The organism is Streptomyces sp. NPDC026673 (assembly GCF_040638135.1).
Lineage (GTDB): Bacteria > Actinomycetota > Actinomycetes > Streptomycetales > Streptomycetaceae > Actinacidiphila.
Genome location: NZ_JBEZXR010000002.1, coordinates 227,900 through 320,630, shown reverse-complemented (window position 1 = coordinate 320,630; position 92,731 = coordinate 227,900). Strand labels below are relative to the sequence as shown.

At 72.1% G+C, this 92,731-nt stretch carries 83 protein-coding genes, 2 tRNA genes, 1 other RNA gene and 2 pseudogenes; 39 read left to right on the top strand and 49 right to left on the bottom strand.

The genetic code is table 11. The features are described 5' to 3' along the window. On the top strand, positions 1–245 hold a 245-nt coding region (locus AB0F62_RS03050; protein ID WP_361791487.1), incomplete at its 5' end, for a hypothetical protein. Positions 246–515: 270 nt separating this feature from the next. Here the strand turns inward: AB0F62_RS03050 and AB0F62_RS03045 are convergent. After that, positions 516–1,079 (bottom strand): MarR family transcriptional regulator, encoded by a 564-nt coding sequence (locus AB0F62_RS03045; protein ID WP_361791485.1) that lies wholly within the window; start codon positions 1,077–1,079, stop codon positions 516–518. Between the two features lie 116 nt (positions 1,080–1,195). Here AB0F62_RS03045 and AB0F62_RS03040 point away from each other — a divergent pair, with 116 nt between their 5' ends. Further along, a complete protein-coding gene (locus AB0F62_RS03040; RefSeq protein WP_361791483.1) occupies positions 1,196–2,443 on the top strand; it encodes an MFS transporter in 1,248 nt (415 codons plus the stop codon). A gap of 25 nt (positions 2,444–2,468) precedes the next feature. Here the strand turns inward: AB0F62_RS03040 and AB0F62_RS03035 are convergent, their stop codons facing one another. Beyond that, positions 2,469–4,118 carry a SpoIIE family protein phosphatase gene (locus AB0F62_RS03035; protein WP_361791481.1) on the bottom strand — a complete coding sequence of 550 codons (1,650 nt, stop codon included), beginning with the start codon at positions 4,116–4,118 and terminating at the stop codon, positions 2,469–2,471. A gap of 117 nt (positions 4,119–4,235) precedes the next feature. Further along, complete coding sequence (locus AB0F62_RS03030) at positions 4,236–5,615, bottom strand: NAD(P)/FAD-dependent oxidoreductase (protein WP_361791479.1); 1,380 nt, start codon at positions 5,613–5,615, stop codon at positions 4,236–4,238. 294 nt (positions 5,616–5,909) lie between these two features. On the opposite strand from AB0F62_RS03030, the gene AB0F62_RS03025 reads away from it, so the two are divergent. Further along, on the top strand, positions 5,910–6,608 hold the full coding sequence (locus tag AB0F62_RS03025; protein WP_361791477.1) for a helix-turn-helix domain-containing protein: 699 nt from the start codon (positions 5,910–5,912) through the stop codon (positions 6,606–6,608). A 110-nt stretch (positions 6,609–6,718) separates the two neighbouring features. Continuing rightward, positions 6,719–8,569 carry a sigma-70 family RNA polymerase sigma factor gene (locus AB0F62_RS03020; protein WP_361791475.1) on the top strand — a complete coding sequence of 617 codons (1,851 nt, stop codon included), beginning with the start codon at positions 6,719–6,721 and terminating at the stop codon, positions 8,567–8,569. Here AB0F62_RS03020 and AB0F62_RS03015 read toward each other — a convergent pair whose 3' ends face one another. From AB0F62_RS03015 to AB0F62_RS02995, 5 genes are all read right to left on the bottom strand, one after another. Further along, the gene (locus AB0F62_RS03015) at positions 8,570–9,271 is read right to left on the bottom strand and encodes a DsbA family oxidoreductase (RefSeq protein ID WP_361791473.1); all 702 of its coding nucleotides are present in this window, start codon (positions 9,269–9,271) and stop codon (positions 8,570–8,572) included. Positions 9,272–9,377: 106 nt separating this feature from the next. Then, positions 9,378–12,611: a BTAD domain-containing putative transcriptional regulator gene (locus AB0F62_RS03010; RefSeq protein ID WP_361791471.1), complete on the bottom strand. Its 3,234-nt coding sequence runs from the start codon at positions 12,609–12,611 to the stop codon at positions 9,378–9,380. Between the two features lie 815 nt (positions 12,612–13,426). Continuing rightward, positions 13,427–16,504, bottom strand: coding sequence for a dTMP kinase (gene tmk, locus AB0F62_RS03005; protein WP_361791469.1), 3,078 nt, complete (start codon positions 16,502–16,504; stop codon positions 13,427–13,429). A gap of 79 nt (positions 16,505–16,583) precedes the next feature. Continuing rightward, entirely contained in the window at positions 16,584–19,484 is a 2,901-nt protein-coding gene (gene topA / locus AB0F62_RS03000) for a type I DNA topoisomerase (protein ID WP_361791467.1), read from the bottom strand. Positions 19,485–19,645: 161 nt separating this feature from the next. Next, on the bottom strand, positions 19,646–19,840 hold the full coding sequence (locus tag AB0F62_RS02995; RefSeq protein ID WP_361791465.1) for a hypothetical protein: 195 nt from the start codon (positions 19,838–19,840) through the stop codon (positions 19,646–19,648). 316 nt (positions 19,841–20,156) lie between these two features. On the opposite strand from AB0F62_RS02995, the gene AB0F62_RS02990 reads away from it, so the two are divergent. The 3 genes from AB0F62_RS02990 to AB0F62_RS02980 all read left to right on the top strand — a co-directional run bounded on the left by AB0F62_RS02990 (position 20,157) and on the right by AB0F62_RS02980 (position 21,448). Continuing rightward, positions 20,157–20,618, top strand: a complete 462-nt coding sequence (locus AB0F62_RS02990) for an NINE protein (RefSeq protein WP_361791463.1) — start codon at positions 20,157–20,159, stop codon at positions 20,616–20,618. Next, positions 20,615–21,016, top strand: coding sequence for a DUF2752 domain-containing protein (locus AB0F62_RS02985; protein ID WP_361791461.1), 402 nt, complete (start codon positions 20,615–20,617; stop codon positions 21,014–21,016). The genes AB0F62_RS02990 and AB0F62_RS02985 overlap by 4 nt, the downstream gene beginning before the upstream one ends. Positions 21,017–21,169: 153 nt before the next feature. Beyond that, positions 21,170–21,448, top strand: a complete 279-nt coding sequence (locus tag AB0F62_RS02980; RefSeq protein ID WP_361791460.1) for a TM2 domain-containing protein — start codon at positions 21,170–21,172, stop codon at positions 21,446–21,448. 65 nt (positions 21,449–21,513) lie between these two features. Here the strand turns inward: AB0F62_RS02980 and AB0F62_RS02975 are convergent, their stop codons facing one another. The 5 genes from AB0F62_RS02975 to bldG all read right to left on the bottom strand — a co-directional run bounded on the left by AB0F62_RS02975 (position 21,514) and on the right by bldG (position 27,495). Continuing rightward, the gene (locus AB0F62_RS02975) at positions 21,514–23,034 is read right to left on the bottom strand and encodes a methyltransferase (RefSeq protein WP_361791458.1); all 1,521 of its coding nucleotides are present in this window, start codon (positions 23,032–23,034) and stop codon (positions 21,514–21,516) included. Positions 23,035–23,091: 57 nt separating this feature from the next. Next, on the bottom strand, positions 23,092–23,658 hold the full coding sequence (locus AB0F62_RS02970; protein ID WP_361791456.1) for a small secreted protein: 567 nt from the start codon (positions 23,656–23,658) through the stop codon (positions 23,092–23,094). A 173-nt stretch (positions 23,659–23,831) separates the two neighbouring features. Then, complete coding sequence (locus AB0F62_RS02965; RefSeq protein ID WP_361791454.1) at positions 23,832–26,255, bottom strand: sodium-translocating pyrophosphatase; 2,424 nt, start codon at positions 26,253–26,255, stop codon at positions 23,832–23,834. Positions 26,256–26,565: 310 nt separating this feature from the next. Further along, positions 26,566–27,069, bottom strand: a complete 504-nt coding sequence (locus tag AB0F62_RS02960; RefSeq protein ID WP_361791452.1) for an ATP-binding protein — start codon at positions 27,067–27,069, stop codon at positions 26,566–26,568. Between the two features lie 84 nt (positions 27,070–27,153). Continuing rightward, entirely contained in the window at positions 27,154–27,495 is a 342-nt protein-coding gene (gene bldG, locus AB0F62_RS02955; RefSeq protein ID WP_018562186.1) for an anti-sigma factor antagonist BldG, read from the bottom strand. A 135-nt stretch (positions 27,496–27,630) separates the two neighbouring features. On the opposite strand from bldG, the gene AB0F62_RS02950 reads away from it, so the two are divergent. After that, the gene (locus AB0F62_RS02950) at positions 27,631–30,036 is read left to right on the top strand and encodes a DEAD/DEAH box helicase (RefSeq protein ID WP_361791450.1); all 2,406 of its coding nucleotides are present in this window, start codon (positions 27,631–27,633) and stop codon (positions 30,034–30,036) included. Between the two features lie 35 nt (positions 30,037–30,071). Here AB0F62_RS02950 and AB0F62_RS02945 read toward each other — a convergent pair. The 7 genes and pseudogenes from AB0F62_RS02945 to ssd all read right to left on the bottom strand — a co-directional run. After that, positions 30,072–30,353: pseudogene (locus AB0F62_RS02945) on the bottom strand (Rv3654c family TadE-like protein); the annotation flags it as partial. Further along, positions 30,350–30,697, bottom strand: coding sequence for a TadE family type IV pilus minor pilin (locus AB0F62_RS02940; RefSeq protein ID WP_361791448.1), 348 nt, complete (start codon positions 30,695–30,697; stop codon positions 30,350–30,352). The gene AB0F62_RS02940 and the pseudogene AB0F62_RS02945, both read right to left, overlap by 4 nt. Then, complete coding sequence (locus AB0F62_RS02935) at positions 30,684–30,872, bottom strand: DUF4244 domain-containing protein (RefSeq protein WP_361791446.1); 189 nt, start codon at positions 30,870–30,872, stop codon at positions 30,684–30,686. The genes AB0F62_RS02940 and AB0F62_RS02935 overlap by 14 nt, the downstream gene beginning before the upstream one ends. A gap of 9 nt (positions 30,873–30,881) precedes the next feature. Next, positions 30,882–31,658 carry a type II secretion system F family protein gene (locus AB0F62_RS02930; RefSeq protein ID WP_361791444.1) on the bottom strand — a complete coding sequence of 259 codons (777 nt, stop codon included), beginning with the start codon at positions 31,656–31,658 and terminating at the stop codon, positions 30,882–30,884. Further along, positions 31,655–32,563 (bottom strand): type II secretion system F family protein, encoded by a 909-nt coding sequence (locus AB0F62_RS02925; RefSeq protein WP_361791442.1) that lies wholly within the window; start codon positions 32,561–32,563, stop codon positions 31,655–31,657. Before AB0F62_RS02925 ends, AB0F62_RS02930 begins: the two co-directional genes overlap by 4 nt. Continuing rightward, positions 32,560–33,699 (bottom strand): TadA family conjugal transfer-associated ATPase, encoded by a 1,140-nt coding sequence (locus tag AB0F62_RS02920; RefSeq protein ID WP_361791515.1) that lies wholly within the window; start codon positions 33,697–33,699, stop codon positions 32,560–32,562. The genes AB0F62_RS02925 and AB0F62_RS02920 overlap by 4 nt, the downstream gene beginning before the upstream one ends. Before the next feature lie 11 nt (positions 33,700–33,710). After that, on the bottom strand, positions 33,711–34,757 hold the full coding sequence (gene ssd / locus AB0F62_RS02915; protein ID WP_361791513.1) for a septum site-determining protein Ssd: 1,047 nt from the start codon (positions 34,755–34,757) through the stop codon (positions 33,711–33,713). Positions 34,758–35,346: 589 nt separating this feature from the next. On the opposite strand from ssd, the gene AB0F62_RS02910 reads away from it, so the two are divergent. Beyond that, the gene (locus AB0F62_RS02910) at positions 35,347–36,177 is read left to right on the top strand and encodes an HAD-IB family hydrolase (RefSeq protein ID WP_361791440.1); all 831 of its coding nucleotides are present in this window, start codon (positions 35,347–35,349) and stop codon (positions 36,175–36,177) included. A gap of 359 nt (positions 36,178–36,536) precedes the next feature. Here AB0F62_RS02910 and AB0F62_RS02905 read toward each other — a convergent pair whose 3' ends face one another. Continuing rightward, complete coding sequence (locus AB0F62_RS02905; RefSeq protein WP_361791438.1) at positions 36,537–37,367, bottom strand: oxidoreductase; 831 nt, start codon at positions 37,365–37,367, stop codon at positions 36,537–36,539. A gap of 200 nt (positions 37,368–37,567) precedes the next feature. On the opposite strand from AB0F62_RS02905, the gene AB0F62_RS02900 reads away from it, so the two are divergent. The 7 genes from AB0F62_RS02900 to AB0F62_RS02870 all read left to right on the top strand — a co-directional run bounded on the left by AB0F62_RS02900 (position 37,568) and on the right by AB0F62_RS02870 (position 46,702). Continuing rightward, entirely contained in the window at positions 37,568–38,548 is a 981-nt protein-coding gene (locus AB0F62_RS02900) for an ATP-binding protein (RefSeq protein WP_361791436.1), read from the top strand. Positions 38,549–38,744: 196 nt separating this feature from the next. Continuing rightward, positions 38,745–41,039: a SulP family inorganic anion transporter gene (locus AB0F62_RS02895; protein ID WP_361791434.1), complete on the top strand. Its 2,295-nt coding sequence runs from the start codon at positions 38,745–38,747 to the stop codon at positions 41,037–41,039. Between the two features lie 198 nt (positions 41,040–41,237). After that, positions 41,238–43,241, top strand: a complete 2,004-nt coding sequence (acs, locus tag AB0F62_RS02890) for an acetate--CoA ligase (protein ID WP_361791432.1) — start codon at positions 41,238–41,240, stop codon at positions 43,239–43,241. Between the two features lie 303 nt (positions 43,242–43,544). After that, positions 43,545–44,954: a Na+/H+ antiporter NhaA gene (gene nhaA / locus AB0F62_RS02885; protein WP_361791430.1), complete on the top strand. Its 1,410-nt coding sequence runs from the start codon at positions 43,545–43,547 to the stop codon at positions 44,952–44,954. Between the two features lie 52 nt (positions 44,955–45,006). After that, entirely contained in the window at positions 45,007–45,489 is a 483-nt protein-coding gene (locus AB0F62_RS02880; protein WP_361791428.1) for a phage holin family protein, read from the top strand. A 12-nt stretch (positions 45,490–45,501) separates the two neighbouring features. Then, positions 45,502–46,425 (top strand): alpha/beta hydrolase, encoded by a 924-nt coding sequence (locus AB0F62_RS02875; protein ID WP_361791426.1) that lies wholly within the window; start codon positions 45,502–45,504, stop codon positions 46,423–46,425. Between the two features lie 94 nt (positions 46,426–46,519). Continuing rightward, entirely contained in the window at positions 46,520–46,702 is a 183-nt protein-coding gene (locus tag AB0F62_RS02870; RefSeq protein ID WP_361791424.1) for a hypothetical protein, read from the top strand. A 41-nt stretch (positions 46,703–46,743) separates the two neighbouring features. On the opposite strand, the gene AB0F62_RS02865 is transcribed toward AB0F62_RS02870, so the two are convergent. From AB0F62_RS02865 to nth, 3 genes are read right to left on the bottom strand one after another with little or no spacing between them, the layout of a single operon-like run. Continuing rightward, the gene (locus AB0F62_RS02865) at positions 46,744–47,946 is read right to left on the bottom strand and encodes a MarP family serine protease (protein WP_361791422.1); all 1,203 of its coding nucleotides are present in this window, start codon (positions 47,944–47,946) and stop codon (positions 46,744–46,746) included. 22 nt (positions 47,947–47,968) lie between these two features. After that, positions 47,969–48,655: a CoA pyrophosphatase gene (locus AB0F62_RS02860; RefSeq protein ID WP_361791420.1), complete on the bottom strand. Its 687-nt coding sequence runs from the start codon at positions 48,653–48,655 to the stop codon at positions 47,969–47,971. Continuing rightward, complete coding sequence (nth, locus tag AB0F62_RS02855) at positions 48,652–49,473, bottom strand: endonuclease III (protein WP_361791418.1); 822 nt, start codon at positions 49,471–49,473, stop codon at positions 48,652–48,654. The genes AB0F62_RS02860 and nth overlap by 4 nt, the downstream gene beginning before the upstream one ends. 254 nt (positions 49,474–49,727) lie before the next feature. Here nth and AB0F62_RS02850 point away from each other — a divergent pair, with 254 nt between their 5' ends. Beyond that, positions 49,728–50,402: a Crp/Fnr family transcriptional regulator gene (locus AB0F62_RS02850; RefSeq protein ID WP_361791416.1), complete on the top strand. Its 675-nt coding sequence runs from the start codon at positions 49,728–49,730 to the stop codon at positions 50,400–50,402. 84 nt (positions 50,403–50,486) lie between these two features. Then, positions 50,487–51,686: a PQQ-binding-like beta-propeller repeat protein gene (locus AB0F62_RS02845; protein ID WP_361791414.1), complete on the top strand. Its 1,200-nt coding sequence runs from the start codon at positions 50,487–50,489 to the stop codon at positions 51,684–51,686. 55 nt (positions 51,687–51,741) lie between these two features. Here the strand turns inward: AB0F62_RS02845 and AB0F62_RS02840 are convergent, their stop codons facing one another. The 4 genes from AB0F62_RS02840 to AB0F62_RS02825 form a co-directional block, all read right to left on the bottom strand. Then, a complete protein-coding gene (locus tag AB0F62_RS02840; protein WP_361791412.1) occupies positions 51,742–52,566 on the bottom strand; it encodes an MBL fold metallo-hydrolase in 825 nt (274 codons plus the stop codon). Beyond that, entirely contained in the window at positions 52,563–53,435 is an 873-nt protein-coding gene (locus AB0F62_RS02835) for an NUDIX hydrolase (RefSeq protein ID WP_361791410.1), read from the bottom strand. Before AB0F62_RS02835 ends, AB0F62_RS02840 begins: the two co-directional genes overlap by 4 nt. 110 nt (positions 53,436–53,545) lie before the next feature. Further along, positions 53,546–54,010 (bottom strand): RidA family protein, encoded by a 465-nt coding sequence (locus AB0F62_RS02830; protein WP_361791408.1) that lies wholly within the window; start codon positions 54,008–54,010, stop codon positions 53,546–53,548. Then, on the bottom strand, positions 54,007–54,168 hold the full coding sequence (locus AB0F62_RS02825) for a DUF4177 domain-containing protein (protein WP_361791406.1): 162 nt from the start codon (positions 54,166–54,168) through the stop codon (positions 54,007–54,009). Before AB0F62_RS02825 ends, AB0F62_RS02830 begins: the two co-directional genes overlap by 4 nt. Before the next feature lie 71 nt (positions 54,169–54,239). Here AB0F62_RS02825 and AB0F62_RS02820 point away from each other — a divergent pair, with 71 nt between their 5' ends. Together AB0F62_RS02820 and AB0F62_RS02815 are read left to right on the top strand one after the other, a co-directional pair. Further along, positions 54,240–55,220: an ArsA-related P-loop ATPase gene (locus AB0F62_RS02820; RefSeq protein ID WP_361791404.1), complete on the top strand. Its 981-nt coding sequence runs from the start codon at positions 54,240–54,242 to the stop codon at positions 55,218–55,220. Beyond that, positions 55,217–56,653, top strand: coding sequence for an ArsA family ATPase (locus AB0F62_RS02815; protein ID WP_361791402.1), 1,437 nt, complete (start codon positions 55,217–55,219; stop codon positions 56,651–56,653). Before AB0F62_RS02820 ends, AB0F62_RS02815 begins: the two co-directional genes overlap by 4 nt. On the opposite strand, the gene AB0F62_RS02810 is transcribed toward AB0F62_RS02815, so the two are convergent. Continuing rightward, positions 56,635–56,985, bottom strand: a complete 351-nt coding sequence (locus tag AB0F62_RS02810) for a WhiB family transcriptional regulator (protein WP_361791400.1) — start codon at positions 56,983–56,985, stop codon at positions 56,635–56,637. The genes AB0F62_RS02815 and AB0F62_RS02810 overlap by 19 nt on opposite strands. A 397-nt stretch (positions 56,986–57,382) precedes the next feature. On the opposite strand from AB0F62_RS02810, the gene AB0F62_RS02805 reads away from it, so the two are divergent. After that, positions 57,383–59,686 (top strand): transglycosylase domain-containing protein, encoded by a 2,304-nt coding sequence (locus AB0F62_RS02805; RefSeq protein WP_361791398.1) that lies wholly within the window; start codon positions 57,383–57,385, stop codon positions 59,684–59,686. 214 nt (positions 59,687–59,900) lie between these two features. Here AB0F62_RS02805 and AB0F62_RS02800 read toward each other — a convergent pair whose 3' ends face one another. Beyond that, entirely contained in the window at positions 59,901–60,362 is a 462-nt protein-coding gene (locus AB0F62_RS02800) for a GatB/YqeY domain-containing protein (protein WP_361791396.1), read from the bottom strand. Between the two features lie 76 nt (positions 60,363–60,438). Here AB0F62_RS02800 and AB0F62_RS02795 point away from each other — a divergent pair, with 76 nt between their 5' ends. After that, positions 60,439–61,371: a metallophosphoesterase gene (locus tag AB0F62_RS02795; RefSeq protein WP_361791394.1), complete on the top strand. Its 933-nt coding sequence runs from the start codon at positions 60,439–60,441 to the stop codon at positions 61,369–61,371. 88 nt (positions 61,372–61,459) lie between these two features. After that, positions 61,460–61,533, top strand: a tRNA-Pro gene (locus AB0F62_RS02790). 76 nt (positions 61,534–61,609) lie between these two features. Here the strand turns inward: AB0F62_RS02790 and AB0F62_RS02785 are convergent. Genes AB0F62_RS02785 through AB0F62_RS02770 form a run of 4 tightly spaced genes read right to left on the bottom strand, consistent with a single transcriptional unit; the run spans position 61,610 to position 64,738 of the window. Beyond that, positions 61,610–62,776 carry a site-specific integrase gene (locus AB0F62_RS02785; protein WP_361791392.1) on the bottom strand — a complete coding sequence of 389 codons (1,167 nt, stop codon included), beginning with the start codon at positions 62,774–62,776 and terminating at the stop codon, positions 61,610–61,612. Continuing rightward, on the bottom strand, positions 62,773–62,979 hold the full coding sequence (locus AB0F62_RS02780) for a helix-turn-helix domain-containing protein (RefSeq protein WP_361791511.1): 207 nt from the start codon (positions 62,977–62,979) through the stop codon (positions 62,773–62,775). Before AB0F62_RS02780 ends, AB0F62_RS02785 begins: the two co-directional genes overlap by 4 nt. Positions 62,980–62,981: 2 nt before the next feature. Next, entirely contained in the window at positions 62,982–64,373 is a 1,392-nt protein-coding gene (repSA, locus tag AB0F62_RS02775) for a replication initiator protein RepSA (protein WP_361791390.1), read from the bottom strand. 26 nt (positions 64,374–64,399) lie between these two features. Continuing rightward, entirely contained in the window at positions 64,400–64,738 is a 339-nt protein-coding gene (locus AB0F62_RS02770; protein ID WP_361791388.1) for a hypothetical protein, read from the bottom strand. 194 nt (positions 64,739–64,932) lie between these two features. Here AB0F62_RS02770 and AB0F62_RS02765 point away from each other — a divergent pair, with 194 nt between their 5' ends. From AB0F62_RS02765 to AB0F62_RS02745, 5 genes are all read left to right on the top strand, one after another. Further along, positions 64,933–65,253, top strand: coding sequence for an antibiotic biosynthesis monooxygenase (locus AB0F62_RS02765; protein WP_361791386.1), 321 nt, complete (start codon positions 64,933–64,935; stop codon positions 65,251–65,253). Next, positions 65,250–66,485: a helix-turn-helix transcriptional regulator gene (locus AB0F62_RS02760; protein ID WP_361791384.1), complete on the top strand. Its 1,236-nt coding sequence runs from the start codon at positions 65,250–65,252 to the stop codon at positions 66,483–66,485. The genes AB0F62_RS02765 and AB0F62_RS02760 overlap by 4 nt, the downstream gene beginning before the upstream one ends. 50 nt (positions 66,486–66,535) lie before the next feature. Beyond that, positions 66,536–67,138 (top strand): SMI1/KNR4 family protein, encoded by a 603-nt coding sequence (locus AB0F62_RS02755; protein WP_361791382.1) that lies wholly within the window; start codon positions 66,536–66,538, stop codon positions 67,136–67,138. Between the two features lie 403 nt (positions 67,139–67,541). Then, a complete protein-coding gene (locus tag AB0F62_RS02750; RefSeq protein WP_361791380.1) occupies positions 67,542–68,030 on the top strand; it encodes a hypothetical protein in 489 nt (162 codons plus the stop codon). A 211-nt stretch (positions 68,031–68,241) separates the two neighbouring features. Beyond that, positions 68,242–68,685: a hypothetical protein gene (locus AB0F62_RS02745; RefSeq protein WP_361791378.1), complete on the top strand. Its 444-nt coding sequence runs from the start codon at positions 68,242–68,244 to the stop codon at positions 68,683–68,685. Positions 68,686–68,908: 223 nt separating this feature from the next. On the opposite strand, the pseudogene AB0F62_RS02740 reads toward AB0F62_RS02745, so the two are convergent. Next, positions 68,909–69,119 (bottom strand): annotated as a pseudogene (locus AB0F62_RS02740) (site-specific integrase); the annotation flags it as partial. A gap of 370 nt (positions 69,120–69,489) precedes the next feature. Between AB0F62_RS02740 and AB0F62_RS02735 the strand changes: the two are divergent. The 6 genes from AB0F62_RS02735 (at position 69,490) to AB0F62_RS02710 (ending at position 73,254) form a co-directional block, all read left to right on the top strand. Further along, complete coding sequence (locus AB0F62_RS02735) at positions 69,490–70,251, top strand: hypothetical protein (protein WP_361791376.1); 762 nt, start codon at positions 69,490–69,492, stop codon at positions 70,249–70,251. A gap of 380 nt (positions 70,252–70,631) precedes the next feature. Continuing rightward, positions 70,632–71,093, top strand: a complete 462-nt coding sequence (locus AB0F62_RS02730; RefSeq protein ID WP_361791374.1) for a hypothetical protein — start codon at positions 70,632–70,634, stop codon at positions 71,091–71,093. Between the two features lie 12 nt (positions 71,094–71,105). Then, complete coding sequence (locus AB0F62_RS02725) at positions 71,106–71,393, top strand: hypothetical protein (protein ID WP_361791372.1); 288 nt, start codon at positions 71,106–71,108, stop codon at positions 71,391–71,393. Positions 71,394–71,598: 205 nt separating this feature from the next. After that, positions 71,599–72,039 carry a hypothetical protein gene (locus AB0F62_RS02720; protein WP_361791370.1) on the top strand — a complete coding sequence of 147 codons (441 nt, stop codon included), beginning with the start codon at positions 71,599–71,601 and terminating at the stop codon, positions 72,037–72,039. Positions 72,040–72,175: 136 nt separating this feature from the next. Beyond that, entirely contained in the window at positions 72,176–73,036 is an 861-nt protein-coding gene (locus AB0F62_RS02715) for a hypothetical protein (protein WP_361791368.1), read from the top strand. Positions 73,037–73,065: 29 nt separating this feature from the next. Further along, positions 73,066–73,254: a hypothetical protein gene (locus tag AB0F62_RS02710; RefSeq protein ID WP_361791366.1), complete on the top strand. Its 189-nt coding sequence runs from the start codon at positions 73,066–73,068 to the stop codon at positions 73,252–73,254. 45 nt (positions 73,255–73,299) lie between these two features. Here the strand turns inward: AB0F62_RS02710 and AB0F62_RS02705 are convergent, their stop codons facing one another. Further along, the gene (locus AB0F62_RS02705) at positions 73,300–75,072 is read right to left on the bottom strand and encodes an alpha/beta hydrolase (protein WP_361791364.1); all 1,773 of its coding nucleotides are present in this window, start codon (positions 75,070–75,072) and stop codon (positions 73,300–73,302) included. Between the two features lie 244 nt (positions 75,073–75,316). After that, a complete protein-coding gene (locus AB0F62_RS02700; protein ID WP_361791362.1) occupies positions 75,317–75,781 on the bottom strand; it encodes an N-acetyltransferase in 465 nt (154 codons plus the stop codon). 79 nt (positions 75,782–75,860) lie between these two features. On the opposite strand from AB0F62_RS02700, the gene AB0F62_RS02695 reads away from it, so the two are divergent. Next, a complete protein-coding gene (locus AB0F62_RS02695; protein WP_361791360.1) occupies positions 75,861–76,166 on the top strand; it encodes a DUF6191 domain-containing protein in 306 nt (101 codons plus the stop codon). Between the two features lie 46 nt (positions 76,167–76,212). Beyond that, positions 76,213–78,003 carry a prolyl oligopeptidase family serine peptidase gene (locus AB0F62_RS02690; RefSeq protein WP_361791358.1) on the top strand — a complete coding sequence of 597 codons (1,791 nt, stop codon included), beginning with the start codon at positions 76,213–76,215 and terminating at the stop codon, positions 78,001–78,003. Here AB0F62_RS02690 and AB0F62_RS02685 read toward each other — a convergent pair. The 9 genes from AB0F62_RS02685 to ffs form a co-directional block, all read right to left on the bottom strand. Continuing rightward, positions 77,959–78,816, bottom strand: coding sequence for an SURF1 family protein (locus tag AB0F62_RS02685; RefSeq protein WP_361791356.1), 858 nt, complete (start codon positions 78,814–78,816; stop codon positions 77,959–77,961). The genes AB0F62_RS02690 and AB0F62_RS02685 overlap by 45 nt on opposite strands. A gap of 59 nt (positions 78,817–78,875) precedes the next feature. Next, positions 78,876–79,874 (bottom strand): hypothetical protein, encoded by a 999-nt coding sequence (locus AB0F62_RS02680; protein ID WP_361791354.1) that lies wholly within the window; start codon positions 79,872–79,874, stop codon positions 78,876–78,878. A 23-nt stretch (positions 79,875–79,897) separates the two neighbouring features. Next, complete coding sequence (locus tag AB0F62_RS02675; protein ID WP_361791509.1) at positions 79,898–80,470, bottom strand: SigE family RNA polymerase sigma factor; 573 nt, start codon at positions 80,468–80,470, stop codon at positions 79,898–79,900. A 384-nt stretch (positions 80,471–80,854) separates the two neighbouring features. Continuing rightward, a complete protein-coding gene (locus tag AB0F62_RS02670; RefSeq protein ID WP_361791352.1) occupies positions 80,855–82,129 on the bottom strand; it encodes an aspartate kinase in 1,275 nt (424 codons plus the stop codon). A 251-nt stretch (positions 82,130–82,380) separates the two neighbouring features. Beyond that, positions 82,381–83,028, bottom strand: coding sequence for a DUF5063 domain-containing protein (locus tag AB0F62_RS02665; RefSeq protein WP_361791350.1), 648 nt, complete (start codon positions 83,026–83,028; stop codon positions 82,381–82,383). Continuing rightward, positions 83,021–83,620: a recombination mediator RecR gene (gene recR, locus AB0F62_RS02660; RefSeq protein WP_361791348.1), complete on the bottom strand. Its 600-nt coding sequence runs from the start codon at positions 83,618–83,620 to the stop codon at positions 83,021–83,023. Before recR ends, AB0F62_RS02665 begins: the two co-directional genes overlap by 8 nt. Positions 83,621–83,645: 25 nt before the next feature. Beyond that, positions 83,646–83,981: a YbaB/EbfC family nucleoid-associated protein gene (locus tag AB0F62_RS02655; RefSeq protein ID WP_361791346.1), complete on the bottom strand. Its 336-nt coding sequence runs from the start codon at positions 83,979–83,981 to the stop codon at positions 83,646–83,648. 156 nt (positions 83,982–84,137) lie between these two features. Then, positions 84,138–86,381 (bottom strand): DNA polymerase III subunit gamma and tau, encoded by a 2,244-nt coding sequence (locus AB0F62_RS02650; RefSeq protein ID WP_361791344.1) that lies wholly within the window; start codon positions 86,379–86,381, stop codon positions 84,138–84,140. 111 nt (positions 86,382–86,492) lie between these two features. After that, an RNA gene (gene ffs, locus AB0F62_RS02645) (signal recognition particle sRNA small type) lies at positions 86,493–86,589 on the bottom strand. A gap of 72 nt (positions 86,590–86,661) precedes the next feature. Between ffs and AB0F62_RS02640 the strand changes: the two genes are divergently transcribed. Together AB0F62_RS02640 and AB0F62_RS02635 are read left to right on the top strand one after the other, a co-directional pair. Continuing rightward, a tRNA-Ser gene (locus AB0F62_RS02640) sits at positions 86,662–86,749 on the top strand. 269 nt (positions 86,750–87,018) lie between these two features. Next, complete coding sequence (locus AB0F62_RS02635) at positions 87,019–87,237, top strand: PLD nuclease N-terminal domain-containing protein (protein ID WP_361791342.1); 219 nt, start codon at positions 87,019–87,021, stop codon at positions 87,235–87,237. A gap of 218 nt (positions 87,238–87,455) precedes the next feature. Here AB0F62_RS02635 and AB0F62_RS02630 read toward each other — a convergent pair whose 3' ends face one another. Together AB0F62_RS02630 and AB0F62_RS02625 are read right to left on the bottom strand one after the other, a co-directional pair. Beyond that, the gene (locus tag AB0F62_RS02630; protein WP_361791340.1) at positions 87,456–88,226 is read right to left on the bottom strand and encodes a calcium-binding protein; all 771 of its coding nucleotides are present in this window, start codon (positions 88,224–88,226) and stop codon (positions 87,456–87,458) included. Positions 88,227–88,491: 265 nt separating this feature from the next. Next, positions 88,492–89,976 (bottom strand): SpoIIE family protein phosphatase, encoded by a 1,485-nt coding sequence (locus AB0F62_RS02625; protein WP_361791338.1) that lies wholly within the window; start codon positions 89,974–89,976, stop codon positions 88,492–88,494. A 479-nt stretch (positions 89,977–90,455) separates the two neighbouring features. On the opposite strand from AB0F62_RS02625, the gene AB0F62_RS02620 reads away from it, so the two are divergent. Further along, positions 90,456–91,907 (top strand): integrin-like protein, encoded by a 1,452-nt coding sequence (locus tag AB0F62_RS02620; protein WP_361791336.1) that lies wholly within the window; start codon positions 90,456–90,458, stop codon positions 91,905–91,907. A gap of 170 nt (positions 91,908–92,077) precedes the next feature. Here AB0F62_RS02620 and AB0F62_RS02615 read toward each other — a convergent pair whose 3' ends face one another. Next, entirely contained in the window at positions 92,078–92,707 is a 630-nt protein-coding gene (locus AB0F62_RS02615) for a hypothetical protein (protein ID WP_361791334.1), read from the bottom strand. Positions 92,708–92,731: the final 24 nt, after the last annotated feature.

The window sequence follows — 92,731 nt, the reverse complement described above, 5'->3', positions numbered from 1 at the left end:
ACCTCGACCATCCGAACCGGATGGACGGGGTATCAACATATCTGGCGTTGACTTTTGGCACGCTGTTGAGTTCTCAAGGAACGGAAGCTTCCTTCGAGACCGTTTCACCGGCCCCTCCGGGCTTTCCCTTCGTTGTCTCCAGCTTAGCAGATCCGATTTCCTTCTCTGCCACCCTCTGGAGGGGGTTCGCCGTCCGGCTTTCGCTTTTCGGCTTTTCCGACTCTATCAGACCGTTTCCGTCCTGATCCCCAGTCAGCGGGGTTTGTCTTCCCGGCTGTTGGGCCGTTCCGACTGGTGAAACATTAGCGGATCAGTGGCGCCCGATGCCAATCGAGCAATTCCGTCGATCCTCATTCCGGGAAAACGCACACGCGAACGAGACGACACGAAGCCGTTCGTCGAGGTGGGTCTTGCGGGATGGCTGCCCGGGGACCGACCGAAGTCGGCGTTCACCGGCGGGCAACTCGGAGAACATTACGGATCCCCCGTACGTCTGTCAAACCGGGGCAGCCGGGTCAGTCCAGGTCCTTCAGACGGCCGCCGGCGTCGGGCTGGTCGGCCTCGACGCGACGGAGGAGACGGCTCAGGAGGTCGCCGAGGACGTTGCGTTCGCCGGCGGCGAGGTCCTGGAGGAGGTCGGCCTCGAAGGCGGAGGCCATGCGCATGGTCTCCAGCCACTTGCCGCGCCCCAGGTCGGTGAGCTCGACGATGACGCGGACCCGGTTGTTCTCGTCGCGCTCCCGGGTGACCAGCCCCTCGGAGACCATGCGGTCGATGCGGTGGGTCATCGCGGCGGGGGTGAGCCCCAGGCGCTTGGCCAGGTCTCCGGGGCCGAGACGGTAAGGACGGCCCACGACCACAAGGGCCTTGAGGACCTCCCACTCGGCACTGGTGATGCCGACCGCCGACAGTTGGCGGCTGTAGCCCACGTTCATACGGCGGTTGAGCCTGCCCAGGGCCGTGACGATCTTCTCGACCTGGGGGTCCACCTCGGGGTATTCGCGCTGGTAGATCGCGATCTGCTCGTCGAGGTCCAGCTCATGCGGAGTGCCGGCATGACCGTCGGCTGCGCTCGTCATGGCATGAGTGTCCCACGAAACTCATTGGCCCTAAAGACTTCTGGCATGTACTGTTTAGCTTCGAAGTTTAGAGTTCAAGTCTTCACGTTCAAGGACTACTGACCTAAGGGGTGAGTGTGACCACCGCGATGGGCGCCGCGCTGCGCCGGATCCAGCTGGGCAACGCGCTGAGCGCGTTCGGCAACGGCTTCACCGTCCCGTTCCTGTTCGTCTATGTGGCGCAGGTGCGGGATCTGGGAGCGGGCACGGCGGGCGTCGTGCTGTCCGCGTTCGCAGTCGCCGCGCTCGCCGTGCTGCCGTTCACCGGTCGGACGATCGACCGGAGCGGCCCGCTGCCCGTGCTGCTGGCCGGTGCCGTCGCCGCCGCGGTGGGCGCCATGGGCTTCGGGCTCGCGTCGAGCGCCGCCCTCGTGATCGCCGCGTCCGCGGTGATGGGTGCCGGGATCGCGGTGATGCAGCCCGCGCTGGCCACGCTCATCGTGTGGTGCTCCACGCCGAGGACCCGCTCCCGGGCCTTCGCGACCCAGTTCTTCCTGAGCAACCTCGGGCTGGGTGTGGGCGGCCTGCTGGGCGGACTGCTGGTCGACACCTCGCGGCCCGGCTCCTTCACCGTGCTGTTCTCCATCGAGGCCGCGATGTTCGTCGTCCTCGGTGTCGTGGTGGCCTCCGTGCGGCTGCCGAAGCCGGCGCGTATGGAGGCGGCCCCGGCGGAGCGGGCGGCCGGCGGATGGCGGGTGCTCTTCGCGGACCGGGCGATGGTGCAGTTCTGCGTACTGGGCGGGGTGCTCTTCTTCGCCTGCTACGGGCAGTTCGAATCGGGGCTGTCGGCGTTCGCGGTCGAGGTGACCAAGGTGTCGCCGGCGACGCTGGGGATCGCACTCGCGGCCAACACCGCGGCGATCGTGGTCGCGCAGTTCCTCGTCCTGCGGCCGGTGGAGCGGCGGCGGCGCAGCCGGGTCATCGCGGCGGTCGGCGTGCTGTGGGCGCTGGCGTGGGTGGTCGCCGGGCTGTCCGGGCTGATGGGCTCCGCGCACGGGATCGCCACGGCGATGCTGATCAGCACCTACGCGCTGTTCGGGCTCGGGGAGGCGATGCTGTCGCCGACCGTCGCGCCGCTGGTGGCGGACATGGCGCCGGAGCGCATGGTCGGGCAGTACAACTCGGCGTTCGCGCTGGTGAAGCAGCTGGCGCTGGCGGTGGGGCCGGCCGTCGGCGGGCTGATGGCCGGCGGCGGGTTGTACACCGAGTACATCGTGATGCTGGTGGGCTGCTCGCTGGCGGTCAGCGTGCTGTCCCTGCGCCTGGGCCGGCGGCTCACGGTCCGGCAGGACGAACCGCTGCGTGAGCCGGTGCTGGCGGCGTAGCCGCCGGCCCGTTCCGCGGCCGGCGTCAGCCGGGCAGGGCGAACTCGCACCACACCGCCTTGCCTCCGCCTGGGGTCCGCCGGGAACCCCAGGCGGAGGCGATGGTGGCGATGATGGAGATGCCGCGGCCGGCCTCGTCGGCCGGTTCGGCGCGGCGGCGGCGCGGCAGGTGGTCGTCGCCGTCGGTGACCTCGATGATCAGGCGCCGGTCGGTGCGCCGCAGCCGCAGCCGCATGGGCGGGACGCCGTGCTGGAGCGAGTTGGCGACCAGTTCGCTGGCGGCGAGGACGCCGAGGTCGACGAGTTCGACGGGGAAGCGCCAGGAGGTCAGCACCCCCTGGGCGAAGGCGCGGGCGCGCGGGGCGGCCTCGATGCCGCCGAGCAGTTCCAGGGAGGCGTTGCGGAAGAGCTCGGAGTCGTTGCCCTCGCGCTGCGGGTACTGCATGACGAGGACGGCGACGTCGTCGGCGTGCTCGGAGGTGACGCCGAGGGCGCGCAGCAGGCGGTCGCAGATGACCTGGGGGCTGCCGGTGGCGCCGGCGAGGGCGTTCATCAGGGCGGAGACGCCCTCGTCGATGTCCTCGCCGCGGCGCTCGATGAGGCCGTCGGTGTACAGCACGGCGGTGGCGCCGGGCCCGAGGGGGACAGAGCCGGAGGTGTGGACCCAGCCGCCGGTGCCCAGCGGCGGGCCGGTGGGCTCGTCGGCCCGGCGGACGGTGCCGTCGGCGTCGCGTACGACGATCGGCAGATGGCCGGCGGAGGCGTACGACAGCCGTCCCTCGCTGGGGTCGTGGACGGCGTAGACGCAGGTGGCGATCTGGGTGGCGTCGATCTCGGCGGCGAGGCCGTCGAGGAGCTGGATGACCTCGTGCGGGGGCAGGTCGAGGCGGGCGTAGGCGCGGACCGCGGTGCGGAGCTGGCCCATGACGGCGGCGGCGCGCACCCCGCGGCCCATGACGTCGCCGATGACCAGGGCGGTGCGGCCGGCGCCGAGGGTGATGACGTCGTACCAGTCGCCGCCGACGGCGGCGTCGGTGCCGCCGGGCTGGTAGGTGGCGGCCACGCGCAGGTCGTCGGGCTGCTCGAGTTCCTGGGGGAGCAGGCTGCGCTGGAGGGTGACGGCGGTCGCGTGCAGGCGGCGCTCGCTCTCGCGCAGGCGCTCGGCCGCCTGGACCTGGTCGGTGACGTCGGTGGCGAAGACCAGGACGCCGCCGGTGTCGCCGCCGTCCCTCACCGGGACGGGGCTGCAGGTGAGGGTGAAGTAGCCCTGGCGGGTCGCGGTGGCGACCTTGCGGGCCTTGACGGTGCGGGGCTTGCCGCTGCGGAAGACCTGGTCCATCAGGGGGAGCAGGCCGAGCTCGGCGAGCTCGGGGAGGGTCTCCCGGGCGGGCTCGCCGGGGGTGCGGGGGCCGAAGACCTCGGTCCAGGCCTCGTTGACGTAGCCGAGGTGGTGCGTCGGCCCGTGCGTGACCGCGATGAGGGCGGGCAGCCTGCCCAGCACCTCGCGTACGGGGAGCGCGTCGAGGGTGTGCGCCGGCGCGTCGGGGTGCTCGGCGGTCTCACCGCGCGCGGCGGGGACCGCTCCGCCGGACGGGGGTTCGGCACCGGCGGCCGCCGCCTGGGCATTGCGTCGCTGTGTTCCGGGGAGCCGGGCGCTCCAACGCGTGAGGTTCAAACGTCCGATTCCTCGTAATTGTCACTCTTTGCAGGTGCTGGCGCACGCTTGGTCACGGGGTCCAGTGTGGCCGACCCGCCGCTCCGGGGGAATCGGCCACCGCATCCGCACTGGCGGTCAGGGCGCGTCGGGCTTGCGTCCGGTCTCCGCGGCGAGCTCGAACTCGGCGCGGGGGTTCTCCAGCGAGCCGAGCGAGACGATCTCCCGTTTGAAGAGCCCGGACAGGACCCATTCGGCCAGGATGCGCGCCTTCCGGTTGAAGGTGGGCATTCGGCTGAGGTGGTACGCGCGGTGCATCAACCAGGCGGGGTAGCCCTTGAGTTTGCGCCCGTAGACCTGTGCCACGCCCTTGTGGAGGCCGAGGGAGGCGACCGAGCCCGCGTACGCGTGACGGTAGTCGGTCAGGGGCTCGCCGCGCAGGCTCGCGACGATGTTGTCGGCCAGGACGCGGGCCTGGCGCAGGGCGTGCTGCGCGTTGGGGGCGCAGAGCGCGTCGGGGTCGTCGGAGGTGATGTCCGGGACGGCGGCGGCGTCGCCCGCGGCCCACGCGTTCTCCGTTCCGGCGATCCGCAGGGCGGCGGTGCACGCGATCCGGCCGCGGCCGTTGAGCGGCAGGTCGGTGCGGGAGAGCACGGGGTGCGGCTTGACGCCGGCCGTCCACACGACCGTGCGGGTGGGGAGGCGGGAGCCGTCGTCGAGGGCGGCGACGCGGTTCTCGCAGGATTCCAGCCGGGTGTTCAGGCGGATGTCGACGTTGCGGCCGCGCAGCTCCCGGATGGCGTACCGGCCCATGTCCTCGCCGACCTCGGGGAGGATCCGGTCGGTGGCCTCGACGAGGATCCACTTCAGGTCGCCGGCCTCGACGTTGTGGTAGTAGCGCACCGCGTAGCGGGCCATGTCCTCCAGCTCCCCGAGCGCCTCCACCCCGGCGTAGCCGCCGCCGACGAAGACGAAGGTCAGCGCGGCCTCGCGGACCTCGACGTCCCGGGTGGAGGAGGCGATGTCGAGCTGCTCCAGGACGTGGTTGCGCAGCCCGATGGCCTCCTCGACGGTCTTGAAGCCGATGGCGTGCTCGGCGAGGCCGGGGATCGGCAGGGTGCGGGAGACGGAGCCGGGCGCGAGCACCAGATGGTCGTACGGCAGTTCGAGCGCGCCGGAGCCCTCGTCCTCGGTGGCGAGGGTGGTCAGGGTGGCGACCCGCTTGGCGTGGTCGATGCGCCGCGCCTCGCCGACGACCAGCGTGCAGCGGTCCAGCACCCGGCGCAGCGGCACGATGACATGGCGCGGCGAGATGGAGCCGGCCGCCGCCTCGGGCAGGAAGGGCTGATAGGTCATGTAGGGCTGCGGTTCCACGACGACGATTTCCGCTTCCTCGTGCCGCAGCTTCCGCTGCAGTCGCAAAGCGGTGTACATGCCCACGTAACCGCCGCCGACGACCAGGATGCGCGGGATCCCGGATTCTTCGGCCGCGCCGGACGACCCCTTGAGTGCTGCCATCGTTCCATGAGGCAATGGGCCATCGGGGTTTGTCCACAGGGCGTACGGCAATGAATGGCCGAATCCTGATGTCCGGCAGGTCACGGGCGGGTTGCTGACCGGTGGGAAGCGCCCGGACGGAGAATCGGCGGCCGCGGTACGCCGATCGTGCACGGGTTGCCCCTTCATTCTTGACCGGGGCTCAACTATGTTCGTTACTCGCCGGGGTGCCTGTGCGGTGTGGTACGCCGTGTCCCGGCGCTCAAGGGGTGGGGAGTCTCCGGGGGGAGACGCGATTAACCGGGGGATACACATATGCATATCCAGGACTCGCAATGGGCGATGACCGCGACGGTGAGCGGCCATCCCGATCCGGCTGCCCGCAATGGCGGCGGGGGGCGCACTTCTCCGCTGCGCGTCGACGCGCAGCGCAATCTCGAGCATGTGCTGCGGGCCGCTCGCGAGGTCTTCGGCGAGCTGGGGTACGGCGCGCCGATGGAGGACGTGGCGCGACGGGCCCGGGTCGGCGTCGGCACCGTCTACCGGCGGTTCCCAAGCAAGGACGTACTGGTGCGGCGCATAGCCGAGGAGGAGACGGCACGGCTGACGGAGCAGGCGCGCGCGGCCCTGGGCCAGGAGGAGGAGGCCTGGTCGGCGCTGTCCCGCTTCCTGCGGACGTCGGTGGCCTCCGGCGCCGGGCGGCTGCTGCCGCCGCAGGTGCTGCAGGTGCAGCCGGCCGGTGCGGCGGAGGGGGCGCGGGTGCCGCAGCAGCGCGGCGCGGCCGACGCCGCCGCGTCGGGTGCCGGGATCGCCACGCTGCTGGACGTCGTCGGGCAGCTGGTGGACCGGGCGCGCGCGGCCGGTGAGCTGCGCGCGGACGTGTCGGTGGCCGATGTGCTGCTGGTCATCGCCACGTCGGCGCCCGCGCTGCCGGATCCCGCGCAGCAGGCGGCCGCCTCGGCCCGGTTGCTGGACATCCTGCTGGAGGGACTGCGGTCCCGTCCGGCGGTATGAGGCTGACCCGTTCAGGTGATGACCCGCGTCCGGGGGGTGAAACTCCCCGGACGGGTGGTTCTGATGCTTGACAGGTCGTCGGACGGTACGGGTGTGCCACTCTTACGCCCGTGGATGAAGGAAACGGGGAGTCGGGTCCCCCCGCGGACGCGGGGGCGGGCTCCGATGGGGGCCCTCAGTCCGGCCGCGTACCGGGGCAGCGGGAACCGCTCGCGGAGCGCCTCCCCGAGGCCGAGGACACCTCCGGCGCCTCCGGGGCGCAGCTGTCGGACGCCGAGCTCGTCTCCCGTGTGCGCGGCGGCGACGACAGCGCCTACGAGGAGCTGTACCGCAGGCACGTGGCCGCCGTACGGCGCTACGCGCGGGGCTGCTGCCGGGACCGGCACACCGCGGAGGACCTGACCGGCGAGGTCTTCGCCCGCACGCTGCAAGCCATCCGGGGCGGCAGTGGTCCGGACGCCGCGGTGCGCGCCTATCTGCTGACCACGGTGCGGAGGGTCGCCGCGTCCTGGGGCAGTACCGCCAAGAGGGAACAACTCGTCGACGACTTCGCGGTGTTCGCGGTCACGGCGGCCGGTTCCGCGGCGGGCGAGGGCACCCAGGAACCGGCCGCGGACGTGCGCGCCATGCACGAGGCCGAGCGGTCGCTGGCCATCCAGGCCTTTCGTACGCTCCCCGAGCGCTGGCAGGCGGTGCTGTGGCACACCGCGGTCGAGGAGGAGTCGCCGAGCAAGATCGCGCCGCTGCTCGGCCTGACGGCCAACGCGACGGCCGTGCTCGCGCACCGCGCCCGCGAAGGGCTGCGCCAGGCCTATCTGCAGGCCCATGTCTCGTCCTCGCTGACCGCGGAGGGCGCCTGTGCCCGCTACGCGGACCGGCTCGGCGCACACGCCCGCGGCGGCCTGCGGATGCGGGCCGACCGGGAACTGCGCAAGCACTTGGAGGAGTGCGCCAAGTGCCGCCTGGCGGCGGCCGAACTGGCCGACGTCAACGCGGCGCTCAAGGGGCTGCTGCCGGTCGCGGTCGTCGGCTGGTTCGGCGCGGCGTACGCGGCCAAGGCCGCCGGGATCGCCGCGGCCGGTGCCGGCGCGGGCGCGGCGGCGGCCGCCGCGACGGGCGGCGGGTCGGCGGGCGGCGCCGCGGCGGGTGCCGGTGGTGCGGCGGCGGCCGAAGGGGCCGCCGCACCGGTGAAGATCGCCGTCGTCGCGGGTCTGGCCCTCGCGGCGGCCGGTGCCGTGGTGGCGATCGCGCTGTCCGGCGACGACGGCCCGCCCAAGCAGCAGGCGCGTGCCAAGCCCTCGGCCGCACCGGCCGTGCCGTCGCCCGCTCCGACACCCTCGCCGTCGCGGCGCTCCCCCGCGCCGAGCCCGACGCCGTCCGTCCCGGCACCCGTGCGGGCCGCCACTCCGGCACCGACGCCCCCGGCGCGCCCCGCCGAGGAGCCGCCGTCCCCGCCCGAGAAGCCGCCGTCGCCGGCGCCCAGCCGGACCCCCGAGCCCTCGTCCACTCCGACGCCGACCCCCACGCCCGAGCCGGCGGTCTACCGGCTCAGCGCGCTGCGGCACGGCGTTCTCGGCCGGTCCGACCAGCCCACGATCCGGATCGGCGACTGGGTCTGGCAGCGCTGGGGCCTCGGTATCGACGGCACGCGCCACCCGTACGGCGTCACGGTCGGCGCGCCGTCCACCGTCACCATCGACCTCAACCGCTCCTGCACCGCCTTCGACGCCGTCGTCGGCATCGACGACATCGCGCTGGGCTTCGGCGCGGCGCGCTTCTCCGTCCACGGGGACGACGGTCTGCTGTGGCGCTCCGAGGTGCTGCGCGGCGGCGACCCGGGGGTGCCGGTGCACGTGCCGCTCACCGGCACCGGCACGATCCGGCTGAAGGTCGAGCCGACGCGCAGGTTCCACCTGGTGAACGTCGCGGACTGGGCGGTCTCGCGGATCACCTGCGGCTGATCACCTGCCGGCGGGGACCTCGCACGCGCCGTCGGCGCAGGCGTCCCCCGCGGGGGCGGCCGGCACGGCACCGGTCTCCTGGGCGACCTGCTCCAGCACGCGCAGGAAGGTCGAGATCTCCTGGCCGCCCTGGACGGCCCACTTGCCCTCGAAGACGAAGGTGGGAACGGCGTTCACACCGAGGGCGCGGGCGTCGTCGATCTCGGCGAGCACCTCCTCGCGGCCCTCGTCCGAGGCGAGGAAGGCGGCGGCCCGGTCACGGTCGAGTCCCGCCTCGGCGGCGAGACCGGCCAGGACGGCGCGGTCGCCGACGTCCGCGCCCTCGGCGAAGTGCGCCACGAGCAGCCGGTCCTTGAGCGCCGCCTGCTCCTTGACGCCGTACGCGGTCAGGGCGTGCCACAGCAGGCGGTGGGCGAGCAGGGTGTTGTTCTCGATGGCGCGGTCGAAGTCGAAGTCCAGGCCCACGGCGCGGCCGAGCTCCTCCACCCGGGCGTCCATCGCCGCGGACTGCGGGCCGTAACGACGGTCGAGGTACGCGCGGTGCGGCTCGGGGGTCTCGGACTTGTCAGGGGCGAGCTGGAACGGGCGGTAGACCACCTCGACCTGGTCCGCCTGCGGGAAGGCGGCCAGCGCCCGCTCGAAGCGGCGCTTGCCGACGTAGCACCACGGGCAGGCGATGTCGCTGTAGATCTCGACCTTCATGCTCTCTCCGTCACCGAGTCATCAGTTGAACCCTCAAGAACGCAACGAAGAGCCCCCCGCGACCATTCCCCCCGCCCGGACCTCCCTCGGCCGTACTCCCGAGCGGTCACGCCGACGCGGTGGCCAGCAGGGCGTAGGCGCCCTCGCCGCCCAGCTCGCGCGCCTCCGCCCGCGCCCGCTCGTACGGGCCGTCGCCCAGGGCCGCGCGCGCCGCCGCCTCCGCCGTGCGCACCCCCTCCGCCTCCGGCACCGGGCGCGGCAGCTCCGCCCGAAGGCCGTCCGCGGCACCGTGCAGCCGGGCGGCCCGTACGGGATCCCCCAGGGAGACCAGCACCTCGGCCGCGTATTCGAGCACGGCGGCCAGACGCGGTTCGGCGCAGAAACCGTCCAGCCCCGCGCGCAGCGCCTCCCCGAACCCGGTCAGTGCGCCGGCCGCGTCGCCCTCGGCGGCACTGACCCGGGCCGCCAGGCTCGCCACGAGCAACTCGAAGTCCGGCGGAGGCGTGCCCAACCGACTCTCGCCGCGCGCCAGTTCACACAACTCCCGGGCCTCGCCCACCTCACCGCGGCGCAGCACGATCACCGCCAGCAGGGCACGGATATAGGAGCGCGCGTCCCACACCCCGTTCTGCTCGGCCTCCTCGGCCGCCTGCCGCAGCAGCTTCTCGGCCCGTTCGTCGTCGCCCGCCCGGTGGGCCAGTTCGCCCATCCGGGAACGGACGAAGATGCCCTCCACATGGGCGCCCAGCTCTCCGCCGAGGCGCAGCGCCTCCTCCAGATCCGCCTGGGCGGCCGGGTAGTCGCCGTACGCCAGGGCCATCTCGGCACCGGCCTCGCACACCTGGGCGCGCATCCAGCGGTCGCCGAGCCGCTCGCTGAGCTCCAGCAGCTCCGGCCAGTCCGCGTCGGCCCGGGAGAGCCCGCCGGGGAGGTCGATCGTGATGTGCGTACGGAACATCAGCGCGGCCGCGAGCTCCCAGTCGCCGCCGTACGCGCGGCACGCGGCCACCATCGTGTCGGCATGCCCACGGATCGCGTCGAGGCGGCCCACGATGTAGTCGGCGAAGGGCCACAGGACGCCGGGGAAGCGGGCCGAGTGCGGGCTGGGCGCGCTGTAGACCTCGATGATGCGGGAGGCCAGCGCCTGCACCCCCCGGCTGTCCAACTCCTCACGGGAGATGGTGTCGCTGACGACGAAGAGGTGGAGCAGTCGCAGGTTCATGCGCGGCCAGAAGCCCGGAGCACCAGGGTCCTCGGGGGGTCCGCCGAGCTCCATGAGGCGGTCGAGCCACTCCCGCGCCTCCTCGCGGAAGTTGCGCAGCCACCAGAACCAGCCCATCGCCAGGGCCAGCGCGATCGCGTCGTCCTCGGCGCCGGCGTCGATGGTGCGGTGCAGCACGGCCCGGATGTTGTCCAGGTCGGCCTCGACACGGGCCGCCCACACCAGCTGGCCGGGACCGCGCAGGGCGGTGTCGGCGGCGCGCGCGAAGTCCATGAAGTGCGCCGTGTGCCGGCGCGCCGTCTCCGCCCGGTCGGCGGGATCCGCGGCGGCCCGCTCGGCGGCGTACTCCTGGATCGTCTCCAGCAGCCGGAAGCGCACCTCCTCCTCGCCGTGGTCCACGACGACGAGGGACTTGTCGACGAGCTGGCCGATCAGCTCCAGCGCCTCCTCACCGCACACGGCCTCCGCCGCCTGCAGCGTGCAACCGCCCGCGAACACGCTCAGCCGGCACAGCGCCGTGCGCTCGGCCTCGTCCAGCAGGTCCCAGCTCCAGTCGACGACCGCGCGCAGCGTCTGCTGGCGGGGCAGCGCGGTGCGGCTGCCGCCGGTCAGCAGCCGGAAGCGGTCGTCGAGGCGGTCCGCGATCTGCCGCGGCGAGAGCACCCGCAGCCGTGCGGCGGCCAGCTCGATCGCCAGCGGCAGCCCGTCCAGGCGGCGGCAGATCTCGTCCACCGCCTCGGCGTGGTCGCGGTCCGCGTCGAATCCGGGACGCACGGCCGCCGCCCGCTCCACGAACAGCCGGTGCGCGGTCGGCAGCGGCAGCGGCTCGACCGGGCGCACCGTCTCACCGGTCACGCCCAGCGGCTCCCGGCTCGTGGCGAGCACCGTCACCCCGGGGCAGGCGGCGAGCAACCGGTCGGCGAGCGCGGCCGCGGCGTCGATGACGTGCTCGCAATTGTCGAGGACGAGCAGCATGCGGCGGTGCGCGCAGTGCTCGAGGAGCCGGCCCGCCGGGTCGGCCTCCTGGCCCGCGCTGCGCACCTCGCGGGCCGCGGCCAGCACCGCCGTGTCCCGGCGGCCGATGGCGCTGAGCACGGCGTCCGGCACGGCGGCGGGGCGGTCGAGCGGGGCGAACTCCGCGAGCCACACCCCGTCGGGGTAGGCGGAGGACGCGGTCACCGCCGCCGCGGCCTCCTGCGACAACCGCGTCTTGCCGGAGCCGCCGGGCCCGGTCAGGGTCACCAGGCGGTGCCTGCCGTCCGTCAGGCTGGTGCGCAGCGCCCCGAGTTCGGCCTCGCGGCCGACGAAGCTGGTGAGGCGGGCCCGCAGGTTGCCGGCGCGGAGCGCCGGCACCGGGGGCTCCGGCTCCGCGGTGAGCAGCGCGCCGTGCAGCGCCCGCAGTTCGGGGCCGGGGTCGGTGCCGAGGCGGTCCGCCAGGGCCAGGCGGGTGTCCTCGTACGCGGCCAGGGCGTCCGCGGGGCGGCCCGCCGCGCGCAGCGCCCGTATCAACTGCGCCCGGAACGGCTCGTGCAACGGATGCTCCGCGACCAGCCCGCGCAACTGCGGCAGCAGCTCGGCGGCACGGCCGAGCGCCAGGCACGCCTCGATCCGGCGGTACGTCGCGGTCAGCCGCAGATCCTCGGCCCGGGCCGCCGCGGAACCCCGGTCGGGCAGATCCGCCAGCGCGGGGCCTCGCCAGAGCGCGAGCGCGGACTCCAGGGTCTCCGCGGCGCGGGCCGGGTCACCGGCGTCGAGGGCGGCACTGCCCTCGCGTACGAGGCGCTCGAAGAGGTGGAGGTCGACGTCGTCGGGGGTGGCGGTGAGCAGGCGGTACCCGGCGGGGCCGGACACGACGGTGTCCTCGGCCGCGGCCCGCCCGTCGGCGAGGGCCCGGCGCAGCCGCGACACGAGTGCCTGCAGCGCACCGGGGGCGTCCTGGGGCGGCTCGTCGCCCTCCCCGCCCCAGACCTCGGCGATCAGCGCGTCCGGGGGCACCGCGTGCGGGGCGCGCAGCGCGAGTGCGGCGAGCAGTGCCCGCAGGCGTTTGCCGCTGCCCAGGGGCACGGGCGCGCCGCGGGCGCTGCGCGCCTCCGTGGCGCCGAGGATCAGGTACCGCACGGGGCCATTCTTGCGGTGCGGGCCGCGCGAGGCGAAGCCGTTTCCTTGGGCGGGGTCTCGTGTGCGGCGCCGCTTGTGGTTGCGGTTGCGGTTTCTCCCCCACCCTCCCGCCCTCCCCCAGCCTTCGGCCGGGGGTGCCCCCATCCGGCGCGGTCAGGCACCGCGCCGCTGCGTGTGTGGGTGGGCCGGGGTCGGGGCCTCCGGGGTGAGCATTCTGGACCGCATATTTATGTGCATGGCGGGCACCTGCGCTTGCTGTCCCGGATGCCGCACAACAAATACACGTAAGTGTCCAGAACGCCCACCCCTACGACCCCGCCCCCTCCCTCTCGTAGCGCGCCTGATCCCCGGAGGGGGTAAGGGGGCGGTCCGGGGTCACCGCAAGCGCCCAACCGACCCCCCACCGGGCCGACTGGCCCCATGCGGGCACCCCCTCCAGCAGTAGCTGGGGAAGGGCGGGGTGAGGAAGCGGTTCGGGGTCGCCGCAGATGCCTTGCTGACCCTCCTCCGGCCGTCGTGCGCCCACACGACCGGAGGGGGTGTGGCGGGGTGCTCCCGTGGGGGTCCCCCCGGCCGAAGGTTGGGGGAGACGAGCGGCAGACCCGGCGCGGAATGACGTTGGCGTAAACCGCGAGCGTTGGTGGGGGTCCCCCCGGCCGGAGGCTGGGGGAGTGCGCCGGCGCGGCACCGACCCCAGGCACACGGTGCGCGGCCCGCACCGACCGCGCCGGGCAATCGGGCGGGAGGGTGGGGGAGAAACCCAACATCAACCACGACGCACCCGCACACGACAACCGGTACCGCCCTCGGAAGGATCAGCGGGGGCCGTCCCCCTCATCCTCCTCCCGCGGCCCGAGCAGCTCGTCCGCGAGGGAGGGGAGGTCGTCGAGCGGGGTCTCCTCCGCCCAGGAGGGCCGGGGGCGCTGACGGGGCTGCCCCTCCGCCGGAACGGAGGGCATCTCGCGCGTGCGCTCGTTGTCCGGGTCCCGCGGCGCCCGTGCCGGCTCCTCCGGCCGGAAGATGCCGGGCGGCACCCGGTCGGCCGACGGAACGGGCGGCAGCACCGCCGTCTCGTCCACCGCCCCGGGGGTGACCGGTGGCAGCACCGCCGTCTCGTCGTCCACGGGCACAGGGCGGAGCACCGCCGTCTCCTCCGCGTCGGATGCGGCGGGCGCCGCGGGCGCCGCAGCCCGCGGCGGCTCGGCCGGCTTCGTGAAGTCCGGGAAGGCCGGCTTGACCGGCGGCAGCACCGCCGTCTCGTCGTCCACGGGCACAGGGCGGAGCACGGCCGTCTCCGGGTCCGCGGCGGACCCGCCCTGCGGGCGGGGCGTCTCGACGGTCCTCGTGGTGTCCTCGGCCTCGAGGCGGGCCTGCTCGGCCCGCATCAGGGCCTCCTCGGCCTTGCGCTGGCGCTCCAGGCGGCGCTCCTCGGCCTCGGCGCGGCGCCGGGCCTCCTCCTCCGCCTGGCGGCGCAGCCGCTCCTGCTCCTCGCGCCGGACGCGCTCCTCCGCCTCGCGGCGGGCGCGCTCCTCCTCCGCCTGCTGCCGGGCCTCCTCGGCGCGGCGCCGGGCCTCCTCGGCCGCCGCTTCCTCGGCCTCGCGGCGGGCGGCCTCCTCGGCGAGGCGGCGGCGCTCCTCCTCTTCCGCGCGGAGCTTGTCGAGCTGGGCCTGGCGCTCGCGTTCGAGCCGCTCCTCCTCGGCCTTGCGGGCGGCCTCCTCCTCGGCCAGCCTGCGGGCCTCCTCCTCGGCTTGGCGGCGGGCCTCCTCGCGGGCCTCGATCTCCTTCTCCGACAGGGGGAGGAGTTCGTCGAGCCGGTGCCGGATCACCGTGGTGACGGCCTCGGGCTCCTGGCCCGCGTCGACCACGAGGTAGCGCGCGGGGTCGGCCGCCGCGAGCGTGAGGAAGCCGGAGCGTACGCGCTCGTGGAACTCGGCGGGCTCGGACTCGAGCCGGTCGGGTGCCTCGGTGAAGCGCTCGCGGGCCGCCTCGGGCGTGACGTCGAGCAGGACGGTCAGGTGCGGGACGAGTCCGTCCGTCGCCCAGCGCGAGATGCGGGCGATCTCGGTGGGCGCGAGGTCGCGCCCGGCGCCCTGGTAGGCGACGGAGGAGTCGATGTAGCGGTCGGAGACGACGACCGCGCCACGCTCCAGGGCGGGGCGGACGACGGTGTCGACGTGCTCGGCGCGGTCGGCGGCGTAAAGCAGGGCCTCGGCGCGGTGGGACAGCCCCGCGCTGGAGACGTCGAGCAGGATCGAGCGGAGCCGCTTGCCGACCGCCGTGGCGCCCGGCTCGCGGGTGACGACGACCTCGTGGCCCTTGCCGCGGATCCACTCGGCGAGTGCCTCGACCTGGGTGGACTTGCCTGCCCCGTCCCCGCCCTCGACGGCGATGAAGAAGCCGGTGGGGGCGGGCGCCTGCTCGGGGTCGCCGCCGCGCAGCGCCTCGCGCAGGTCGCGGCGCAGCGGCACGCCCTGGCGGTCGTCGGTCTTGCCGAGGACGAGGGCCGCGACGGGCAGCAGCAGGGCGCCGATCAGCATCAGGGCGTACGCGGCGCCGCCGTGGTCGAAGGTGAAGTGCCCGTCGGCGACGCGGTGCGGGCCGATGCCGCCGGCCAGCAGGGGCGCGCCGACGGCGCCGACGGCCACGAGCAGGTGCACGACGGCGTGCAGGTGGTCGGTGGCGCGGGCCCGGCGGGACTCCTCGGTCTCCTGCTCGATGAGGACATGGCCGGTGTTCGCGGTGATCCCGGCGGCGATGCCGGCCAGCAGCGAGAGCAGCAGCACCGTCGTCGGGTCGGGGACGATGCCGGTGAGCAGCAGGGCGAGCCCGGTGACGGCGATGGCGATCGCGAGCAGGCGGCGCCGGGACAGGCCCGGGAAGGTGTGCGGGGCGATCCGGATGCCGAGTACCGGGCCGGCGGTGAGGGCCAGCACGAGCAGGCCGTAGCCGACCGGTCCGCCGCCGAGGTCGGCCGCGTGCAGCACGGCGAGCGCGACGGCCGCGGCGATGGCACCGGCGACGGTGGCGGCGCCCAGGACGAGCAGCGGGACCGCACCGGTACGCCCGCGGTCGTTGCTGCGCAGGCCCTGCAGCGGGGAGCGCAGAGGCGTGTCCTGCCCGCCCGGCAGCTCCAGCAGGTACAGCACGGCGCCGCAGGCGGCGAAGAGCCCGGCGGCCACGTACGAGGCCAGCGCGGCCTGGTGCGCGCCGAACCAGTCGACGCCGAGGCCGATCAGATTGCCGACGAGCGTGACGGCGACAAGCCCCGCGGCGGCGATCGGGAAGGCGACGAAGCCGGTGCGCTGGTCGAGGCGGCGCAGCGCGTCGAGGCGGTCGGGCAGCGGCCGTACCATTCCTGCGCCCGGCGCGGGGGCGGGCAGCAGGGCCGGGGCCGCGCCGTCCTTGGCGACGGTCCACAGCCGCTCGGCCACCCCGGTGACGAAGACGGTGACCAGCAGCCAGGCGACGGCGGTGTCCGGCACCCAGTCGATCCACAGCGGGGCGACGATCAGCAGGGCGAGGCGTACGACGTCGGAGCCGATCATCGCCCACCGGCGGTCGAGCACGCCGCCGGGCCCGGTGAGGGACCCGAGGGGACCGAGCAGCACCGCGCCGAAGAGCACCGCGGCGAGGACGCGTGCGCCCATGACGGCGGCGACGGCGAAGGCCGCGCCGCGGTATCCGCCGCCGAAGGACTGGGCGCCGACGGCGGCCTGCGCTGTCAGGACGACCAGGACCAGCAGGGCGAGCCGGTCGCCGACGGTGCCGGTCAGCTGCGCCCCCCACAGTTTGCGCAGGGGCGGGATCTTCAGCAGCGCGCCCACGGCACGTTCCCGCGAGTCTGCCTCGAGTTCGTCGGCGAACGTGTCCGTTGGCTGCTCGGATCGCGTCATCCCGCCAGCCTATCGGGACGCGGAGGCGTCCAGGAGGGCGGCTGCCGGGACCGCACCGGCCGTGCGGCCGGCGCGGGGCCTACTCGGCGGGCTCCACGGCCGCCGAGGCGGCCTTCTTCGCGGCGGCGGTGGTCTTCGCGGCGGTCTTGGCGGTGGTCTTCTTCGCCGTCGTCTTGGCCGCCGTGGTCTTCTTCGCCGCGGTGGTCTTGGCGGCCGTCGTCTTGGCGGCCGTCGTCTTGGCCGCCGTCTTGGTCGCGGTCGTCTTCTTCGCGGGCGCCTTCTTGACGGCCTTCTTCGCCGTCTTCTTGGCGGGGCCCTTGGCCCGCTTCTCGGCGAGCAGCTCATAGCCGCGCTCGGGCGTGATCGTCTCGACGTCGTCGTCGCGGCGCAGTGTGGCGTTGGTCTCGCCGTCGGTGACGTACGGACCGAAGCGGCCGTCCTTGACGACGACGGGGCGCTCGCTGACCGGGTCGGTGCCCAGCTCCTTCAGCGGGGGCTTGGCCGCGGCGCGGCCGCGCACCTTCGGCTGGGCGTAGATCGCCAGGGCCTGGTCGAGGGTGATCGTGAAGAGCTGGTCCTCGGTCTCCAGGGAGCGCGAGTCGGTGCCCTTCTTCAGATACGGGCCGTAGCGGCCGTTCTGCGCGGTGATCTCCACACCCTCGGCGTCGGCGCCGACGACGCGCGGCAGCGACATCAGCTTGAGCGCGTCCTGCAGCGTCACCGTGTCGATGGACATCGACTTGAAGAGCGAGGCGGTGCGCGGCTTGACCGCGTTCTTGCCGGTCTTCGGGGTGCCCTCGGGCAGGATCTCGGTGACGTACGGGCCGTAGCGGCCGGCCTTGGCGACGATCGGGCGGCCGGTCTCCGGGTCGTTGCCCAGCTCGAAGTCGCCGCTCGGCTTGTTGAGCAGCTCCTCGGCGAGCTCGACGGTCAGCTCGTCCGGCGGCATGTCGTCGGGGACGTCCGCGCGCTGCCCGGTCTCGCCCTCGACCTCGCCGGCCTTCTCCACGTACGGGCCGTAACGGCCGACGCGCAGCACGATGCCGTTGCCCACGGGGAAGGAGGAGACCTCACGGGCGTCGATGGCGCCGAGGTCCTCGACCAGCTCCTTGAGGCCGCCGAGGTGGTCGCCGTCGCCGTTGCCGGCGTCGGCGGCGCCTCCGACCGGGGTCTCGCCCTCACCGAAGTAGAAGCGGCGCAGCCACGGCACGGCCTGGGCCTCGCCGCGGGCGATGCGGTCGAGGTCGTCCTCCATCCTGGCGGTGAAGTCGTAGTCGACCAGCCGGCCGAAGTGCTTCTCCAGCAGACCGACGACGGCGAAGGAGAGGAAGGACGGCACCAGGGCCGTGCCCTTCTTGAAGACATAGCCGCGGTCGAGGATGGTGCCGATGATCGACGCGTACGTCGACGGACGTCCGATCTCGCGCTCTTCCAGCTCCTTGACCAGCGAGGCCTCGGTGTACCGGGCGGGCGGCTTGGTGGCGTGGCCGTCGGCGGTGACGTCACGCGCGGTGAGCGCGTCACCCTCGGTGACGGCGGGCAGCCGGCGCTCGCTGCTGTCGAGCTCGGCGTTGGGGTCGTCGGCACCCTCCACGTAGGCCTTCATGAAGCCGTGGAAGGTGATGATCTTGCCGGAGGCGGAGAACTCGACGTCCCGGCCGTCGGTGGCGCGGCCGCCGACCTTGACGGTGACGGACTGGCCGACCGCGTCCTTCATCTGGGAGGCGACGGTGCGCATCCAGATCAGCTCGTACAGGCGGAACTGGTCGCCGGTCAGGCCCGTCTCGGCCGGGGTGCGGAAACGATCACCCGAGGGACGGATCGCCTCGTGCGCCTCCTGGGCGTTCTTGACCTTGCCCGCGTAGACGCGGGGCTTGTCCGGCAGGTAGTCGGCGCCGTAGAGCTGGGTGACCTGGGCCCGGGCGGCGCTGATCGCGGTCTCCGACAGGGTCGTGGAGTCCGTACGCATGTAGGTGATGAAGCCGTTCTCGTACAGCTTCTGGGCGACCTGCATGGTGGCCTTGGCGCCGAAGCCGAGCTTGCGGCTGGCCTCCTGCTGCAGGGTCGTGGTGCGGAAGGGCGCGTACGGCGAACGGCGGTACGGCTTGGACTCGACCGAACGGACGGAGAAGGCGGCACCCTCCAGGGCGGCGGCGAGCGCGCGGGCGGCGGCCTCGTCCAGGTGGAGGACGCCGGCACCCTCCCTGAGCTGCCCGGTCGACCCGAAATCGCGGCCCTGGGCGACGCGCTTGCCGTCGACGGCGTTGAGCTTGGCGCCGAAGGTGCCCGGGTCGGTGGCGTCACCGGCCCGTCCGGTGGCGAAGGTCGCGGACAGGTCCCAGTACTCGGCGGAGCGGAAGGCGATGCGCTCGCGCTCGCGCTGGACGACAAGCCGGGTGGCGACGGACTGCACACGGCCGGCCGACAGGCGCGGCATGACCTTCTTCCACAGGACCGGCGAGACCTCGTAGCCGTAGAGGCGGTCGAGGATGCGGCGGGTCTCCTGGGCGTCGACGAGGGTCTGGTTCAGCTCGCGCGGATTGCGCACGGCTTCCTGGATGGCGTCCTTGGTGATCTCGTGGAAGACCATCCGGCGGACCGGGACCTTGGGCTTGAGGACCTCCTGCAGATGCCAGGCGATGGCCTCGCCCTCGCGGTCCTCATCGGTGGCGAGCAGGAGCTCGTCCGACTCCTTGAGCAGGTCCTTCAGCTTCTTGACCTGGGCCTTCTTGTCCGCGTTGACGACGTAGATCGGCTGGAACTCGCTGTCGACGTTGACGCCGAGCCGCGCCCACGGCTGGCCCTTGTACTCCGCCGGCACTTCGGCGGCCCCGTTCGGGAGGTCGCGGATGTGCCCGACGCTGGCCTCGACGACATAGCCGGGGCCGAGGTAGCCCTTGATCGTCTTCGCCTTGGCAGGCGACTCGACGATCACGAGTCGGCGGCCGCTGCCCTGTGCGGTCTCGCGGGTCGGGGACAACTTCGCTCTTCTCTCCGGGTCGAAGGTGGTCTCGCTGCGGAGTGTGACCGTACATCCCGGTCCCGTGTCAAACGGGAAAAGTCCGCAACGCCACTCGAACGGTAACCCGACAAGCGTCCTGTCTGCCGCACGGACTGCCGCCCATGTCCGATTTGCCCAGCTCAGAGGAGCAGGAACAGCCAGACCCCGACAAGGAGCGAAACCACTCCGAAGAAACCGGCCACGGCCGCCGCCGCCGGGCCGCCTCTACGGACCACCGGCTCGTGCCGCAGCGACCGGGTGACGGTCCAGGCCGCGAGGGCCGCCCCGAAAACCGCGAGCACCGTTCCGGCGAAGATCCCTGGCACGGTCTCCATGTGCATGACCCTCCGGGTCCCTCTGGTGCCTCACGACGACGCGCCGCAGCCCCGGAGAGTGGCACGCCGGGGCGACAGCCGGAAGAACCCGCGGTGAACTCCGACCGAAGCGGCCCGGCCGGTTCCCCTCGCCCCTCCCGCACGCCACCCCCACCGGAACACCCCAGCGTCGCGCGCCCCCTTCCTTCTCCACTCCTGTTCCTTCTCCACACCTGGCTCTATGGCCCTGCCCGCGGCCGTCTCCGCCCCCGGCCGCCTTGACTCTCCTGACAAGATGTCCGGATACGCCGATCGTTCACTCAGGGGGAGTCCCACGATGTCCGACCCGAACAACCCGTACGGCCAGCCGAAGCAGGACGGTTACGGCTACCCGCAGCAGGACGGTTACGGCTACCCGCAGCAGCCCCCGGCCGGCCCCGGCGACTACGGGCAGCAGCCCGGCTACGGCTACCCGCAGCAGGGCGGCCACCAGGCCCCCGGCTACGGCTACCCCCCGCAGGGCGGCTACACCGGCGACCCCAACGCGCCCTACGGCTACGACCCTTACGGCCGTCCGCTCTCCGACAAGTCCAAGATCGCGGCGGGACTGCTCGGCATCTTCCTCGGCACCTTCGGAGTGGGCCGCTTCTACACGGGCCACGTCGGACTCGGGGTAGGGCAGCTTGTCGTCTCTGTGCTGACCTGCGGATTCGGTGGCATCTGGGGCCTGATCGACGGCATCGTCGTACTCGCCGGCAGCGCACCCACCGACGCCGAGGGCCGCGTCCTGCGCTCGTGACCCCCTCACCCCCGCGCGCCCTGCTTCATGCCCCGCGGGTCAAGGTCGCCGCCTCGCTCACGGCCGGTGCGATCGGCGCCGTCTACCTCTACGGCGCCGACCCCCACCAACCGGGCCACTGGCTGCCCCGATGCCCCTTCAACTTCCTCACGGGACTGCTCTGTCCGCTCTGCGGCGCGACGCGCATGGCCCACGACCTGATGCACGGCGACCTCGCGGCCGCCTTCCACGACAACGCGCTGCTGCTGCTCGCCTGCCCCTTTCCCCTTTATCTGTACGCGCGGTGGGTGGCGGAGGGAGTGCGGGGCCGGGTCCATCGGCCGGTGGTCGGCAAACGCGCGCAAGTCGTGATCCTCGGGGTGGCCTTGACATGGGCCGTACTGCGCAACGCGGTTTGACAACGCGGCGATCACGGTTCCGTGACGTCTGTTAATCAGAGTGACGGATGTCCTTTTCTGATGACAGGATTCAGCCATTCAAAGGCGGGGGGCCAATCCAACCGATGCGCGTGCTCCCGCTGACTCGTCCCCGTTGCACTAGGAGCACGTCCCATGGCCACGCCCACGCCCACCACTGACGCTCCGTTCGGCCTCGACCCGTCCGGCCGTCCGCTCTCCGACAAGTCCAAGGTCGCCGCCGGTCTGCTCGGCATCTTCCTCGGCGGCCTGGGCATCGGGCGCTTCTACACCGGCCACACCAAGATCGGTGTGCTGCAGCTCGTCGTCTCGGTCGTCACCCTGGGCTTCGGCGGCCTGTGGGGCTTCATCGACGGCATCGTCCGCCTCGCCGGCAGCGCCCCGACCGACGCCGAGGGTCGCGTCCTGCGTTGATCGCACCCGACGGCCCGCCTCCGCGCTCTGCCGCGGAGGCGGGCCGTCGTGCGTTCACGCGCCGGTCACCCCACCGGCTCGATGAAGCCCTGCTCCACCAGCAGCCTGATCGCCTCCGGCGTACGGTCGCGCAGCACCACCGGGTCCTCGCCCAGCAGCTGCGCGATGGCGTCCAGGATGCGTCCGGCCGTCAACGTGCCGTCGCAGACGCCCGCGAAGCCCGCGCCGACCGTGTCGACCCTGGTCGCCCGCCGCATGCCGCGGTTGGCACGCAGCACGACGTGCTCCGGGTCCTCGGCACCGGGGAGGCCGACCTGCTCCTGCACCACCTCGTCCGCCAGCCGAAACCGCTCGTCCAGCAGCGCCGCGTCGTCGTGGGCGCGCAGGAAGTCCTGGCGGCCGAACCACGCCGCGATGTGGGGGCCGAGCGGCTGCTCGACCGGGTGGGGCCATTCCTCGGCGTTGATGACGGGGCGTTCGGAACCCGTCCTGCGCACGGTGATCCAGCCGAAGCCGACGGCCTTGGTCTTGCGCTGCTCGAAGGCGTCCAGCCAGGCGTCGTAGCGGGCGGCGTACTCCTCCGGTCCGGCCAGGTGGTCGCCGCCGTCACGCAGCCACAGCTCCGCGTACCGGGTGACGTCCTGGACCTCGCGCTGCACGATCCACGCGTCGCAACCGGCGGGCACCCAGGCGGAGACCCGGTCGCGCCAGTCCTCGCCCTCGATGTGCTCCCAGTTGGCGAGCAGCTGCAGATGCCCGCCCTCGGTGAGGTGCTCGGCGGCCTGCCGGACGATCGTGCGGCACAGGTCGTCGCCCGCCATCCCGCCGTCGCGGTAGGTGAAACGGCCGCCCGGGGAGATGACGAAGGGCGGGTTGGACACGATCAGGTCGTAGCGCTCGCCGCCGACGGGCTCGAAGAGACTGCCCTGCCGTACGTCCGGCTCCGCGGCCCCCGAGAGGGCGAGGGTGAGCCGTGTGAAGTGCAGGGCGCGGGGGTTGAGGTCGGTCGCGGTGACCCGGGTGGCGTGCCGGGAGGCGTGCAGTGCTTGGATGCCGGAGCCGGTGCCGAGGTCCAGCGCCCGGGCCACGGGCGTACGGACGGTGATCCCGGCGAGGGTGGTCGACGCGCCGCCGACCCCGAGCACCAGGTCCGCGCGGTCCACACCGGGCGTCGTGCCGATGCCGTTGGCACCGCCGACGGCGCAGCCGAGGTCGGAGACGATGTACCAGTCCTCTCCGCCGTCACCGCCGTAGGGACGGACGTCCACCGTGGCGCGCACCTCGTCGCCGTCACGGACGAGCCACCGGTCCTCGAAGGCCGCGTCCAGGGGCAGCACGTCGCGCAGCAGGCCGGACGGGACGGGCTGCTGCAGGAGGAAGAGCCGCACCAGGCTCTCCAGCGGGCTGCCGCCGCGGGTGGCGCGCAGGGCGGGCACGGTCTCGGCCCGCGAGAGGGCGGCGTAGGCGGTCGCCCCGAGCAGGTCGAGGCAGCCGTCGGCCGTGAAGGCCGCGGCGCGCAACGCGTCGCGGAGGAGGTCGGCGCGGTCGGGGGCGGGCAGGGACTGCGGGGGCGGCTGCGTACTCACGCTGCCATTGTCACCCCCTGAGGGGTCCCCGGCCGGTGCCCACCCGCCCTCGCGCACTCAGGACTTCGTGGGCGTGGCGCCGGAGTCCTGACAGCCGGGCTGCTTCGCCATGGCCTGGCCGACCTCGCCCCGGCGCAGCGTGTCGAGCGCCTGCTCGCCGCTCTTGCTCACCTTGGCCAGGTTGTCGGAGACGCTCTTCAGTCCGTCGGCGAACTTCGCCTGGTCGGAGACGGGCAGCGCGTCGACCTGCTTCTTCAGGTCGGCGTACGAGGTGGACAGCGAGTTGAGGTCGTTGACCGCGTCCTGCTTGAGCTTGGTGCCGTCGTCGACCGGCGGGTCGCCGGCCTTGCCGACGATCCCGGCGAGCGCCTTGTAGGCCTCCGAGATCTGCCCGAACGCGGTGGAGTCGGCGCTCCGGACGTCCTGCGGCTTGGCGTTGCTCGGGGTGTTGCTGATGTGGTTGTTCGCGTCGTTGATCTTCTTGACCTGGGCGGAGGCCTGGTCGCAGACCGTCTTCGCCCAGGCGTCGAGCTCTTCGTTACCGTCGTCGCCGCATCCCGAGAGCGACCCCATCGCGAGGATCACAGCCGTGGCGGACAGCGCAGCCGCGAGTTTGTTCTTCACGGCCCCGGAACCTACACGCCTCCTGTCCGCGAGCCACAGCGCTTGCACTCGATACGCCCACTATTGCCCCTTATGAACCAAGCAGAGGGTGATGCATCTGACGTGCACGCAGGCGGCGGGCGCCATCCCGAAGGATGACGCCCGCCGCCGTACGAAGATGAGCCCACGCTACGTCAGACCGTGGCCGTCGCCTCCGGGTCGGCCGAGCGCTTCGTGCTCTCGGCACCGTCCTGACCCGCGTCGGCACCCTCGTCGTCGCCCACGGCGATGCCGCGGCGCTTGGAGATGTAGACCGCGGTGACGATGACGGCGAGCGCCACGACCGCGGCACCGATCCGCACTCCGAGATTGGCGTCGTCCCCGTAGGAGAACTTGACGACCGCGGGAGCCACCAGCAGGGCCACCAGGTTCATGACCTTCAGCAGCGGGTTGATGGCCGGGCCCGCGGTGTCCTTGAACGGGTCGCCGACCGTGTCGCCGATGACGGTCGCGGCGTGGGCCTCGCTGCCCTTGCCGCCATGGTGGCCGTCCTCGACGAGCTTCTTGGCGTTGTCCCACGCTCCGCCGGAGTTGGCGAGGAAGACCGCCATGAGCGTGCCCGCGCCGATGGCTCCGGCGAGGTAGGCGCCCAGCGAGCCGATGCCGAGGGCGAAGCCGACGGCGATCGGGGCGAGCACGGCGAGCAGACCGGGGGTGGCCAGCTCGCGGAGCGCGTCCTTGGTGCAGATGTCGACGACGCGCCCGTACTCGGGCTTCTCGGTGTAGTCCATGATCCCGGGACGCTCGCGGAACTGCCGGCGCACCTCGAAGACCACCGCGCCGGCCGACCGGGAGACGGCGTTGATGGCCAGTCCGGAGAAGAGGAAGACGACGGCCGCGCCGAGCAGCAGCCCGAACAGGTTGTTCGGCTGGGAGATGTCCAGGTCCAGCCACCTGAGGTCGGCGGCGGAGATGTTCGCCTCCCGCACCGCGGTGTCGACGGCCTCCTTGAACGAACCGAACAGCGCGGTCGCCGCCAGCACGGCGGTCGCGATGGCGATGCCCTTGGTGATCGCCTTGGTCGTGTTGCCGACCGCGTCCAGGTCGGTGAGCACCTGGGCGCCCTCGCCGTGCACGTCGCCGGACATCTCGGCGATGCCCTGGGCGTTGTCGGAGACCGGGCCGAAGGTGTCCATGGCCACGATCACGCCGACGGTGGTGAGCAGACCGGTGCCGGCCAGCGCCACCGCGAACAGGGCCAGCCAGACGGAGGCGCCGCCCAGCAGGAAGGCCCCGTACACCGACAGGCCGATGAGGACGGCGGAGTACACCGCCGACTCCAGGCCGACCGAGATGCCGGACAGGACGACGGTGGCCGGCCCGGTCAGCGAGGTCTTGCCGATGTCGCGGACCGGGCGCCGGCTGGTCTCCGTGAAGTAGCCGGTGAGCTGCTGGATGAGCGCCGCGAGCACGATGCCGATGGCGACCGCGACCAGCGCGAGGATGCGCGGGTCGCCGCCGTGCGAGGCGATGTCGCCGGGCACGTTGGCCAGCTCGGCGTACGTCGAGGGCAGGTACGCGAACGCCGCCACGGCCACCATCGCCAGCGAGATCACCGCGGAGATGAAGAAGCCGCGGTTGATGGCGGTCATGCCGCTGCGGTCCGTGCGGCGCGGGGCGACCACGAAGATGCCGATCATGGCGGTGAGCACGCCGATCGCCGGGATCAGCAGCGGGAAGGCGAGGCCGGAGTCGCCGAAGGCGACCTTGCCGAGGATCAGTGCGGCCACCAGGGTGACGGCGTACGACTCGAACAGGTCGGCCGCCATGCCGGCGCAGTCGCCGACGTTGTCGCCGACGTTGTCGGCGATGGTGGCGGCGTTGCGCGGGTCGTCCTCGGGGATGCCCTGCTCCACCTTGCCGACCAGGTCGGCGCCGACGTCCGCGGCCTTGGTGAAGATGCCGCCGCCGACACGCATGAACATGGCGAGCAGCGCGGCGCCGAAGCCGAAGCCCTCGAGCACCTTGGGCGCGTCGGCCTTGTAGATCAGGACGACGGCGGCGGCGCCCAGCAGACCCAGGCCCACGGTGAACATGCCGACCACACCGCCGGTGCGGAAGGCGATCTTCATCGCGCGGTGCGAGACGGCCGTCAGGTCGGCCGCGGGCTCACCCGGCGCCGGGGTGGCGGCTCGCGCGGCCGCGGCCACACGGACGTTGCTGCGCACTGCCAGCCACATGCCGATGTAGCCGGTGATCGCCGAGAAGCCGGCGCCCACCAGGAAGAACACGCTTCGGCCGATGCGCTGCGACGTGGTGTCCGCGGGCAGCAGCATGAGCAGGAAGAACGCGACGACCGCGAAAATCCCCAGAGTGCGGAACTGCCGTGCGAGGTAGGCGTTTGCGCCTTCCTGCACGGCAGCCGCGATCTGCTTCATGCTGTCGGTGCCCTCATCGGCACTGAGCACTTGACGTACCAGCACCACGGCGAGCACCAGGGCGGCCAGTGCCACCACCGCGATGACGAGTACGAGATTGCGGTTGCCGTCGGTCAGTACGGGTGATGCGGCCAGGGGTTGAGCGATGTCCTGCAGGTGAGGGGTGAGTGGCCCCGCCATTCGTCCTCCTTGACGTTTGGCACGTGGGCGCGCGGCTCCGGCGACTTAGCAGCCGCGACGCTCAGGCTTGTGAGCTGAGCAAAGATGGACGGATTGTAGGGAGCCGAACTAGATCAAAACAGGGCGCAGGAAACGAAATTCGCCGAGGCCGTGGATATAGCAAAGGAGATCGCCCGCAGATATCACCGGAAAAGGTGAACAGTCACCGTGTAAGTGGATCAACCACCGGGTGAATCCGCGCACGCCGAGCTGACCTGCGGCGGAAGCGCGCAGGCAGCCCGGCGGGAACGCGTGAAGGGGGGCGGGGCGGCTAGGAGAGCGCGGCCGGGTTCAGCGGCCAGCTCATCCGGATGACATCGCCGTACTCTCCCGAGAAGACCTCGACGTCGTCGACGAGGCCGCTGATGACGGCCAGGCCCATCTGGCCCTCGTCCTCGGCCTCAGAGGACTCGGAGGACTCGGACGAGGAGGGCGAGCCGTCGGGAAGCGGCTCGGGGTGTTCCGCGGGGCTGTCGCCGCGCGCCGAGGGCACACTGGCCGCGTCGGCGGGACGCTCCTCCGCTTCGGGAGACTTGTCGCCGACCTCGATGGAGAACTTCTTCTCCTCCTCGGTCAGCACCACCCGTACGGGCCGGTCCGCACCGCTGCTGCGGTAGAGCCCGACGGCCCGGCTGCACGCCTCACCGACGGCGAGCCGGACCTCGTCGAGGACGGCCTCGTCCACCCCTGCCCTGCGGGCTACCGCAGCCGCCACCAGTCGTGCGGTGCGGACGTGCTCCGGCAGTGCGCTGAAGAGCAGTTCTACGGTGGGCATGGCCTCCCCCTCGTGCCTGTGGGCGGGCAACACAGGGGCCCGGGCGTCGGCGTCGCCCGGAGCCCCGCGGTCAGGCGCCGAACGTCAGTCGGTCGCCGCGACGGCCTCGTCGACCGAGGTGTGGATGGGAAACACCTTGGTCAGGCCGGTGATACGGAAAATCTTGAGAATGCGCTCCTGGTTGCACACCAGGCGCAGCGAGCCTTCATGCGCGCGAACCCGCTTGAGCCCGCCGACCAGCACGCCCAGCCCGGTCGAGTCCAGGAAGTCCACGCCTTCCATGTCCACGACCAGGTGGTAACTACCGTCGTTCACGAGTTCCACCAGCTGCTCGCGCAGCTTGGGTGCGGTGTACACATCAATCTCGCCGCCGACCTCGACGACCGTACGGTCGCCGACGGTTCGAGTCGACAGGGACAGGTCCACGGATCCTCCAGCACCTTGCATCGAGCGGTCGCCCCCCATGGATCGGCAGCCGCGATGGCATTCAATCACTTACCAGCGGGCATGCACGACGCCTTACGGCGATTGTCCGTCATGCCAGTGACACACTGAGTGCCGATGGCTCAGGATCATCTTCCGCAGTCGGCGCACGGCCGCACCTCCCCCGTCGCCCTCCTGGAGCGGCTTGCCACGGGGGCGGGCAGGGCCGCGCGCATCACCCATACGGAGCACTTGCCCCCACGGGCGGGTCGGCATGCCGATTGGCCTGATCAGATCCGCCCGGAAGTGATCGACGCGGTCCGCGCCTCCGGCATCGACCGGCCGTGGGAGCACCAGGCCCGGGTGGCCGCGCACGCCCTCGCCGGCACCTCCGCGGTGGTCGCCACCGGGACGGCCTCCGGCAAGTCGCTGGCGTACCTCGTGCCGGTCCTCAGCGCCCTTCTGGAGGGCTCCGAGGCCCCCAACGGCCGGGGCGCCACCGCGCTGTACCTGGCGCCCACCAAGGCCCTGGCGGCCGATCAGCGGCGTGCCGTGGCCGAACTCGCCGCGCCGCTGGGCAAGGCGGTCCGCCCGGCCGTCTACGACGGCGACACGCCGTTCGAGGAGCGCGAGTGGGTCCGCCAGTACGCGACCTACGTGCTGACCAACCCCGACATGCTCCATCTGGGGATCCTCCCGGGCCACTCCCGCTGGTCCTCCTTCCTCCGGCGGCTGCGCTACGTCGTGATCGACGAGTGCCACACCTACCGGGGCGTCTTCGGCTCGCACGTCGCCCAGGTCATACGCAGGCTGCGGCGTGTCTGCGCCCGTTACGGGGCCGATCCGGTCTTCCTCCTCGCCTCCGCGACCGCCGCCGACCCCGGAGCCACCGCCACCCGGCTGACCGGCGTGCCCGTCGCCGAGGTCACCGAGGACGCCTCCCCGCGCGGCGAGGTCGCCTTCGCGCTGTGGGAGCCCCCGCTCACCGAACTGAGCGGCGAGCACGGCGCCCCGGTGCGCCGCACGGCCACCGCCGAGGCCGCCGACCTGCTGACGGACCTGGTGCTCGAAGGCACCCGTACGGTGGCCTTCGTCCGCTCCCGGCGGGCCGCGGAGCTGATCTCCGTGATCGCCCAGGAGCGCCTGGCCGAGATCGACCGCCGACTGACCCGGCGGGTCGCCGCCTACCGGGGTGGCTACCTGCCCCAGGAGCGCCGGGCCATCGAGCGGGACCTGCACACCGGGCGGCTGCTCGGACTGGCCTCCACAACGGCCCTGGAGCTGGGTGTGGACGTCTCCGGGCTGGACGCCGTGCTCCTGGCCGGGTACCCCGGCACCAGGGCCTCCCTGTGGCAGCAGGCGGGCCGCGCCGGGCGGTCCGGCCAGGGGGCGCTGGCGGTGCTGATCGCCCGCGACGACCCGCTGGACACCTATCTCGTGCACCATCCGGACGCCCTCTTCCGCCATCCGGTCGAGTCGACCGTGCTGGACCCGGACAACCCCTACGTCCTCGCCCCGCACCTGTGCGCAGCGGCGGCGGAGCTGCCCCTGGGCGAGCCGGACCTGGAGCTCTTCGGGCCCGAGGCCGCCGGGCTGCTCCCCCAGCTGGAGCGCCGCGGACTACTGCGGCGCCGCGCGGGCGGCTGGTACTGGACGCGGCGGGAGCGGGCCGCCGACCTGACCGACATCCGCGGCGAGGGCGGCAAGCCCGTCCAGGTGGTCGAGGCAGGCACCGGGCGCCTGCTCGGCACGGTCGACGCGGGCGCGGCGCACACCACCGTCCACGAGGGCGCGGTCCACCTCCACCAGGGCCGCACCTATCTCGTCCGGCACCTGGACCTGGAGGATTCCGTCGCGCTGGTGGAGCAGGCCGATCCGCCCTATTCGACGATGGCCCGCGACACCACGGCGATCTCCGTGCTCGACGAGGACCTGGTGGAGGAGTGGGGTGAGGCCCGTCTCCACTTCGGCTCCGTCGAGGTCACCCATCAGGTCGTCTCCTTCCTGCGCCGCCGGCTGATCACCAACGAGGTGATGGGCGAGACCAAGCTGGACCTGCCGCCCCGCACCCTGCGCACCCGCGCCGTGTGGTGGACGGTCACCGACGGCCAACTCGACGCGGCGCAGATCCACCCCGAGGAACTGCCCGGCGCCCTGCACGCCGCCGAGCACGCCTCCATCGGCCTCCTTCCGCTCTTCGCCACCTGCGACCGCTGGGACATCGGCGGGGTCTCCGTCCCGCTCCACCAGGACACCGGACTGCCGACCGTATTCGTCTACGACGGCCATCCCGGCGGCGCGGGCTTCGCGGAACGGGCCTTCGGCACCGCCCGCACCTGGCTCACCGCCACCCGCGAGGCGATCGCCTCCTGCGAGTGCGAGTTCGGCTGCCCCTCCTGCGTGCAGTCGCCCAAATGCGGCAACGGCAACGATCCGCTGGACAAGCAGGCCGCGGTCCGTCTGCTCGACGTGCTCCTCGCGGCAAAGGGCCCGTCGGAACCCGAACCCGCGGTCCCCGCGCCCGCCCCGGATCCGGAGTCCTGAGGGCCGGCCCGGGAGCGGACCCGGGCGGGCCCGACGGCGGCCGTGACATCGGCGATCTCACCGGTGACCGCGCAGCGCACCAGCCGCGCGTGCTGGGCGGCCGCGACCCGCCCGGCCACGGCGCAGGCGACCGCGCCGCCCCGCAGGGCGTGGTCGGCCGCGGCGAGGGCCGCGAGGTCCGCGGCGGCTCCGGCGCGGTGCCGGGCCGCGACGGCGGCGCCGAAGGTCAGCACCGCGCACGCGGCCAGCGCCAGCACCGCTCCCAGGAGGGCCGTCCAGACGGTGGCGGAGCCCCGGTCGCGCGCCCGCCCGTTCACGGCCCCTCCCGCGCGCCCTCCACGGAGGCCACCGCCTCACCGTGGAGGGTGACGGACAGGGTGCGGGCCTCGACGGTGACCCGGACCAGGTCGCCGCCCCGCTGCACCGAGACGGCGGCCCCGGCGGGGGCGGCCGTGCGGGCCGCGTCGAGCACCGCGCCCTCCGGCTCCTCCCGGGCCGCCGCGCGGGCTCCGGCCCGCGCGGCGTCGACGCAGCGGATCTGCGAGGCCGCCGCGGCCAGGCCCCACAGCAGCAAGGCCGTGAGGAACACCAGCGACGGGATCACCACCGCCGCCTCCGCCGTCACATAGCCGGCATCGCCGCGGCGCTCAGAACGCCACATCGAGAGCCCTCTTGATCAGCCCGCTGAGCGCGGAACTGACCACACCCGAGGTGACCACCTTGTAGAGCACGGCCGCGAAACCGCAGGCGGCCAGCGTGCCCACGGCGTACTCGGCCGTGGTCATCCCCTGTTCGCCGGTCCGGCACCGGCGCAGCAGCTTCTTCAGACAACGCATGTCTCCCCCTCAGATCGTCGTGCCGGCGAGGATCGCCCCCGCCAGCCCCATCACCACCGGCGCGACCCCCACGAGGAGGAAGGCCGGCAGGAAGCACAGCCCCAGCGGGGCCGTGATCAGCACTCCGGCGCGCCGTGCGCGCGCCGCCCCGAAGCGGGCGTGCTCGGCGCGGCAGCCCGCGGCGAGCCGCGCGATCTCCTCGACCGGCGGCACTCCCGTGGTCGTGGCGCGCTCCATGCAGCGGGCGAGCTCACGGCAGCCGAGCCGGTCCAGCCGGCCCCAGCACTCCGCGGGATCGCCGCCCAGACGGAGTTCGGCGGCGGCGCGGGTGAGCGCCTCCCCGAGCGGCCCGCCGAGGGACGGCCCGACCGCCTCCGCGGCCTCGCGGGGCCCGGCTCCGGCAGTGACGCAGGCCGCCATCAGATCGGCCGCCAGCGGCAGCTGACGCACGGCCCGGTCCGAATCGGCGCGCCCCGCGGGCCGGGGAGCCCGCAGCCGGCGGCGTATCGCATACCCGGCGCCGAGCCCGGCCGCGCAGCCGGGGACACCGCCGACGAGGGCGAAAGCGCCCAGGGCGACCCCGGCGACCGGGGCCCATTCCCGGACGGCCGCCGCACCCGGCCGTCCGCGGCCACGCGGGACCGGACACGGCCTGCCCGTCAACAATCGGAGTCTGCGCCGCGCGGCGCGCTCCCTCCGGACGGCGGCCAGAGCCCCCGCCATGCACAGGGCGGCGGCCGCGACGGCCACGGCGATCCCCAGCCTGTGGACGACGTCGCCGCTCATGACCCGGCCTCCGCCGTCCGCACGATCCGCGCGGTCCAGGCGAGCCCGGCCCACTCCAGGAGCCCTCCCGCGGCCAGGCAGCCCAGCCCCGCGGGTGTGCGCAGCAAGGTGCCCAGCGGATCGGCCCCCAGACCGGTGCCCAGGACCAGCCCGAAGGCGGGCAGCAGGGCCAGCAGCGCCACCGTGGAGCGGGGCGCCGCCAGTTGGGCCCTCAGATCCTCCCGCTGATCGCGTTCGGCGCGCAGGGCGGCCGCGATCCGGTCCAGCCCGTCCGCGAGCCCCGCCCCGCCGTCCACCGCCACCTGCCAGCACGCGGCGACCCCGGACAGCCCCTCGGCGCCCTCCAGCAGGGCGGCCGCCCGCAGCGCCGCGGGCACGTCACCGCCGAAACGGGAGGCGGCCAGCAACAGCAGTGCGGCGTCCGAAAGATCGGGGCGTTCCGGCCAGCCCTCACGGCCCAGCGCACCGGCCAGCGCGGCCGGCGGGGCCAGCCCGGCCCGTAGATCACCGGCGACCGCGGCACACAGCGCGCCGACCGCGAGGGCCCGGCGTTCCGCCTCGGCGCGCCGCTCCCGTCCGCGCAACCACCGTCCGGCGAACGGCACGGCCGCCGCCCCCAGGAGGACCGGCAGCACCGACTCGGCGGCGAGCGCCAGCGCCAACCCTCCCGGCAGAAACAGCACTTCACGTCCGAGGCGCCAGCCGAACCTCGCCCGGAAGGGCTCCAGCAGCCCGTTCACGCGTGCCTCGAGCCCTCGGGGCCCACGGACCCCACCGGACCTCTCGGGGGCCTCCAGACCGCCTGTGGGCAGCGTCCGCGCCCTTCGCAGCGCCTCGCCACGCGCGCACACCGCCCAGACGGCCGCGCCCGCGCACAGAGCGGCGAGGAGCACCACGGCGTTCATGGCCGCCCCCGCTCGCACAGCGCGGCCAATCGGCCCCAGCCCGGGCCGCGTTCGCCGCCCCCGAGCGCGGGCACGGTGCCGACGATTCCGTCCGCCCCGCGCTCCAGCACATGGACCTCGGCGACGCGGCGGCGGCCGGAGCGATCGCGCACCAGATGCACCACCACGGACAGGGCGGCCGCCAACTGACTGTGGAGCGCGGCCCGGTCGAGGCCCGCCACGGCGCCCAGCGCCTCCAGCCGGGCCGGCACATCCGCTGCGGCGTTGGCGTGCACCGTGCCGCAACCGCCTTCGTGGCCGGTGTTCAAGGCGCCCAGGAGATCGAGGACTTCGGGCCCCCGCACCTCTCCGACCACGAGCCGGTCGGGTCGCATGCGCAGCGCCTGCCGTACGAGGTCCCGCAGGGTCACCAGCCCGGCGCCCTCCTGATTGGCGGGCCTGGTCTCCAGGCGTACGACATGCGGATGCCGCGGCCGGAGCTCGGCGGAGTCCTCGGCGAGGACGATGCGCTCGCCCGGCGGGACGAGACCGAGGAGGCAACTGAGCAGCGTGGTCTTGCCGGACCCCGTACCGCCGGAGACCAGATACGACAGGCGGGCGTCCAGCACCGCTCGCAGGAGGGCGGCCGTGCCTCCGTCCATGCTGCCCGCGGCCACCAGTTCGTCCAGGGTGAAGGCCCGGGTGCGGACGACGCGCAGGGACAGGCACGGAGCGCCGACCACCACCGGTGGCAGCACAGCGTGCAGCCGGGTGCCGTCCGGGAGGCGGGCGTCCACCCAGGGCCGGGCGTCGTCCAGCCGTCGTCCGGCGGCGGAGGCGAGGCGCTGGGCGAGCCGGCGCACGGCCGCCGCGTCCGCGAACCGCACCTGGGTGCGCTCCAGGCCGGCGCCCCGGTCGATCCACACCTCGTCCGGCCCGTTCACCAGCACATCGGTGACGTCCGGCTCGGCGAGCAGCCCTTCCAGGGGCCCGGCTCCCACCATCTCCGAGCGCAGCGCGGCCACCACGTCCAGCACCTCGGTGTCGCCCAGCAGCCGCCCCTGCGCCCGCAGGGCGGCGGCCACACCGGCCGGGGTGGGCTCGTCCCCCGATGCGGCCAGCCGCAGCCGCACGGCGTCGAGCAGAGCGGGCGTCATGACGTCGGCGCTCACGCGGCCACGCTCCCGCCGCCGGCCAGCGCCGCCGTCAGGAAGGCCGAGCAGAACCCGGCCAGGGGGCCGCGGCCGCTGCCGCCCGGGGCCTCGCCGCCCTCCAGTGCGGCGGGCAGCCCGGGCTCCGGCGGCAGCTCGCCGGCGAGCGGCAGCCCCACCAGTTCCGCCACGGTCTCGTCGGTGAGCCCCGAACCGAAGGGACCGCGGGCGACAACCCGAAGATCCCGCAGCACCATGCCCATCCGGGAGGCCACCCGGCCCGCGGCCGCGACCGCGCGCAGCTCGGCGGGGACGACCAGCAGGCCGACGTCGATCTGGGCGAGCGCCTCGGCGACCGCCTCGTCCATCCGGCGCGGCAGGTCGACGACCACCACCCCGCCGCGCCGCCTGGCGGCGCCCATGACGGAGCGCATGGCCTGCGGCGGGATGACGACGGTGTCGCCGCGGTCCCAACTGAGCACGCTGAGGGCGTGACTGCGGGGCAGCGATTCCTCCAGCGCCCCGCTGTTGACCCGGCCCCGGGATTCGGCGAGGTCGGGCCAGCGCAGCCCGCCCACCCGTTCGGCCCCGAGCAGCACATCCAGGCCCCCGCCCAGCGGATCGGCGTCGACGAGCATCGTGCGGCGCCCGGACCGGGCGGCCGTGACGGCCAAGGCACAGGCAAGGGTGCTCGCCCCCGCGCCGCCGCGGCCGCCGGCGACGCCGATCGTCAGGGCCGGTTCGCCGGCGCCCTCCGCCGCGTCGGCGATCCGGTCGACCAGCCAGGTCTCGGCGTCGGGGAGCACGGCGACGTGCTCGGCCCCGACGTCCACGGCATGGCGCCACACCTCGGGATCGTCCGGATCCCGGCCGACGAGAAGCACGCCCCGGCGCCGCGCCGAGCCCGACACGCGTCGCGTGTCGTCGGCGCCGACCAGGACCAGCGGCGCGCACTCCCAGCTGCCCGGCACCGGCCGAACCCCGAAGGCCACCTCCGGCTCCGCGCCCGCGGCGGCGCACAGTCGCAGCAGGTCGTCCAGGAGCGCCCCGTCCTCGGTGACGATGAGCGGGCCACCGCCCGGATCGTCCTTTCCGCGCGGCCGTCCGGGCGCCCGCCCGCCGCCCGTTCCTTTTGTTCCGCCGTTGAATGTTGCGGCCACCTCGACGCCCCCTCGCTCGTTCCGACCCGCCCCATCGGTATGGGGCACATGCACCGGACACATCTCCGATGCGGCATTTGCCGCAAGAGTCTCGCGAGTCGCCGAAAATTGTTGATCTTGATGTCGATCCGTGGATAACTCAGCACTTGTGGATATCTCCACCACCCGCGCGAGTGGCTTCCACCGAACAGCACAACGAATGTGATCCGTCACTCAAAGTAACCAGAGAGAAAAGGGATCAGCCCCCCGCGGAAGCCGCGGGGGGCTGATCAACACGCCGGGCGCGTACGGGCACGTGGCCTGAATATGCCCCCGGACATGCGACGACCCCCGCCGGGGGGGAGAGCGGGGGTCGTCCCCACGGTCCGACTCGGGGGGGGAGGAGCCAGACCGGGTTAGCACGGTCGCGAACGATCCGTGACTTCCATGGTGTACCCGAAGGCCTTCTCAGGCAAACCCACGCGCAGGAGCTTACGCCGAATGGTGGGTCCCTATGCTCATCCTCGTGGAAAACCACCTGCCACCGCGCACCGCCGCGTTCTTCGATCTCGACAAGACGGTGATCGCCAAGTCGAGCACCTTGGCGTTCAGCAGGCCGTTCTATCAAGGCGGCCTCATCAACCGGCGAGCCGTGCTGCGGACCGCGTACGCGCAGTTCGTCTATCTGCTCGGCGGCGCCGACCACGACCAGATGGAGGGGATGCGAAAGTACCTCTCCGACATGTGCCGCGGCTGGAATGTGCAGCAGGTGCGGGAGATCGTGGCCGAGACCCTCCACGACCTCATCGACCCGATCATCTACGACGAGGCGGCCTCCCTCATCGAGGAGCACCACCTGGCCGGCCGCGACGTCGTCATCGTCAGCGCCTCCGGCGCCGAGGTCGTGGAGCCGATCGGCGAGATGCTCGGCGCGGACCACGTCATCGCCACCCGAATGGCGGTGGAGGACGGCCGCTACACCGGCCGGATCGAGCACTACGTCTACGGACCGGCCAAGGCGCGGGCGATGACCGAACTCGCCGCGACTGAGGGATACGACCTCAAGCGCTCCTTCGCCTACAGCGACTCGGTGACCGACATCCCGATGCTCGAGGCGGTCGGCCACCCCTACACGGTCAACCCGGACCGCGGGCTGCGCCGGGAGGCGGCGTCCCGCGAGTGGCCGGTGCTCGCCTTCAGCCGCCCGGTCCGGCTGCACCAGCGGGTGCCCGCGCTGACGATGCCCTCCGGCCCGGTGCTGGCGCTGGCGGCGGTCGGCGCGGCCGCCGCCACGGCGGGGCTCGTCTGGTACGCGGCCCGGCGGCGCAGGCCCGCCCTGTCCTGATACGCGCCCATCGCCCGTGCTTGCGGAAGATCCTGCTGATCAGACCCCGTATGCAAAGAAGTACGGCGAGGGGTTCCGGTTCTCCCGAAGGTGCAGTAGAAAGGTTGTACGGCCCGCGAGACCACGGACTTCCGCGAGGAACCCCGTTGAATCAGGCCCCACGGACCGAGCATGACAGCTGGGAACCCACGCGACGCAGACCCGCTGACCGGGCCGGCCGCACCAGGTGACGGGCGAAGTTCCCGACCTGATGGGCGCATATCGTGCACGCTTGGTAACCCGACGGTCATGCCAGCGGCGGCACCCGAGGGTGCCGCCGCAACCCTTTCCCGGACCTTCCCGGTATCGCCCGTCCCGCCCTACGCGGCGCCCCGCTGCAGGGCCTCGCAGACGGCCACGCTCTCCCGTACGCCCAGCCCCACGGCCCGCCCGCAGTGGGCGATCCACGCCGCCATGCCGTCCGGCGTCCCGGAGGCGTAGCCCCGCAGCGCCTTCAGGTAGTCCGCGCGCCCCAGTTCGGCGTGGCCGACCTCGGCCGGGCAGATGGACTTGGGGTCCAGCCCGCTCCCGACCAGGACGACGCGCTCCGCGGCCCGCGCCACGAGGCCGTTGTACGAACCGAACGGCCGCAGGCACAGCAGTTCGCCGTGCACGACCGCGGCGATGACCAGAGCGGGCGCCTGGCTGCCCGACAGCAGCAGGTCCGCGAGCCCGTCGAGCCGCGCGACGACCTCCGAGGGCTCGGGCAGCGGGAACTCCGCTTCGTCCAGCAGCGGCTCGTCGACCTTCTCGCCCGCCTGACGCGGCCGGCCGACCGTCTCGTCGGCCGACGCACCCCCTGCCGCGACGAGGTGCAGACGGGCCAGCGCCTGCAGCGGCGACCGCCGCCACACGGAGAGCAACTGGCCGGCCTCCGCGGTCAGCCGCAGCGCGGCACCCACCGCGCGCGACTCGTCGTCGGCGGAGAAGTCGCTGCGCCGGCGGACCTCTTCCAGCGGCCAGTCGGCGCCCGCGAGGGCCGCGGAGCCGCGGGCGCCGCGCAGCGCCGCCTCGGAGGTCACCTCATTGGAGCGGCGGCGCATCACCCGGTGCCCGTAGACCTGGTCCACGGCCTTCCGTACGGAGTCCACCGACTCGGCGACACCGGGGAGCGAACCGAGAACGGCGAGCGGATCAACTGTCGTACCCATACGCACGACCCTACGCACCCTCGGCGGCGGCCCGGTGGGCGAGTGGGCATCGTCACGCGCCCCCGGGCGGGCGCGCCGCACGGGGCGGAGGGCGGAAGTGTCCCGGAACGGGCCCGGAAAGTGCCCCGGATGTCCACCGACGGGTGAACTCCCGCGGCGGAGGCCGCGGGAAGAGGGCCCCGTCACTACTGTTAACGAACATGAAGATCGCTTTCGTCGGAAAGGGCGGCAGCGGCAAGACCACGCTGTCCTCCCTCTTCATCCGCCACCTGTCCGCCGCCCACGCCCCCGTCGTGGCCGTCGACGCCGACATCAACCAGCACCTCGGCCCGGCGCTCGGCCTCGGCGAGGAGGAGGCCGCCGCCCTGCCGGCCATGGGCGCCCGCCTCCCGGAGATCAAGGAGTACTTGCGCGGCGCCAATCCGCGGATCGCGTCGGCCGAGACGATGATCAAGACCACGCCGCCGGGCCAGGGCTCCCGCCTGCTGCGGGTCGCCGAGGAGAACCCCGTCTACACCGCCTGCGCCCGGCCCGTCCCCCTCGATGGCGGCGAGGCGCGGCTGATGGTCACCGGCCCCTTCAGCGAGTCGGACCTCGGCGTGGCCTGCTACCACTCGAAGGTCGGGGCGGTGGAGCTGTTCCTCAACCATCTGGTCGACGGCCGCGGGGAGTACGTCGTCGTCGACATGACGGCCGGCAGCGACTCCTTCGCCTCCGGCCTGTTCACCCGCTTCGACATGACCTTCCTGGTCGCCGAGCCGACCCGCAAGGGGGTCGCGGTCTACCGCCAGTACAAGGAGTACGCCCGGGACTTCGGGGTCGCCCTGCACGTCGTCGGCAACAAGGTGCAGGGCCCGGACGACCTGGACTTCCTGCGCGCCGAGGTGGGCGAGGACCTGCTGGTCACCGTCGGGCACTCGGACTGGGTCCGCGCCATGGAGAAGGGGCGCCCGCCGCGTTTCGCGTCGCTGGAGGAGCCCAACCGCGCGGCGCTGCGGCTGATGCGCGACGCCGCGGACGCCACGTACGAGCAGCGGGACTGGGAGCGCTACACCCGCCAGATGGTCCACTTCCACCTCAAGAACGCGGAGAGCTGGGGCAACGCGCGGACTGGCGCCGATCTCGCCTCCCAGGTCGACCCGGGCTTCGTGCTGGGCGAACGCTTCACCCTCACCGGGTAATCGTTCGCCCGTTCGGGCGAATCCTCATCCAAGGGGCCTTTATCTGCATTACTCTCCATTTACCGACTCTTGAGAGTAATCAAGCAATCACACTCCGCTGCTCTCAGCGTCGACAGCGCCCGCCGCACAGCCGTGACCACGACCGCGTACGCGCACCAGCCGAACGCAGCCGCGCCGCCCCGGAGGAGACGGGAACATGCACGCCAACCCAGAACCGCAGATGCAGTCGCAGGCCCCGCCGCAGGATCTGCCACCACCCCCACCCCGTGCCGATGCCGGGACCGCCGCCGCTTGGCGGCACGACCTTTCCGCCTCGATCACCGTCTTCCTGATCGCCGTCCCGCTGTCGCTGGGCATCGCCCTGGCCACCGGTGCCCCGCTGCAGTCCGGGCTGATCGCCGCCGCGGTGGGCGGCATCGTGGTGGGGCTGATGGGCGGTGCCCCGCTCCAGGTCAGCGGCGCCGCCACCAGCCTCGTCGTGGTCACCGCCGAACTCGTCCACCGCTACGGCTGGCGCACGACATGCGCCATCACGGTGCTGGCCGGACTCGCCCAACTCGCGCTGGGCGCGCTGAGGGTGGCCCGGGCGGCGCTCGCCGTCAGCCCGGCGATCGTGCACGGCATGCTGGCGGGGATCGGGGCCGCCATCGCGCTCGCCCAGCTCCATGTCGTGCTCGGTGCCCGACCGGACAGCTCGGCCCTCGCCAATCTGGCCGCCCTGCCGCAGCAGTTGTCGTCCCCGCATCCCGGCGCGCTGCTGATCGGTGCGGTGACGGTGGCGGTTCTGGTCGGCTGGCCACGCCTCCCCGGCCGGGCCGGGAAGGCGCTGCGCACCGTCCCGGCGCCGCTCGCCGCCATCGCGGCCGCGACCGCCGTCGGCGTGCCGATCGCGCTGCCGCGGGTCGACCTGCCCGCCTGGCACGCTGTGGCGCTGCCCGGGCTGCCGCACGGGCCGGTGCTGGGGATCGCCGCCGCGGTCCTGACCGTCACGCTCGTCGCGAGCATGGAGTCGCTGCTGTCCGCGGTGGCGATCGACAAGCTCCGCTCCCGGCGCGGGGAGCCCGGGGACGCGGTCCCGGCCCGGCTGAACCGGGAGCTGCTCGGTCAGGGCGCGTCCAACGTGGCCTCGGGCCTGCTCGGTGGACTGCCGGTGGCCGGCGGGGCGATCCGCGGCTCGGCGAACGTGGCCGCGGGCGCGCGGACGCGCCGGGCCACGGTGCTGCACGGCGTCTGGGTGCTGCTGTGCGCCGGGCTGCTGGCGGGGCTGCTGGAGCACATCCCGCTCGCCGCCCTCGCCGCGCTGGTCATGGTGGTCGGCGTGAAGATGGTGAGCTTCGCCCACATCAGGCATGTGCAACGGCACCGGGAGTTCCCGGTGTACGCGGCGACACTCGGCGCGGTGGTGCTGCTTGGGGTGCTCGAAGGGGTCCTGGCCGGCATCGTGGTGGCCGTCTTCCTGTCGTTGCGCCGGCTGACGCACACCAGGATCAGCGTGACCGAGGCGGCCGGGGTCCACCAGGTGCACGTGCGGGGGCAGTTGACCTTCCTGGCGGTGCCCCGGCTGACACGGGCGCTCACGGAGGTGCCGGAGGGCGCCAGCGCGGTGATCACACTGGACGGCTCCTTCATGGACCACGCGGCCTATGAGTCGCTGCAGTTGTGGTGCGAGGGGCACCGGGCGCGCGGCGGCTGGGCGACCCTCACGGGCCGGTCGGGCACGCCGATCTCCGTCCCGTCGAGCACACACGCGTGCCGCCCCTGGACTCCGTGGCGCAACCACCACTGCACCAAGCCCGGTACGGAGGCGGGGGCCGCGGGGCAGCTGGTCGGCGGCCTCAGCGCCTTCCAGCGCAACACGGCGCCGCTGGTCAGGGACGAGCTGGCCCGCCTCGCCCGCGAGGGGCAGCGGCCCACCCAGCTCTTCCTCACCTGCGCGGACTCGCGCCTGGTCACCAGCATGATCACGTCGAGCGGGCCCGGTGACCTCTTCACCGTGCGCAACGTGGGCAATCTGATGCCGCCGCCCGGCGCCGACGCCTCCTGCGACTCGGTCGGCGCCGCCATCGAGTACGCGGTCGAGGTGCTGAAGGTCGGCAGCATCACGGTGTGCGGGCACTCGGGGTGCGGCGCCATGCAGGCGCTGCTCGGCGGGGCCGGCCACGAGCCCGGCGCGCAGACCCCGCTGGCCCGCTGGCTCCGCCACGGCCGGCCGAGCCTGGCCCGGTTGGAGCGGATCGGCCGGATCGGACGCGGCGAGGTCGCCGTCGCCGACCGCCCGGTGGCCGACGAGCTCGAACGGCTCTGCCTCGTCAACGTGGTGCAGCAGCTGGATCATCTGATGGCCCACTCCTGCGTCGCCCGGAGGGTGGCCGAGGGATCGCTCCAGCTGCACGGCATGTACTTCCACGTCGCCGAGGCCCAGGCCTACGTCCTCGACCCCGGGACCGGCACGTTCGCCGCCGTACGGCCGGAGGTGCTCGACGCGGTCTGAGCCGCCCGCCCGCTCCGGGCGGCCTCGCGACGCCCGGCCCGCCGTGTACCTTCCGGCGGGCCGGACGCCTGCCCGGGCCGCACCCCGCGCGGACCAGGCCCCGCGCGGGGTGCGGCCCAGGGCGGACACTTCGCATGACAGGTCTAAACCAATATTTGCCGCGAACCCTTGTCATCCCGCCCCTCCGGCTGGTGAGCTATGGCCTGGGACACAAGAGGACACCCTGCGAAGGAGCACGGCGTGAGCAACGAGAGCCTGGCCAACCTTTTGAAGGAGGAGCGCCGGTTCGCTCCGCCCGCCGAGCTGGCGGCCGGTGCCAATGTGACCGCGGAGGCCTACCAGCAGGCCGGTGACGACCGACTGGGCTTCTGGGCGGCACAGGCCCGCCGGCTGACCTGGGCGAAGGAGCCGACCGAGACGCTGGACTGGTCCAACCCGCCGTTCGCCAAGTGGTTCGCCGACGGCACCCTGAACGTGGCGTACAACTGCGTGGACCGGCATGTCGAGGCCGGCAACGGCGACCGGGTGGCGATCCGGTTCGAGGGCGAGCCCGGCGACAGCCGGAGCATCACCTACGCGGAGCTCAAGGACGAGGTGAGCCGTGCCGCGAACGCACTGACCGAGCTGGGCGTGACGGCCGGCGACCGGGTCGCCGTCTACATGCCCATGATCCCCGAGACCGTCGTGGCGATGCTGGCCTGCGCCCGCGTCGGCGCCGCGCACTCGGTGGTCTTCGGCGGCTTCTCGGCCGACGCGCTGGCCGCCCGTATCGAGGACGCCGACGCCAAGCTGGTGATCACCGCCGACGGCGGCTACCGCCGCGGCAAGCCGTCCGCCCTCAAGCCCGCCGTGGACGACGCCGTCGGCCGCGCCGGCGGCGTGGAGAAGGTGCTGGTCGTACGGCGCACCGGCCAGGAGGTCGCGTGGACCGAGGGCCGCGACGTGTGGTGGCACGAGCTCGTCGACCGGCAGTCCGCCGAGCACACCCCGGAGGCCTTCGAGGCGGAGCACCCGCTCTTCATCCTCTACACCTCCGGCACCACCGGTAAGCCCAAGGGCATCCTGCACACCTCGGGCGGCTATCTGACGCAGGCCGCCTACACCCACCACGCGGTCTTCGACCTGAAGCCGGAGACCGACGTCTACTGGTGCACCGCCGACGTCGGCTGGGTCACCGGCCACTCGTACATCGTCTACGGCCCGCTGGCCAACGGCGCCACCCAGGTGCTCTACGAGGGCACTCCCGACACCCCGCACCAGGGCCGCTTCTGGGAGATCGTGCAGAAGTACGGGGTCACCATCCTGTACACCGCCCCCACGGCGATCCGCACCTTCATGAAGTGGGGCGACGACATCCCCGCCAAGTTCGACCTGTCGTCGCTGCGCGTCCTGGGCAGCGTCGGCGAGCCGATCAACCCCGAGGCGTGGATCTGGTACCGCGAGCACATCGGCGGCGGCCGCTGCCCGATCGTGGACACCTGGTGGCAGACCGAGACCGGCGCCATGATGATCTCCCCGCTGCCCGGCGTGACGGAGACCAAGCCCGGTTCCGCGCAGCGTGCGCTGCCCGGCATCTCCGCGACCGTGGTGGACGACGAGGCCCGCGAGGTGCCCAACGGCTCCGGCGGCTACCTCGTCCTGACCGAGCCGTGGCCCTCGATGCTCCGCACCATCTGGGGCGACGACCAGCGCTACCTGGACACCTACTGGTCCCGCTTCGAGGGCCGCTACTTCGCCGGGGACGGCGCGAAGAAGGACGAGGACGGCGACATCTGGCTGCTCGGCCGGGTGGACGACGTCATGCTCGTCTCGGGTCACAACATCTCCACCACCGAGGTCGAGTCGGCCCTCGTCTCCCACCCGAAGGTCGCGGAGGCGGCCGTGGTCGGCGCCACCGACGCCACCACCGGGCAGGCCATCGTCGCCTTCGTCATCCTGCGCGGCACCGCCGCGGCCGAGGACGGCGACGAACTGATCGCCGCGCTGCGCGACCACGTCGCCAAGACGCTCGGCCCGATCGCCAAGCCCAAGCGGATCCTCACGGTGGCCGAGCTGCCGAAGACCCGCTCCGGCAAGATCATGCGCCGTCTGCTGCGCGACGTCGCCGAGAACCGGGAACTCGGCGATGTCACCACCCTGACCGACTCCACGGTCATGGACCTCATCCAGACGAAGCTCCCGAGCGCCCAGAGCGAGGACTGAACCGGCCCCGTCGCCGCACACGAAGAGGCCCCTCTGGGGGCCTCTTCGCCGTTCCGCGTCGTTCACCCAACGCCCGCGCGACCCCGGCACAGGCCCCGCGCAACCCGGGCACAGCCCCGGCACAGGCCCTGCGCAGGCCGGGCGAGGGGCCTCGGATGTCCGTAATGTGAACAACGCCGGAGGCTCCGGACGTCCACCGACAAGCTGATGAACGCGTCAGAAACGCGCAAAAGAATCAGGGCGAGCCGGGAAGTCTGGTCGGCGAGGTGATCAGCCATGCCGAGCCCGACCGGAGGTCGACCCGTGACCGCGACCAACCGCCGCCGTTCCGTCTTCCTGGGCCGGCTGCCGCTGCCCGAGCGGAACTACGTCGCCGACGCGCTGCGGACCGAGACCGTGGGCGGCGTCCTGCTGCTCCTCGCCGCCGTCGTCGCGCTGGTCTGGGCGAACAGCCCGCTGAACGCCTCGTACGAGTCCACCGTCGCCTTCCGCTTCGGCCCGGAGGCGCTCCATCTGGACCTGTCCGTGGGGCACTGGGCCGCGGACGGGCTGCTGACGGTCTTCTTCTTCGTCGCCGGGATCGAGCTCAAGCGCGAACTCGTCGCGGGCGAGCTGCGCAACCCCTCGGCGGCGGCGCTCCCGGTCATCGCGGCGCTCTGCGGCATGGCCATGCCCGCGATCGTGTACGCGGTGGTCAACGCCGTCGGCGGCGGTTCCATGCAGGGCTGGGCGGTGCCGACGGCGACCGACATCGCGTTCGCCCTGGCGGTGCTGGCCGTGCTCGGCACCTCGCTGCCGGCCGCGCTGCGCGCCTTCCTGCTCACCCTCGCGGTCGTGGACGACCTCTTCGCGATCCTGATCATCGCGGTCTTCTTCACCTCGGGCATCAACCTCGTCGCCCTGGCGCTGGCCCTGGCCGGGCTGGTCCTGTTCCGGCTGCTGCTCCGCAACGAGGTGCACGGCTGGTACGTCTACGTACCCCTCGCACTGGTCAACTGGGCGCTGATGCACGCCAGCGGAGTGCACGCCACGATCGCGGGCGTCGCGATGGGCCTGATGCTGCGCTGCCACCGCCGCGAGGGCGAGGAGCGGTCCCCCGGGGAGCGGATCGAGCACCTCGTGCGGCCGCTCTCCGCGGGCCTGGCGGTTCCGTTGTTCGCGCTCTTCTCGGCCGGGGTGCCGATCGCCGGCAGCGCGATCGGCGAGGTGTTCGGCCGTCCGGAGACGCTGGGCGTGGTGCTCGGCCTGGTCGTCGGCAAGGCGGTCGGCGTCTTCGGCGGTACCTGGCTCGCGGCACGGTTCACCCGTGCGCGGCTCAACCCCGACCTGGCCTGGGCCGACCTGCTGGCCGTGGCCACCCTCGCGGGGATCGGCTTCACGGTCTCCCTGCTCATCGGCGAGCTGGCCTTCGAGGGCGACCGGGTGCTGACGGAGGAGACCAAGGCGGCCGTCCTGCTGGGCTCACTGATATCGGCGGTCATCGCCGCGGTGCTGCTGAAGCTGCGCAACGTGAAGTACCGCCGCATGTGCGAGGACGAGGAACGCGACGAGGACCTGGACGGCGTGCCCGACGTCTACGAGTGGGCGAACCCGGAGTTCCACCTGCGCATGGCCGCGATCCACGAGGCCAAGGCGGCCGAGCACCGCAGGCTCGCGGAAGTGGCGCGCTCGGGGGGCACCGACGAGGATGAGTCGGGCATGATCAGGGGGTAACCCGATTGCCCCGAATAACGACTGACGCACCATGACGACGACGGAGGACGCGATGAGCCCAGCGGACGAGCCCGTGAAGGCGGGCGTGACCGTGAGCCCCAACGGAAGCCGCAGCCTCGGTCAGCTCTTCGCCTCGGCCACGGCGGATCTGTCCGAACTGGTCCACGAGGAGATCGCCCTCGCCAAGGCGGAGCTCCGGCAGGACGTCAAGCGCGCCGGCATGGGCGGCGGAGCGGTGACCGCCGCCGGCATCCTGGCGCTCTTCTCGCTGCCGGTGCTCAGCTTCGCCGCGGCGTACGGCATCCACAACCTGGGGCTGGGCCTGGCCTGGTCGTTCCTCATCGTGGGGGGCGCCTATCTGGTGCTGGCCGGCCTGCTGGGCCTGATGGCGCGCTCGAAGTTCAAGAAGATCAAGAAGCCGGAGCGCAGCATCGCCTCGGCGAAGGAGACGGCAGCGGTGCTGCAGGGCGTCAAGCCGCATCCGCGGAGCACCACCTCCGGCGGGACAGGGGCCACGGTGGAGGTCAAGGTGTGACACGCTCAAGGCATGACGGTCGCTGATAGTTCCTCGGTGGTGCGGATCGACGGGCCCTGGACCCACCGGGACGTCGCCGCGAACGGTGCCCGCTTCCACATCGCCGAAGTCGGCGACGGCCCCCTGGTGCTGCTGCTGCACGGCTTCCCGCAGTTCTGGTGGACCTGGCGGCACCAGCTGACCGCGCTGGCCGACGCGGGCTTCCGCGCGGTCGCGATGGACCTGCGCGGCGTGGGCGGCAGCGACCGCACGCCGCGCGGCTACGACCCCGCGAACCTCGCGCTCGACATCACCGGCGTGATCCGCTCGCTCGGCGAGCCCGATGCCGCGCTGGTGGGACACGACCTGGGCGGCTACCTGGCCTGGACGGCGGCGGCGATGCGCCCCAAGCTCGTCCGCCGGCTCGCGGTGTCCTCCATGCCGCACCCGCGGCGCTGGCGCGCGGCGATGCTGACGGACCTGCGGCACAGCGCGGCCGGCGGTTACGTCTGGGGCTTCCAGCGCCCGTTCATCCCGGAGCGGCAGCTGGTCGCGGATGACGCGGCCCTGGTCGGACGGCTGCTGCGGGACTGGTCCGGGCCCCGGCTGCCGGAGGACGGGACGGTGGACGTCTACCGCCGGGCGATGTGCATCCCGTCGACGGCGCACTGCTCGATCGAGCCGTACCGCTGGATGGTGCGTTCCCTGGCGCGGGTGGACGGCTTCCAGTTCAACCGGCGCATGAAGCGGCCGGTACGGGTGCCCACGCTGCATCTGCACGGCTCGCTCGACCCGGCGATGCGGGCCCGGCACGCCGCGGGCAGCGCGGAGTACGTGGAGGCGCCCTACCGCTGGCGGCTCTTCGACGGGCTGGGGCACTTCCCGCACGAGGAGGATCCGGCGCTCTTCTCGGCCGAGCTGATCAACTGGCTCAAGGACCCGGAACCGGACCGTTAATCTCGTATGACCATCGGCCAAATGCCGGACGCATAGGCCAACTGATGGAGCGCCAGGCGGTTACCGACCATGGACCCCGGGCAGACAGCTCGGTATGGGCTGGACGCACGACTACCGTGACGTGTCACGCGACCGCCGCGCCGACAGAGCGCGGATCACCACCGGGACGCAGGCCCCGGACCACCGGTCCGGAGGCTCCCGACTCGGCATTCCCCATATCCTCAGGCGCCGCGCACGCTGGGTGGGCGCGCGCCTGAGGCATACCCGCGGCGACTGACCGCGCGGTACCGCGACCGACCGGCCGGCACCCCGGAGTGCCTACAGGGCACAGCCCTGGGTGTCGACCTGCCGGTCGGCGGTACGCCCGGCACGGATGTCCGCCTGGATCTCGTCCGCCGTCAGGGCGTAGCCGGTGTCCGCGTCGTCGAGGGACTTGGCGAAGACCACGCCGTACACCCGGCCGTCGGGCGTCAGCAGCGGTCCGCCGGAGTTGCCCTGGCGCACCAGCGTGTACAGGGAGTAGACGTCGCGGTCGACGGTGCCCCGGTGGTAGATGTCCGGTCCCGACGCGGGGATGCGGCCGCGCACACGGGCGGCCCGTACGTCGAAGCCGCCGTTCTCCGGGAAGCCGGCGACGATCGCGTCGTCGCGCGACTCGGCGTCGGTGGCGCTGAAGGACAACGCGGGCGCCTCCAGGGACGGTACGTCGATGACCGCGATGTCGCGCTGCCAGTCGTAGAGCACCACCTTGCCGTCGTACACCCGGCCCTCGCCGCCGATCTGCACAGTGGGGTTGTCGACGCCGCCGACGACGTGGGCGTTGGTCATCACCCGGTGCGGCGCGAAGACGAAGCCGGTGCCCTCCAGCACCTTGCCGCAGCTCGGCGCCGTACCGACGACCTTGACGATGCTGCGCCGGGCGCGGCCGACGACCGCGCTGTCGGCGAGCGCCGGGTCGGGGGCGGGGACGGCGGTGATCGGCTCGTTGCCGAACGGCGAGAAGACCTGCGGCAGTCCGTTCTGCGCGAGGACCGAACTGAAGTCGGCGAACCAGTTGTTGGCCTCCCCCGGCACGATCTGCGCGACCCCCAGCAGCACCCTGGAGGAGCGGACCTCGCGGCCGAGGCTGGGCAGCGTGGTCGTGGTGGCGAGCGCCGAGCCGATGAGCCAGGCGACCAGCAGCATCGCCAGGACGTTCACCAGGGCCCCGCCGACGGCGTCCACCGCCCGCGCCGGCGACCAGCTGATGTGCGTGCGGACCTTGTTGCCCAGATGCGTGGTGAACGCCTGCCCCACCGACGCGCACACGATGATCAGGACCACCGCGGCCACGACGGCCACCGTGCCGGGCGCGGCGTTGTCGGTGACCGCGTTCCAGATCGCGGGCAGCACGTACACGGCGATCAGACCGCCGCCGAGGAACCCCACCACCGACATCACGCCGACGATGAATCCCTGGCGGTAGCCCACGATCGCGAACCACACGGCGGCCAGCAGCAGCACGATGTCCAGCACATTCACCCGGACACCGTCTCATGGAGGATCAGCCCAGCGGGACCGTCTTTGCACGATCCCAGGGTCGTTCCCAGCCCGTGTGGTGGAGGATCCGGTCGATCAGGCCGGCCGTGAAACCCCACACCAGGGCGCCCTCCACCAGGAAGGCGGGCCCCTGGAAGCCGCTGGGGTGCGTCACGGTGGCGCGGTTGGCGGGGTCGGTGAGATCCGCCACGGGAACCGTGAACACCCGCGCCGTTTCCGCCGGATCGACCGCGCACACCGGTGACGGCGTGCGCCACCAGCCCAGCACCGGCGTCACCACGAAACCGCTCACCGGGATGTAGAGCCGCGGGAGCACCCCGAAGACCTGCACCCCCGACGGATCGAGGCCGGTCTCCTCCCATGCCTCGCGCAGCGCGGCCCGCAGCGGGCCCTCGCCCTCCGGGTCGCCGTCCTCCGGATCGAGCGCGCCGCCCGGGAAGGAGGGCTGGCCCGCGTGCGAGCGCAGCGAGGCCGCCCGTTCCATCAGGAGCAGCTCGGGTCCCTCTCCGTCGCCCCCGGCCCCGAGGAGGATGAGGACGGCGGAGGGCCGGCCGCCGGCCGGCGGCGGCAGGAAGCGGCTGAGCTGCTCCGGCCGTACGGCGTCGACCGCCCGGACCACCGGATCCAGCCAGGACGGCAGCCCCTCGCGGTCCACCGCGACGGCGTCGATGTCGGGTCGTGCCTGCGTCACTCCACCTCCAGCGGCGGCGCCGCCTGCCCCGGGAATCCCGGCGGCGGCTTCAGCCGCTGCCCGGGACCGCCGCCCATCTCGTACTTCAGCAGCTTCTTCGCCTTCTCCGGATCCGTCTCGCCCTCTCCGTACGCCGGGCACAGCGGGGCGATTGGGCAGGCGCCGCAGGCGGGGCGGCGGGCGTGGCAGATCCGGCGGCCGTGGAAGATCAGGCGGTGCGAGAGCATCGTCCACTCGCTCCTCGGGAAGATCTCCATGATCTCCTGCTCGATCTTCTCCGGCTCCTTGGCGGCGGTCCAGCCGAAGCGGTGGACCAGCCGTTGGAAGTGGGTGTCCACGGTGAGGCCGGGGACGCCGAAGGCGTTGCCGAGCACCACGTTGGCCGTCTTGCGGCCCACGCCGGGCAGCGTGACCAGGTCCTCCAGCCGGCCCGGCACCTCGCCGCCGAAGTCGTCGCGGATCGCCGCCGACAGGCCGAGCAGCGCCCGCGCCTTGGAGCGGAAGAAGCCGGTGGGGCGGACGATCTGCTCCAGCTCCTCCGGGTCGGCCGCCGCGAGGTCCTCGGGCGTCGGATACTTCGCGAACAGCGCGGGCGTGGTCTGGTTGACCCTCAGATCGGTCGTCTGGGCCGAGAGCACCGTGGCGACGAGCAGCTGGAAGGGATCCTCGAAGTCGAGCTCGGGGTGGGCGTACGGATACACCTCCGCGAGTTCGCGGTTGATCCGGCGCGCCCTGCGCACCATCGCGAGCCGCGACTCGGGCTTGCGGGATGCCCGCGCGCGGCCGGCCGGGGGCCTTCCGGCACCCCGTTCGCTCACAGCGGAATCAGGGTCGGCGGTCACCCTCCCGGCCCCGCCACTCTGCCGTTTCTTCTGCGCACTTGGCGTATCGGACACCCGGCCAGCCTAAGCCTCGGCACCGACAATCGCGCTGGAGAGCCGCGATCCGGCCCCCAAACGGACCCCCGGAGCACAATCACACGAGCACATAAGACAGACTTGTGATTGATCGCACTGTTTTGCTGTCGGGCATGATGGGGACCGACCCAGCGATGTCGACAAGGAGAGAGCTCGTGGACGACGTTCTGCGGCGCGCACCGCTTTTCGCGGCGCTCGACGATGAGCAGGCCGCTGAACTGCGCGCCTCCATGACGGAGGCCACGCTCGCGCGTGGCGACTCGCTGTTCCACGAGGGGGAACCCGGGGACCGGCTGTACGTCGTCACCGAGGGCAAGGTGAAGCTGCACCGCACCTCCCCCGACGGGCGCGAGAACATGCTCGCCGTCGTGGGCCCCGGCGAGCTGATCGGCGAGCTGTCGCTCTTCGATCCCGGCCCGCGCACCGCCACCGCCACCGCGCTGACCGAGGTGAAGCTGCTCGGGCTCGGCCACGGCGACCTGCAGCCGTGGCTCAACGCCCGGCCCGAGGTCTCCACCGCGCTGCTGCGCGCCGTCGCACGCCGCCTGCGGCGCACCAACGACGTCATGTCCGACCTGGTCTTCTCCGATGTGCCGGGCCGCGTCGCCAAGGCGCTGCTGGACCTGTCGCGTCGCTTCGGCGTGCAGTCCGAGGAGGGCATCCACGTCGTCCACGACCTCACGCAGGAAGAGCTGGCCCAACTGGTGGGCGCCTCCCGTGAGACCGTCAACAAGGCCCTCGCCGACTTCGCGGGCCGCGGCTGGCTGCGCCTGGAGGCGCGGGCGGTCATCCTGCTGGACGTCGAGCGGCTGGCCAAGCGCTCGCGCTGACACCCGTACCGCGTTCTCACGTAAGGGGCGCCCACCCATGGTGGGCGCCCCTTACGCTTTCTGCGTTCCGGGGTGGGGAGACGCATGTACGAGGAGAAGGCGCCGCAGTCCGCCTGGAAGCCCACGAAGCGGCTGCGCTCGTTGAAACCGGTGTGGCGGGCGGCGCACGACGGCCGCGCCGAGCCCGAGGCGCTGGGCAGCCTGCTGGACGGGGACACGGTCGTCAGGGCGGCCTTCGACCGGGTGCGGGCCTTCGGCACCGATTCCGGCGAGCAGCGCTGGGCCTGGGAGGTACCCGGCCGCGACGTGCTGTCCGCGGTCGCCGACGAGCCGATGGACGGCGTCACGCTCCTGGCCCACCGGCCGGACACCTCCGACGACGGGGAGAAGGCCGGCGGCGTCACCGCCTTGGACACCGCTTCGGGCAAGGAGCTGTGGTCGGCCCGGCTGAACCTCTCCGGGCTCTGGCACCACGACCACGGACTCCGCGCCGGCACCCTCGCCCTGTCCGGGCGGCGCGCGGCGGTCGCCACGGTGGACGGGGTCGTCGCCTACGACGCCCGCACCGGCGGACGCGTGTGGTCCGTGCCGCACGACCCGGACCGCGGGGCGCGGATCGCGGCGGGCGGCGGACGGCTCGTCCTGGTGACCGGGGACTCGGGCACCGCGACCATCCGGTCGATGCGCCTCGCCGACGGCTCGGTCCTGTGGGAGAAGCCCCTCCCCGTCGACGGCCCGGTCGACGAGGTCCGTCTGCTCGGCGCGGACCCGCTGCTGCTGGCCGTGGTGGGCGAGGGCCGCCGCGGCCGGCAGTGCCTGCTGCGCCTGGGCGAGGACGGCGGGACCGTCATGGAGATCCCGATGGCCGGCGACCACGGCACGATCGAACCGGACCACTGGGACGTCGCCGATGTGCGTCGCCGGCTCGTCGTCGCAGCGGACACGCTGATGGCGTTCGTCCGGCCCTCGCCGGAGGATCCCCTCGTCCGGCTGGCGGGCTTCTCGCCGACCACCGGCCGTCACCTGTGGACGTGGGACCGGTGGGGCATCGGGGCGCTCACGCTCCACCGGGGCCATGTGGTCGCCGTGCGCCACTCCGACGAGTTCCGCTCCGCCGCCTTCGTGCTCGACCCGGCCACCGGTCGCGAGGTGGCGCACCGCCCGCTGCGGACCACCGGGCAGGACACTCCGTACACGCTGCACATGCGCGGCGGACGCCTGCTGTGGGTGGGCAAGAGGAGCACCGCGGCCACCGCCCCCGTCAAGGCGTACGACTGGCGCTGACGGCCTCCCACGGGACCGGGACCACGGCTCAGTCCGCGCGTGCCTGCCGGCCGCGTCAGATCAGGCCGTGCTCCAGCAGGTAGTCCAGTTGGGCCCGCACCGAGAGCTCGGCCGCCGGCCACAGGGCCCGGTCGACGTCCGCGTAGACGTGGGCGACGACCTCGGAGGGGGTCGTCAGACCCGCCTCGACGGCCGTCTCGACCTGGGCGAGGCGGTGGGCGCGGTGCGCCAGGTAGAACTCGACGGCTCCCCGGGCGTCGGCCAGGACCGGGCCGTGGCCCGGCAGGACGGTGGCGACGCCGTCGTCCATCGTGAGCGCCTGGAGGCGGCGCAGGGAGTCCAGGTAGTCGCCCAGGCGCCCGTCGGGGTGGGCGACGACCGTCGTGCCGCGGCCGAGGACGGTGTCTCCGGTGAGCACGGCCCGGTCGGCGGGCAGGTGGAAGGAGAACGAGTCCGCGGTGTGCCCGGGGGTGGGCACGACGCGCAGCTCCAGACCGCCGGTGGTGATGACGTCCCCCGCCCCCAGGCCCTCGTCGCCCAGGCGCAGCGCCGGGTCCAGGGCGCGCACGGCGGTACCGGTCAGCTCGGCGAAGCGTCCCGCGCCCTCGGCGTGGTCGGGGTGGCCGTGGGTGAGCAGGGTGAGCGCGATCCGCTTGCCGAGGGAGTGCGCGGTGGACACCACGTTGTTCAGGTGGCCGTCGTCGAGCGGGCCGGGGTCGATGACGACCGCGAGGTCCGAGTCCGGTTCGGAGACGATCCAGGTGTTCGTGCCGTCCAGCGTCATCGGCGAGGGATTCGGCGCGAGTACGCACACCGCCCGGGCGGTGGCCGGCCCGCCGATCTCCGCGCGGGGCTTGCCGGGCTGAAGGGCCGAGGTCATTCGGCGGCTCCCATGCGCTTGGTGAATTCTTCGTGGCCCGGCCAGGTCAGGACGATCTCCTCGCCCACGACCGCCGCGCGGGCCAGCACCGGGGTGAGGTCGCGCCCCTCCGCGGCCCCTTCGAGGGCGGCCGCCGCCGAGGCGTACGGCAGCAGTTCGCGCAGGGTGGCGACGGTCGGCGGGAGCATGATCATTTCGCCGCGGTCGTAGCCGGCCACGGCCTCGGCCGGCGGCAGCCACACCGTGCGGTCCGCCTCGCCGGACACGTCGCGGGTGCGCTGGCCGGGCGGCAGCGCGGTCACGAAGAACCATGTGTCGTAGCGGCGCTCCTCGAACTCCGGGGTGATCCAGCGGGCCCAGGGGCCGAGCAGGTCGGACCGGAGCACCAGGGCGCGGCGGTCGAGGAAGTCGGCGAAGGACAGCTCCCGGGAGACCAGGGCGCGGCGTTCCGCCTCCCACTCCTCGCCGGTGGTGTCCGCGACGACGGAGGCCTCGTCGGGGCCGGCCAGCAGCACGCCGGACTCCTCGAAAGTCTCGCGCACGGCCGCGCACACGATCGCCTGCGCGGAGGCCGGGTCCAGGCCCTCGCCCAGCCGGGCGGCCCAGGTCCGCGGCGAGGGTCCCGCCCACGCCACCGGCCGCTCGTCGCGCGGGTCCACGCCGCCGCCGGGATAGGCGTACGCGCCGGCGGCGAAGGCCATGGAGGCCCGCCGCCGCAGCAGGTGCACGGCGGGGCCGGCACCGGTGTCCTTGAGCAGCAGGACGGTCGCCGCGCGGCGCGGCACGACAGGCTCCAGGGTCCCCGCCGCGAGGGCCCGGATGCGGTCGGGCCAGGTCGCCGGGAACCACTGGCCGTTCGTGGTGGTCATGGGGCGGATGCTATGCGCTTCCGCGGGGATGTTCGATAGGGCCCGGGCCGGGCGGGCCCGGGGTACCCCTCCGGTGGCCGGGGCGCGCCCCGCCGGAGGGGTACGGGACGTCAGTCCTCGATCTCGACCTGGATCTCGACCTCGACCGGCGCGTCGAGCGGCAGGACGGCCACGCCGACGGCGCTGCGGGCGTGCACGCCCTTGTCGCCGAGGACCTCGCCCAGCAGTTCGCTGGCGCCGTTGACGACGGCGGGCTGCCCCGTGAAGTCGGGGGCGGAGGCGACGAAGCCGACGACCTTGACCACGCGCTTGACGCGGTCGAGGTCACCCACGACGGAGCGGACCGCGGCCAGGGCGTTGAGCGCGCAGGTGCGGGCGAGCTGCTTGGCCTCGTCCGCGGTGACCTCGGCGCCGACCTTGCCGGTGCAGGTCAGCTTGCCGTCGACGAGCGGCAGCTGGCCCGCCGTGAAGACGTACGCACCGGACCGCACGGCCGGGACGTACGCGGCGAGCGGGGCGGCCACCGCGGGGAGCTCCAGCCCCAGTTCCGCGAGCCGCTGCTCGACGGCGCTCACGCGCTCTTCTCCCGCTTGAAGTACGCCACCAGCTGCTCGGGGTTGTTGGGGCCCGGCACGACCTGGACGAGCTCCCAGCCGTCCTCGCCCCAGGTGTCCAGAATCTGCTTCGTCGCGTGTACCAGCAGCGGCACGGTCGCGTATTCCCACTTGGTCATGAGGGGACTGTAATGCCTGGCACAGCCCCGCCCCTGCGTAGCCCCGCCCTCAACTGGTTAGGCTCGCAGGTGTGAGGCTCCACATCGTGACGGGCAAGGGCGGTACGGGCAAGACGACGGTCGCCGCGGCGCTGGCACTCGCACTCGCCGCCGAGGGGCGGCGGACGCTGCTGACGGAGGTGGAGGGGCGGCAGGGCATCGCACAGCTCTTCGAGACCGAGGCCCTCCCCTACGAGGAGCGCAAGATCGCCGTGGCACCGGGCGGCGGCGAGGTGTACGCCCTGGCCATCGACGCCGAGCAGGCGCTGCTGGACTACCTCGACATGTTCTACAAGCTCGGCCGGGCGGGCCGGGCCCTGAAGAAGCTGGGCGCCATCGACTTCGCCACCACCGTGGCCCCCGGGCTGCGCGACGTCCTGCTGACCGGCAAGGTCTGCGAGGCCGTGCGCCGCAAGGACCGCGCCGGCTGGCGGGCGTACGACGCGGTGGTGCTGGACGCGCCGCCCACCGGGCGGATCACCCGCTTCCTCAACGTCAACGACGAGGTCGCCGGGCTGGCCCGGTTCGGGCCGATACACAATCAGGCGCAGGCCGTGATGCGCGTGATGAAGTCCCCGGAGACGGCGGTGCACCTGGTCACCCTCCTGGAGGAGATGCCGGTCCAGGAGACCGTGGACGGCGTGGCGGAGCTGCGCGAGGCGGGGCTGCCGACCGGCGCCGTCGTCATCAACATGGTGCGCCCGGTGGTGATGGACGGCGCGGCCGTGGCCGCGGCGCGGGACGGGCAGCGCGCGGCGATCGCCAAGGCGCTCTCCCAGGCCGGGCTGGGCGGCGCGCGGCGCGGCGGTCTGGCCGAGCGGCTGGTCGACCCGCTGCTGACGCAGGCGCACGAGCACGCGGAACGCGTGGCCCTCGAGCGCGCCCAGCGCGAGGAACTGACCTCGCTCGGACTGCCCGCGTACGAACTGGAACTGATGGGCGACGGCGTCGATCTCGGCGGGTTGTACAGATTGGCTGAAAATCTGCGGAAGCAGGGGCTGGGGGTCGCATGAGTCTGGAGAGTCCGGTATTGGACATCGACCCCCTGATCGACGATCCGAAGACCCGGATCGTCGTCTGCTGCGGCTCGGGCGGCGTCGGCAAGACCACCACGGCGGCGGCGCTGGGCGTCCGCGCGGCCGAGCGCGGGCGCAAGGCCGTCGTGCTGACCATCGACCCGGCACGCCGGCTGGCGCAGTCCATGGGGCTGACGGAACTCGACAACACCCCGCGCAAGGTGGCGGGGATCGACGAGTCCGCGGGCGGCGAGCTGCACGCGATGATGCTCGACATGAAGCGGACCTTCGACGAGGTCGTACTGCAGCACACGGACCGGGAGCGGGCCCGGGCGATCCTGGACAACCCCTTCTACCAGTCGCTCTCCGCGGGCTTCGCGGGCACGCAGGAGTACATGGCCATGGAGAAGCTGGGCCAGCTGCGGGCGCTCGACGAGTGGGACCTGATCATCGTGGACACCCCGCCGAGCCGCTCGGCACTGGACTTCCTGGACGCGCCGAAGCGGCTGGGGTCCTTCCTGGACGGGCGCTTCATCCGGCTGCTGATGGCCCCCGCGAAGGTCGGCGGGCGGGCCGGCGTGAAGTTCCTCAACGTCGGGATGTCGATGATGACCGGCACGCTCAGCAAGGTCATGGGCGCGCACCTGCTGCGCGACGTGCAGACCTTCGTGGCGGCGATGGACTCGATGTTCGGCGGCTTCCGCTCCCGGGCGGACGCCACCTACAAGCTGCTCCAGGCGAACGGGACGGCGTTCCTGGTGGTGGCCGCACCGGAGCGGGACGCGCTGCGGGAGGCCTCGTACTTCGTGGAGCGGCTGGCGGCGGAGAACATGCCGCTCGCCGGGCTGGTGCTCAACCGCGTGCACGGCAGCGGCGCGGCACGGCTCACCGCGGAACGGGCGCTGGCGGCGGCGGAGGCGCTGGAAGACCTGGGCGCCCTGGAGGCCGCCGACGACGACCCGGCGGCCGAGGATCCGCCAACTCCCCAGCCGACCGGGGAGTTTGACGAATCCGCAGAAAATCTTCAAAGCGTCGGCATTGTGGATCAGCCCGGCGGGAAGGCTGGACTCCGTACGGCCGACGGCGGCGAAGGGACCCCCAGTACGGACAGTACGGACACGAACTCTCCCGGAGCACCCGCCGGCTCCCCGACCCCGTCCCCGACCGCCTGCGCGCCCGCGCAGGGCCCCGCCGCGGGGCGACCCGCGGACCCTCCGGACGCCGACCGCATCGCCGCCGGCCTGCTGCGCCTGCACGCCGAGCGGATGCAGCTGGTCGCACGCGAGCGGCGCACCCGTGATCGCTTCGTCTCCGTCCACCCCGACGTGCCCATGGTGGACGTCGCCGCCCTGCCGGGCGACGTGCACGACCTCGAGGGCCTGCGCGCGATCGGCGAGCGCCTCGCGCAGGGTCAGCCGACGGCGGCGTAGTCGTCGTAGCCCTCGCCGTAGTCCTCGTCGTCGAGCGGGAGCACACCCGTGCTGCGCTCGTACTCCGTACGCGCGGTCTCCAGCAGCCTGCGCCACGAGGTGACCGTGGGGCGCCGGCGCAGCAGCGCCCTGCGTTCCCGCTCGGTCATCCCGCCCCAGACGCCGAACTCGACGCGGTTGTCCAGGGCGTCGGCCAGGCACTCGGTGCGTACCGGGCAGCCGGTGCACACCGCCTTGGCCCTGTTCTGGGCCGCTCCCTGGACGAAAAGTTCATCCGGATCCGTCGTGCGGCACGCGGCCTGCGTACTCCAGTCCGTAACCCAGCTGCTCATGCTGGCGCCGTCCTCTCCCGAATCGAGGCTCCCCCACGGCGGCAAGCGGCATATTCACCGTTGCCAGTTGAGGACGTTACGGAAGGTGGGCACGACGCAACAGCCCTTTCAGGCCCAATCTTGAATGGCCCGAACGGACTATGGGTACGCGGCAGATCACCCGACGGAGTGAGCCGACGGCAGAATGGGCGAATTGCCGCAAAGCGGTCAGTTCGCCACTTCTGGGGCCCGAGACCCAGGTCATATGGCTGGCATATGACAGGAATTCGGGCAGTTCTCATCACCCACAAGAGTGAGGACGGAAGACAGACGTGTGCGCAGTGTTCGCGCCTGTCTGTTACAGAGTAGGCGAACAAGCATGCCCACGTCTTAAGAATGGCAACGTAAGCTGCACCCCATGGGTCACAAGCGATCGCGCCCCACCAGCAGCGGCGGCACCAGTACCGCGCAGCAGGCCGCCAAGTTCCTGGGTGTCAGCGTCCTCGCCGGCGTCGTGCTGGCCGGCATCGCCCTCCCCGCGGCCGGGGCGCTCGGACTGAGCGCCAAGGGCACCGCGGCCGGCTTCGACTCCCTGCCGGGCGAGCTGAAGCGCCCGCCGCTCTCGCAGAGCACCCGGATCCTGGACGCCAAGGGCGGCCTGATCGCGAACGTCTACTCGCGCGACCGCACGGTCGTGGGGCTCGACAAGATCAGCAAGTCGATGCAGCAGGCCATCGTCGCCATCGAGGACGCCCGCTTCTACGAGCACGGCGCCATCGACGTCAAGGGCATCCTGCGCGCGCTCAACAAGAACGCCCAGGAGGGCGGGGTCTCCGAGGGCGCGTCCACCCTGACGCAGCAGTACGTCAAGAACGTCTTCGTCGAGGAGGCCGGCGACGACCCCACCAAGGTCCAGCAGGCCACCCAGCAGACCGTCGGCCGCAAGATCAAGGAGATGAAGTACGCCATCCAGCTCGAGCAGGAGCTGGGGAAGAAGAAGATCCTCGAGAACTACCTCAACATCACCTTCTTCGGCGAGCAGGCGTACGGGGTCGAGTCCGCCGCCAAGCGCTACTTCAGCAAGTCCGCCAAGGACCTCTCGCTCACCGAGTCCGCCCTGCTGGCCGGCCTCGTCCAGTCGCCGAGCCGCTACGACCCGGTCAACGACCCCGAAGAGGCCAAGAAGCGCCGCGACGTGGTGCTGCAGCGCATGGCCGACGTGAAGGACGTCACCCAGGCCGAGGCCGACGCCGCGAAGGCGAAGCCGCTCGGCCTCAAGGTCAGCCAGCCCAAGAACGGCTGCATCACCGCCGTCAACGGCGCCGGCTTCTTCTGCGACTACGTGCGCGAGGTCTTCCTCACCGACAAGGTCTTCGGCAAGACCAAGGCCGAGCGCTCCAAGCGCTGGGACCAGGGCGGCCTCACCATCCGCACCACCCTCGACCCGAAGGCGCAGCAGTCGGTCCAGAACTCGATCACCGACCACGTCTACAAGAGCGACGACGTCGCCACCGCCGTGACGCTCGTCCAGCCCGGCACCGGCAAGATCGTCGGGATGGGGCAGTCCCGCCCGTACGGCTTCAAGAAGAACCAGACCCAGATCAACCTCTCGGTCAACCAGTCCATGGGCGGCGGCGTCGGCTACCAGCCCGGTTCGACCTTCAAGCCGATCACCGCGGCCGCGGCCATCGAGCAGGGCACCAACCCCTCGACGACCTACCCCTCGCCGTACAAGATGACCTACCCGAGCCCCGTCACGACCTGCGGCGGCAACTGGGTCAACACCGAGGGCAGCACGGTCGAGAACGAGAACGAGTCCGAGAAGGGCCCGTACTCCATGAAGGAGGCGACCGCGAAGTCGGTCAACACCTTCTACGTCCAGCTGATCAGCGACATCGGCGTCTGCCCGGTGGTCAAGATGGCCAAGTCCATGGGGATAGAGCGGGCCAACGGCAAGGCCCTCACGCAGGTGCCCTCGCTGACCCTGGGCAGCCAGGAGGTCTCGCCGCTGACCATGGCGAACGCCTACGCGACCTTCGCCAACAAGGGCGTCTACTGCACCCCGGTCGCCATCCAGTCGATCACCGACGCCAACGGCAAGAAGCTGAGGGTGCCGAAGACCGACTGCAAGCGGGCCATGTCCGAGCAGACCGCCGCCACCCTGAACACGCTGCTCAAGGGCGTGGTCGAGGACGGTACCGGCCAGCAGGCGGGCCTGTCCGACCGGGACAGCGCCGGCAAGACCGGTACGACCGACGAGCGCTACGCCGCCTGGTTCGTCGGCTACACCTCCGACATGGCCGGTGCGGTCTGGGTCGGCGACCCGGCCCACAAGCGCCACATGACCAACATCACCATCGGCGGGGTCTACCACGCCAAGGTCTTCGGCGCCGACACCCCGGGCCCGATCTGGCGGGACGCCATGTCCGGCGCCCTGTCGGGTACGACCTCCGCGAGCCTGCCGACGGTCGCCATCCAGGAGCCCGAGAAGCCCCGGGACGACGATGACGACCACCAGGGCCCCGGCGACCACCGCGGCAACGGAAACGGCAACGGCGGCGACGACGGCCTCTTCGGCGGTGTCTTCGGCGGCGACACGCTGGGCGCCAACGGGACCAACGGCTTCACCACCGGCGGCGGCGACGGCCGCAGCGGCGGGAACAACGGAGCCGGCGGACCCGGGACCGTCGACCCCGGAACGGGGAGCCCCGGGCCGGGCTGATCCCCCAGGACGTGACGCCGAAGGGGCGCCCGGACCGGATGGTCCTGGCGCCCCTTCGGCGTTTCCGCGATGCCCCCTCGGGCCCCGTTACCCGGTGCCGGGCCCCGGTGGCCTCGGGCCGGCGCGGGGCCGGGCGGCGCGGGCGGCGCGGGATCGGGCCGGTGGATCGGGCCGGTGGGTCGGCCCGATCGGCCGCGCGCCCGGCCCGGTGGGCTCAGCCGCCCGCGAGCTGCTTGCGCACCTCGGCCGCGACCCGGCCGCCCTCGGCCAGACCGGCGACCTTCGGGTTCACGATCTTCATGACCGCGCCCATCGCCTTCGGCCCCTCGGCCCCCGACTCCTCGATCGCCGCGGCGACGATGCCGGCCAGCTCCGCGTCGTCCAGCTGCTTCGGCAGGTACACATCCAGCACCTCGCCCTCGGCCAGCTCGCGCTCCGCGGCCTCCTTGCGGCCGCCCAGCTCGAACGCGTCGGCGGCCTCCCGGCGCTTCTTCGCCTCGCGGGCGATCACCTTCAGCACCTCGTCGTCGGAGAGCTCGCGCGCCTCCTTGCCCGCGACCTCCTCCTTGGTGATCGCGGTGAGGGTGAGACGGAGGGTGGACGAGATCAGCTCGTCCCGCCCCTTGATGGCAGCCGTGAGGTCGTCCTTCAGACGCTGCTTGAGCGTGGTGGTCATGCCGTCGAGTCTGCCAGGTCGCCGCCGTGGGGGCCGGAAATTTATCCCTGACGAGCCGTCTGCCACCATGGACACCATGCGCGCGCGATACGGAGTACCCCTGGGCATCACAGCTGCCGGCGCGGCCTGCGTGGCCTACGCCGCCGGAATCGAGGCGCGGTCGTTCCGCCTGCGCAGAGTGCAGGTGCCGGTGCTGCCGGCCGGGATGCGGCCGATCCGCGTCCTGCAGGTCTCCGACATCCACATGGTCACCGGCCAGAACAAGAAGCGCCGGTGGCTGCAGTCCCTGGCGGGGCTGCGCCCCGACTTCGTCGTGAACACCGGCGACAACCTCTCCGACCCCCACGGCGTCCCCGAGCTGCTGGACGCCCTCGGCCCGCTGCTCGACCTCCCCGGCGTGTACGTCTTCGGCTCCAACGACTACTACGCCCCCAAGCTGCGCAACCCCGCCCGCTACCTCGTCGAGCGCGTCCGGGGCCAGCACGGCCTGAACGGCAAGAACGACCCCGCGATCGGCGTCATCCGCAACCCGTGGGAGGAGGTCCGCGACGCCTTCGACGTGGCCGGATGGGTCGGGGTCAACAACACCCGCGGTCGTCTCAAGCTCGACGACGGCATCGAGATCGCCTTCGCCGGCCTCGACGACCCCCACATCCGGCGCGACCGCTACGCCGAGATCGCCGGCGGCCCCGAGTCCGACGCCGACCTCTCCCTGGCCGTGGTCCACGCCCCGTACCTGCGCGTACTGGACGCCTTCACCGCCGACCGCTACCCGCTGGTCCTGGCCGGCCACACCCACGGCGGGCAGCTGTGCATCCCCTTCTACGGCGCGCTCGTCACCAACTGCGACATCGACACCGACCGGGTCAAGGGCCTGTCCACTCACGAGGCCGCCGGTCACCGTTCCTACCTGCACGTATCCGCGGGCTGCGGCACCAACCGCTACACCCCGGTCCGCTTCGCCTGCCCGCCGGAGGCCACGCTCCTCACCCTGACGCCGCCCGCCTGAGCCGCCCGCGAAAACCGGATTTCGTCTCCAGCGGGAGGTCCGCTAAAGTAATCCTCGTTGCGCCGGGCCCGAGGCCACGACGCAACACCGGGGTGTGGCGCAGCTTGGTAGCGCGCTTCGTTCGGGACGAAGAGGCCGTGGGTTCAAATCCCGCCACCCCGACTTCGTAGATGCAGGTCAGGGCTCCTAGGAAATCTTCCTAGGAGCCCTGACTCGTTTCGCGTGACTATCTGCGTGACTAACGCTCGCGACCCCGGTCGAAGATTCCGTCCATGACGACCGCCCCCGTCTGGATCACAGGGCGGATCTGCTTGCGGTAGACCTCCTCGGTGACCGAGGTCCCGGAGTGGCCGACAAGGCGCGAGATCTCTTCGAGCGGCACCCCGCTGTCCGACAGCAGCGAGACGAAGCTGTGCCGCAGCTCCCGAGGAGTCCACTCGGCGGGATTGACGCCTTCGGCTCCCTTGAGAGCCACGCGGAAGGCTCGCCGGACGTGAGACGCGTCCAGTTCATTGCCCACCGCGGAGGCGAAGACGAGCCCGTGCTCCTCCCACTTGTCGCCGGCCGCCAGGCGGTCCCAGCCCTGGTCCTCCCAGTGCTCCCACAGTGCCTCCACGCACCGGGCGGGCAGCGCGAGCGTGCGGCGAGACTTGCGTGTCTTGGTATCCCCCGAGGCACGAACCGATCGCCAGACCGCGATGTGCGGCGGCACGGGCGGCACGGCGCCCGGGTCCCCCTTGAGCACGACGTGGTCCCACGTGAGGGCCCGCAGCTCCTCTGTCCGGGCCCCGGTGAGCAGTGCCACAACGATGTAGGCGTGCATCGAACTGCCCTCAGCAGCCTTGAGCACTGCTCCGGCCTGCGCGAGGGTCAGAGCCTTGGAGGGACGTCCCTGCCGCCCCGTGGGGACCGCACACAGTTCGACGACGTTGCGCTTCACCTTGTCCCGGGCCATGGCTCGCTTGACGGCACGGTTCAGGCACGAGTGGACCCCTTGGAGGGTCCGCGTGCTGAGCGTCTTCGACTTCTCGGCAAGCCACTTGTCCACATCCTCTGCGCTCAGATCGCGAAGCTTCCGGGCACCAAGCGAAGGGATCACGTGCGTCCGGCTGAGGAAGGCGCAGGCTTCAAGCGTTCCCTTGTCCCGATCCACCAGGCCGTACGAGAGCCAGTCGTTCACCGCGCTCTCCACCGTGTAGCCGGACGGCGCAATGGCGAGCCCGTCTTCGTAGTCCCGAAGAATCTCCCTCAGTCTGGCCTTGGCTTCGGTCTTCGTCTTGCCGCTGCCGCGCTTCACGATGCGCCGGCCACTCGGGTCAAAGCCGAGGCTGGCAGTGGCGATCCAGCGTTGCCGCTTCTCGTCCCAATGGAGACCGCCGTCTCCCCTACTGCGCCGTTTGGTCATGGCTGTCCCCCCGCCTCGCGTTCCAGCAGAGCCACGTAGTCACTGATGGACGACGCAGGTATGAGACGCGCCCGGCCCTCCCTGACTGTGCGGAGACGGCCCGTACGGATCAGCTCGTAGACCACGGTCCGGCTAAGGTTCAGCACCTTCACGGCGTCCGGAACCCGATAGAGCGCGGGTCGAGGGGGACTTGCGGTCGTCATGGTCACCACTCCCCCGTTTCCTCGTCGGGTAGGTCGGCGAGGGCTTCGCGGGCGGTGTCGCGGTTGGTGCGGATGTCCCGGGCGATCGAGGCGGCGAGCCAGGACTCTCCCGGCGTGTGGCCGTGTCCGGCGTAGGTCCAGTGGGCGAGCACGAGCGTGGAGCCCTCCAAGGTGTCATCGAGGTCGGGGAGCCCGCGCTGCTGGCGTTCCTGGCGGGCGCGGTAGTCGGCGCGGACCTGGCGCAGCGCGCCAAGGGTGGTGGAGTAGCGGCGGGATTTGGTGGAGAAGTGGCCGCGAAAGCCCAGCATGTGGGCCCAGGCACGCAGCTTGCGGTCCGGGTAGTGCGGGTCGAGGTCGAAGCAGGCTTCGATCAGGCGCCGGGTGTGGGCGGGCAGGTCGAACAGGTCGAGGGCCTCGCGGTTGCCGACCCGGCGGTCGACGGTGCCGGTGGTCTCAGCGGCCTTGGTGGCGTACTTGGCCACGTACGCGGCAACCGCCTGTTCGGTCAGCTCCTGCCCGTCATCCGTGCCGATCGGGCGGACATCAACCTGCTGGCCCCAGCGCAGCTCCCGCGCCGGGAGGGTGCCGGCGGCCGGGACCGGCACCGAGACCCGAGCAGCAGCGGCATGGATCGCGGCATCCAGCAGCGCCACGCTCGCCCACGACGGCGGGACGTCCTCCGGTCCTTCGGGGCCGTCGAGACGGACGATCGCGTGAAAGTGCACGGCCCCGCGCTTTTGGTACTCGGCGACCTTGCCGAAGGAAACCCGGCAGACCTCCTTCATGGCCGTCTGGGAGAGTCCGGCGCGGGCGGCGATCTCCCGCCGCAGGTAGATCGTGAAGCGCCGCCACAGGTCGCCCGCGTGGTTGTTCCACAGCACCGCCCCCGCGTAGTCATACCGTTCCGGATCCAGCGGTGTTCCGACCGCGGTGTCGTGCTCGCCATGGGCGGTCCCGCAGCGGCAGCGACCGGTGTCGGGGCGGTTGTGGACCGGCCCGAACGACGGCGCGGTCAGCGTGGCGAACACCTTCGGATGCGTGCGGACCGCCACGGGGACGTCCTTGCGCTCATCCCCGGTCAGGCCCGCGCGGATCAGGTGGAAGGTGTCCCCGGCGTAGGTCCAGGCGCACGAGGGGCAGCGCGAGGCCCGGCGGTTGCCACACGCCACCCGTAACCGCCCACCCGGCTCCCCCTCGGTCGAGTACGAGTAGAGGACCTGACCGGTGGCGGCGTCCCGGGTGACGGTCAGCCCTTGCAGATGGATCGGGTCGGCACAGCCACCGGTGCGCTGCACCTGCTCCCGCCACCGCTCGAAGCCCGGGTCATTGGCCAGCCGCAGCGCATCGGCCAGCGTGTGGGGGTCGGTGCCGCAGGCGGCCGCAGCATCAGCCACGACCGCCGGGACAACAGGCGTCAAGGTCACGCGACCACCGCCACCGGGCCGGTGAACAGGGCCGCGCGCACGGCGGCGTTGTGGCGCATGCAGGCCGTGAACAGCGGCCCGTCGTCTTCGATGTAGTTCAGCGGGATCGGCACCCAGCCGGTGTGGCCGCCGTCGTGGTCCCAGGTCGGCACCCAGCACGGGCAGTGCTCGCCGGGCCGGTCGTGCAGGTTGTGGAAGCGGCACTCCCCGCACGGCAGGACCACGCCGGGCAAGCCGGTCAGCGAACCGTCGTTGTCGATCTCTTCGCCGGAGCCCCGGCAGCTACCGCAGACATCGGCGGCGAGACGGGGACGAACAGCGAGCGTTGCAGGCATGATGAAGGCTCCCTTTGTGGGAGCCCCGGGCGGCGTCGTGATCCTGGCAGAGAGCGCGCCGCACGGGGCGTGGTCATGTAGTGGAGCAGTAACTCGAAGCTACTCGCAGGAAAACTGCGGGTCAATAGAAAAGCTGCGACTAGCAGTAGATCTGCACTTCTGCGATGCTGGGAATCCGGCATCGAGGAGGAAAGATGAGCAACTTCGCGCTGTTTGTACGCTTCACGCTCAAGGAAGGCGGAGCCGAAGGCTTCGACGCCCTGGTGCGCGAGACCACCACCGCCATTCGCGCGAACGAGCCCGGAACCCTCGTCTACGCCTGCCACGAGGTCGACGGCGCCCCAGATCAGCGCATCTTCTTCGAGCTGTACGCCGACCGTGCCGCCTTCGATGAGCACGAGCGCCAGGCCCACACGAAGCACTTCCTGTCCGAGCGGGACAAGTACGTGGCGCACACCGAGGTCGACTTCATGGCCCCGTACGCCGGCAAGTACCCGACCGAGGCCCCCCAGTGAGTGACACCGACAACCGCACCGCGGGCCAACGCGTCGCCGAACTGCGCCGCAAGAGAGGCCTGTCCCAGCGCGACCTGGCGGCCGAGATGGGCCGCTCCGAAAGCTGGGTCTCCCAAGTCGAGCGCGGGGTGCAGCCGATCGAGCGCCTGTCGGTGCTCCAGGCCCTGGCCGACGCCCTCGGAGTGCCGGTGCGCGAACTGCGCCCGGAAGCCGAGATCACGCCCGAACCCGAGCCCGCTCAGCAGCCGCAGAGCAACGACCTCGACGGGCTGCGCGTCGCCCTCACCGGACACCCCACGCTGGGAAGCCTCTTCGGGCAGATCACCGCCTGCCCGGAGCCCTCACTCGACGACTTCCACCGGCACGTCGACGAGCTGTGGGACCTGGCCCACGCAGCGAGCTACGCGACACTGAGCAACCGGCTCTCCAAGGTGCTGCCGCAACTCGAAGCCGCCGTACGCCACGGCCCCGAAGCCGAACGCGCCGAGCTTCACGCCCTCCTGGCCCGGACCTACCAAGTAGCCGCGGCAAGCTTCGTGCGCCAGGACGAGCCGGACGCCGCGTGGGTCGCCGCCGACCGAGCACTCCAGGCAGCCGAACGCGCCGGCCAACCCTTGGAGGTCGTCGCGGGCCTCTTTCGCTTGGCCCACGCCTTCATAAGGCAGCAGCGCACCGACCAGGCCGAACAGGCGGCAATGTCGGCGATCAACGTCCTGACCCCACGCTGCCAGGCAGACGCCAGCCCACCGGAGGAAAGGTCGCTCCTGGGCGCCATGCACTTGGTCATGGCCGTCATCAGCGCCCGCGAGGGAACCCGCTCCGCCACCCACGCCCACATCGATGAGGCCCGGCGCATCGCCGCCACCAACGGGACCGACCGCAACGACTTTGACACCGAGTTCGGCCCCACCAACGTCGAGATCCACGCCGTCAGCACCGCGGTCGACCTCGGCGACGCCGGAATGGCCCTGGACGTAGCCGAACGCGTCGACCCCTCAGGACTGTCCCCGGAGCGCCAGGCACGTTTCCTGGTTGACGTGGCGCGAGCGCACGCGCAGCGGCGACACGTCGGCGAGGCCACCGCCGCACTCCTCGAAGCCGAAACCCTGGCCCCCGAACAAGTCCACTCCCACCACCTGGCCCGCGAAGCAGTCCGCGACCTCCTCCAGTTCTCCGGACACCGAGTCCCCGAACCCTTGGCAGGACTCGCCGACCGAATGACGATCGCCTAACGCTAGGAACTCCGCGCCACTGCCTGCGGATCCCCGTAACGGAGAAGCGAATGATCAACCACTTGGAACGGCTGGCCTTGCTGCTGCCTCCACCCTCAGTCCAGGTTGCCGAGCCGCCGTGGGAGCAGTCGCCGGCAGAGGTGGGATTCAGCTTTCCCTCGGACTACCGGGCGTTCGTAGACAGGTATGGCGGTGGCTACGCCAGCACCCCGGATTCGCTGAGGTCGTACGTACTTGCGCCATCCTCGGTTCCTCTCAGGCCCAGTGCCATTGTTGGTTTCAGGGGCTTCGTCGACTGGCACGTTTCTGAGATCGCCCCCATGTTCGAAGGGTGGGACAAGGACGAGTGGGGCGGCACCTTTTACCCCATGTATCCAGAGCCGGGAGGTTTGCTCACATGGGGCGAGAACGAGGCTGGTGACCTGTATTGGTGGCTGACCGAGGGGGACGACCCGGATGCATGGCCGGTCGTCATGTGGGCGCGCGGTCCGGCCACGACCTATCGGTTCGACTTCGGCATGGTCCGGTTCCTTCATTCCATGGCCAGCGGCGTATACCCCACTCCCGACTGGATGCACTCTCCCCAGACACGCTGGACCTTGACGACGGACTGGCTACACCGGTGCCTGAATACCTCTGCTGGACCCGCTTAGCCCCCTGAACAGGCCTGTTACGGGTTTCTCTACCTCATCAAGGCACCCGGCGTCGCTCACGCTCCGCCGGGCGCGCGGCCCGCGTCCGGCCGCGCCCACGCTCCTGCCTCCGTCCCGCTCGGCACGGCCGTCCGCCGCCGCGCGCCAGCAAGGTAGGCCCAGGGCATGAGGTGAGAACCGCGGTGGCCGGGGCGGCCGGCTCCGCGACTTTAGGCAGCCGCCCTGGGGCGAGCCTCGAAGATCGGGGCCCACATCGGGCTATTGCGGGCAGGCAAGGAGCCAGCCCGATTCGCGGCCAGCGTACGGGCCCCGATCTCTCGCCCCAGGGCAGCTCCCGCCCAAAGTCGCTCCGCCGACCTCAGTAGATTGCGTACGCCAAGTCGTCGTGAGATCCGGAGATTGCATGAAGACGATCAAGGACTTCGTTTCCGTCCTCGGAGCGCCAATCCGACAGGCAGAGCGTCCCTTGATAGAGGACATCGCATCCTCATGGTCGGTGCCGCTGCCGGACGACTTCGCGGAGATCGCAGGCGCCTACGGGGACGTCGTCATCTCAGAGTTCATCCTTCTCTGCGGATCACGGTCACTGCAGCCCTACAGCAGCCAGATGGGACGTCTCCTAGCAGAGAATCCCAAAGTGCCCCACCCGGTGCTCCCCACGCCGAACGGCGCTTTGCTCTGGGGCAATACGATCGAGGGAGACCAACTGTTTCTCGTGCCCCGTGCGAACGGCCAGTGGACCGTCTCCGCCTTCCGCCGAGGCTGGGGCGACTGGCACGACACAGACCTCGGATTCAGCGACTGGCTCTATCTTGCGCTGACCGGAAAGACCGCTACCGACTGGCTACCTGAGTGGGAACCCCTGCCTCACCCCCTCGAAATCATCGATTGAGCCGCTGCCGTGCAACACGCCCCGTGCCACTCCCGTGCCAGAACGGACGGGGATTCACGGGGAACCGGGGTACTCCGGAGGACGTGACGTCGCACCCCACCCAAGGCAGGGAACCTGCAGGTCACGACTGTGATCGCCCCACCTCGCTCCTAAAGCGGTGATCCCGAGGGCGCCGGCGTCTCCTCATGCTGGAGTCGCTAGGCTCGGACTCGTGAGCGAAGACGCCCCACTAATAGCGAACTACCGCGTCCACGTCGTGCCTGTGGTCTTGGCTCTGGCCAATCCCCCGTGGCAGCGGGAAGTGTGGCTCGACCCATCGAAGTTCGAGAACTTGGACCATGTCTTCCACACCCTCTTCGATGACTTCTGTGACGCCGACGAGCCTGAGCGGTACCTCGGCGTCAGCCTGAGAACTCAGGAAGAGGTCGTCCTGATGAGAGAGCTCGGTGTCGCGCTCAACGCCGCAGCGCACGAGGCGACCAACGACACCGACGCGGAATATCTCGCGTCAGCCGCCTGGCCGGAAGTCGTGGCCGTCGCCGGACGCCTTGCCCAGGTCATGGTCACAAACGACCTGAGAGAGCTCGCTGCAATGCACGATCCCGAGCCGAGGCATGGGCCGACCACTAGCCGTCATCCTGAGCGACAGGATTGAGTGTCTAACTGCGTGACAACGCCGACATACAGTGGAGGACAAGCGCGGACACCTGCGGACCATCGCAGCAGGTGAGAAGTGCACCGGCCGCTGGTCGAGCGCCCGGCCGAGTTGCTTCGGGACGAAGAGGCCGTGGGTTCAAATCCCGCCACCCCGACTTCGTAGATGCAGGTCAGGGCCGGTTTCCTCACTGAGGAAACCGGCCCTGCTTGCTGTTGAGTGTCTAAGTGAGTGCCCACGGCTTCGGCTCGCGCTTGAAGATGCCGTCCATCACGACCGCCCCTGTCTGAATCACGGGGCGGATCTGCTTCCGGTGGACCTCCTCAGTGACCGCCGTCCCCGAGTGGCCGACCAGGCGCGAGATCTCCTCCAACGGCACCCCCGTGGTCCGAGAGCAGGGACACGAAGCTGTGACGCGGCTCCCGGGGCGTCCACGGTGCCCTGGTCGCGGCCTGCCACGTAGGCCATGACCTCGGTCTTCGTCTTTCCGCCGGCCCGCCATCATGGGGTGCCGAGGGAAACCCTCTGTGGCTGGGGCGGTCGGCTTCGCGGCTTCACACGGCCACCATGGGGCGAGCCTCGAAGATCGGGGCCCACATCGGGCTACTGCGGGCGGGCAGGAAGCCGGCCCGATTCGCGGCCGGCGCACCTTCATCGCACCCACCTCTCCGCCTCGCGGGAGGCGGGGGTTGTCCGATGCCCCATTGTGATGCGCGGGTGTACAACCCCGTGCGGATGCCGGCTGTCTGTAAGGCGCTGGAGGGATGGCCTTCGGCGCCTTTCCGTAAGGAGATTGGGGATCAGGTGGGGAAGGTCTGGAGAGCCGTCGTAGCCGGTGGTGCGGCGGCGGCGTTCACAGCCGTGGCCGCGGCGCCGGCCTCGGCGGCCGAGGGTGGGGCTTCGTTCACCCGTGTCCAGGTGAACGGCGGCAAGCCGATTGTGATCGGGGTGTCGAAGGAGGTCGCGGTGCCCGTCTCCTTCCGGATGGCGACCACTCACAAGTGGAAGTGGCCGGCGGTGTTCCTGTACCGGGGTGGTGCGGGTGATCGGCTGTGGCACGCCATCGAGACGAGCGACTGCATCAAGGTGAGCTCGGGCGTCTGCGACATCAACGAGACGATGTTTTTCGACCCGAGCGTGTGGGACATGCGCAACAGCGAGGCCGGGGCCTGGAAGGTCGGGGCCGAGGTGTACTTCGAGGGCGGCGGTGGTGACACCGACGACAAGGGTTTGACGGTCCACGTCAAGCGCAACTCCCGCCTGACCGTCAACGCCTCGCCCGAACCGGTGTCCAAGGACAGGACCATCACCGTGACCGGAAAGGTCACGCGGGCCAACTGGGAGACCAGGAAGTACGCCTCCTACGGAGGCCGCCTGGTGAGCCTGCAGTTCAAGCCTGCCGGCACCGCCTCCTACACCACGGTGAAGAAGGTGTACGCGAACGGCTCGGGCGATCTCAGGACGACCGTGAAGGCCTCCAAGACAGGTACGTGGCGCTGGGTGTACTACGGCAACACCACCACCGGACCGTCGACGTCGTCCGGGGACAACGTCGTAGTGAAGTGATGTCCGCGGTGCCGGCGGACTGGTGGGGGCCGAGCCTGCGGCAACGGCTGCGACGGCAAAGGCGTCGGGTCCGCGGCGATCGTGGCGGTACCGGTGGCCTGGCCCAATATTGCTTGGGGACGAAGAGGCCGGGCTCAAATCCCGCCACCCCGACTTCGTAGATGCAGCTCAGGGCCGGTTTCCTCACTGAGGAGACCGGCCCTGCTCGCTTCTGGTGTCCCCGTGAGTCTTCGGATCGCTCCCGACGATCCCGCCCGTGATCACCGCTCCTCTCCGGATCACGGGGCGGATCTGCCCTCGGAACCGTCGGGAGTGATCGCACCCTTCCGAACCCGTGCGGCACGGCCCCTAGGATCGGCCCATGACGTCACCTCAGGCGGATGCCGCGTAGGTCCCCGCGCGAGATCAGGGCCACCGCGCTCGACGGGCAGGGCGGCGGTGGGGTGAGCACGCTGCTCATCAGTGCGTGCCCCGGGCAGCCGGTATGCGCCGCCGTTCACACGTACCTCTTCGTCGACGGACTCGACATGGTCGCGCGCAGCGACGGCGGCATGGCCGGCCTCGATCCCCGGCGGCTGCTCCGCCCGGGCGGACCGCTCTACCCGACGGACGTGCCGTGCCAGGTGGAGATGGCAGCCCAGGAGCTGCCCGAGCCGGGGCCGGGCAGGCTGACCATCCGGGTCCGGCTGCGGGGTGAAACGGTCATCTGGTCCGATCTGATGTACCCGGGCCTCGATGGAGGGGCCGTCGAGGAGGTTCGCTTCCGCCTGGACCAGTACCTGGGGGAGGTCGGGCGAGCGTACGCGGCGTGCCGAGACCGACCCGGATCCCCGGCCGGCTGAGATCATCCTCGGGTGGCAGACGCACAACTCCCCCCTGGGTGGACCCTTCAGCAGATCCGCGACGTGTCCGGGGACCAAGAGGCTGCCGTCCTCGAGGCAAACCGGGCGGTGAAGTGGGTCGCCCTTGATGGCGGAGCTGACGAAGTGCTGCATCCGGAAATCATTCTCGGGTTCCGCGGCCTGGCCCTCGTGAGGGCCGTCCAGGACGACGACTGGTACATGGGCGACCTGCACGGCGACGGCAGCATCGCCTGTTGGGCAATCTACGACGATCTGAACAACGCGCTGCGCGGTCTGTAGAGGCGCGCCGGACACCGCACGAGGCGGCCAACCACACCCCGGACCTCTTGGTCCCGGCTTGCGCCTCCACAAGGCGACGCCGCACGAGCCAGGGTGGACCGGGGTTCTCCGGTCACCGTGTACCCGAACCCTTGGCAGACCTCGCCGACCGCATCGCGCTCGCGTGGGACTTCCTGGTCATACAGCACGTCAGTAGGCTCGCGAAGTGACAGACCACGGCATTGAGCTGCCCTTCTTCCGACTGCACGTCGTACCGGCGGTCCTGGCACTCGCGACCCCGTCATGGCAACGCGATGTCTGGTTGCGGCCGGAGGAGTTCGAGGATCTGGACTACGTGATCCACGTCCTCTTCGACGATTTCTGCGACGCAGGCGATCCCGTCTCATGGCTGGGCAAGAGCCTGCGCACGCAGGAGGAGGTCACGCTCATGAAAGAACTGGGTGACGCCTACTCCGTCGTGCAGAATCAAGTCGGCAGCAGTGCGCCTGATCAGGACTACCTGGGCAGTCCGGAATGGGCTTCGGTGGTCGCGATCGCTGCCAGGCTGGCTCAGGTGATGGTGACCAACGACCTGCAGGCCGCCGCTCTCCTCCACGAGGAACAGTCTCAGCAGGGCACAGACCGCCAAAGCTCCTCGCGCCCGTGAGTCAAACGGCCTTGGCGACCGCTCATCACCGGGCCAGGCGTCCAGTACCTCACTCCACACCGGCGATTCCGCGTCGGCGCGGCCGGTGGCGGGCCGGAATCTTGATCCGGGGAGTGAGCGGGGGTTCAATCGGCGCATGCCTGAGAACCGCGTCGACTTGGGAGTCGTGACGGCGCCGTCCGGTGTTCTCGTGCTGGGAATGGCCTCTTGGATCGACTACTGGCCCCGGCTCGGCGGCTCCTTGTCCCGGCGGGCAGCCGCGGCGGCGTCCTCGGGGGGCGGGCACGTCCATGAGTGGCTGTGCGAGATGGTCGCCGTACCCGCCGCCGTGGACGTGCCGTTGACGGTGCGGGCCGGCACGGCCGCCTCGCCCTTCGACGGGGGGCCGACGATCGCGACCCTCGAGATCGATCTCGGCCTTCCATGGAGCAGTGCCGCGGAAGGCGACGGGCCGAAGGCCATCGGGGACCTGCCGGTGGACCCGTGTGGCATGGTGCTCGGCGACGCGATCGCCCTGGACTCCTGGACGGGGGACGGCCGGCCGTCGGACGACGGGCTGGCCGACGTCACCTACTGGGGCGGCTACGCGGATGCCGCCCAGCGCGAGTTCGGCGGCGAGTTCATCCCCCGGCACAACAGCCGCGTGCGCGGATGGCTCGACCTGCCCCTTGAGGAGGCCAAGGCGATCGGCGGCTCCCTCAGAGCCTGGTCGGGGGACGAGCAGGGCAGGGGTGTCATGGTCGCGGTCGAAGAGCACACCGACTTTCACCGCTTCAGCCGCGCGAGCCGGGCCCATCCCCTGCTTGTCGGTGCCGTCGAGGTCGCCGGCTGCCCGGTGATGGGTATCGGCTGGGACAGCGGGGATCACTCGATCAGGCATCGCGGCGAACGACGCTTCGGACACGTCTATCCCGTGACACTGGAACGCGATCACGAAGGCCGGACGGCGCTTCGTTGGACCATCCCGCCGTACGTCCCCGGCGGCGGAACGGCCTGACGGACGGAACGGGAGACGAGGGAAGCGACATGGGACGGATCGTGCTGGGGAACGCTGTGACGTCGTTCCTCGTGGCCGCGGTGGGCGTGCTGGGGTGGGCGCTGCTCGACGACGGGCCGATCTGGGGGCCGATCAGGGTCGGCGTGTTGATGTTCGTGCTGCTCACGGTGGTCGGGTCGGTCCGGGAGTGGCAGCGTTCCCGGAGGCCCCGGCGGTAGGGGCGGCCGCCCGCGCGCGGGGCGGCGCCGCGGATGTCGCCGGTGTCAGTCGCAGACCGTGCCGACGGGCGGGAGGCCGCCCTCCGTCAGGTAGTGGTCCACGGCGTCGTCGATGCAGGTGCTGCCGCGGTGGTACGCGGTGTGCCCGTCGCCGTCGTACGTGAGGAGCCGGCCGGAGTCGAGCTGGCGGGCGAGGGACCGGGCCCACGGATACGGGGTGGCCGGGTCGCGGGTGGTGCCGACGACGAGGATCGGGGCGGCTCCGGACGCGGCGATGGGATGCGGGGCCTGGGTCGCCGGGACCGGCCAGTGGGTGCAGAGCACCAGGAACGTCGCCAGGGACTCGCCGAACTGGGGCGAGGCGGCCAGGAACGCCGGCAGCGCGGCCTGGGCCTGCGCGCTGGAGAAGCGGGCGCCGAGGGTGGAGCTCAGGCAGTCGATGGCGAGGAGGGCGTCCGCGGCGTTTCCGGAGCCGTTCTCGTCCGTGTCGGCGAACTGCTGCAGACTGCCGATGTCACCGGCCAGCACCTGGCGGAGCATGGTGCGCAGTTCCTCCCAGGAGGCTTCCCGGAGCGCGGTGATGACCGCGGTGACGAGATCCTCCCCGGTGATGGTGATGTCCTTGCCGTGGCGCAGCGGGGTGCGGTCCAGCCGGTCCCGCAGGGTGTTCAGGACACGGCCGGCCTCGTCCACGGTGTGGCCCACCGGGCAGTCGGGGCGGGCGGCGCAGTCGGCGGCGAAGGACTCCCAGGCCAGTTGGTAGCCGGCGGTGCTCTCCAGGTTCTCCCGGTAGCCGTCGAGCGCGGGGTCGATGGCGCCGTCGAGGACCATCCGGCCGACCCGGGAGGGGAAGAGCTCGGCGTAGGTGGCGCCCAGGTAGGTGCCGTAGGAGTAGCCGAGGTAGTGCAGGCGCTTGTCGCCGGTGAGCGCCCGCACGACGTCCATGTCGCGTGCCGCGTCGGGGGTGCCGAGGTGGGGCAGCAGCCGGCCCGCGTACTTCTCGCAGGCGTCGGCGAGTTCCTCGAACGCCTCGTAGGAGTCGGTGATCTCCGTCGCGTCGCCGGAGAGCCGCAGGCCGAAGCCCATGGGGGTGGCCGCGGTGTCGGTGGCGCAGTCCACGGGGGTGCTGTACTGCACGCCGCGCGGGTCGAGGGCGACCAGGTCGTACGCGGAGCGCATGGCCGGGGAGAAGGTGCCGACGGCGGCCACCAGGTAGTCGATGGCGGACTCGCCGGGGCCGCCGGGGTTGACCTGGAGGGTGCCGACGCCGGCGCGGCCGTTGCCCGTGGCCCTCACACGGGCGGCGGTCAGGTGGATGTCGCCCGCCTGCGGGTGGGCGTAGTCCAGGGGCACCGTCACGGTGGCGCACTGGAAGTCGGGCACGTCCTGGCACGCCTTCCAGTCGAGCCGCTGCTCGTAGTAGCGCCGCAGTTCCTCGGGCGCGCCGGCCGTGGGGTCCGTGCCGCCGGGCTCCCGGGCGGCGGCCGCGGCGGCCGCCAGGGCCGCGGCCCGCGGCTGCTGCGGGCGAGGGGTGGCGCAGGAGGCGGTCAGCACCAGCCCGCAGGTGCTCAGCACCGCGAGCGCGCCGCGCAGCCCGCGCCGGGATATCCCGCCGGAGCCGATGCGGCCGGTGCCAGTGGTGCGACCGGTGCGACCCGTACGGCCGGTACCGGTGGTGGTGCCGCCGGTGCGACCCGTACGGCCGGTACCGGTGGTGGTGCCGCCGGTGCGACCCGTACGGCCGGAGCGACCGATGCGGCCGGTGCCGGTGGTGCCGCCGGTGCAGCCGGTACCGCCGGTGTCTCGGACAGCGATCATCGCCACGCCTTCCTCGTGCGCCCTTGTGACGGGGGCTGCCGGACGGGGCTTCGTGGCGCGGGTCGGGGAGCGGTTCCCGGGATCGGGCCCGGGGGCGTCCCGTCCGTCGAGCCGTGGTCCGGGGTCGTGTCGCGGAGCGGTCGACCCCCCGTGACTCCGCTGCGTCACCACCTCATCACACATCGTGCCGGGCGGCGGCCCCGGCTGGGCCGAACGCGTGAACCGCCGGGGCACCCGGAAGGGTTCAGCGGGGTGCGTAGGCGACGCGCTCGAAGGGCCAGGCGCGGGCCAGCCAGTCGGAGACGACGCGGTGGAGTTCGGCGTCCAGATCGGCGTGGTCGGCGCTGACCCAGGAGCGGACGTCGACGACACCGGGCTCGCCGCGGGAGCCGTAGACGTACACACAGCCGATGACGTCGCCGCCGGGGACGGACAGCACGGTGTAGGTGAAGCCGGTGCGCCGCTCGAAGTCCTCCGCGTGCCTGCGCAGGTCGTCGAGGTTGGCCTCGAGGGTCATCCCGTCCGGCGGCGGCCAGGAGCGCCCCTCGAAGCCGGGGGTGGCGCGGATGTGGTCGATGCCGGACATCCAGGCGGCGTGGTCGGCGGCGTTGTGCTGCGGGCCGAGGGGCTCCAGGCGGAATCGCCCGGTCGCGGGCGGCGCCGGAAGGGGGAAGTCGGCTGCGACGAGGGGCTGTTCGGGGGCGGTCATGGCGCGAGGGTACCCGCGCGGTGTCCGCGGGGCGCCCGGGATCTCGTCAGGCCGCCGCCCGGCGTGCGAAGGTGTGGCCATGGGTGTCGAGTTCGTGGTCTTCATGACGCTTCCGGGACTGGTGATCCTGCTGATCGGGGTGGCGTTCGCCGATCAGCTGCTACGGGCCGTCGGGTGGGGCGGACGGAGCGGGCAGGTCTCCTCGACGGGCTTCGAGCAGCTGCACGCGAGCTTCTCCCCCGGCAAGCGGAACGAGTTGGACGAGCGCCGGGCGACGCTGATGCTGCGCGACGAGGAGGGCGACGGGGCGCCTCCGCGGTCGCGGGTGGACCTGGGGCGCGGGACGGCGCGGATCGTCGTTCCGGGGCCTGATCCCCGCGGGTGACGACGGCCACGGTCCGCGGCGGGGCACGATCGGGTTTGATGGTGGCATGAGCGACGTCATGGCTGGTATGCCGGATTGGGAGAAGCGCTTCCGGGCGCCACGCGTCGGACTGCCTGAGTGGGCGGAGGACGCCCCCCATCGCAGCCTGTTCGTGTCGAATGCGACGGGTACCTACGAGCTGTACGCGTGGGACCGGACGACCGGAGCGCAGCGGCAGGTCACGGATCGGCCGAACGGCACGTCGGACGGGACGCTGACGCCGGACGGCGCGTGGGTGTGGTGGTTCGCCGACACCGACGGCGACGAGTTCGGGGTCTGGATGCGGCAGCCCTTCGAGGGCGGACCGGACGAGCCGGCCGCGCCCGGCCTGGAGCCCTCGTACCCCGCGGGGCTGGCGCTGGGCCGGGGCGGGCTGGCGGTGGTCGGTCGCTCCACCGACGAGGAGGGCACGACGATCCATGTCGTGCGCCCCGGGGCGGAGCCGGTGGAGATCTACCGGCACGAGGAGTCGGGCGGGGTCGGCGCGCTGTCGGAGGACGGCACGCTGGTCGTCGTCGAGCACACCGAGCACGGCGACGCGATGCACTCGGCGCTGCGCGTCGTCACGGCGGAGGGCACGACGGTCGCCGAGCTGGACGACAGCGAGGGCGGCACGAGGGAACTGGGCCTGGAGTGCCTGGGGTTCGCGCCCGTCCCCGGTGACGGCCGGCTGCTGGTGGCGCACCAGCGGCGCGGCCGCTGGGAGCCGATGGTCTGGGACGTCACGGCGGGCACCGAGACCGCGCTGGGGATCGACCTGCCGGGTGACGTCGCCGCGGAGTGGTACCCGGACGGCACCGCGCTCCTGGTGGTGCACTCCTACCGGGCCCGCAGCGAGATCTTCCGCTACGAGCTGGCGAGCGGGGAGCTGACCCGGCTGGACACCCCGGCGGGCTCGGTGAGCGGCGCGACGGCCCGTCCCGACGGCACGGTGGAGTTCCTGTGGTCGTCGGCGGCGGCGCCCTCCGAGGTGCGGTCGACGACGGGCGCGGTGGTGCTGGAGGCGCCCGGCGAGCGGGCCCCGGGCTCGCTGCCGGTGGAGGACGTGTGGGTGGACGGGCCGGGCGGCCGGGTGCACGCGCTCGTCCAGCGGCCCGCGGAGGGTACGGGCCCGTATCCGACGGTCTTCGAGATCCACGGCGGGCCGACCTGGCACGACTCGGACGCCTTCGCGGCGGGCCCGGCGGCCTGGCTCGACCACGGCTACGCGGTGGTGCGGATCAACTACCGCGGTTCCACCGGCTACGGCCGGGAGTGGACGGACGCGCTCAAGCACCGCGTCGGCCTGATCGAGCTGGAGGACATCGAGGCGGTCCGGGCGTGGGCCGTGGAGTCGGGCTTCGCCGACCCGGCCCGCCTGGTGCTGTCCGGCGGCTCCTGGGGCGGCTTCCTGACGCTGCTGGGGCTCGGCACCCGGCCCGAGCTGTGGACGGTGGGCCTGGCGGCGGTGCCGGTCGCGGACTACGTCACGGCGTACGGCGACGAGATGGAGGCGCTGAAGGCGCTGGACCGCACCCTGTTCGGCGGCTCCCCCGAGGAGGTCCCGGACCGCTACGAGGCGTCCTCGCCGATCACGTACGTGGCGCGGGTCAAGGCCCCGGTCTACATCTCGGCGGGCCTGAACGATCCGCGCTGCCCGATCCGGCAGATCGACAACTACGTCGAGCGGCTGGCGGGTCTGGGCAAGACTCACGAGGTCTACCGCTACGACGCCGGGCACGGCTCGCTCGTCGTCGACGAGCGGATCAAGCAGCTACGACTGGAGCTGGACTTCGTCCGGCGCCACCTCGGCGGCTGAGGCCGGAGCGGGCCCCGCCTCCGGGGCGAGGCCGAGCTCGGCGTCCCGCCGGGTCTCGGCCTCGCGCCGGACGAGCCGGAACCACATGAAGACCACGAAGCCGGCGAAGACGAACCACTCGCCGGTGTAGCCGAGGTTCTGGAATGCCTTGAGGTCGAGCCCGGTGCCGCTCGGCGCGACCGGCGGCACGGCCCGCAGCGGCGCGCGGACGTCCTCGGTCTGGGTGATCCAGGCGCCGTAGACCTGGTACGGGACGAGGTTGACCAGGGACGCGGCGCTGATGATCCCCAGCTGCCCCTCGGGGAGCCCTCCGTGGCCGATCGCGCCGTCGGTGTCCGCGCTCTCGGAGGCCTGCAGCGCCCCGGTCACGGTGACCTCGCCGGCGGGCGGGGCGGGTACGCCGGCGGCGGACGCGCGGCCCGCCTCGCCGGGCAGCCAGCCGCGGACGACGGGCAGGGCGGCCGCGCCGTCGCCGATCCGCAGCGGGGTGAGCACGTAGTAGCCGGTGCGTCCGTCGAGCTCCCGGCCGGGGACGAGGAACTGGTGCGCGGTGTCGTAGCGGCCGGTGGCCCGTACCGTGCGGCCGGCCGTCTCGATGGTGAGCGCGGAGGTCGCCTCCGGCAGCAGCCGGTCCAGTGGCGCCGCGTCGCGGGCGGCGGCGGCCGCAGGCGCGCTCTTGGCGGCGCGGTGGCCGTCCACGCGGGCCTCGAACCGGCTCAGCTGCCAGCTGCCCATGAAGGTGCAGAACACCACGGCGCACACCATGAAGAGGTGCCCGCCCAGCCAGCGGGGGGACAGCAGAAACCGGTACACGGCGTCAACGGTACGGGGCGCCCGGCCGTCGCCCGGAACCGCCCCCCGCGAAGGGTGTCCTAGGAGGCGGCGACGAGGCCGGTCTTGTAGACCGTCCCCGCGCAGGCGCCGCCGATCGTCGCGTTGACGACCGGGGATCCGGCCTTGGGGGTGTGGCGCAGCAGGATGCCGGCCGAGCCCTGTCCGGGATCGGAGTCGCCCGCCGCGGGCGCCGACGCGTCGCCGGCCGGGCCGTCGCTGGAGGTCGCGGTGGGGGTGGGCGACGCAGGGGTCGCGCAGCCGCCGGGATCGCCGCCCGAAGCGGGCACCCAGGTGAAGTCGACGCGGTAGCTCTGCCCGGTCCCCAGGACCAGCGTCGCGAGGCCGTCGGGCAGTGCGGTGCCGTCGCCGGCGGTGTGGTCGACGACGCTGATCCGGGCGGATTCCGCGGAGCCCTGGGCGACGAAGTCCACCGTCCCGGCGCCGTCGACGGTGCACGAGCCCCCGGAGATGTTGGCCACCTGGAACCAGCCGCTGACCCAGCCGGCGCCGTCGGCGGGGCCGGCGTAGCCGGAGGCGCTGCCGAGGTCGTCCGCGGTGCAGGTCGGGGCGACGGCCGCGAGGGTGTTGGAGGGCCCCCGCGTGCCGGACGACCCGGAGCCGGGCCGCTGCGGGGAGTCGCCGCTGTCCATGCGGTCGTCGCCGGTGTGGTCCCCGCCGGGGGACGGGCTCGGCGAGCCGGTGCCCCCACCGTGGTCGTTCGCGTCGCCGCCGAGGCCACCGGTGTCCTGGGAGCTGGCGGCGCTGGCGGAGTCGGGGCTCGCCGATCCGGAGAGGTTCGCGGCGTGGAGGGCCGCGGGGACCGCGACCACCGCCAGCAGGCACGCGGCCGCGGTGCCGGCCAGCAGCTGGCGGCGGTGGGCCCGACGGGCGGGAACCGCGTGCCGCAGGTGCTCCAGCGCCTCCTGGCCGGGCTGGATGTCGCTCACGGCGTCGCGCATGAGCCGGCGCAGCGCCAGTTCGTCGGGACTCAGCCGCTCCTCGGGAGTGCCGCCGCTGATGTCGTTCTCAGGTTCCATGCCGCCAGGTGGATTCAGGTTGATCATGCCGGGGCCCCCATCGCGACGCGGAGCGCCGCAAGGCCGCGTGAGCCGTACGCCTTGACCGAGCCTATGGAAATACCCAGGGTCTCGGCCACTTGGGCCTCGGTCATGTCGGCAAAGTAGCGCAGGACGAGGACCTCGCGTTGCCGGCGCTGCAGCGTGCGCAGCGCCGCCTTCAACTCGTCGCGCTCCAGTGCCTCGTACGCGCCCTCCTCGGCGCTCGCCATGTCGGGCATGGGCTTGGAGAGCAGCCGCATGCCCATGATGCGGCGGCGGAGGGCGGAACGGGAGAGGTTGACGACGGTCTGCCGGAGGTAGGCGAGGGTCTTCTCGGGCTCACGCACCCGCTTGCGGGCGGAGTGGACGCGGATGAAGGCCTCCTGGACGACGTCCTCGCAGGAGGCGGTGTCGTCCAGCAGGAGCGCGGCGAGGCCGAGCAGGGAGCGGTAGTGGGCCCGGTAGGTCTCGGTGAGATGGTCGACGGTGGTCCCGACTGACATCGCGCGATCAGTGTCGCCGCGGTCGCGGTCCGAGGGCGCCTGCACGACAGGCCAGGGCGCGATCACCGGGATCCCGCCGACTGCACGGGACGGTCGCCGGATGTATGGGCGCGCCGGGGCGCTGCTCCGCCCCACGAGGGCCGCTTCGATGCCGAGTACCTCTGCCACGTCTGTTGGACACGCGTCCCCCCGTCAGGGTTGTACGCCAGAGGCACCGTTTTTGACGGTGTAGCACATATGCCCATGCGTACCAACTCTTCCCCAATGCCCCTTTTGCCCGGCGCTGTTACGCCGCACCCCCGTGCGCAGCACAGTAGGACAGTGCGCTGACACAAAGACGCTCCCTGCGCGTCGCGCGGTTGCGACACACAGGGAGCTGAAATTGTCTGGTGCGTACAGGCTTCCTATCAAGCGGTCCAGACCAGAATTTGGATCGCCCGACCGAAACGGGACGGCTCAGCGGCCGGTTCCTCCGTAGACGACCGCTTCGTCGGTTTCGCTGTCCAGGCCGAACGCGCTGTGGACGGCGCGCACGGCCTCGTTCACGTCGTCGGCGCGGGTCACGACCGAGATCCGGATCTCGGAGGTCGAGATGAGCTCGATGTTGACGCCCGCGTTCGACAGCGCCTCGAAGAACTGCGCCGTGACCCCGGGGTTGGTCTTCATGCCGGCGCCGACCAGCGAGATCTTGGCGATCTGGTCGTCGTAGCGGAGCGTCTCGAAGCCGATGGTGCCCTGGACGCGCTTCAGGGCCTCGATCGCCTTCGGCCCGTCGGCCTTGGGGAGGGTGAAGGAGATGTCGGTCAGGCCGGTGGCCGCGGCCGACACGTTCTGCACCACCATGTCGATGTTGATCTCGGCGTCCGCGATCGCCCGGAAGATCACGGCCGCCTCGCCCGGCTTGTCGGGCACACCGACGACCGTCACCTTGGCCTCGGATGTGTCGTGCGCGACACCGGAGATGATCGCGTGCTCCATGCCCTTCTGGTCCTCTCGCGGCTCATTGCTGACCCAAGTGCCCTGGAGGCCGGAGAACGACGACCGGACGTGGATCGGGATGTTGTATCGGCGGGCGTACTCCACACAGCGGTGGAGCAGCACCTTGGAGCCGGAGCTGGCGAGCTCCAGCATGTCCTCGGACGAGATCCAGTCGATCTTCCGCGCCTTCTTCACCACGCGCGGGTCGGCGGTGAACACACCGTCGACATCGGTGTAGATCTCGCACACCTCGGCGTCCAGGGCCGCCGCCAGCGCCACCGCGGTGGTGTCGGAGCCGCCCCGGCCGAGCGTCGTGATGTCCTTGCTGTCCTGGGAGACACCCTGGAAGCCGGCCACGATCGCGATGTTGCCCTGGTCGAGCGCGGTGCGGATGCGGCCCGGCGTGACGTCGATGATGCGCGCTTTGTTGTGGACGGAGTCGGTGATGACACCCGCCTGGCTGCCGGTGAACGACTGCGCCTCGTGTCCGAGGTTTTTGATCGCCATCGCCAGCAGGGCCATGGAGATCCGCTCTCCGGCGGTCAGCAGCATGTCGAACTCGCGGCCGGTAGGCATCGGAGATACCTGCTCGGCGAGCTCGATCAACTCGTCCGTCGTGTCACCCATCGCCGAGACCACGACGACCACCTGGTGGCCGCTCTTCTTGGCATCGACGATCCGCTTGGCAACGCGCTTGATGCCCTCGGCATCCGCAACGGAGGAGCCGCCGTACTTCTGCACGACAAGGCCCACGTGCGCTCCTCAAATCCGGTACTGCGTTCGGCTCAGTTTAACGAGCAGGCCGGGACCGACCCCTCAATATCAGATGCTGAGACGCCGAGCCCACTCTGCGAGCCATCTGCCCAACGACACGCCGACCTATGCACACCGGGGCGCGTGCTCCGGGTCACTACGGCCCCGGGTCACCACCACGGACACGCGATCACGCGCCCGCGATCACACACGCGCGCCCGCCCCACGGGAGGGGCGGGCGCGGCGGGGGTTCAGCGGCTGGGGCGCAGTCCCAGCGGCTTGGCGATCTCGGCGGCCATGACCCGGCCGGCCTCGGCGGCGAGCTTCTCCTCGTCGTCCGCGCCATGGTCGGTGTCCAGGCCGTCCAGCGCGTCCAGCGGGCTGTCCAGCCGCACATGGGCGACCAGGGACTGCAGGGCCCGCAGGGAGGCCGAGGCGGTCGGTCCCCAGTTGGACAGGTAGGAGAACTGCCACCACCACAGCGCCTCGCTGACCCGGCCCTCCCGGAAGTGCGCCAGGCCGTGGGCGAGGTCCGTCACCACGTCCGCCAGGTCGTCGGAGATCCGGCAGGCCACCGGCGTGCTGCGCGGCACGTACGGGTCGAAGACCTCGGAGTAGACGTCGATCGGCTCCAGCAGCACCGCGAGCCGCTGGCGCAGCTCGTCGGCGTCGGGCTCCGGGCCGATGTCGGGCTCGTAGCGCTCCTCCGGCACGATGTCCTCGTGCGCCCCGAGGCGGCCCCCGGCCAGCAGCAGCTGGGAGACCTCCAGCAGCAGATACGGCACCGCGCTGTCGGGGTCGTCGCCCTTGGCGACCTCCCGTACCGACAGGATGAAGCTCTCGATCTGGTCCGCGATCGAGGAGGCGAAGTCGTCGGGGTCCAGGGCGTTGTCAGACATCAAGCAGCCGCCTTCCTTCAAAGGCCCGGCCGAGCGTGACCTCGTCGGCGTATTCCAAGTCGCCGCCGACCGGCAGGCCGCTGGCGAGACGGGTGACCTTCAGTCCCATCGGTTTGACCATGCGTGCGAGATACGTGGCCGTTGCCTCCCCCTCGAGATTGGGGTCGGTGGCCAGGATCAGCTCGGTGACGGTGCCGTCCGCGAGCCGCGCCAGCAGCTCCCGTATACGCAGATCGTCCGGGCCGACCCCCTCGATCGGGCTGATCGCGCCGCCGAGCACGTGGTAGCGGCCGCGGAACTCGCGGGTCCGCTCGATCGCCACCACGTCCTTGGGCTCCTCGACCACGCAGATGACGGCGGGATCGCGGCGCGGATCACGGCAGACCCGGCACTGGTCGGCCTCGGCGACATTGCCGCAGACCGCGCAGAACCGGACCTTCGCCTTCACCTCGCTGAGAGCGTGCGCGAGCCGTCGGACGTCGGCGGGATCGGCCTGCAGGATGTGGAAGGCGATCCGCTGCGCGCTCTTGGGACCCACGCCGGGCAGCCTGCCCAGCTCGTCGATCAGGTCCTGAACCACGCCCTCGTACACGCTGTGCCCTCTTCGTCGCCTGGAACTAGAAAGGAAGGCCGGGGATGCCCCCGAGGCCCTGGGCGAGCGGGCCGAGCTTGCTCTGCTGCAGCTCCTGCGCGCTCGCGGTCGCGTTGTGCACGGCGGCCACGACCAGATCGGCCAGCGTCTCCGTGTCCTCGGGATCGACCGCCTTCGGGTCGATGACCAGACCCCGCAGCTCGCCGGCTCCGGTCACGGTCGCCGTCACCAGGCCACCGCCCGCCGAGCCCTCGATCTCGGTCTCGGCAAGCTCCTGCTGGGCCGCCGCGAGGTCCTGCTGCATCTTCTGTGCCTGCTTGAGCAGCTGCTGCATGTTCGGCTGACCACCACCGGGGATCACGGTCTCGCTCCTGCCTCACGACATCGGTTGTGCGGGTAGGGCGAGCCTACGTGCTCGGGCGCCCACTCGCGCTACCCGTACGAGGGAACGAGCGGCGCGCGTCGCCCGTTCCGCCCGCGCGGTGCCGTTTCCCGAGGGGGAACGGGGCGGCCACGGCTACTCGTTGGCGATCTCCTCGATCACGGTGGCGCCCAGCTCGCGCACGATGAGGTCGTGGCCACTCAGCGCCGTCTCGTCCAGATCGGGATCGTCGTCCTCGGGCATGTCGTACTCGACGGGCGGGGGCTCGTCGGCGACGGGCGCGTACGCGGGCGCCGCCGGCGCCGCGTTGACGGCGGCCCGGGCCGCCGCGGCGGCCGGGGGCGGCGGTGGTGCCGGGGAAGACGCCGGGTTCTGGGGCTGCTGCTGAGGCTGTTGCTGCGGCTGCTGCTGATACGGCTGCTGATACGGCTGCTGCGCGGGCGACGCCGGGGACACGGGGGCGGGGCGGGGGCCACCGCCGCCGGGCCCTCCCCCCGGGCCGCCGCCCGGTCCGGCCGGACCGGGGCCGCCGCCGGGGCCGCCACCGGGGCTGACGATCGCCTCGATGCGCCATTGCACGCCCAGGGCCTCGCCGATCGCCTGCTTGAGCACGTCCTCGTGACCGCGGTTGGCGAAGCTGTCGCGGGCGCCGGGGTTGTCGAAGCCGATCTGCAGCGTCGAGCCGTCGAAGCCGACGAGCCGGGCGTTCTGGTCGAGCAGTATCCAGGTGACCTTCCGCAGCCGCTTCACCGCCTCGAGGACGGTAGGCCACATCTGGTGCACGCGCGAGGCGTCGCCGATGGACTGCGCCGCGGGGGCGGCGGCCGGGGCGGGCGCGGGGGCCTGCGCGGGCGGGGCCGCGGGGGCCGGCGCCGGTGCGGAGGCGGCGGCGGAGGCCGCGGTGGGCCATGCGCCGGGGCGCTGCCCGCCGCCGGGCGCGGCGGCACTCGGCCAGGCACCGGGCCGCTGCGCGGCGGGGGCCTGCGCGGGCGCGGCAGCGGGCGCGTCGACGGGCGGGGGCGTGGGCTCGACGGGGGCGGGCGGCACGGGGGCCTGGGCAGGGGCGGCCGGTGCGGGAGCAAAGGCGGCGGCCTCGGCGGGCCGCGCCTGGCCGCCCATCGCCGCGCGCGCCGCGGCGGGCCCGCCACCGGGCGGCAGCGGTTCGCCGAACTCCACCACCGGGGCCGCCGGGCCGCCGGCGGGGACCGCGAAACCGCCCGCGGACGCCCGGCGTTCCAGCCGGTCCAGACGGGCCTGGAGCGACCGCTCGTCTTCGTACGCCGCCGGCAGCAGCACCCGGGCGCAGATCAACTCCAGCTGCAGACGCGGAGAGGTCGCCCCGCGCATCTCCGTGAGCCCCGCGTTGACCAGGTCCGCGGCGCGGCTGAGCTCCGCCGCCCCGAAGACCCCGGCCTGGGCCTGCATCCGCTCCACGACATCGGCGGGGGCGTCCATCAGGCCCTTCTCCACCGCGTCCGGCACCGCCGCGAGGATCACCAGATCCCGCAGCCGCTCCAGCAGATCGGCCACGAACCGGCGTGGGTCGTGCCCGCCCTCGATCACCCGGTCGACGATCTCGAACGCCGACGCGCCGTCCCCGGCGGCGAAGGCGTCCACCACGTCGTCGAGGAGCGCGGCGTCGGTGTACCCCAGCAGCGAGGTCGCCATGGCGTAGGTCACACCGGCCTCGCCCGCACCCGCGAGCAACTGGTCCATCACCGACATCGAGTCACGCACCGAACCGGCACCGGCACGGACCACCAGCGGATACACCCCGGCCTCGACCGGGATCGCCTCCCGCTCGCAGACCTCCGCCAGGTAGTCGCGCAGCGTGCCCGGCGGCACCAGCCGGAAGGGGTAGTGGTGGGTGCGCGACCGGATCGTGCCGATGACCTTCTCGGGCTCGGTGGTCGCGAAGATGAACTTCAGATGCTCCGGAGGCTCCTCGACCACCTTCAGCAGGGCGTTGAAGCCCGCCGAGGTGACCATGTGCGCCTCGTCGATGATGTAGATCTTGTACCGGCTGCTCGCCGGCCCGAAGAACGCCTTCTCCCGCAGGTCACGGGCGTCGTCCACGCCACCGTGCGACGCGGCGTCGATCTCGATCACGTCGATCGACCCCGGGCCGTTGCGCGCCAGGTCGCGGCACGACTGGCACTCCCCGCAGGGTGTCGGGGTCGGGCCCTTCTCGCAGTTCAGGCACCGCGCCAGGATGCGGGCGCTGGTCGTCTTGCCGCAGCCGCGCGGCCCGCTGAACAGGTACGCGTGATTGACCCGGTTGTTCCGCAGCGCCTGCTGCAGCGGGTCCGTGACGTGCTCCTGCCCGATGACCTCGGCGAAGGACTCGGGACGATAGCGGCGGTACAGAGCGAGGGACACGCCTACGACGATATCGGCCCCCACCGACACCCGGGCCCCGCGCGTGTGACGGGCCCCACACCGACGGCCGCCCCGGCCGCCCCGGACCGCGTTCCCGCAGGTCCGCGGGCAGCAAAAGACCCCTCACGCACCCGCCAGAGCCCACCTACCCTTGCTGCCTTCCGGCCCTGGGGGAGTTCAGCGAGATAGCGCCACGTGAGGGGCTACGCCCACCCTACCTGATCCGATCACCCGGGAACGAGTTCGCGAGCACTCCCTCCGGTCTAGTAATGTTTGCCGCGGAGGATTCGCCTAGAGGCCTAGGGCGCACGCTTGGAAAGCGTGTTGGGGGCAACCCCTCACGAGTTCGAATCTCGTATCCTCCGCCAGTGCCTCACCGGGCACGATGTCGAAGGGCCCCACCGCTCGCGGTGGGGCCCTTCGACGTTCCCCGGCCCTCGTCGTCCTGGTTCGTGTCCGCGGCGGGTGCATCCGGGCCGCGCCGCCCGGCTCCGGCCCCATGATCCGGTCGATGACCCGGTCCGGGACCCCCGAGGGAATCAGGCCCGATGCGCGGCCGGCGATATCATCGTCGGGTGGTGGAGCCAGGCTGCGCCGCACGCGAACGGGCATCCGCCCTTGCACGTGAGGTGACTCCATGACGTCGGTGCCGGTCTACGCGATCTACGTGGTGGTCGCGGCGCTGTACGTCCATGCCCTGGTCGACTGCGTCAGGACCCCCGCGGCGCGCGTGCGCATGCTGCCCAAGGCGGGCTGGCTGGTCATCATGATCCTGTTCCCCGTTCTGGGCGCCATAGCCTGGCGAAGCCTGGGCAAGCGGTCCGCTCCGGTCGAGGGCCGGCCGTCTGCAGCCTGAGCTCGGATGCTCGCCGCTCCCCGTCCGGTTGTAGCGCCGGGCACGGAAACTCCCGCCGCGCGGGATCCTGCCCCCGCTTCGGCGCCCCCATGGAAGTCGGGTCCCCAGGCCCAAGCCCCCTCGGGATCAGGGGGATTCCAGGGGGCTTCGTCGTGCCGCGCCACCGTGCCGCCCGGTCCGGGTCACGGCGGAAGCCGGGAACCGGACCGGGGAGCGGGTCACTTTACGGAGACGCCGTCGCCGTAGGCGGTCGCGCCGCTGGTGGTGCCGGTGCCGGCGAAGTTCCAGCGCCAGGTGCCGCTGGAGTTCGCGGTGACCGTGGTCCGGAGCTTGCCGGCGCTGTCGGTCTTCACGGTTTTCACGGTGGTGTACGCCGAGGAACCGGACTTCTTGAACTGCAGGGCCACGGACTGGCCGGTGTACCCCGCGTAGACGTTGGTGTTCCAGTTGGCCCGGGTGAGCGCGCCGGTGACGGTGAGCTTGCCGCCCCGGCTGACCGGTTCGGGAGACGCCTTGGTGTCCGACAACTTGGCGTACCGCTTCACCTTGACCGTGGCGCTGGTCTCCAGATCGTAGAAGTCCTGGTCCATGGCGGCGGCCTCGGCGGTGAAGTGCCAGGTGCCGGCTTCGTCGTTCTGGAGGTCGAAGTAGTCGTCCTTGTCGTTGGCGTCCAGGGTGAACGTGAACGCGCACTTCCGGGTCGTCGAGGAGGGCTTGGTGCAGTCGGCGGTGTTCGCGTAGAGGAGCGTGTCCTGGGGGCTCCGCAGCTTGGCGCCGTAGATGTCGCGAATGCCGGAGTTGTCCTTCGCGGTGGCCGTGACGGTCAGCTTCTGTGCCGCGCTGATCCCGACGTTGACGGTCGTCTTGCTGAAGGTCACCGAGGTGAAGACGGTGTCGCCCTTGTGGGTGTCCGCCTGGGCGGCGGAGGCCGTGAGGGCGAGCAGTGCCAGGGCGCCGACGGCGGCGGCCGAGGCGATGTGTATGCGCATGGTTCTCCAAGACCGGTGGGCCGGAGCGGTGTCCGGTGGGCGCGCGAGCCGGCAGCGGAGGGACGGTGGGGGGACGGCCGGCGAATGCCGCCGTGCTTCCCCCTCCCCCCGACCGCGCATCGGCTCCGCGGTGCAGCAGAAGGTACAACACGCCCCGGAGCTCCTCGCGGCCCGCCCCGGATTTCGCGGAACCCGCCCTGACCTGGGCGATCGCGCCTCTCGGGCGGAAGGGCGTGCGGCAGGGGGAGATCACCGTCCGCCTCGGTCACTTGCGCACCCGGGTGACCGTGACGGGCGGGTGTCCGGTCGTCTCGGCGATCACCTCCACCAGCAGCCCTCGGTCGCACGTCGTGTACGCCTCGCCTCCGCCGGTCCGCGCCGGGAGCCCCGGGCCGGACGCGACCAGGCAGACCGCGGCATGGAAACACGCCGGGGCGCTCAGTCGCCGGGACAGCGTCACCCGGCCGTCGGGGAGCTCCACCGCGAGATGCGTCGGCCGGGCGGGATAACCGACGTAGCCGACGACAGGGCAGTCGATCGTGTCGGGACGCGCTTTCCGCCGTCCTCGCCGGCGTCCCGGGTGTGCCCCCTTCAGCGACTTGATCATGACGCCCTCGGCACCCTGCGCTCGCAGCGCCTCCCACCAGACCCGCGCCTCGTCGGGAGCGGTCGTCCCCGGCGTGGACTGGATCGGCGACTCCTTCGACGTGCAGCGCAGGGCCATCAAGGCCACGTCGTCGCGGATCCGCCCGCCGGTCCACGAGCGCAGATCGTCCAGTACGCGGTCGAGCAGAGGGCCCGGATCGTTCTCGCCCATCACTTGGAGGGGCTCGGCGACCGGGTAGAAGCGGCCGTGCAGATTGCGGGCTTCGGAGGTGCCGTCGATGAAGAGCAGCAGCAGGTCGCCGGGCCGGAAGGGGATCTTCTGCGATCGGTACGCGGCATCGGTCAGTTCGAGCAGCCCCAGGGGTGGCGCCGGCACCTCGGGCGATACCTCGGTGACGGCCCCGCGGCGGCGCAGCAGCGGCGGGGGGTGGCCGCAGTTGACGATGACGGCCGTGTCGTTGTCCCCCGGTGCCTGCGTGACCAGGATCGCGGTGGCGAAATCCTCGCTCCGGTCCCGCCGGGCGACGGCGCCGTCGAGCCGCGCGGCCACGCCGTCCAGGCCGGGTTCGGTCCGGGCCGCGTCACGGAAGACCCCGAGGATGTCGGACGCGGCCTCGACGGCATCGACTCCCTTGCCGCGGACGTCGCCCAACAGCACCCGCACGCCGAACCTGGTCTCCAGCATGTCGTACAGATCCCCGCCGATGCGGGCATCGGGCTCCGCGGCGACATAGCGCACCGCCACCTGCATACGGCCGATCCGGGGCGGCAGCGGACGCAGAAGGGCCCTCTGAACCGCCTCGGTGATGCCGTGCAACCGGGCCGCCGCCCGCTCCTCCCGGTGCAGCAGGGCGATGACGCCCGCGGTGATGGCGGCCGCCATCAACACGCAGCCCGCGGCGCTCACGTGGACGACCGTCGGCACACCCGCGTTCCTCCAGGCGAGCACGATCACCACGACGATCGCGAGGGCACCCGCGGCCAGCGGAGTCCAGACGCTCCGGGCGCGGACCGCGGCCAGCACCGGTACGGCGATCAGGACCGGGGAGAGCGTGGTCTTCGGCCCGGTCATCAGATCGATGATCACGCAGGCGACGATCATCAGGTAGCCGACCCCGAGGAGAAGCTTCGCGCCGAGGGGCAACTCCGCCCACCTGTGACGCTCATACCAGGCATGAGCCATCGGGTGTCACCCTTCTGTCCCGGGCTCTCCCTTCCCAATGTTCCGCATCGTGACCTCCTCCGTTGTCGCCCGGTGGCCACCGCCCGACCTGCCGCGCCGGAATGCCGGAAGCGTCGGTGAACGTGAGGGATACCGGCCCGCCGCGGAAGTTCGATCAGGTCGTGGTCGTCGTGGACGAGGCCGGCCCGTGTGGAGCGGTGCACGACGATCGAGGCGCGGCGCGCATACGTCCAGGGTCTCCCCAGGTGACGGCGGTCGCATCCCGGCCGCGCGGGTGCACGGGTGCAGGCACGGGAAGGGCCCGGCCGCGGCTTGGACCGCCGTCCGGCCGGCCCGCGGAGCCCGTGCCGGCGGCGGACGAGTCCCGGATCAGCACAACCCTCGGCGCCCTCCGGGTGTCCCACAGGTGAACTCCGCCCCTCGGACACCTGGGAGCCCCCGTGCGCACACGGATGCGAACGTATGTCACAGCCGCCGCCGTCGCCGCCGCGGCCACCGCCGGGCTGACCCTCCCGGCCATGGCCGCCGGTCCCGCGCCGACCACCGGCGACTTCAACGGCGACGGGTACGCCGACCTCGCCGTCGGAGTGCCCAACGGCACGGTCAACGGCAAGGCGAAGGCCGGCTACGTCAACATCGTCTGGGGCGGGTCCAAGGGGATCGGCGCCCACGGCAGCATCCGCGTCAGCCAGGCCACCCCCGAGGTGCCCGGCTCTCCCGAGGCGGGCGACCGCTTCGGGAGCTCGGTGGCGCTGGTGGACACCAGCGGCGACGGCATGGCGGAGCTCCTCGTCGGCACCCCCGGCGAGGACGTCACCGACCGCGGCAAGGACGCCGGCTCGGTCACCGCCGTGGGCGGCGCCAAGCGCGGCACGGGCCCGGGCTCCGTCGTCCTCAACGGCCCCTCCGCGTCGGCGGCGTTCGGCCTGGCGGTGACCTCGACCGACGTGACCGGCGACGGCAGCAGGGACATCGTGATCGGCGGCAAGGACAAGGTCGTCCTGCGCACGGCCGACGGCATCTACACCACCGTCCTCACCGCCCCCATGGGTGGCCGCGCCCCCGTCCTCACCACCGGTGACTTCACCGGGGACGGTACGGACGACCTGGCCGTCGGCTACTGGACGACGACCCCGTTCACGCAGTCGCACGTACGCCTGTGGGCCTGGGACCCGGCCGAGCAGTCCATGGCCAACACCTGGAACACCGACAACGCCGGCGTCTCCGCGCTCGCCTCGGGCGACTTCGACGGCGACGGCCACGACGACCTGGCCCTCGGCGAGTGCCGTGAGATCGCCGACGAGAACATCGACGACCCGTGCGGCCCCGAGCAGATGGCCACGGGCGGCGGCATCCACGTCCACTACGGCAACGCGACGCCCGGCAGCTTCGGGTCCCGCCGGCAGACCCTCAACCAGGACACGGTCGGCGTGGCGGGCATCGCGGAGACCGGTGACCGGTTCGGCGCCGCCCTCGCCGTCGCCGACATCAACGGCGACGGCCGCGACGACCTCATCGCCGGCGCCCCGGGCGAGGCGATCGGCACCCGCGCGGCCGCGGGCGCCGCGACCGTGCTGTTCGGCGGCCCGACCGGCCTCGTCGACGCGTATGACGAGGGCCACTCCGTCGCGTTCAACCAGAACACCGCACGCGTGCCGGGCGCCGCGGAGCCCGGCGATGCCTTCGGTACCGCCGTCGCCACCGGCGACTACAACCACGACGGGAAGGCGGACCTGGCGGTCGGCTCCCCGGGCGAGAACTCCGGCTCGGGCGGCGTGTGGCTCCTGCCCGGGGCGAGCGCCAACGGCTCCTTCGCCCTCACTCCGGCCAAGCTGGGCCTGCCCTCCCCGACGAGCGCGCTCGCGTACGGCAGGTACCTCGGCAACCGCTGACGGCCCCACCGGCACCCGCGGGCACGCCATGTGTCCTCAGGACCGGGGCGGCGACGACCACGCGCATCTCGTCGCCGCCCCGTGCTTGGCGCACCTCGTCCGCGGCTGTCGGACGGAGGGCCAAGAGGTCGCTGGAGGGGTGCCGGACGACGGCGTCTTCGAAGTTGCGATCAGCGCTCGTCCGGGCGCAGGGTTGGCGGCGTGGGCCGCTCGAGGGTGGCGCACCCTTCGCGAATGAACCGTCCGAGCTTCTCCTGCACCGCGTTGAAGCGAACGTCGATTCGCTCGTCCATCTCCACGACGGCCTCGCGCGGCAACTCCCCCGAAGAAGATCTCGCCTCGTGCTCCTCGGCGCAATTCAGCAGGTCACGCAGGCTGGAGAGGCACTCCTCGGCCTTGGAGGACACCTCCTCGGGGCCCTGCAGGCCGACACCATACGAGGCCATCACGGCATCTCTGTGCGCCTTTCTGCCCTCCATGCGAAGGGCGACCGTGTTCTCCGACAGGGCGTCACTTCGAAGGCAACAGCGGTGATAGTCGAGCGCCGCCCCTCGGGCCATCAGAACCCTTTCGGCGAATTCCTGATAGGCCGCCCTCCTGTGCTCCCTCCTCCAGCGATGGTGTTCCAATCGGAGATCGAATCCCTGCACGCTCGCCTGCCGGTGGGACTGGCGTTCCTCGTGTCGCTCCAGAGCCTGCTGTTTCGTACGTTCCGAGCGGAGGGCGAGAAACCCGGTCAGAGCACTGCCGATCAAGGTTCCGATGATCCCCGCGAGGGAGAGGAGCAGCGAGTCGGGCATATTTCATGACTGCGTCGGACGGCC

What these genes read in the sequence shown, in the direction of transcription:
- AB0F62_RS03045 (WP_361791485.1), bottom strand. Translation starts at nt 1,079, where the DNA reads ATGACGAGCGCAGCCGACGGTCATGCCGGCACTCCGCATGAGCTGGAC.
- AB0F62_RS03030 (WP_361791479.1), bottom strand. Translation starts at nt 5,615, where the DNA reads ATGGCAGCACTCAAGGGGTCGTCCGGCGCGGCCGAAGAATCCGGGATC.
- AB0F62_RS03025 (WP_361791477.1), top strand. Translation starts at nt 5,910, where the DNA reads ATGCATATCCAGGACTCGCAATGGGCGATGACCGCGACGGTGAGCGGC.
- AB0F62_RS03015 (WP_361791473.1), bottom strand. Translation starts at nt 9,271, where the DNA reads ATGAAGGTCGAGATCTACAGCGACATCGCCTGCCCGTGGTGCTACGTC.
- tmk (WP_361791469.1), bottom strand. Translation starts at nt 16,504, where the DNA reads ATGACGCGATCCGAGCAGCCAACGGACACGTTCGCCGACGAACTCGAG.
- AB0F62_RS02995 (WP_361791465.1), bottom strand. Translation starts at nt 19,840, where the DNA reads ATGGAGACCGTGCCAGGGATCTTCGCCGGAACGGTGCTCGCGGTTTTC.
- AB0F62_RS02990 (WP_361791463.1), top strand. Translation starts at nt 20,157, where the DNA reads ATGTCCGACCCGAACAACCCGTACGGCCAGCCGAAGCAGGACGGTTAC.
- AB0F62_RS02980 (WP_361791460.1), top strand. Translation starts at nt 21,170, where the DNA reads ATGGCCACGCCCACGCCCACCACTGACGCTCCGTTCGGCCTCGACCCG.
- AB0F62_RS02965 (WP_361791454.1), bottom strand. Translation starts at nt 26,255, where the DNA reads ATGGCGGGGCCACTCACCCCTCACCTGCAGGACATCGCTCAACCCCTG.
- AB0F62_RS02960 (WP_361791452.1), bottom strand. Translation starts at nt 27,069, where the DNA reads ATGCCCACCGTAGAACTGCTCTTCAGCGCACTGCCGGAGCACGTCCGC.
- AB0F62_RS02950 (WP_361791450.1), top strand. Translation starts at nt 27,631, where the DNA reads ATGGCTCAGGATCATCTTCCGCAGTCGGCGCACGGCCGCACCTCCCCC.
- AB0F62_RS02940 (WP_361791448.1), bottom strand. Translation starts at nt 30,697, where the DNA reads ATGTGGCGTTCTGAGCGCCGCGGCGATGCCGGCTATGTGACGGCGGAG.
- AB0F62_RS02935 (WP_361791446.1), bottom strand. Translation starts at nt 30,872, where the DNA reads ATGCGTTGTCTGAAGAAGCTGCTGCGCCGGTGCCGGACCGGCGAACAG.
- AB0F62_RS02930 (WP_361791444.1), bottom strand. Translation starts at nt 31,658, where the DNA reads ATGAGCGGCGACGTCGTCCACAGGCTGGGGATCGCCGTGGCCGTCGCG.
- AB0F62_RS02925 (WP_361791442.1), bottom strand. Translation starts at nt 32,563, where the DNA reads ATGAACGCCGTGGTGCTCCTCGCCGCTCTGTGCGCGGGCGCGGCCGTC.
- AB0F62_RS02920 (WP_361791515.1), bottom strand. Translation starts at nt 33,699, where the DNA reads ATGACGCCCGCTCTGCTCGACGCCGTGCGGCTGCGGCTGGCCGCATCG.
- AB0F62_RS02910 (WP_361791440.1), top strand. Translation starts at nt 35,347, where the DNA reads ATGCTCATCCTCGTGGAAAACCACCTGCCACCGCGCACCGCCGCGTTC.
- AB0F62_RS02905 (WP_361791438.1), bottom strand. Translation starts at nt 37,367, where the DNA reads ATGGGTACGACAGTTGATCCGCTCGCCGTTCTCGGTTCGCTCCCCGGT.
- AB0F62_RS02900 (WP_361791436.1), top strand. Translation starts at nt 37,568, where the DNA reads ATGAAGATCGCTTTCGTCGGAAAGGGCGGCAGCGGCAAGACCACGCTG.
- AB0F62_RS02895 (WP_361791434.1), top strand. Translation starts at nt 38,745, where the DNA reads ATGCACGCCAACCCAGAACCGCAGATGCAGTCGCAGGCCCCGCCGCAG.
- acs (WP_361791432.1), top strand. Translation starts at nt 41,238, where the DNA reads ATGGCCTGGGACACAAGAGGACACCCTGCGAAGGAGCACGGCGTGAGC.
- AB0F62_RS02880 (WP_361791428.1), top strand. Translation starts at nt 45,007, where the DNA reads ATGAGCCCAGCGGACGAGCCCGTGAAGGCGGGCGTGACCGTGAGCCCC.
- AB0F62_RS02875 (WP_361791426.1), top strand. Translation starts at nt 45,502, where the DNA reads ATGACGGTCGCTGATAGTTCCTCGGTGGTGCGGATCGACGGGCCCTGG.
- AB0F62_RS02870 (WP_361791424.1), top strand. Translation starts at nt 46,520, where the DNA reads ATGGGCTGGACGCACGACTACCGTGACGTGTCACGCGACCGCCGCGCC.
- AB0F62_RS02845 (WP_361791414.1), top strand. Translation starts at nt 50,487, where the DNA reads ATGTACGAGGAGAAGGCGCCGCAGTCCGCCTGGAAGCCCACGAAGCGG.
- AB0F62_RS02840 (WP_361791412.1), bottom strand. Translation starts at nt 52,566, where the DNA reads ATGACCTCGGCCCTTCAGCCCGGCAAGCCCCGCGCGGAGATCGGCGGG.
- AB0F62_RS02835 (WP_361791410.1), bottom strand. Translation starts at nt 53,435, where the DNA reads ATGACCACCACGAACGGCCAGTGGTTCCCGGCGACCTGGCCCGACCGC.
- AB0F62_RS02825 (WP_361791406.1), bottom strand. Translation starts at nt 54,168, where the DNA reads ATGACCAAGTGGGAATACGCGACCGTGCCGCTGCTGGTACACGCGACG.
- AB0F62_RS02815 (WP_361791402.1), top strand. Translation starts at nt 55,217, where the DNA reads ATGAGTCTGGAGAGTCCGGTATTGGACATCGACCCCCTGATCGACGAT.
- AB0F62_RS02810 (WP_361791400.1), bottom strand. Translation starts at nt 56,985, where the DNA reads ATGAGCAGCTGGGTTACGGACTGGAGTACGCAGGCCGCGTGCCGCACG.
- AB0F62_RS02805 (WP_361791398.1), top strand. Translation starts at nt 57,383, where the DNA reads ATGGGTCACAAGCGATCGCGCCCCACCAGCAGCGGCGGCACCAGTACC.
- AB0F62_RS02800 (WP_361791396.1), bottom strand. Translation starts at nt 60,362, where the DNA reads ATGACCACCACGCTCAAGCAGCGTCTGAAGGACGACCTCACGGCTGCC.
- AB0F62_RS02795 (WP_361791394.1), top strand. Translation starts at nt 60,439, where the DNA reads ATGCGCGCGCGATACGGAGTACCCCTGGGCATCACAGCTGCCGGCGCG.
- AB0F62_RS02785 (WP_361791392.1), bottom strand. Translation starts at nt 62,776, where the DNA reads ATGACCAAACGGCGCAGTAGGGGAGACGGCGGTCTCCATTGGGACGAG.
- AB0F62_RS02780 (WP_361791511.1), bottom strand. Translation starts at nt 62,979, where the DNA reads ATGACGACCGCAAGTCCCCCTCGACCCGCGCTCTATCGGGTTCCGGAC.
- AB0F62_RS02770 (WP_361791388.1), bottom strand. Translation starts at nt 64,738, where the DNA reads ATGCCTGCAACGCTCGCTGTTCGTCCCCGTCTCGCCGCCGATGTCTGC.
- AB0F62_RS02765 (WP_361791386.1), top strand. Translation starts at nt 64,933, where the DNA reads ATGAGCAACTTCGCGCTGTTTGTACGCTTCACGCTCAAGGAAGGCGGA.
- AB0F62_RS02755 (WP_361791382.1), top strand. Translation starts at nt 66,536, where the DNA reads ATGATCAACCACTTGGAACGGCTGGCCTTGCTGCTGCCTCCACCCTCA.
- AB0F62_RS02750 (WP_361791380.1), top strand. Translation starts at nt 67,542, where the DNA reads ATGAAGACGATCAAGGACTTCGTTTCCGTCCTCGGAGCGCCAATCCGA.
- AB0F62_RS02730 (WP_361791374.1), top strand. Translation starts at nt 70,632, where the DNA reads ATGCCGCGTAGGTCCCCGCGCGAGATCAGGGCCACCGCGCTCGACGGG.
- AB0F62_RS02715 (WP_361791368.1), top strand. Translation starts at nt 72,176, where the DNA reads ATGCCTGAGAACCGCGTCGACTTGGGAGTCGTGACGGCGCCGTCCGGT.
- AB0F62_RS02710 (WP_361791366.1), top strand. Translation starts at nt 73,066, where the DNA reads ATGGGACGGATCGTGCTGGGGAACGCTGTGACGTCGTTCCTCGTGGCC.
- AB0F62_RS02705 (WP_361791364.1), bottom strand. Translation starts at nt 75,072, where the DNA reads ATGATCGCTGTCCGAGACACCGGCGGTACCGGCTGCACCGGCGGCACC.
- AB0F62_RS02700 (WP_361791362.1), bottom strand. Translation starts at nt 75,781, where the DNA reads ATGACCGCCCCCGAACAGCCCCTCGTCGCAGCCGACTTCCCCCTTCCG.
- AB0F62_RS02695 (WP_361791360.1), top strand. Translation starts at nt 75,861, where the DNA reads ATGGGTGTCGAGTTCGTGGTCTTCATGACGCTTCCGGGACTGGTGATC.
- AB0F62_RS02690 (WP_361791358.1), top strand. Translation starts at nt 76,213, where the DNA reads ATGAGCGACGTCATGGCTGGTATGCCGGATTGGGAGAAGCGCTTCCGG.
- AB0F62_RS02680 (WP_361791354.1), bottom strand. Translation starts at nt 79,874, where the DNA reads ATGGAACCTGAGAACGACATCAGCGGCGGCACTCCCGAGGAGCGGCTG.
- AB0F62_RS02665 (WP_361791350.1), bottom strand. Translation starts at nt 83,028, where the DNA reads ATGTCTGACAACGCCCTGGACCCCGACGACTTCGCCTCCTCGATCGCG.
- AB0F62_RS02635 (WP_361791342.1), top strand. Translation starts at nt 87,019, where the DNA reads ATGACGTCGGTGCCGGTCTACGCGATCTACGTGGTGGTCGCGGCGCTG.
- AB0F62_RS02630 (WP_361791340.1), bottom strand. Translation starts at nt 88,226, where the DNA reads ATGCGCATACACATCGCCTCGGCCGCCGCCGTCGGCGCCCTGGCACTG.
- AB0F62_RS02615 (WP_361791334.1), bottom strand. Translation starts at nt 92,707, where the DNA reads ATGCCCGACTCGCTGCTCCTCTCCCTCGCGGGGATCATCGGAACCTTG.